Origin of the sequence: Mycolicibacterium diernhoferi, from assembly GCF_019456655.1 — a bacterium.
Lineage (GTDB): Bacteria > Actinomycetota > Actinomycetes > Mycobacteriales > Mycobacteriaceae > Mycobacterium > Mycobacterium diernhoferi.
Map to the genome: position 1 here is coordinate 739309 of NZ_CP080332.1, position 111580 is coordinate 850888.

The following is a 111580-nucleotide window of genomic DNA, read 5'->3' on the forward strand; positions in this document are numbered from 1 at the left end:
CACCGAAGTAGGCGCATGCGCGCAGCAGCGCCGTGCCCCACCCGGCGGGCAACATCTCCGGGGCGCTGGTCAGCCCGGACATCGGGTTGCCGACCAGCACCGCGAGCAAGGCGCCGATGCTCGATCCCACCTTGCCGAACATCGAGCCCAGGCCGAGCCTGAACAGCAGGGCCGCGCCGACCCCGAGGTCAGGTGTCACCAGCGGTGAAAGGGCCCCGACGGGGTAGGAGGCGGGGCGAGCCGGTCTCCCGGGACGCGGTGCTGGCTGCCGCCAAACAGCACTTCGCTGCTGCCGGGTACGAAAAGACGACGCTGCGGGCCATCGCCCGGGACGCCCAGGTCGACCCGTCGATGGTGCTCTACCTGTTCGGTTCCAAGGAGGGTTTGTTCCGCGCGGCCATGCAGCTGATCATCGATCCGCAACGACTGGTCGAGGCGATCACCGACGGTGACGACGCCGGGCTGGGCACCCGGTTGGTGCGGGCCTACCTGGCCATCTGGGACGACCCCGACACCGGCGCCAGCATGGCAGCCATGGTGCCTCGGCGACGTCGAACGCCCACGCCAACCAGGCGTTCCGGGAGTTCATGCGGGAGTACGTGCTGACCGCGGTGTCCGGAGCGCTGGGTGGGGGGCCGGAGACCCGGATGCGTGCGGTGTTGGCGGCCGGCAATCTGATCGCGCCCGCGGTACAGCGCTATCTCACCGCCGACGTCGACGAACTGGGGTTGCCCGACGGCTACAGGCCGTGAATCCCCTTGTACAGCACCATGACACCGATCACGATCAGGATCGCGGCGACCAGCACGGCGTGCTGACGCTCCATCCACTCCTTCAGGCGGGTCAGCGGCGCGGCGAGCCGTTCCCCGGTGACGGCATAGGCCAGGATCGGAAGAATTGCCGTGCTGCCGGCGATCCCGACGAAGTACACCATCGATAGCCAAGCGTGAACCGGACCGACACCGGCCGACCCGATCGCCAAACCCGCTGCGATGCAGATGAACAGCACCTTCGGGTTCACCACCGCCAGCACCGCGGCGGTGACCAGCGCCCGGCCCGGGGTGAGGCCGCTGAGCTTGCGCATCCATGCCGGAGAATGCTCGGACTTGTGGCGGGTCGCCCACTTGTATCCGCCGAACACGATCAGTGCCCCACCCACGACGATGCGCAGCCAGGACGCCCAACCGGGCGGTTTGTCCAGGGAGCCGACCAGCCCGGAGGCGGCAACGAACGCCGAGACCAGGGCGGACAGCCCGAGTAGCCAGCCGGCCAGGAATGCGAGTCCGGTGGGGCGCGGCCGATCGGTGTGCAGGGCGAGCACCGCCGGGATGATCGACAACGGGGACAGGGCGATCACCATCCCCAACGGGATGAGTTCGGCGAGAACGGAACCCCAGCTGCCTGTCGTCAAAACTCGCACCACTTCCATCCACAGTTCTCGTACGAGAACGCAATATCCTCCGGCTCGGCACCGTTGTGCTCGATGACTGTATCGGCGGTTGTGCCCGTGGCCTCGACCGAGGTGACCGTCAGGTTCAACCTGCCCGCCTCGGCGCGCATCCGGGTGAAGTCGGCCCGGGAGAACTGCTCAGCGCCGCGCATGCCGGCAGCGATCAGCAGTACGGCTGCGACCGCCCCGAGGATCAGCGCGGTGCGTACGCCCGGCGGTGGGTTGAAGCGCATCGCAACAGTGTGGCCGAAACGATGCGACGCGTCTCAGCGGCGCGCTGCGAGCGCCGCTTCGGCTGCGGCGGCCTGTTCGGGTGTCGGCAGCTTGAGACCGTGCTCCAGCAGTTCGCGGGCCGAGGCGGCGTCCTGGCCTTGCATCCGCAGCAGCCCGGACACCAACTCGTACTGACCGGCACGGCCCTTGGCCGCGGCCACCGCCGCCACGGCCAGTATCTCGCGGGCGAGCTCGGCTTCGGTCATGTCCGATACCCGCGGCGCCAGTTCCACCCGATGAATCGAGCCATCCATCAGCGCGGCCACCGAGACCGTGCCGGCGGCGTTGTGGGCGTAGAACAGCGGATCGGGAATGGCGGCGTCGGGTTCCTCGGCCGGAACGTAGATGTCGAATGCGCCCAGGCCGGTGTCCTCTTCGTCGGCGAGGCGCGGCTCGTACTCGGTCATCGCGGCGGCATCTGTTCGTCGATCGAACTGCCACCCTGCGCGTCGGTTCGAACGTATTGCGAGGCAGCGGTATTCAGATTCGCTTCATGCGCCTGCGACATGGTCTCGAGTGCGATGCAGGCACGCCTGCGGGCCTCGGCGACCAGCTCGGCGGCCGCCGCCGTGGCGCTGCACACCTGCCCGTGAGTCCGCAGCACCGACTCGGACACGCCGTCGACGAGGCCGGTCGCCTGCCCGATCCGAGTGGCGGCATCCCCGTGCTTCTGTGCCAAGTCGCGAAGATGACTTGGCGTGACACGTAATTCGTCTGGCGGGCCGGGCGGGCTTGTCATTGCTGCTCCTCACATGCTGGTCGGATAGCATTCGGCGGCGATCTCGTCATAGATCCGCGCGGCATCTTTCATGGTCTGCGCCGACCGCTCGGAATGGTTCGACAGTTCGTTCATGTACCAGAGGCAGGTCGGGATCGACACGCCCACGGCGGCGATCTCGATTTCGCGGGACATGGCGGGCCCGACTCTGGGTATGGCGCGCACTGCCAACGCCGGCGCGATGGCGTTACCCATCAGGGTCGCGGCGTTGTTCAATATCCGGCGGGTGGTGTTGACCGCTCCGGCCTCCGACGAGATCGCCATCAGGACATCGAGGTCGGCGTCCGGCATGCGGCGTGCCCGGTTCTTCTGCTTCTCGTTGGCAAGTTCGTAAGCATCGGCTGCGGGACCCGACCAGCTGTCGTTCGGGTACGCGGTCTCCAGGCCATCGGCGACGCTGTTGAAGCGCTGCGCGCTTTGGCTGTAGCCATCCCCGTCTTCGGGAGTGTTGGTCCAACCGCACTGCATCTGCATGGCCAGCACCGTCTGCAAGCCACCGGAGATGATCAAAGTCTGCTTTGCGAGTGGCAGCATGCCCTGGGCGACAGAGGCGACTTCACCCAAATCGGCTGCACGGTTCCACAACCCGTCGACACCATGCTCACCGATGATGTCGGCGGCGGAAAAAAGGCCTGTGACCATGTCACCGGCTGCGCCGATCGGTCCTATCGGATCCGCTCTGCGCAGGGTTTCGCCCAGCTTCTGCATCACGTCGCTGTACGTGTCGAACAGCCCCATCCGTCCCCCTTGTATTCAAGGTAACAGCTCTGTTCAATGGCTCGAAGCACCGAAATTCTGGTTGAGGGGGACGTCATCACCGATCCGACGCTGCCGGCCGCGGCCGGCTGGTTCACCGATCCATGGGAGCCGGACCGGGTCCGCTTCTTCGACGGTTTGAAGTGGACCGACCAAGTGGCCGCTGCTTCGACGGCTGCATCGGGTTACCCTCTGGGACAACGTATCCTGTTCCTGCGCGAGCAGGCTGCATCCGCTGACGGTGATGCTTCTTGCGTGCTGCTCGACGTGCATGGTGCGCCGCTGGGCGCCGTTTCGTCGCGAGTTCGCCTTCCGCTCGCGATCGGGCGGGACACTCGAACAATAGAGTTCGATGTCGTCAACCCCGCCGGACGGCTTCTCCTCACTGTGGCCAGATCTGGTGGGAGAAGGGACCAACGCATCACCATCGGCGATGCCGGTGGCCACGAGGTCGGACGCCTGTCGCAGACGGGTTCCTATTGGCGACGTGTACGTCTGGGGAGATTGTCGATGCGACTGGAGTCAAGTGATCGCCCATTGGCGCAGACAACTTTTCACCTGGATCCCACCGGTGGTCGCGGTTTGGCGCCGCAGCACGTGTACGACACAGTGGGCGCGGCGATCGCGACGGTGACGCCACTTCACCCGGCGGTCACCGGACCGCAGCAATTGTTGGCCTATCGACTGGATTGTCCACAGGCGGTATCGAACCCGCTGCCGACCCTGCTGTCGGCGGTCCTGATCGCTCGGTACCTGTACGACCGGCTGGAGTACCGCGGCGGCTGGCTCGACCAGGCCGCGTACTGGGTGTCCCGACCCAGTTGGCACCAATAGCTGCGGCGGTGCGTTCCCGGCCGGCGAGAACTGTTGTAGCCGGTGTTCACCGCGAACTCCGACCCCGGTTGTCGTTTGCTTAGTTCCTTTTTCAACGACCAGTTTCCGGTCGCGGCATGCTGTGAGCTCTTGTAGTGTCCGATCCGATACGTCGACTGGGGGGTCGGCGTGCGGGGGGCGGGGGTTTCCGAATGCTGGCGTTCATCACGTCGTTACGTCATCCGGACAATGCGCGCGACTATGCGAGAAACGAACGGCTGCTCCAGGACACGTTGAACTCGATTGCGCTGCAGACGTCGAGCGAATACATCGTGGTCGTTGTCAGCAACGTTGCGCTGTCCTTTCCGCTACCCGACCGGGTGGTGTCCGTCGTCGTCGATTTCCCGCCGCCGGCGCCCGCCGGGACGCACGCGTCATACCCGGCGGTCGTGTGGGACAAGGGTACGAAGCTCGGGATCGGTCTGATAGCCGTCCGTGAGCACGCCCCCGATTACGTGATGATCACCGACGCCGACGATTTCGTGCACCGCGATCTCGTTGCCTTCACGTCCCGGCATGCGGGTGAGCCCGGCTGGTACATCTCGCGCGGATGGCGTTATTCCGGCAAACGGAACGTCTACCGCAGCCTGCGCGCGTTCCATCTCCAGTGCGGCACGTCCTACATCCTGCCGTTCGCCGCCTACGGGGTGCCCGACGACGCAACGCCCGACATCGGGCAGGGGGAGGTCTTCGATATCTTCGGCGATCTGCTGGCCACGATTCTCGGGTCACACATGAGGGTCCGGCAGTGGGCGAACAAGCACGGCTATCGCCTTGCCCCGCTGCCCTTCCGCGGGGCCGTGCACCACGTGGACACCGGCGAGAATCACTCGCAAGGCACGTTTGGCGGCCTCGCGAGGTCCGCCACGCAGGAGATGTGGGAGACGTACGGCATGCCGCCCCGGCCTCCCGCTACGTCCATGCGCCCACGGTGGGTGCTGGGCACCCCATCGGCGCTCGTCGGGAGTGGCTACAACTATCTCCAGCGCAAGATGGACGCGCTGGTGACCGACGATTCACCCCGGTTCGATCTGGCTCCCTACCGGGCTCAACTCGGCCCCTGAGAAATCAGCCGTGACGTGGGGGTGTGCTGCCCTCGAAATCGTTGTGCCCCAGGGTATTCACGAAGTTCGCTCCGAGTAGGTCGAGCTCACGGCCGTACGCCGCGGCCCAGTCGCCGAACGGGTTGTGCGCCAGGTACTCGTTGCGGAACCGATCGTCCTCGGACACCTCGGTGAGGCAGAACCCGGGAATGGTCAGATCGACCACCGGGCTGCCGCGCTCGACCTCGGCGAGCACCAGGGGGGCGTTGCCACCCAGGAACCGGTCGAGGACCCAGCCGTCCTCGCCCAGCCACGCGGAGTACCGCACCTTGGCGACGACGTGCTCGGCCCGGCTGACGATCTGGCCGGCGACCATCGGATCGAGATTGCGCTCGGCCTCGTACCGGGTGCCACCGGCCGCCGGACCCTTGGCGGTCATGGTGCCGATCGCGTCCTCGCCGAGGCGCTGCACGAGGGCGGCGGGAGTCCCGTCCAGGGTGTCGGGCGCGGGACCCTGCAGGCGGATGCGGACGGCATAACCGTCGGCCGCGAACAGATACGCCTGCACGATCAGCGCGGGGCTGGGATCGGATGTTGCGACGGCGGGCAGTTCACGGACGAAGAATTTTCGTTCGAACTCGAAGTCGCCGAAGCCGGAGTCGGACATGTTCAGACGTTAACCCCGACCGGCCGAAGGTGCGCTGACCTCGGCGGGTGCGGCGGGTCGAGAAATTGGTCGAAGATTTCTAGAGTTGAGCGGAACAGACTCAACCTTGACTGCGTTGGACAACACGAGAAGCATTTTCCCCAGCTGCAACAGCCCTAGAAAGGTAGGTGTCGTGGACTCGTTCAACCCGACCACGAAGACTCAGGCGGCACTGACCTCTGCCCTGCAGGCGGCGACCGCCGCAGGCAACCCGCAGATCACTCCCGCTCATTTATTGATGGCGCTGCTCACGCAGAACGACGGCATCGCCGCGCCCCTATTGGAGGCGGTCGGAGTCGAGCCCGCAACCATCCGCGCCGAGGCCGAACGCCTCATCAGTCGGTTGCCGAGCGTATCCGGCTCCAACTCGCAGCCCCAGCTCAGCCCGGACGCGATCACCGCGATCACCACGGCGCAGCACCTGGCCACCGAGATGGACGACGAATACGTCTCGACCGAGCACCTGATGGTCGGTTTGGCCACCGGCGGTCACGACGTCGCCAGGCTGCTGACCGGGGCCGGCGCCTCGCCGGATGCCCTGCGGGACGCGTTCACCAAGGTCCGGGGCAGTGCCCGGGTCACCACCCCCGATCCGGAGGGTTCGTACCAGGCGCTGGAGAAGTACTCCACCGACCTGACCGCGCGCGCCCGCGAGGGCAAGCTCGACCCGGTGATCGGGCGCGACAACGAGATCCGTCGCGTCGTGCAGGTGCTGAGCCGCCGCACCAAGAACAACCCGGTGCTCATCGGTGAGCCCGGCGTCGGTAAGACGGCGATCGTGGAGGGCCTGGCCCAGCGCATCATCGCCGGCGACGTGCCGGAAAGCCTGCGGGACAAGACCGTCATCAGCCTGGACCTCGGGTCGATGGTGGCCGGCGCCAAGTATCGCGGTGAGTTCGAGGAGCGGCTGAAGGCTGTCCTCGACGACATCAAGAACTCGGCCGGGCAGGTCATCACCTTCATCGACGAGTTGCACACCATCGTGGGCGCCGGTGCCACCGGCGAATCGGCGATGGACGCCGGCAACATGATCAAGCCGATGCTGGCCCGTGGCGAACTGCGCCTGGTCGGTGCCACCACGCTCGACGAGTACCGCAAGTACATCGAGAAGGACGCCGCCCTGGAGCGCCGCTTCCAGCAGGTCCTGGTCGGCGAACCCTCCGTGGAGGACACCGTCGGCATCCTGCGTGGCCTCAAGGACCGCTACGAGGTGCACCACGGTGTGCGCATCACCGACTCCGCGCTGGTCGCCGCGGCGACCCTCTCGGATCGGTACATCACCGCGCGGTTCCTGCCGGACAAGGCCATCGACCTGGTCGACGAGGCCGCGTCCCGGCTGCGCATGGAGATCGACTCGCGCCCCGTCGAGATCGACGAGGTCGAGCGGTTGGTCCGGCGCCTGGAGATCGAGGAGATGGCGCTGGCCAAGGAGGAGGACGACGCCTCCAAGGACCGGCTGGAGAAGCTGCGCGCCGAGCTCGCCGACAAGAAGGAGCAGCTGTCCGAGCTGACCACCCGGTGGCAGAACGAGAAGGGCGCCATCGACATCGTCCGCGAGCTGAAGGAACAGCTGGACAGCCTGCGCGGCGCGGCGGACCGCGCCGAGCGGGACGGTGACCTGGCCAAGGCCGCCGAACTGCGGTACGGCCGCATCCCGGAGGTCGAGAAGAAGCTCGACGCCGCGTTGCCGGTCGCCGAGGCTCGCGAGAACGTGATGCTCAAGGAGGAGGTCGGTCCCGACGACATCGCCGAGGTGGTGGAGGCGTGGACCGGGATCCCGTCCGGCCGGATGCTGGAGGGCGAGACCGCCAAGCTGCTGCGCATGGAGGATGAGCTGGGCAAACGCGTCATCGGGCAGCGCAAGCCCATCGCCGCGGTGTCCGATGCGGTGCGCCGCGCTCGCGCCGGTGTCGCCGACCCGAACCGCCCGACCGGCTCGTTCATGTTCCTCGGCCCCACCGGTGTCGGTAAGACCGAGCTGGCCAAGGCGCTGGCGGAGTTCCTGTTCGATGATGACCGCGCCATGGTCCGCATCGACATGAGCGAGTACGGCGAGAAGCACTCGGTGGCCCGCCTGGTCGGTGCGCCTCCGGGCTACATCGGCTACGACCAGGGCGGCCAGCTCACCGAGGCGGTGCGTCGCCGCCCGTACACGGTGGTGCTGTTCGACGAGATCGAGAAGGCGCACCCGGACGTGTTCGACGTGCTGCTGCAGGTGCTCGACGAGGGCAGGCTGACCGACGGTCAGGGCCGCACGGTGGACTTCCGCAACACCATCCTGATCCTGACCTCCAACCTGGGTGCCGGCGGCACCGAGGAGCAGGTGATGGCCGCGGTGCGCTCGGCGTTCAAGCCGGAGTTCATCAACCGGCTCGACGACGTGCTGATCTTCGATCCGCTCAATCCCGATGAGTTGGTGCACATCGTCGACATCCAGCTGAATCAGCTGCAGAAGCGGCTGGCCCAGCGCAGGCTCACCCTCGAGGTGTCGCTGCCCGCCAAGCAGTGGCTCAGCGAGCGTGGTTTCGACCCGCTCTACGGTGCCCGTCCGCTGCGCCGACTGGTGCAGCAGGCCATCGGCGATCAGCTGGCCAAGATGTTGCTGGCGGGTCAGGTGCACGACGGTGACACCGTGCCGGTCAATGTCAGCCCCGACGGAGAAAGCCTGATCCTGGGCTGAGTGTGTGACTTCGGCGCGCTCACGTACGTTCTGCGCACGTGAGCGCGCCGAAATCGCGGTGCGGCGAGGATTGTGACCTTCTCGAGTTCGGGCGAAACCGCACCGAGCAAGTACGCTGAAGTCAATGGTTCCTCTCTGGTTCACGCTGTCCGCCCTCTGCTTCGTGGGGGCGGCCGTCTTGTTGTACGTGGATAACGACCGTCGGCGCGGTTTGGGCCGACGGCGTAAGTCGTGGGCGAAGTCGCACGGTTTCGACTATGAACACGAATCTGCCGACATCCTCAGCCGCTGGAAACGCGGCGTGATGTCGACCGTCGGTGAGACCGTCTCTGCGCGCAACGTGGTGCTCGGACAGATTCGCGGCGAGGCCGTCTTCATCTTCGACATCGACGAAGTGGCCACCGTGATCGCCCTGCACCGCAAGGTCGGCACCAACGTGGTGGTGGATCTGCGCCTGAAGGACATCAAGGAGCCCCGCGAGAGCGACATCTGGCTGCTCGGCGCGATCGGCCCCCGGATGGTCTACTCCACCAACCTGGATGCGGCCCGACGAGCCTGCGACCGCCGGATGGTGACGTTCGCCCACACCGCGCCGGACTGCGCCGAGATCATGTGGAACGAGCAGAACTGGACGCTGGTGGCCATGCCGATCACCAGCACCCGCGCCCAGTGGGACGAGGGTCTGCGCACCGTCCGCCAGTTCAACGACCTGCTCCGGGTGCTGCCCCCGGTTCCGCAGCCGGGGCAGAGCGGTGCCCGCGGCGGGCAACCCGCGCTGGCCCGCCGCAGCGGATCACCGAGCCGGCCGCTGTTGCCGCGCCCCGCAGAACTTCCCGCCGGACGCGGCGACCTGCCGCCCGGGCGTGCCGATGTGGGCCGCTACATGCAGCAGCGCCCGCCGGTGCACAACAGCACCCGGCAGGCGCCGCACTACCAGCGGTGACAACCCCGGAAGCACGCTCGGCGCTGATCACCGGGCCCACCGCCGGTCTGGGCGAGGGATTCGCCCGGCGGTTCGCCGCCGACGGATACGACCTGGTCCTGGTGGCCCGCGACGAGGCGCGCCTGAATCGACTCGCCGCCGAACTGCGTGACGAGGCCGGTGCGAACGTCGAGGTGCTACCGGCCGACCTGGCCCTGGCCACCGACCGTGAGAAGGTCGCCGAGCGGCTGCGGGCCGGAGTGCACACCCTGGTGAACAACGCCGGTTTCGGCACGTCGGGGGAGTTCTGGACCGCCGACTACGCGCTGTTGCAATCCCAGTTGGACGTCAACGTCACCGCCGTCATGGCGCTCACCCACGCCGCGCTGCCCCCGATGCTCGCCGCCGGGTCGGGCACCGTGATCAACGTCGCCAGCGTCGCCGGTCTGATGCCCGGGCGCGGCTCCACCTACTCGGCGTCGAAGGCCTGGGTGATCGCCTTCTCCGAGGGCCTGGCCAATGGCCTGACCGGCACCGGCGTCGGGGTGCACGCGCTGTGCCCGGGGTTCGTGCGCACCGAGTTCCATCAGCGTGCCGGCATCGACATGACGGGCACGCCGTCCTGGTTCTGGCTGCAGGTCGACGATGTGGTGCGTGACTGCCTGCACGATGTCGCCAAGGGTGAGGTCGTCATCGTGCCCGGGCTGCAGTACAAGGCGCTCACGGCCGGCAGTCGTCTGGTGCCCCGGAAACTCTTGCGCGGCTTGACCAAGCGAGTGGGCCGCGGCAGAGGACGAACCTGAATGCAGTTGGCACGCAAGGTGGCGTCCGTGCTTGCGGTCGCGGCGCTGCTGGCCGGCTGTGCCGGCAGTGATGACCAGCGCGGCCCGTGGGGCGCCCAGCAGGCGACGATCGGTGAATCCCTGTCGATCCTGGGCTGGAACGTCTCGGTGTCGAATCTGCGGTTCGAAGGCGATCGGGTGCTCATCGACGTGGACGCCGCAGTGGCCGACGAGGGCGCCGAGCACGCCGCCCCGGAGAGTCTGCGCTTCGGCCTCTACGGCGCGCTGGCACATCCCATCGAGGCCGACGCCGTCGGCGGCTGCGCCTCGGCCACCGACCTGAGTCTTCGGCCGGTCACCGCCGCCGATCCTCAACGCCTCAGTGGGACAGCATGTCTGGGGCCGCTGCGGGATCAGAGTCAGGTGCGCGGGGTGTACCTGTATTCGCCGCAGGACCGGATTCCGCAGACGACGGTCGCCTACGCGGCGGCCTTCCCGGTGGGCCTGGCGCCCACCAACCCCGCCGACACCGGCCTGACGCTGCGCTCGACGAGTGTCGACGCCTTCCGGGCCGACGGTTCGCAACTCGCGCCGACCGCACTCGGGGACCCGCAGGCATTCACCGGCAACGGGTACATGCTGCTCGGGCTGTCGATCGACGGGTTGGCGCAACGGTACGAGGACGACGCGGTGGCCCGGGGCGGTCCGCTCATGGTGCTGACCGCGCCCACCCTGCCCGGCGCCGGCCTCTCGCACGCCTGCTCGGTGTACGGGTCCTCGCTGCTGGTGCTGCCGGACGCGGCCCGGGACGCGGTGTCCATCCGGGCATCGATGTGCACCCAGGGCGAGATCAACGCCGCCCTGCTCTACCCGTCGGTGTCGGTGGTCGGCACCCGTGCGGCGCTGTGGACCACCGGTGACTGACGACGACAAACCCGGCCCCACCGAGTGGGGCGAGACGCCCGGCGTCGGTCCCTGGCCGGGCCCGTGGCCCACCGGTGACGAGGCCGCGCGGTACGACCCGGACTTGCTGCGCGACGGGGACACCCGCAATGTCGTTGACGCCTACCGCTATTGGACGCGCGAGGCGATCATCGCCGACATCGACAAGCGGCGCCACCCGCTGCACATCGCCATCGAGAACTTCGGCAGCGACGCCAACATCGGCACCGTGGTGCGCACCGCGAACGCCTTCGCGGTGCACACCGTGCACATCGTCGGCCGGCGCCGGTGGAATCGCCGCGGCGCCATGGTGACCGACCGTTACCAGCGGCTGCGCCACCACGACAGCACCGCCGACCTGCTGGAGTTCGCCGCCGACGAAGGCCTGACCGTCGTCGCCGTCGACAACGTGCCCGGCTCCCTGCCGCTGGAAACCGCGGAGCTCCCGCGGCGTTGTCTGTTCATCTTCGGGCAGGAGGGTCCCGGCATCACCCCGGACGCGTCCGCGGGTGCGCAGCTGACGGTGTCCATCGCCCAGTTCGGATCGACCCGCAGCATCAACGCAGGTGTCGCCGCCGGGATCGCGATGCACGCCTGGATCCGCGCTCACGCGGACATATCCCAGGCGTGGTAGGGCCCGTCTAGGGCAGTATCTAGGCCATGGTGCAGGTGTGGGCAAATCGTGCGGCCAGTTCCGAGGCGGCCATCGTCAAGCGCCACCTCAGGCGACTGTGGGGGCTGCCCGGCACCCAGCTCGGTGTGGTGGCCTGGCCGGCGGCCCGCAAGCAGACCCTGTTCGGCACCTGGCATTACTGGTGGCAGGCCCACCTGCTGGACTGTCTGGTCGATGCGCAGCTGCGTGACCCGCAGCCGGCGCGGCTGACCCGCATCAACCGTCAGATCCGTGGGCACCGCATCCGCAACAACGGCCGCTGGACCAACGACTACTACGACGACATGGCCTGGCTGGCGCTGGCCCTGGAGCGGTCCGGCCGGCTCTGTGGGGTGGGCCGGCCCAGGGCGCTGGACACGCTGGCCGACCAGTTTCTCAACTCCTGGGTGCCCGAGGACGGCGGCGGAATTCCCTGGCGCAAGCAGGATCAGTTCTTCAACGCCCCGGCCAACGGGCCGGCCGGCATCTTCCTGGCCCGCCATGATCGGGTGCGCCGCGCCCAGCAGATGGCCGACTGGATCGACGAGACACTGATCGACCCCGAGACCCAGCTGGTGTTCGACGGCATCAAGGGCGGCTCGTTGGTACGCGCCCAGTACACCTACTGCCAGGGCGTGGTGCTCGGGCTGGAGGTCGAACTCGCCCGCCGGACCCAGGACCCCGACCATGCCGAACGGGTGCATCGGCTGGTCGCCGCGGTGCGCGAGCAGATGACCACCTCTGGCGTGATCCGCGGCGCCGGCGGCGGTGACGGCGGCCTGTTCAACGCGATCCTGGCCCGCTATCTGGCCTTCGTCGCCACTGACCTGCCGGGCACCTCCGCCGAGGACGACCAGGCCCGCGCCGCCGCGCGTGAGATGGTGCTCACCTCGGCGCAGTCGGCCTGGGACTACCGCCAGACCGTCGACGGGCTGCCGTTGTTCGGTGCGTTCTGGGACCGCAATGCCGAAGTGCCGCAATCGGTCACCGGTGACGCGCAGTTCGTGGAGGGTGCGGTCAACGCGTCCGCGGTGGCCGAACGCGATCTGTCGGTGCAGCTCTCGGGCTGGATGCTGATGGAGGCCGCGCACACCCTGGACGCCGACACCGCCGAGCCCGCGGCCGAGTGATCCGCCGCATCCCGACCGCCGCGCGCAGCGGCGAGAACATCGCCGCCGCGCTGCTGCTCGGCTTCACCGTGCTGGCCATCCTGTGGTCCAATTCGCCCTGGGCGCAGAGCTATACGGACTTCTGGAACACCGAGATCGGGATCCTCTTCGGCAACGTCCACGTCGAGATGACCGTCAAACATCTGGTCAACGACGCGCTGATGACGTTCTTCTTCTTCGTCGTCGGGCTGGAGGTCAAGAGCCAGTTCGCCATCGGCGAGCTCACCGACCGCTCCCGCGCCGCGGTGCCGGTGCTCGCCGCGCTGGCCGGGCTGATCGTGCCCGCGCTGATCTTCCTGCTGCTCAATCCGAGCGGCGACGACGCCCGGGCCTGGGGTGTGGTGATCTCCACCGACACCGCCTTCCTGGTCGGCGCACTTGCCATCATCGGGCCCAAATACCCGGCGCGGCTTCGCACCTTCCTGCTGACGCTGGCCGTCGTCGACGATGTCGGCGCGCTGCTGGCCATCGCGCTGTTCTACTCCGAACAGGTCCGGATCTGGCCGCTGGTGATCTCGGCGGGCCTGATCGCGGCGATCGCCGCCGTGCGGCGGCTGCCCGCCGGCCGGGGACCCGCCTACTTCGTCCTCGGCTTCGGCCTGTGGCTGGCGTTGTTCACCGGCGGCGTGCATCCCACCCTCGCCGGAGTCGCGGTGGCCCTGCTGATCCCGGTGTTCACGCCGGAGCGGGAGCGGGTGGAGGAGGCCGCGGAGGTGGTCAGCGCGTTCCGGCAGTCACCGAACTCCGAATACGCCCGCGCGGCCGCGCGCAGCCTGCGCGACTCGATCTCGATCAACGAACGCCTGCAGACCGGGTTCGGGCCCTACGTCTCGTTCCTGGTGCTGCCGCTGTTCGCGCTCGCCAACGCCGGTGTGCGGTTCGATCTGGAGACCATCGAGATGGCGGCGACATCCCCGCTGACCTGGGGTGTGATCGCCGGTCTGGTGGTGGGCAAGTTCGTCGGCATCACCGCCGCCACCGCGATCGTGCGGGGGACCGGCCTGGGCCGGCTGGCGCCGGGGCTGACCCTGCGCCGCGTCGCGGGCGGGGCCGCGCTCTCCGGCATCGGGTTCACCATTTCGCTGTTCATCGTCGACATCGCCATCACCGACCCGGTCAAGCAGGAGCTGGCCCGGGTGGGCGTGCTGGTGGCCTCGGTGGTGGCCTTCGCGCTGGGCTGGCTGCTGTTCACCGTGATCGATCGGATCAGCCCGCCGGTTGCCGTGGGGGCCAAACTGATCCGTGACGTCGACCCCCAGCGCGACCACATCGTCGGTCACCCGGACGCCCCGCTCACGCTGGTCGAATACGCCGACTTCGAGTGCCCGTTCTGCAGCCGGGCCACCGGCTCGATCGACGAGGTGCGGGCCCACTTCGGGGACCGGCTGCGTTACGTGTGGCGCCACCTGCCGCTGGAACGGATGCATCCGCATTCGGCGGACGCCGCCCGGGCCAGCGAGGCGGCCGCCCTGCAGGGCCGGTTCTTCGAGATGGGCTCCCGGATGTTCGAGATGCAGGACCACCTGGAGTGGGAGCACATCTACCGGTACGCCGACGGAGTCGGTTGCGATATCCGCAAGTTCGACGAGGACCTGGAGTCGGCGAAGGTGCTGCACCGGGTGCGCGACGATGTCGACGACGCCGAGTTGATGGATCTGAACTCCACGCCGACCTTCTTCGTCAACGGCAAACGGCACACCGGGCCGTACGACTCGGCCAGCCTGATCCGCGCGCTGGAGAGTTAGGACTGCTCGGCGAGCGGGCCTTCGCCGGCCTTCTTGGCTTCCTTGCGCCGCTTGTACCACTCGATGGCGATCGGCAGCACCGAGACGATCACGATGCCGATCACGATCGGCTCCAGCAGCTTCTGGATGATCTCGAACCGGCCCAGCCAGAAGCCCAGCAACGTCAGGCCACAACCCCACACGATGGCGCCCACGGCGTTGTACAGGGTGAACACCGCGTAGTTCATCTTGGCCGCACCCGCGGTGATCGGCGCCAGGGTGCGCACGATCGGCACGAACCGGGCGATCACGATCGCGAACGGGCCGCGCTGCTCGAAGAACAGATGGGCCTCATCGAGATACTTCTGCTTGAGGAACCGGGCGTTCGGTTTGAACATCGCGGTGCCCACGTTGCGGCCGATCCAATAGCCGACCTGCGCGCCCAGGATGGCGGCGATCGGGATGAACAGCAGCAGCTGCCAGAGCTGGAAGTTCACGTTGGCGACATTGCCCTCCGCGGAGGCGGTCGAGATACCGGCGGCCAGCATGCCCGCCACGAACAACAGCGAATCGCCGGGCAGGATCGGGAACAGCACGCCCGATTCGACGAACACCACCACCAGCAGTCCGACCAGCGCCCAGGTGCCGAAGTAGCTCAGCAGGTTGATCGGATCCATGAAATCCGGCATCAGTGCCAGATGGGTGGTTGTCATGAGGCCCCAAGATACCGGCTTCGGCTTACGGGCAGGCCACGGCGATCTGATAGCTGGAATCGACGATCCGTGCGGGGTTCGCCGAATCGGTGCCGGCGCCCGACCCGGAGATGACGACGGTGTCGCCGTTGCGGCGGGCGGTGGGCGGCAGGCTGCCGGTACCCACTGCGAAGCCCAGAGCGACGCCGCCGACGTCACCGATGCTGACCGAGCGGACGGCCGGCTCGTCGTCGTCGGTCACCACCACGCTGACACCCAGGGAACTCTCCCCGACGCTGATCGTGGTCAACCCGCCGTCGGTGGAACAGTCGACCGGACCGGTGGGCCCGGTGTCGCCGTTGACGATGATCTGGGCCCGGCCGGGCGGAACTGTGCTGGCAGGCACCGGTGCCGGCGGTATGACAGGCGCCACGACCGGGGTGGGGGCCGGGCCGGGGGCGGGGGTCGGGGCGCAGCCCACGGTGGTCACCGCCAGGGCCGCCGAAGCCGCGGCCGCGAGCACTTTCAGGACCGACATGGCGCGCATTTCTGTGAGGCTAAACGGTCCACCCGACAGCCGCCCTGCCGCGGCCGTTCCTTTATTGAGATACTTCCGGGGAAAGCGCACGCGAACCAGGAGGAATTCCATGCCCATCGCTACGCCCGAGGTCTACGCCGAGATGCTCGGCCGTGCCAAGGAGCATTCGTTCGCCTTCCCGGCGATCAACTGCACCTCCTCGGAAACCATCAATGCCGCCATCAAGGGATTCGCCGACGCAGGCAGTGACGGCATCATCCAGTTCTCGACCGGCGGCGCGGAGTTCGGCTCCGGTCTCGGCGTGAAGGACATGGTCACCGGTGCGGTGGCGCTGGCCGAGTTCGCGCACGTCGTCGCCGCCAAGTACGACGTCACCGTCGCACTGCACACCGATCACTGCCCCAAGGACAAGCTGGACGGCTTCGTCCGCCCGCTGCTGGCCATCTCGGCCGAGCGTGTCGCCAAGGGTCAGAACCCGCTGTTCCAGTCGCACATGTGGGACGGCTCCGCGGTGCCGATCGACGAGAACCTGCAGATCGCGCAGGAACTGCTGAAGCTGTCGACCGAAGCCAAGATCATCCTGGAGATCGAGATCGGCGTGGTCGGCGGTGAAGAGGACGGCGTCGAGGCCGAGATCAACGAGAAGCTGTACACCAGCCCCGAGGACTTCGAGAAGACCATCGACGCGCTCGGCTCCGGCGAGAACGGCAAGTACCTGCTGGCCGCCACCTTCGGCAACGTGCACGGTGTGTACAAGCCGGGCAACGTGAAGCTCAAGCCGGAGATCCTGGCGCAGGGCCAGAAGGTCGCCGCCGCCAAGCTGGGCCTCGCCGACAGCGCCCAGCCGTTCGACTTCGTCTTCCACGGTGGTTCGGGCTCGCTGAAGTCCGAGATCGAGGACTCGCTGCGCTACGGCGTGGTGAAGATGAACGTCGACACCGACACCCAGTACGCATTCAGCCGCCCGATCGCCGACCACTTCTTCACCAACTACGACGGTGTATTGAAGGTCGACGGCGAGGTCGGCAACAAGAAGGTCTACGACCCCCGTAGCTACCTGAAGAAGGCCGAGGCCGGCATGACCGAGCGCGTCATCGAGGCGTGCAACGACCTGCACAGCGCGGGCCGGTCGGTTTCCGCGAGCTGACATCCTGCACGAATTCGGCGCGGTTTCGTACGTTCTACGTACGGGACCGCGCCGAAGTCGTTTTGCGGGTCAGCCGTTCTGGCAGATCTTCCACTGATCGTCGCGGAACTGCAGATCGAAGCTGCGCGTCGACCGGGTCTGCGGGGCGTTGGCCATGAACGTCGTGACGTTGGCCTCGGCGTGCCCGTCGACGACGACGACCTCGTCGATGCTGGCGACCACCGGATACTGCTTGGCGGCCGCGACACGCTTGTGCGTGTCGGCCCATGAGTCGTCGTCGTAGTTGACGTAGGACTCCCGGGTCGCCCCGCAAGTGATGTCCCGCAGCGCGGACAGATCACCCTTCTGGATGGCGGCGTCGAAGCTCTCGATGGTCGAGCGGACCTGCTCCTCCTGCGAGGCCGCGTTCGCGCTGCCGCGGGTCAGCAGCACCGTGCCCAGTACGGCCAGCGCCACCAGCGCCGCGATGACCAGTACCACCGCGATGACCCAACCCCAGCTGCGCTGTGTGCGAGGGGGTTTGGGCGCGTCTTCACGTGCCGGAATCACCTGCGGTGCAGCAACTTTGGTGGTGTCGATCATCTCGGTCGGCTCGCCGGCGGAGAAGATCTCGGTAGGCGGTTCGGGCACCGATTGGATGATCTGGGTGGATCCGTCGAAACCCGAGGGCGCGGTGAACCGCCGTTCGGCGGAGTCGTCGGTCTCCGGCGCATCCGGAGTGGGCTCCTGCGGCTTGCCGGGCTCTGTTGGGTTCGACATTCCTACTGCAGTCCTCCCTCGCGAACACTTCTGCACCAGCCTAATCACTGGCGGCATCCGCCCGCACGGCACAATAGGCCTATGACGCGTATGGGCGACTTACTGGGGCCAGATCCGGTGCTGCTACCGGGTGATACGGAAGCGGAAGGCGAGTTGGAAGCCGGCGAGAAACCGGCCATCGTCGCCGCCGCGCACCCGAGTGCGTCGGTGGCCTGGGCGTCGCTCGCCGAGCACGCGCTGGCCGAGGATCAGCCGGTGGCCGCCTACGCCTACGCCCGGACCGGATATCACCGCGGGCTGGACCAGTTGCGCCGCAACGGCTGGAAGGGCTTCGGCCCGGTGCCCTACTCGCACGAACCGAATCGCGGGTTCCTGCGTTGCGTGGCCGCCCTGGCGCGCGCCGCCCAGGAGATCGGCGAGACGCCCGAGTACGCCCGCTGCCTCGATCTCCTCGACGACTGCGACCCGACTGCCCGTGCCGCGCTCGGAGTGAACTAGCAGTTCTTCACGCCGCACTCGCCGACACCGCCCGGCGGTTCGACCTGGACGGTGGCGTGTTCGAGACCGCGCGCGGCCAACACGGCCCGGGCGTCGACCAGCACTCGTGCGGTGTCGCCCGCGCTGGTCAGATGGGCGGTCGCCATGTCCTTGCCGGGCACCAGCGTCCACACGTGCAGATCGTGCACCTCGGTGACGCCGGGCACGGCGCACAGTGCCGAGCGCAGTTCGTCGACGTCGATGTGGGCGGGGGAGGACTCGCTGAGGATGCGCAGCGCGGACCGGGCGAGGGCGAAGGCGCGGGGCAGCACCCACAGCGCGACCAACACGGCGACGACGACGTCGGCGTACGGCCAGCTGGTGGTGACGGTGACGATGCCGGCGATCAGCACGCCGATGCTGCCGACGGTGTCGGCGACCACCTCCATGTAGGCGCCCTTGACGGCCAGGCTGCGTTCGGAGTCCGACCGCAGTAGCAGCATCACGACGGCGTTGGCGGCGAGCCCGGCCAGGGCGACCACGATCAGCGGTACGCCCGGCACCTCGGGTGCGTTCCCGAGGCGTTCGAAAGCCTCGTACAGGATGAATCCGGCGACCCCGAGCAGCAGGGCGGCGTTGGCGACGGCGGTGAACACCTCGGCGCGATGCCAGCCGTAGGTCCGGGCCGCGGAGGTGGACCCGCGCCGGGCCAGCAGCACGGCGGTCAGGCCCATGAACATGGCGACCAGATCGGTGAGCATGTGGCCGGCGTCGGCGAGCAGCGCGATCGAGTTGATCATCAGCGCGGTGACGAGTTCCAGCACGAAGAACGTGCCCAGGACCGCCGCGCCGATGATCATCCGGCTGACGCGGGTGTCACCACTGCCGTGACTGTGGCTGTGATCGTGTCCGGCTCCCATACAGCCGAATATATGCGTACTTACGCATATGTTGCAAGACTCAGAGCCAGGCGGACCAGAACCGGGTCAGCCCACTGCCGATGGACACCAGCGGGCTGGGCACCCCCGCCAGGTCGACGAACCAGAACACCGCGCCGAAGAACAGCTGGTTGAGCTGCGGCACGATCAGCACGATCAGCAGGATCAGGAAACCCCAGCCCTTGACCGGTTCCAGCGAGCGCTGGGTCTCCGGTTTGAGGTGCGGTTCGAGCGCGCCGTACCCGTCCAGCCCGGGAACCGGCAGCAGGTTCAGCAGGACGGCGGTGACCTGGAGGAAGCCCAGGAACGCGAGCCCGGCCCAGAACACCCCGTGCGCGCGGTCGTAGAACAGGCTCACCGCCGCCAGCAGCAGCACGGCCAGCACCGCGTTGGCCAGGGGACCGGCCAGGCTGACCTGGGTGCGCTGCCGCGGCGTCATCCACGACGTCCGCACATAGACCGCACCGCCGGGCAGGCCGATGCCGCCCAGGGCGATGAACAGCAGCGGCAGGCCCAGCGAGAGCATCGGGTGGGTGTACTTCAGAGGGTTCAGGGTGAGGTAGCCGCGCACCGCGATGTCGTGGTCGCCGAACTTCCACGCGGTGTAGGCGTGCCCGAACTCGTGCAGGCACAGCGACACCAGCCAGCCCGCCACCACGAGAACGAATACCGCCACGTAGGACAGCGGGCCGATCTCATCCCCGCAGAACCAGGCCAGCACCCCTCCGGCGAGGGTGAGGGCGACGATCCCCAGAAAGACCGGGCTGGGGAGTACCGACTGGTGCAGCGGACGGATGTTCACGTGTCGACGCTACCGGCTTGCCCGGCCCGGCCTCCTCGCTGCGCTCGTCACCGGACGGTGTTGGATGCGCCCGGCCTCCTCGCTGCGCTCGTCACCGGACGGTGTTGGATGCGCCCGGCCTCCTCGCTGCGCTCGTCACCGGACGGCCAGCCACCCTTCCGTGTGTCGGTAGAACGTCGACCGGCGCACCGTCCGGGTGTTCAGGTCGCCGTCGCGCACCACGAATGCCCCGGTCGTCCCGAGCTGCGCAGCCCGGCCGACCACCCAGCGCCGGGGGCGCATGCGCGGCGACAGCACCGATGCCCGCAGGCCCGGCTGGGTGCCGATCGGCTCGATCCGCACGGCCGTCACCTCACCGTCGAACAGCACCTCGTCATCGACGACCGCCTCGCCGTGCAGCTGGGCCGGCGGTGTGCCCTTCTCCGGGCCTGTCTGGCCGACCCAGAGCCCCACGCCCACCAGTGCCCGCCCGGAATCGTCACGAATCAGCGGTGCCCGGGTCGCCGGCCGCGAGCGCGCGGCGCGGGCGGCTCGCCGGCCCGTCGGCAGCCCGTAGGCACGGGTGGCGGCGGTCCGCCACCGGGGTACGTAGGCCACCTCGACGGCCAGCCGATCGGTCTTCATCAGCTTGGTCAGCACCGCCGCGAGGTCCGCATCGGTCCCGATTACGACGACTCGCCGGGCCTGCAGCGCCGGGGTGAAATCGTCCCCCTCGCCGACCGTAAGCGCAGGTAAAGAGCCCAAAGCGCGGGGGATACGACGTCCGTGGAAGCACAACACGATCAGGTCTTGTTCGCCGTGTGTGGTGGTCAAGGCCTCTCCTATGGCTGCGCTCGGATAGGGTGGGTCACCGGCTGCATCACTTTAAGCGGGAGAAATGCCATGCCGGCAATCGTGCTCATCGGCGCTCAGTGGGGCGACGAGGGCAAAGGAAAGGCCACCGACCTACTCGGTGGACGTGTCCAATGGGTAGTTCGCTACCAGGGCGGTAACAACGCGGGTCATACCGTGGTGCTACCGACCGGTGAGAACTTCGCCCTGCACCTGATCCCCTCGGGCATCCTCACCCCGGGTGTCACCAACGTCATCGGCAACGGTGTCGTGGTCGACCCGGGCGTGCTGCTGACCGAGCTATCCGGGCTGGAGGACCGCGGCGTCGACACCTCGCGCCTGTTGATCTCCGCCGACGCTCACCTGCTCATGCCGTACCACGTCGCCATCGACAAGGTGACCGAGCGCTACATGGGCAGCAAGAAGATCGGCACCACCGGACGCGGGATCGGGCCCTGCTACCAGGACAAGATCGCCCGGATCGGTATCCGGGTCGCCGATGTCCTCGACGAGGAGCAGCTGGCCGCCAAGATCGAGGCCGCCCTGGACTTCAAGAACCAGGTGCTGGTCAAGATCTACAACCGCAAGGCGCTCGACGCCACCGAGGTGCTGGACAGTCTGCTGGCCCAGGCCGAGGGGTTCAAGCACCGCATCGCCGATGCCCGCCTGCTGCTCAACGAGGCGCTGGAGCAGGGCGAGACGGTGCTGCTGGAGGGGTCGCAGGGCACCCTGCTCGACGTCGACCACGGCACCTATCCGTTCGTGACGTCCTCGAACCCGACTGCCGGCGGGGCTGCCGTCGGTTCCGGCATCGGACCCACCCGGATCACCACCGTGCTGGGCATCCTCAAGGCGTACACCACCCGTGTCGGTTCGGGCCCATTCCCGACCGAGCTGTTCGACGAGCACGGCGCATACCTGGCCAAGACCGGTGGCGAGGTCGGTGTGACGACGGGCCGGGCGCGACGCTGCGGCTGGTTCGACGCGGTCATCGCCCGTTACGCCACCCGGGTCAATGGCATCACCGATTACTTCCTGACCAAACTCGACGTGCTGTCCAGCCTGGAGACCGTTCCGGTATGCGTGGGGTACACGGTCGACGGCAAGCGCACCGACGAGATGCCGATGACGCAGGCCGACATTCAGCGTGCCGAGCCGATCTACGAAGAGCTGCCGGGCTGGTGGGAGGACATCAGCTCCTGCCGCACCTTCGAAGAGTTGCCGGCGAACGCGCGGGATTACGTGCTGCGCTTGGAAGAGCTTGCCGGAGCGCAGGTCTCGTGTATCGGTGTGGGCCCCGGTCGCGATCAGACCATCGTGCGCCGGGACATCCTGGCGTGACCGACTACGGACTCGATCCGCGGCGCGTCGATCCCGAGTACGACCGCCACGGTGGATTCCCGGTGTTCGAGGCCGCCGAGCCGGGCCCGGGATTCGAGCGCTTTCTCGCCGCGACGCGGCGGCTGCAGGATCTGGCGGTTTCGGTGAACCCGGACACCGCGACCTGGGAAGAGGCCGCCGACGACGTCGAGAAGCTGGTCGCCCTGCTGGAACCGCACCAGGCCGCCGAAGGGGTCGGGCCGGCCAACCGGGTGCCCGACCTGCCCGGCGCGGGAAGCCTGTTGATGCCGCCGTGGCACGTCACCAAGTTCGAGCCCGAGGGCATCGAATTGTCGGTGCAGTTCAGCCGGTATCACGTCGGTGGCAACAGGGCCGTGCACGGCGGGGTGTTGCCGCTGTTGTTCGACTCGATGTTCGGCATGGTGATCCACGCGACCGGCCGGCCGATCAGCCGTACCGCGTTCCTGCACGTCGACTACCGGGCCATCACGCCGATCGACGTTCCGCTGACTGCTACCGGATGGCTGCGAGAAGCCGAGGACCGCAAGGCTTTTGTGAATGCCGATCTGCGCGATGCGGATGGCAAGCTGCTTGCCGAGGCCAACGGCCTGATGATCAGATTGCTTCCCGGGCAGCCGTAGTCGTGTCGCGCGACCGGCCCCTTCGCAGGCTCACCACACCCCGTGCCGCCGCGGTGGCCGGTGTGTTGTTCGCGTTGCTCCTCGGGACCGCGCTGGTCTTGATTCGGCTCGCGCTGCCCGAGGGCGCCGAGCCGGGTGCCCAGTGGTTGACTCCGGGTAGTACGTATCTCGGGATTGCCGCACGGATCATGCCGTTCGCGGGCATCGCGTTTCTGTGGTTCATGGGCGTGGTGCGTGATGGATTCGGCCGCTTTGAGGACAAGTTCTTCACCACGGTGTTCATCGGCAGTGGGTTGCTGTTCCTGGCCATGATGTTCGTGGCAGCCGGGGTCGGCGCCGGGCTGGAAGGCGGCGACGCCGCTGCCCATCCCGATGTGGCAGCGTTCGGGCAGATGGTTCTGCTCACGGTCACGACGACGTACGCGGTGCGGATGGCTGCGGTCTTCATGATGTCGCTTGCCACCATCTGGTTGAAGACGGGGCTGATGCCGCGCTGGCTGGTGATCGGGACTTATGTTGCCGCGGTGGGCCTTCTGGTTTCCAGTGACCTCTCCATGTGGCTGACGCTGGCGTTCCCGATTTGGGTGCTGGTGGTCAGCATCGTGCTGCTGATGCGGGCCGGGTTGATCGACCTGCACGATTCCAGGGCGGGGGAGCCGCACTAGAAGGGTGGCGGGTCCGGGTCCGCGGCGTTGGTGGTCTGGCTGTCGAAGATGTCCGGTGGTGCGGTGGCGCCGTTGGTGATGCGGTCCTGGTTGTGGTCCTTCGCTGCTGACGCGAGGGCGAGTTCGGTTGCGTTGCGGGTGTGTTCGGCGTTGATGCGGTGTGCGCGGTCTTGGGCGCGGGTGCGTTGCCGGGTGGGCATCTTGGCGCTGCTGTGATCGTCGTGGATGAGGCTGATGTGTCGTGGCGGCGGGACGGTGGTGTGGATGTTCCAGTGCGGGAACAGGATCGCCGCGCCCGGGGTGCTGACATAGGTGTGCCCGGTGGGCGAGGTCCATTCTGTGGCGCCGTCGGGGCGTGCTTTGACGGTCCAGCCGTTCGGGCCGGAGCGGAATGTTTTCACCAGATGATGTTCACGGCAGAGCGGACGCAGGTTGCCCGGGTGGGTGGCCCCTGCCGGCCACGGGATCAGGTGGTCCAGATCGCAGCGGTGCGCCGGTTTCGAGCAGCCGGGGAAGCTACAGGTCTGCGAACACATCCGCACGAACGCGGTCAGCGCCGTGGAGGGCCGGTATTGGCGTTCAGTGGGCAGGTCGGCGACCTCGCGCAGGGGCCGGACCTTGGCGCCGGTGGCGATGAGGTCGGCCAGCATGGCCGCCGGGATGACGGTGCCGTCGAGCATCACCCCGACGCCCGCCCCGGCGAAAGTGGCCACGGGCCGGGAATTGAATGGCACGTGCGCCGCGGGGTCCACGGCGGGCGTCGGATCGGACTCGGCGGGCGTCGGTGTCTGCGCAGCGGGCCGCTCAGGGCCATCTGGTCCAGGAGCTGGTTCAGGCTCCGGCTCAGGCCCTTCGGGCCCGGGCTCACCCGTGGGCGTCGGCCCAGGCCCGGTCTGTGGGGCGGGCCTCGCATCGGCACCGGGCACCTGATCGGCCAGCATGTAGATGTTCACCGCCATCGACCGCGGATCTTTCCCGCTTCCCGCACAGCCCGGGTCCCCGCATCGGCAGGTCAACCGCTGCAGCGACGGCCCGACGATGCCGAGGGCACCCAGGGCGTCGGCGCGGCGTTCCCGCACGGTGCGCGGATCATTGGCGCACACGGTGTCCGCGAGATCATTGAGGCGCTGCTGCAGGGCCTGCTTGTCAGTCGCCCGCAGCCGTCCCCAGAACGAGCAGACCCCGTTGGGGTCATCACGGTCGTCGAACTCGACGTAGAGGTCTTTGGCGGCGGCCTTGGACCGGATCACCGCGATCGGGTCGAACTTCTCCACCCACAAATCCACCGCCCGGATCAGCGCGGCTTCCGACAACGCCCCGTACTCGGTGGCTTCTGCGGCGATCGCGGCATCGATCAACGCCAACGCATCCTCGTCGGTCACCAGATGGGTGCGCCAGGTGATCTCCCCGATCACTCTCGCCGACACCGCCCCCGACCCGAACAACGCCGCGGTGCGCGGCAGCCGATCCCGCAGCGCCACCCCGATGCGCATCTGAGTCGAGGCTGCATGCGGACTGAGATTGCAGGCCGCACTCACCTGCGCCTTCGCGAACGCCCACCCATCGACCACCTGATGGGCGATCACGTCATCCTCGTCATCGCACTGGCGTGCGGTGACCTCGGCGACCAGGGCCAGCCGATCCGCGGCCGCCATGGCCTCCGACCGGGTCGCGTCCGTCAACGCGGAGATGAGCTGTTCATCGCTCATCCCCGCCAACCCGACCCTATCGAACATACTTTCGATAGTACTCGGGCCGCCGACAAGTGGTGGAGAGATTTTTCCTGCCTGTGGATAACTGTGCCGGTACTCGTGACCGCGCGGGTAGAGTGCCGAAGGTTAGTTCCAAAAGTTAAGCGCGAGGGGGATTCTGACGTGGTCGAATGGCAACGACTGCTCCTTCTCGGAGCGGTGACCGCATCGATGTCTCTTGCCGGCGCTGCCGTGGCCAACGCGGACAAGTATATCGACTTCGGGACGAACCGGGCGGCATGCAAAGCGGCAGCCCAGCAGGCCAACGCGACCGGTTTCAGGTCTTTCGTACTGCTTCGAAACCGGGCCCGGGCATTACTCGTTGAACCTGGCGGACTGACAGACTCCTTGTCTCAGAACTCCTTTCGTACCCGCATCCGCAGGGCGCGGCCGTCCGGGTCGTGCAGGTATCGGTACAACGGCGCGGCGAACAGCTGCCGGGGAATGCTCAGCTTCGGTTCGGGTAGTCGCCGCAGCCGTCCGGGCGGACGCGTACCGGCCCGGCCCGAGCGGTGCCACGCATCCAGCGCATCCGCGGAATCGCTGTAGCGACGGAACATCTCGACGGGATCGGCACACCCGTCGACCGCATCGGAGGAAGGATCCGCGTCCAGATGTTCGGCGGCCAGCGCCAACCGCAGCCGCCGGGCCAACCCGTCCTCCTCGCCGGCCTCGTCGATGATGGCCGCCGTGAGTTCCGAATCGTTCGTCCAGGACCGCCGGCAGAAGTTGTCAGAGCCGATCGACACCCAATGATCGTCCAGCACACAGACCTTCGCGTGCACGTAAACCGGTGTGCCGGCATGGTTTTCCAGACCGAAGAAGGCCACCCGCTCCGGCGCGGCCAGGATCACCTGCATCACACCCCGGATCCGGCCGAGGATCTGCGGGTCGCGGGCGAACCAGCCGTCCTCGTCGGGGAACTGCGGCAGCACGGCGATCAAGCGCAGCTCGGGGTTTCGCTCCAGCGCTTCCACGAGCACCGAGCTCATCTCGGCGCCCCACAGGAACTGGTCCTCCAGGTAGATCATCCGGTGGGTCTTGCCGATGGCCCGGGTGTACCCGCGGGCGACCGAGCGTTCCCCGTTGCGCGCGAAATCGTATTTCCATCCGGGCCCGAGCCGCGGATAGGTGCGCAACAACTGCACGGCGTGTGTGCCGTCCTCGACGGCCGGGGGCGGCGGCGCCTGTGGGGGTAACGGCCGGCGTTCGTCATCGAGTTTGGATGCGGCATCACGCAGCAGCCGGACCGGATTGCGGGTGGTCGGGCAGGAGTCATCCCAGCGTTCCCGGAACACCGTCTCCACGTCGTGCACCGCGGGCCCCTGGATGGCGACCTGGACGTCGTGCCAGGGCGGTCGCGGACCGTACTCGGCGGCGATCTCGTCGGCCTGCGGGTCGCCGGCGTGGGCGGCGTCGTCACGGCGTCCGTGACACAGGTCGATCCCGCCGACGAAGGCGGTGTCGCGGCTGGGATCGGCGCCGTACCGGATCACCACGAACTTCTGGTGGTGCGCACCGCTCCGGCGGACCCGCATGTCCAGCAGTACGTCGCCGCCGAGCTTCTGCAGGGCCTCACCGAGATCGCGGTGCTCGTCGGCGGAGTAGCCCAGCAGCGGGGAATGCGAGCGCCACACCAGGGCTCGCACGTCGGCCCCGCGGGCGATCGCGGCACCGAGCACGGTCAGCAGTTCGCTGTCCGGGCCGTCGTCGAGTCGCTGGTCGGCGTTGCTCTGCCAGTCGGTGAACCAGATGAGATCCCCATCGCCGGCGGCGTTGATGCATCTGAGCAACTCGGCGAAGTAGACCGTGCCGTGGATCAACGGCCGGGCCAGGTTGCCGCGTGAGTACCCGATGCCATTGGCGTGGTCGATGACGGTGTCCGGGTTGCCTCGCTCGGCCGCCGGCAGGAACCACTGCATGCAGCTATCTAAGTCGCAACGCCGAAGCCGGGCACAGCTTCACGGCTTCGCGGGCATGTTCCTCTTCGCCCTCGGGCACGTCCTCGGTGAGCACCACCACCACACCGTCGTCGTCCTGATCGAACACCGCACCGGCCACCATCACGCAGTTGCCCGCGGTGATGCAGCTGTCGTAATCGGCTTCCACTTTCATCGTCACCACCTCACTGATAGCGACCGTAGACCGTAGATGAAGTGGAAATCGCGGAACTCGACATCCTCGAACGGCCCGGCCAAGGCCAGGGTGGGGAAGCGGCGCAGCAGCGCGGGGAAGGCGATCCGCATCTCCATCCGGGCCAGCGGCGCGCCCAGGCAGTGATGGACGCCATGGCCGAACGCCAGATGTCCGGGAGCACCGCGGCGCAGATCCAGCTCGTCGGGCCGGTCGATGAAGGACGGATCTCGATTGCCGGCCGGCAGCGATGCGAACACCAGCGAGCCTGCGGGGATGCTCACGCCGGCCACCTCGACATCGGCGGTGACGAATCGCGGGATGGCGTGATGGACCACCGACAGATACCGCAGCAGCTCCTCCATCGCGGGTCCGACGGCGTCCGGGTCGTCGCGTAACAGTGCCGCCTGCTCGGGCCGGCGCAACAGGGCCAACGTGCCCAGCCCCAGCATGTTCGATGTCGTCTCGTGGCCGGCGAGCAGCAACAGTCCGGCGATGCCCACGAGTTCGTCATCGTTGAGTTCATCGCCGTGCTCACCGATGAGCATGCCGAGGATGTCCTCGCCCGGCGTTCGCCGGGCCCGGGAGACCAGGCTGTGCATATAGGCCCGGCTCTGCTGTTGCAGCTCCATCCGCTCGGCGAGAGGAAGCGACAGATCGAGCTGGCGGGCCGAGCGGTCCTGGAAGTCCGCACGGTCGTGGTACGGCACGCCCAGCAACTCGCAGATCACCAACGACGGTACCGGCAAGGCGAATTGGGAGATCAGGTCGACGGGCGGCCCGACGGCGGCCATCGCGTCCAGGTGCTCGTCGACGATCTCGGCGATCCGCGGCTCCAGACGCTTCATCCGCCGGATGGTGAACTCCGGCGTCAGCAGCCGGCGTAACCGCTGGTGCTCGGGCGGATCCTGGCCGAGCAGGTTGCCCGCCCGCGCGGCGGCCGCCTCGTCGTCCGACATCTCCGGGGCACCGGGCAACCGGAAACCCGGCGGGCGGGCATTGCCGAAGTGCTCGTGATCGGCCAGCACCGCCTTGACGTCGTCGTGCCGGGTAACGAGGTACACCGTGTTGCCGATGGCACTGACGACCGATCGCACACCGTCCCGCTCCCGGATCTCACCGAGTTCGGGGACCGGGTCGAAGCCGTTGCGCCGCATATGGACCGGTGGCAACAGCTGCTGGGTCATGCGCGATCCGACTTCGGCTTCTCGCTGGACGTCATGAACCCACGCTACGCGTCGGCGCGCAACCCCGGCCACCAGATGCGCGGCCCGATCAGTGTGAACAGCGCCGGAATGATCACCGTCCGCACCACGAAGGTGTCCAGCAGGATGCCCAGACCGACGATGATGCCGAGCTGCGTCAGCACGATCAGCGGCAGCACACCGAGCACACAGAACACCGCGGCCAGCACGATGCCGGCGCTGGTGATCACCGCACCGGTCGCGGAGACGGCACGCACGATGCCCTGCCGGGTGCCGAATTCCGGTGTCTCCTCGCGGGCCCGGGTCACCAGGAAGATCGTGTAGTCCACGCCGAGCGCGACCAGGAACAGGAACGCGAACAGCGGAGTGCTGTTGTCCAGCGCCGGGAATCCGAACAGGTGCACGCTCGCCCATCCGCCGAGGCCCAGGGCCGCCACGGAACTGAGCACGGTCACCGCGACCAGGATCAGCGGCGCCAGGACGGACCGCAGCAGCACGAAGAGCACCGCCAGAACCACCGCCAGGATGGCCGGGATGACCACCATCCGGTCCCGCTGCGCGGCCGTCGCGGAATCGCGCGCCTTGGCGTCCGATCCGCCCACCAGCGCATCGGCGTTCACCGAGTGCACCGAATTACGCAACGCATCAACGGTATCGAAGGCCTCATCGGAGGCCGGTGCGGCTTCCAGGACCACCGACCACTGGGTCAGCCCGGTACTGGACTCACCGGCCGGACGGGCCGAGACCACACCCGGGGTATCCGAGATGGCGCGACCGATCGCCTCGGCATCGGCGCTGGGTGCGATCACCACGGCGGGATCGGTGAGGCCGCTCGGGAAGTGTTGGGACAGCGTGTCATAACCCCTCACCGACTCCGCCTGCACCCGGAACTGTTCGGTCTGGGACAACCCGACCGGGGTGCTGAGCAGGCCGAAGCACAACGCGACCAGCGCGGACAGTGCCCCGGCGGCCACCCACGCGGGGCGTTTGGCGACCCAGGCGGCGACCCGGTGCCAGACACCGTTGTCGGTCAGGGCCTTGTCGCCGACCTGCGGGATGAACGGCCAGAACAGCTTCTTGCCGAACAGTCCGAGGAACGGCGGCAGGACCAGCAGCACGAAGATCGCCGCGACCACCAGACCGGCGGCGGCCTGCACACCGAGGCTGCGGTTGCTCGGCGCGGTGGCGAACGTCAGGGTGAGCAGGGCCAGCACGACGGTGGCGTTACTGGCCAGGATGGCCGGCCCGGCCGCGCGGGTGGCCACGCGCAGTGCCTCGCGGTGGTCGGCCCGGGTGGCCAACTCCTCGCGGTAGCGCGAGATGAGCAGCAGTGCATAGTTGGTCCCCGCGCCGAACACCAGCACGCTGGTGATACCGCTGGTCGAACCGTCGGGGTTCAGGCCGAAGCCCGACGCGACGGCGGTGCCCACCACCGATCCGACCCGGTCGGCGAAGGCGATCACCAGCAGCGGAACCAGCCACAGCACCGGGGAACGGTAGGTGATGATGAGCAACAGTGCCACCACCGCCGCCGTGACGGCGAGCAGCGTGAAGTTGGCTCCGGCAAAGGAGTTGGCGATATCCGCGCCGAAGGCCGGCCCGCCGGTCACCTCGGCGCGCAGCCCATCGGGCAGCCCGTCGGCGGTGCCGGCGCGCAGATCCTGGATCGCCTGGTCGAGGTCGAACCCGGACAGGTCGGCCGGCAGCGGGCTGACCGACACGGCGGCCAATCCGTCTTCGGACACCTGGGCGCCCGGACCGGCCGCGGCCACGTCGGCGGGGCTGAGCGGGGCACCGTCCTCCCGGGTGAACACGATGATGGCCGGCGCCATATCGCCACCGGGGAATTCCGCGCGCAACGCATCGACCCGCGCGGATTCCGCGGAGGCGGGCACCGAGACCGGAGACTGGGAAGCGGCGTCGGACCCGCTGAGGGCGCCCAGCAATCCGCCGGAAATCACGAGTACCAACAACGCCAGAACCCAGGAGATGCGACCGGACATCATCATAATATTTCAGATTCTTAATAATTAAGCAAATGAAATTTCGGTATATGCTCGCCGGATGCAGGAACGCGAGGCCCTCGAGCAGCAGATCGCGGCCGACGTGCGTGCGTTGACCGCTGAGTCCGAACAGATCGGTCGGGACTTTGCTACCCGCAACAACGTCGCCGTAAACGACTTCCGGGCTCTTTTGCATGTGATGGTCGCCGACGCCGCGGGCACCCCGCTGACCGCGGGTGAGCTGCGCAAGCTGATGGGTACCTCCGGCGCAGCCATCACCTACCTGGTGGAACGGATGATCGCGTCGGGACACCTGCGGCGCGAGGCGCATGCCCACGACCGCCGCAAGGTCATCCTGCGCTACGACGACCACGGCCTGGCGGTGGCGCGCAGTTTCTTCGCCCCGTTGCAGCAGCTCAACTCCCATGCGCTGGCGGGGCTGCCCGACGACGACCTGCAGGCCGCGCACCGCGTTCTCGCCGCGCTCGTGGCGGCCATGCGCGAGTTCCGCGCTGCCGACGACGATTGAGCCCAGAATCTGGCAGGCTGGTTGCGCGATGGCTAACGAGGCGGACAACACAAGCAATTCGGCCGGTCCAGTGGTGATGCTGCTGGGGTCCGGTGAGATGAGCCGTGAACTGGCCCTGGCCTTTCAGCGGCTCGGTGCGACCGTCGTCGCGGTGGACGGTGACGCCGATGCGCCCGCGCACCGGGTGGCCGATCGCCACGCCGTGGTGACGATGAACGATCCGGATGCGCTGGCAGCGGTGGTCGAGCGGGAACGCCCGGATTACCTGGTCGACCAGGCCGGTGTGATCGCCATCGATGGGTGGGAGACACAAGCCGGCGGTGTCGAGATCTTTCCCACCCCGCGGGCCGTCCGGCTCAGTCTGGACCGTGAGGGCCTGCGCCGGCTGGCCGCCGACGAACTCGGCCTGCCGACCGCCCCGTTCTGGTTCGCGGGCTCGGCCGGGGAACTGTCCGCGATCGCCGAGCACGCCGGGTTCCCGCTGACCGTGACGCCGGTGGCGGGCGCAACGGGGGACGGCCGTTCGGTGCTGCTGCGCCCCGAGGATGTGCAGCCGGCGTGGAACCGGGCGATCGCGGCGGGCACGGTCACCACCCCCAACCGGGTGATGGCCGAGACCGTGGTGGACGTCGACGACGAGGTCACCCTGCTGACCGTGCGCACCATCGGTGCCACCGGCCCGTCCGTGCGCTTCTGTGAACCGATCGGGCACCGGGACGCCGGTGGCACGCTGGCGACCTGGCAGCCGCACCGGCTCAGCCCCGCGGCATCGGACGCCGCCAAGTCGATCGCCGCCCGCATCGTCAACTCGCTCGGCGGGCGTGGTGTGTTCGCGGTGGAATTACTGGTGCGCGGGGACGAGGTGTACTTCACGGACGTGCGGCCCCAGCCCGGCGACACCGGCCTGCTGACCCAACGGACCCAGCGGCTCTCCCAATTCGACCTGCACGCCCGCGCCATCCTGGGCCTGCCCGTGGACACCATCATGATCTCTCCGGGGGCGGCCGAGATCGGCTACGCGGACGGGCCGGCGAGGACGGTGACCAAGCGGCCCGACGCGCTGGCCATTCTGTCCGAGACCCTCGACGTGGCCGAGAGCGACGTGGTGCTCTTCGACCGGCTCGACGAGACCGACGGCCGCCACCGGCTCGGGGCGGCCGTCGCCACGGCACCCGATGTCACGGTGGCCCGGGACCGTGCGCAACGGACCGCGGTGTCGCTGCGTAGGCTCTGGCAGTCGTGAGTCAGGATCCAGCAGACCGGGACAGGCCGACGGCGACGCCGTTCCTCTTCGCCCTGGCCATCATCGTCATTGTGATCACCGCGATTCTTGTGATCAATCGTGGCGACGGTGACGGCGACCCCGAGCAGATCGGCCGGGCCGTCGTCGCCCAGAACGACGCGCTGCAGCGCCAGGACTACCAGGCCTTCGTGGCGAGCACCTGCGCCGCGCAGCGCGGCACCGAGCAAGAGATCCTGGCCAGGCAGCGGGAATCCGCCGCCGCACGCGGTGAGCGGTACGTCGACGGAGCGGGCAATGTCGAGGTGGACGGTGACCGGGCGACCGCCAAGGTCAAGTACCACTTCGGGGACGACGAGGACGCCGGGGACACCGAAATCACCGTCGACATGACGTTCGTCCGCGAGGACGGTGCCTGGAAGGTGTGTTCGGAGGGACCGGCCTAGCCGTTACGGTATTGGGGTGTCCACATCCGATCGTCCGGGCTACGCCGGAGACATCACGCCCGAGCAGGCATGGGAGCTGCTGTCCGCCAACCCCGAAGCCGTGCTCGTCGACTGCCGCACCGAGGCCGAGTGGCGCTTCGTGGGCGTCCCCGATCTGAGCCCGCTGCGCCGCGACGTGGTCTATGTCGAATGGACCAGGACCGACGGATCGCACAACGACAACTTCATCGACGACCTGGGCAGGGCCGGTATCGCTCCCGGGGAGCGCGCGGTGGTGTTCCTGTGCCGATCCGGTAACCGGTCCATCGGCTCGGCCATCGCCGCCACCGACGCCGGCATCGGGCCGTCCTACAACGTGCTCGACGGGTTCGAGGGCAACCTCGACGAGAACGGCCACCGCGGTTCGACCGGCTGGAAGGCCGTCGGGCTGCCTTGGAAACAGAGCTAGCAACAGAGCCAGAAAAAGAGCGAGACAAGCATGAGTGACGTTCCATCCGTGCCTTCTGTGCGCATTCCCGCACCCCTGCCCGACGGCGTCAGCCAGGCCACCATCGGGGTACGCGGTGGCCTGCTGCGGTCGAATTTCGAGGAGACCGCCGAGGCGCTCTATCTGAACTCGGGGTACGTCTACGCCAGCGCGGCCGACGCCGAGAAGGCCTTCACCGGCGAGATCGACCGCTACGTGTACTCGCGGTACGGCAACCCGACCATCACCATGTTCGAGGAGCGGCTGCGCCTGATCGAGGGTGCGCCCGCGGCCTTCGCGACCGCGACCGGCATGGCGGCGGTGTTCACCGCGCTCGGCGCGCTGCTGAGCGCCGGGGACCGGCTGGTCGCCGCCCGCAGCCTGTTCGGGTCGTGTTTCGTGGTGTGCAACGAGATCCTGCCGCGCTGGGGTGTGGAGACCGTCTTCGTCGACGGCGACGACCTCTCGCAGTGGGAAGAGGCGCTCAGCAAGCCCACCCAGGCGGTCTTCTTCGAGACCCCGTCCAACCCGATGCAGTCGCTGGTCGACATCGCGGCGGTCTCCGAACTGGCGCATGCCGCCGGCGCGAAGGTGGTGCTGGACAATGTGTTTGCCACACCGCTGCTGCAGCAGGGGATGCCGATGGGCGCCGACGTCGTCGTGTACTCGGGCACCAAGCACATCGACGGGCAGGGCCGGGTGCTCGGCGGGGCGATCCTGGGCGACAAGGAGTACATCGACGGCCCGGTGCAGACGCTGATGCGCCACACCGGTCCGGCGATCAGTGCGTTCAACGCCTGGACGTTGCTCAAAGGCCTTGAGACGCTTGCCGTCCGGGTGGATTACTCGAACCGCTCCGCGCACCGGGTGGCCGAGTTCCTGGAAGGCCAGAAGTCGGTGAACTGGGTGAAATACCCGTTCCTGGAGTCGCATCCGCAGTTCGATCTGGCCAAGCGCCAGATGCGTGGCGGTGGCACCGTGGTCACCTTCGAACTGGATGGCGGCAAGGACAAGGCCTTCGAGGTGCTCGACAAGCTGCGTGTCATCGACATCTCGAACAACCTGGGCGACGCCAAATCGCTGATCACCCATCCGGCCACCACCACCCACCGGGCGATGGGGCCGGAAGGGCGTGCGGCGATCGGGCTGGGCGACGGCGTGGTGCGGATCTCGGTCGGCCTGGAGGGCACCGAGGATCTGCTCGCCGACCTGGACCAGGCGCTGAGCTAGCGGTGTCCAAACGCGGAGATGCGAAGAAGGCCCGCCGCAAGAAGCGGCAGTCGGCCGCCCGGGTTCCCGCGGTGATCATGGATCAGCTGGCCGCCATCCCGGACGGGATCGTCGCCGATCTCGCGGAGTTCGACGAGCGGATCACCGCGCGCGGCTGGACCTTCGACGAGGAAGAGTCCAACGACGACTACGCGGTGTGGTTCTTCGAGCCGTCCGGCGCGGAGGTGGCCGACGGGCTGCCGGTGACCTCGCTGTGGCTGGATGCGGCCGAGGACGGGGCGATCGTCCGGGTGGTGCTGGTCGGCACCACGGCGCAGCATCCGTTCACCCACCCCCAGTTGTTCGCGCACCTGGATGCGATCGAGGCCTACCGCGACGGCAGCCCGGTTCCGGACTTCGGCTGACACCCCCCGAGATACGCGAAATGGTCGCTCCGCCGCCGGCGGGAACGACCATTTCGCGCGATTCGAGGGCTCTGGTTACTTGCCGTCGGAGTCGATGACGCCCTGGGCGGCCCGGGCGCGATCCTCGTAGGCCTTGCGCTTGTCCTTGTCGAAGTCCAGGAACACGTTGTCCAGGCCGAGCGCCTTGTTCATGGCGCGGCGACCCTTCGGCGGCAGCATCTGGGCGGCCTGCGCGGTGAACCGCAGCGGGGCGGGCACCGACACGTGCGTCTTGGGCTTGTCCAGGGTCTTGACGATGGCTGCCGCGATGTCCTCGGGTTCGACGGGCTTGATCGCGCCACCGGACTTGGTGCCCGAGATCAGCTCGGTGTTGGTGAACGGCGGCATGATCACCGAGACGTGCACACCGTGCGGGGCCATCTCGTCGGCCAGCGCGGTGGACAGCCCGACCACGGCGTACTTGGCGCCGACGTAGACCACCTGGCCGGGCAGCGGGATGAGCCCGGACAGCGAGGCGATGTTGATGACGTGCCCGCTGCGGCGCTTGACCATCTGCGGCAGCGCCAGCTGGCAGCCGGTGAGCACGCCGTAGACGTTGACCTCCAGCGACGAGCGGATGGACTGCTCGGTCTCGTCCAGGAAGGCGCCGACCGGCATCACACCGGCATTGTTGATCAGCACGTCGATGTGGCCGCCACCGTCGGTGCGGGCCTTGTCCAGGAAGGTCTCGAAGGACTCCCGGTCGGTCACGTCGAGCGGGTAGCCGGAGACCTGCCCGAGCTTGGTGAGTTCGACGACGGCCGATTCCTGCAGCGCGACGTCACGGTCGCCGATGACGACGCGGGCACCGCGGGCCAGCAGCGCCTTTGCGGTGGCATAACCGATGCCGCGGGCGGCGCCGGTGATCGCGATGGTCTTACCCCTGATGTTGTCCATGGCGGCAAACTTTACACGTGTCAAGTTTCTTCCGGAAGGGGCGAGTTGCGGAGCCACAGGTCCACCCCTTCGTCGGCGAAGATCTGCACCAGAGTGCCCCACGTCCGCGCCCCCACGGCCTCCTTGACCTGCCTATAATCGGTCATCACGAACCGGAAGCCGCCGTCGGCGGGGGTGCCGAAACCACCGCGTAGACAGTCCGCGAGCGCGTCCAGATTCGCGCCGAAGTAGCCGCCGTCCCCGTTGACCGCCCGCCCGATCTCGGTGAACAGGTCCGCGGCCGACCCGATCCGGGCACCGTCGATCCGGTACGTCTTCATGCGTCTCCGATCAGACAGAAGGATTCGTAGTGGTCGTCGGTGTAGTAGAAATCCGGCGGGTCGCCGCCGGTGACGATGCGCCGGGTCCCACGGTGCCCCAGGCCCGGCGTGGGCACGGTGTATTCGCGGTAGTGGTCACGGTCGCGCTCCGGCAGCCGGCCCTCGTAGTTGCCGAAGCGCGTCCCGTCGCTGCGCGGGTGCGGGAACGGCCCGCCCGCCTCGATGAGTTCGACGGTGGCGGCGGCCTCCGGAGGCAGTGCACCGAGGCTGCAGGTGCCGTCGCGATCCGGGGTGGCGGCCGGCGTGCAGGCGGTCAGGCCGCAGATCAGCAGCCCGGACACCCACACGATGGCCGCCACGATGCGCATGGCATGACGCTAGCAATCGACCTGCCGATTCTTCAGATCACCGCGAGTGAATACCCCCTGCCGGAATGCGCGACCGGCCGGCGCGTTAGACATTGAAGTGATGACCGGATCGCAGGTGGAGTCAGTGCGCTTCGTGGCGGTGGGCCGGGACGACCCACTGGCCGAACCCCTGCTGGCCGAACTGGCCGTCGAATACTCCAGCCGCTACAGCGTCACCGAGGAGGGCACCGCGGCCTGGCTGCGGTCCCATCCCGCCCACGAATTCGCCGAACCCGATGGTGCGCTGCTGATCGGGTTGCTCGACGGTGTGCCGGTGACCGGCGGGGCGTTCCAGCGGTTCGACGCCGACACCGCCGAGCTCAAGCGGATCTGGACCGCCAGCGGGCATCGACAGCGCGGGTACGCCACGGCGCTGCTGGCCGAACTGGAAGCACTGGCCGCCGAGCGCGGATACCGGCGTGTGTACCTGACCACCGGGGACCGCCAACCCGAGGCCGAGGCGCTCTACGAATCGGCGGGCTACACCCGGCTGACCGACTCGCTGCCCGCCGAGCAGGGCGAGCGAAGCGACGGGGGAGAACAACGTGACGTCTTCCCGATCGCCTTCCAGAAGGTGCTGACGTGAGTGTTGCGCTGTCGGTCCTCGACCTCGCCCCGGTTCCCGCGGGTGGCGACGCGGTCACCGCCCTGCGCAACACCGTCGACCTCGCCCGGCACGCCGAACGGTGGGGCTATCGCCGCTACTGGGTGGCCGAGCACCACTACTCCGCGGTGGCCAGCGCCTCCCCGGCGGTGCTCATCGGCCAGATCGCGGCCGCCACCGACACCATCGCGGTCGGCGCCGGCGCGGTGCAACTCGGGCACACCACCGCCATCGCGGTCGTGGAGAGCTTCGCGACGTTGGACGCCTTCTACCCGGGCCGCATCGATCTGGGTGTGGGCCGCTCCGGACAGCGCCGCAGCGAGGCCCGCCGTGTTCGTCCCGGCAAGCCTCGCACGGTTCGCTTTTGGCATGAACGGGACGGCGTGGTCGTTCCCGCCCCGTACGACATCGGTGCGCAACTGCGCAATCCACGGCTGCAGGCCGTCATGTCGACCCTGCAGCAGCCCGAGGCCGTGGCACCCGATTTCGGTGATCAGGTCGCCGACATCATCGCACTGCTGGAGGGCCGTTACCGGGTCGACGGATACGAGGCGCACGCCACCCCGGGGGAGGGGACCGCGTTGCGGCCGTGGATCTTCGGCAGCAGCAAGGGCCAGAGCGCACGCGTGGCCGGTGCGCTCGGATTGCCGTTCGTCGCGGCGTATCACATCGCACCGGCGACGTCGCTGGAGGCAATCGAGGTGTACCGCAATGCCTTTGAGCCTTCTGCGCACTTGCCCGAACCGTACGTGGTGGTGTCGGCCGATGTCCTGGCCGCCGACGACACCGCTACCGCGCGGCACCTGGCCTCCAGCTTCGGGCACTGGGTGCATTCCATCCGGGTCGGCGGGGGTGCACAGCCCTACCCGGACCCGGACACCGTGACGCCGTTGACGCCCGAGCAGCAGGAGATTGTGCGGGACCGTACCGAAACCCAGTTCGTCGGGGCGCCCGACGAGGTGGCCGATCGGCTGGCCGCACTGCAACGGCTCACCGGCGCCGACGAACTCGTCATCACCTCGGTGGCCCACCGTCATGCCGACCGGCTGCGCTCACACGAACTCATCGCCAAGGTCTGGGCCGCCTGACGTCGCCTAGGCTGAGGCCGTGCCTCTGCTCTTGGTCGGCGCGCTCCTGCTGGGCGCCGTGGTCGTCGTCCTGGCCGGTGTCGGGCTGCGCACCCTGCTGGCCCGCCGCAACGACACGGCCGACGATGCCGAACTCGACGAGAAGATCCTGATGCCCACGATCGTGCTGGCATGCGGGCTGGTGGTGACGGCGGTCTTCCTCTTCGGCTACACCCTCATCGGATGACCACTATCGGCCGGCCAGTTCGGCGGCCTCGCGTATCGGACCCCGCCAGACCGGGCCGTGCCCGGGCAACAACACGTCGGTGTCGAGCAGGCCGAGCGCGGCCAGGCTGCGCACGCAGCCACCCTGATCGTGGTTGAAGATCGACGGCAGCAGTTGCGGGCCGCGCCGGGTGCTCAGCGGATGCCCGGTGACCAGCGCGTCGCCGGCGACGAGGACGCCGTCCACCAGATAGCAGCAGTGCCCGCCGGTATGTCCCGGGGACGGGACCGCCACCGGCGCGCCGGGCAGCCCCGCCGCGATGTCCTCATCGAGTGCCTCCGTCGTCGGGATCCCCTCATGGGTCAGTCCACCGTGGCGGAGCAGGGCGAGCGACCAGGTGAGATAGCGCGGTTGCCAGGCGCGCGAGAGCACGTCGACCGGGGACGCCTGCTCGAGATACCGCCGCTGTGCGTGCCCGACTTCGGCCGCGTGCGTATACACCGGCGTGCCATGGGTTTTCGCGAACCAGATGGCCGAACCCAGGTGATCCACATGAGCATGGGTCAGCAGGATGGCGCGCACGTCGGCGGGTCCGAAGCCCAATCGGCGGACCGTGGCGAGGACGTCGTCGCGGTGTCCGGGATATCCGGCGTCGATCAGCAGGACGCCCTGGCCATCGGTCACCAGCGTCCAATTGACCAGGTCGGTCCTGGCGAAATGGACAGTGTCGGTGATCGCGGTGAGGGAGACTGCCATGTCCGCGAGCCTAGCGAGAGAGTAGAAACGTAGACGTGGCTGAACTGAAACTGGGATACAAGGCGTCGGCGGAGCAGTTCGCGCCGCGTGAACTCGTGGAATTGGCCGTGGAGGCTGAGGCGCACGGCATGGACAGCGCGACGGTGAGTGATCACTTCCAGCCGTGGCGGCATGAGGGTGGGCATGCGCCGTTCTCGCTGGCCTGGATGACCGCGGTGGGGGAGCGCACCAAGCGGCTGCAGCTGGGGACCTCGGTGCTGACGCCGACGTTCCGGTACAACCCGGCGGTGATCGCGCAGGCGTTCGCGACCATGGGGTGCCTGTACCCGGACCGGATCTTTTTGGGTATCGGTACCGGTGAGGCGCTCAATGAGATCGCCACCGGCTACGAGGGCGAGTGGCCGGAGTTCAAGGAACGCTATGCCCGGCTGCGTGAGGCGGTGCGGTTGATGCGTGAGTTGTGGCTCGGGGACCGGGTGGATTTCGACGGCGAGTACTACAAGACCAAGGGCGCCTCGATCTATGACGTGCCTTCTGGTGGTATCCCGATCTACATCGCCGCCGGTGGGCCGCAGGTGGCCAAGTACGCCGGGCGGGCCGGGGACGGGTTCATCTGCACCTCGGGCAAGGGCGAGGAGCTCTACAAGGACAAGCTGATGCCGGCGATGCGGGAGGGTGCGGAGGCGGCGGGCAAGAATCCCGAGGATGTGGACCGGATGATCGAGATCAAGATCTCCTATGACACCGATCCGGAGTTGGCGTTGGAGAACACCCGGTTCTGGGCGCCGTTGTCGTTGACCGCGGAGCAGAAGCATTCCATCGATGATCCGATCGAGATGGAGAAGGCTGCCGATGCGTTGCCGATCGAGCAGGTGGCCAAGCGCTGGATCGTGGCGTCGGATCCCGACGAGGCGGTGGAGAAGGTGGCCGATTACGTCAAGTGGGGTCTGAACCATCTGGTGTTCCATGCCCCCGGGCATGACCAGCGCCGCTTCCTGCAGCTGTTCAAGTCCGATCTGGAACCACGGCTGCGGAAACTGGGCTGACGCCGGCGCCGCTGCTGGTGGCGGTCAGCCGGACCCGGTCGGCGCGGAACAGGTCGTAGGCGTGCTCGTACGGACGTCCCGCGCTGTCCCGCGTCACCCGGGTGATCGCCAGCAGCGGCTGGCGTTGGGCGATCTGCAGCCAGTCCGCCTCCCGCGGACTCGCGCTGACCACCTCGATGGTCTCGGTGGTGTAGTCGGGCTGTAGTCCGTACCGTTCGCGCAGCAATTCGTAGATCGATCCGTCCAGCGGCTGCTCCAGCAGGTCGGCCGTGCGGGCCGCGACGAAGCAGGACAGGTCCACCGACAACGGCACGCCGTCGGCATACCGCAGCCTGCGGATCGCGAATATCGGTGTGCCGTCCGGGACTTCGAGCGCCGCCGCCTCGGCCGGGGTGGCCGGGCGGTGATCGGCGGCCAGCACCGTGGTGGCGCTGGTGTGCCCGGTGCTGTGCAGCCGCGCCGGCAGACCGGACTGTTCGGCGGCATTGCGTTGCACCACGTCGGCACGGATGAAGGTGCCCCCGGCCCGCCCGGTCCGCCGTTCCAGCACCCCGGCCTGACTCAGTGGCAGCAGTGCACTGCGCAGCGTGGACCGTGACACCGCGAAGGAGTCGGCCATCTCCCGTTCGGTGCCCAGCCGCGATCCGGGCCGCAGCGCCCCACTGGCCAGCATCGACAGAATGCGGCGCCGGACATCCTCGGCGACCGGCCCGCCGGGTGATTCCTCCACCGGATCAGGGTCTGACCGCGTCCGGTGACTCGGGAAGCACCTGGCCGCCGTCCACGGCGACGGCCTGCCCGGTGATGTAGCCGGCCTCGCGGGTGGCCAGGAATGCGGCGAGGTGCCCGATGTCCTCCGGGGTCCCCAGCGCGCCCGCCGGGATGGCACTGGCCATGCCGGCCAGGTAGTCCTCACCCATCTCGGCCAGTCCTTCGGTGAGGATGTTGCCGGGCAGGATGGCGTTGACGGTGATGCCGTGCGGCGCCAATTCGATTGCCGCCGTCCGCATGAAGCCGAGCTGTGCGGACTTGGACGCGCCGTAGTGGGTCCAGCCCGGATAACCGGTGATGGGTCCGGTGATCGACGAGGTGAGCACGACCCGGCCGGTGCCCGAGGCGATCAGCGCGTCCATGCAGGCCTGGACCGCGAAGAACGTGCCCTTGACGTTCACGTCGAGCACCTCGGCGAGCTGCTCGGGGGTCATGGTCGCCAGCGAGGCCTCCGGAAAGATGCCGGCATTGGCGCACAGCACATCCAGGCCGCCGAACGCCTCGACGGCCGCCGCCGCCATCTCGTCGCAGGATCCGCGGTCGCTGATATCGGTGGGCACACCGAGCACCTTGCCCGGGCCCAGCGCGTCGAGCATGCCGACCGCCTCGTCCAGGTCGCCGGCCGAGCGCGCCGCGATCGCGACATGTGCTCCGGCACGGGCGAAGACCGATGCGATGCCCCGGCCGATCCCCTTACTGCCACCGGTGACGAGCACCGCGCGATCCGTAAGCTCGAACATCTTTCTCCTCACGTCAACCATGAACCGTCATTGAGGTACCGCTCGGCCAATCGTGCTGTGCCGGTGACGAAGTCGGGCCCGATGGCGACAGCCGCATCGGCGTCCGCGTGGGAGGCGACCCAGGCGGTCAGCTGGATACGCCGCATCATCACGAAGGTGGGCACCAGGGCGAGGTGATCTCCGGGCAGCGACCGCACCCGCTGATAACCGCGCAGCCAATGCCCGACGATCTCCTCGGCCGCCGGGGTCTCCTCGATGAAGGACACCACCGCGCCCAGATCGGCCAGATGCCACGACCAGCCGCAGTCGTCGAAATCGATGACGGTGATGCCCGGATCGGTTGCGCTGGGGTCCACCATCAGGTTCGCCAGCCGCAGATCGGCATGCACCAGACCGAATCTGTCCGGGCCGGTGCCGAATTCGGTGATCCTGTCGGCGATCACACTCAGTGCGCCCTCGATGCTGCGAGTGTCGGTCTCGGTCAGACCCGCCGCGTCGCGCCAGTTTCCCCACCGGCCCTGCGGCCCGACCATGGTGTCCATGTCCCAGCGGAAGCGGGTGAACTCGGCGGGCTGCGTCCAGGACATTGCATGTTCGTGCATCTGGGCGGCCAACTCGCCCAGCGCTTCGAAACCCACCGCCTCGGGGGCCTCCTCGGCGGTGCAGCCGGGGATGAAGCTGACCGCGTCCACATGCAGGGCGCGGTCTCCGACGGTGGCGGCCACCACCTGCTCACCGGCCCGCGACCGCACCAGATCCGGTGTCTTGACGCCTGTCTCGTGACGCAGCGCCGACATCCAGGCCAGCTCCGACTTGATCGCCTGCAGCGAGTGATAGCCCGGCCGGTGTACCCGGATGACGAACGGCTCGCGATCGTCCACCAGGTAGGTCGCATTCTCGGACAGGCTGAGCAGGCGGAGCTCGGCGTCGTCCGGGCAACCATAGGCGGGCAGCGCGGCGCGCGCGAACAGTAGGTGATCGGCTGGTAGACCCGGCATGGCCATCAGTGTGCCTCATCGCCGTCGATCGGGCAGACCAAATCGCGGAGATTAACGGACTGGAAACAAAACTCCCGGTCGCTGCGGATCTGCCTAAAACATCGAGTTGACCAGGCAATCCCGACTGGGTAACAATATGGTTCTCGCGCCGCGCCCGGTCCGGCGCGTGAACCAGACCAAATAGGACGCACCCGTGACCTTCTCCAACATCATGGACTCGAACAGCTATCAGGGCGGTCCGGGTGCAGATCCGCTGATCGAGGCCCGCAGTACGGTGCTGGGGCCGGCCTACCGGCTGTTCTACGAGCGGCCGGTGCACCTGGTGCGCGGACAGGGCACGAAACTGTACGACGCCGACGGGCGCGAGTACCTGGACGCCTACAACAACGTGGCCAGCGTCGGGCACTGCCACCCGCACGTGATCGATGCGGTCACCAGGCAGCTGAACACGCTCAATACGCACACCCGGTACCTGCACGAGAGCATCGTGGAGTACTCGCAGCGACTGCTGGCCGGCATGCCGGCCGAGATCAACCAGGTGATGTACGCGTGTACCGGGTCCGAGGCCAACGACCTCGCGCTGCGCGTCGCGGCGATGTACACCGGCGCCACCGGGGTGATCGTCACCCACGAGGCTTATCACGGCAATACCGAAGCGGTGACCGCGATTTCGCCGTCCATGGGTGGCCGCGCCGGTGTGGGTACGCACGTCCGGACGGTGTCTGCCCAACTGGGACGGGATGAGATCGCCGCCGCGATCGCCGACCTGCAGGACAGTGGCCACGGCGTCAGCGCGCTGGTGGTGGACACCATCTTCTCCTCCGACGGCATCTACCCCGACCCGTTCGTGCTGGCTCCCGCGGTGGCCGCGGTCCGGGCTGCCGGTGGTGTGCTGATCGCCGACGAGGTGCAACCGGGCTTCGGCCGGACCGGGGCCGGCATGTGGGGATTCACCCGGCACGGGGTGGTGCCCGATCTGGTGACCATGGGCAAGCCGATGGCCAACGGCATGCCGGTGTCGGCGATGGCCGCCCGTGCGGAGGTGCTGGCCCGATTCGCCGACCGGGTGCCCTACTTCAACACCTTCGGCGGCAACCCGGTGTCGATGGCGGCCGCGGCGGCCGTCCTCGACGTCATCGAGGACCAACGACTGATCTCGAACGCGGCCACGGTGGGCGGCGACCTGCGCGCCGAACTGACCCGATTGGCGGCCGGGAACCCGCGGGTCGGGCAGGTGCGCGGCGCGGGCCTCTACATCGGGATGGAGGTGCTCGACGGTGCCGGTGCGCCGGACCGCGAAACGGCCCGGTGGATCATCAACGCGATGCGTGAGCGCGGGGTGCTGATCTCGGTTTGCGGCGCCGACGGAAACGTCCTCAAGATCAGGCCGCCGTTGGTGTTTTCGATGTCCGACGTGGACCGCTTCATTGCCGAACTCACCGCGGTACTGGCAAGCTTGGACAAGTGACAGCGCACGCTGCTTCGGCCATCTACATCGCCTCCCCCGAGGGTGACACCGGAAAATCGACCATCGCGCTGGGCATTCTGCACAAGTTGGCAGCCACGGTCGCCAAGGTCGCGGTGTTCCGGCCGATCACCCGGGGCGAACGCGACTACATCCTGGAACTGCTGCTCGACCAGGCCACCGCGGGGCTGTCCTACCAGGACTGCGCGGGCGTCAGCTACCAGCAGTTGCACGAGGACCCCGAGGCGGCCATCGCCGAGATCGTGGAGCGGTTCCACAAGGTCGCGGACCGCTCGGACGCCGTGCTCATCGTCGGCAGCGACTACACCGACGTGGCGGCGCCCAGTGAGCTGAGCATGAACGCCCGGATCGCGGTGAACCTCGGCGCACCGGTGGTGCTCGCGGTGAAGGGCAAGGACCGCACCCCGGCCGAGGTCGCCCATGTCGCGGAGGTCTGCCTGGCCGAACTGGCCGCCCAGCATGCGCACACCGCCGCGGTGGTGGCCAACCGGTGCGAACCCGACCAGTTGACCGCGGTGGCCGCAGCCCTGGCGGATCTGGGGCCCAAGAGCTACGTGCTGCCCGAGGAGCCGTTGCTGGTGGCCCCGTCGGTCGCCGAGTTGCGTGACGCGGTGGGCGGCGAACTGACCGGTGGCGACGAAGAGTCGCTGATCCGGGAGGCCATGAGCGTGCTGGTGGCGGGCATGACCGCCGAGCATGTGCTGGAACGACTGCGCGACGGGATGGCCGTGATCACCCCGGGCGATCGCTCCGATGTGGTGATGGCGGTGATGGGGGCCCATGCGGCGGCCGGATTCCCGTCCCTGTCCTGCGTGATCCTCAACGGCGGGATGCCGCTGCACCCGGAGGTCGCCCGGCTGGTGGCGGGTCTGGGGAATCGGCTACCGATCATCAACACCGACCTGGGCACCTATGACACGGCGCGGGCCGTCGCGACCACGCGGGGGCGGGTCACGGTGGACTCGCACCGCAAGGTCGACACCGCGCGGGCGTTGATGGAGCAGCATGTCGACGTCGCGGATTTGATTGCCACCCTGTCGATTCCGATCCCGAGCGTGACGACGCCGCAGATGTTCACCTATCAGCTGATCGACCAGGCGCGCGCCGATGTGCAGCGGATCGTGTTGCCCGAGGGTGATGACGACCGGATCCTGCGGGCGGCGGGCCGGCTGCTGGCGCACCGGGTGGCCGATCTGACCATCCTCGGCGAGGAAGCGGCGGTGCGGTCACGGGCGGCCGAGCTGGGGGTGGACCTGTCCGCGGCCACCGTGCTGGACCCGCGCACCAGCGACCTGTGTGACAGGTTCGCCGAGCAGTACGCGAAATTGCGCAGCCATAAGGGCATCACCCTGGACCAGGCCCGCGAAACCATCTCCGACGTCTCCTATTTCGGCACCATGCTGGTGCACAACGATATGGTCGACGGGATGGTCTCGGGTGCCAGGCACACCACCGCGCACACCGTGCGCCCCTCGTTCGAGATCATCAAGACCCAGCCCGGGGTCTCCACGGTGTCCAGCATCTTCCTGATGTGCCTGGCGGACCGGGTGCTCGCCTACGGCGACTGTGCGATCGTGCCGGATCCGACGGCCGAGGAGCTGGCCGACATCGCCATCTCGTCGGCGCGCACCGCCGCCCAGTTCGGTATCGATCCGCGGGTGGCCATGCTGTCCTACTCGACCGGCACGTCGGGCACCGGTGCCGACGTCGACAAGGTCAGGAAGGCAACGGAATTGGTCCGCAAGCGGGACCCGGAACTGCTCGTGGAGGGCCCCATCCAGTACGACGCCGCGGTGGATCCGACGACCGCCGAGACCAAGATGCCGGATTCGCCGGTCGCCGGCCGGGCCACCGTGCTGATCTTCCCGGACCTCAACACCGGCAACAACACCTACAAGGCGGTGCAGCGCAGCGCCGGAGCCATTGCGATCGGTCCGGTCCTGCAGGGTCTCAACAAGCCCGTCAACGACCTGTCCCGAGGGGCCCTGGTGGAGGACATCGTGAACACCGTGGCGATCACGGCGATCCAGGCGGCCCGCCGGTGACGACGGGGACCGCAGTACTGGTGCTGAACTGCGGTTCGTCATCGGTGAAATATCAGGTGCTCGAACCCGGTTCGGGAAAATCAATGTGCGCCGGCATCGTCGAAGGGGTGACCGACTATTCGGCCGCCCTCCGGGAGATCTTCGAGGCCGTCACCTCGCAGGGGGTGCACGCCGAGGACCTCGCGGTGGTCGGGCATCGGGTGGTGCACGGCGGCCGGCGGTTCCACCGCCCCATCGTGATCGACGACGAGCTGATCTCGACGCTCGAGGAACTGTCCCCGCTGGCCCCGCTGCACAACCCGCCGGCGATCCTCGGCATCAACGGGGCCCGCAAGGTGCTGCCCGATCTGCCGCACATCGCGGTGTTCGACACCGCCTTCTTCCACGATCTGCCGCCCGCGGCCTCCGAGTACGCCATCGACCGCGAGGTCGCCGATCAGTGGCACATCCGCCGCTACGGGTTCCACGGCACCTCCCATCAGTACGTCAGCGAAGAGGCCGCCGTCTTCCTGGGCGCACCACTGGAATCGCTGAATCAGATTGTGCTGCACCTCGGTAACGGCGCGTCGGCATCGGCCATCGTCGGCGGCCGCCCGGTCGACACCTCGATGGGACTGACCCCGATGGAGGGGTTGGTGATGGGCACCCGGTCCGGCGACATCGATCCGGGGGTGATCGCCTACCTGTGGCGCACGGCGAAGATGAGCATCGAGGACATCGAGAGCATGCTGAACCGGCGCTCCGGGGTGCTGGGTCTCGGCGGGCAGAGTGATTTCCGGGAGCTGCGCAAGCTCATCCACGCCGGTGACGAGCACGCCAAGCTCGCCTACGACGTCTATGTGCACCGGCTGCGCAAGTACGTCGGCGGATACCTTGCGGTGCTGGGCAAAACCGACGTCATCACCTTCACCGCGGGGGTCGGTGAGAACAGCCCCGCGGTCCGGCGCGACGCGCTGACCGGGCTGACCGGGTTGGGCATCGAGATCGACGAGACGCTCAACGAATCGCCCGAGCGTGGGCCGCGACGCATCTCGGCCGAGGGGTCGCCGATCACCGTGCTGGTCATCCCCACCAACGAGGAACTGGCCATCGCCCGGGCCTGCCTGGAGCTGATCTAGCGGATCAGAACGTGCTCATCGGTCGCACACTGTTGGCCAGATCGACCAGCGCGTAACGGTGTTCCTGGGTGGGCGCCACCCGGGCCAGCCCGCGTAGCGAGGCCTCCACGCCGAGTTGCAGACCGTGCTGGGTGAACGGGAAACCCAGAATGTGGTTGGTGCTGGCGGTGTTGTCGGCCAACCAGTCCATGGCGGTGCCCAGCACCAGGGCCCGGATCTGCAGCACCCGCGGCTCGCTCTCCGGCAATGCCTCGACGCGGCGGGCGGCACTGCGGATCTGCTGTTCGGACACCTCGTTGATGGACCGGCCGGACAACAGCGTCACCGAACTGGTCAGTCGGGCCACCGTGAAATGCCTTGAGGTGGGCGGCACCTGGTCCAGCGTGCGCACCGCGTCGTCACGATCGCCGGCGGCGGACTGCGCGCGGGCCAGCCCGAAGCCGGCCGAGATGACACCGTTGTCGGTGCGCCACACCGTCTCGTAGAACCGGCGTTCGTCGGAGGTTCCGGCCAGCTCGGCCGTCGCCGCCAGCGCCAGCTTGGGTGCCAGCTCACCGGGCAGGGTGTCCAGCACCTCGGTGAAATACTTTGTGGCGGTGTCGTAGTCGGCGGTGAGCAGGGCGGCCACCCCGCGGAACCAGGCCAGCCGCCAGCGCCAGCCGACCCGCTCGGCCAGCTCGTCGAGCTTGCGGGTGGCCTTGGCGACGTCGCCGAGGTCCAGCAGCGCGCGGACCTCCATCAGCGGCAGTTCCACCGACTCGGACAGGTCGATGCCCTCGGAGTCCAGCGCACCGTGCCGCGCGGCACGCAACGAATCCAGGGTCTGCACCGGCTGACTGAGCACGGTGGCCGACAGGATCGGCGCCCCGACGTCGGCCGGGTCGACCAGCGGGACCTGCAGTGCCTTCACGATCTCCGGGGCGGTCAGCTTCTCCGAGTGCACCTGACCGTCGAGGTAGACGTCGGTATGCGCCACCAGCAGTTCCACGCCGAAGGTGGACCGCGGCGGGCTGAACACCGTGGACAGGCCCGGGCGCGGCATGCCGGTGTCCTGCGCGACCACCTCGCGCAGCACACCCATCAGCTGGCTGGACATCTCCTCGGCGCTGGCGAAGCGTCGCCGCGGATCCGGGTCGATGGCGCGGCGCAGCAACCGGCCGAACGAGTCGTACTTGGCCAGCACCGGATCGCCCTCGGGCAGCCCGTCGACGTAACGGCCCTTGCGGGTCCGCAGATCCAGCGTCAGCGCCGCCAGCGTGCGGCCGACGGTGTAGATGTCGGTCTGCACGGTCGGTCCGGTCTGGACGATCTCGGGAGCCTGGTATCCCGGTGTGCCGTACAGGTATCCGAACGAGTTGATGCGGGACACCGCGCCCAGGTCGATGAGCTTGAGCTGTTCCTCGGTGACCATGATGTTCTCGGGCTTGAGGTCGTTGTAGACCAGGCCGAGCGAGTGCAGATAACCCAGGGCGGGCAGGATCTCCAGCATGTAGGCGATCGCCTGGGCGACCGGCAGCTTGACGCCCCTGGCCTGTTTGAGCGAGGTGCCGCCGACGTACTCCATCACGATGTAGCCCACCGGCTCACCGTGCTTGTCCGCATGTTCGACGAAGTTGAAGATCTTCACGATCGCCGGGTGCGTCACCTCGGCGAGGAACTGCCGCTCGGCCATCGCGGTGGCCTGGGCCTCCGCGTCACCGGAGTGCACCAGACCCTTGAGCACCACCGGCCGGCCGTTGACGTTTGCGTCGAAGGCCAGATAGACCCAGCCCAGGCCGCCGTGCGCGATGCACCCCTTGATGCGGTACTGGTCGGCGACCAGATCGCCCGGGCTGAGCTGCGGCAGGAAGGAGAACGGGCTGCCGCAGCGCGGGCAGGACCCCTCCGACGGGGCCCGGTGCTCCGGGTCGTTCTTGTCGGCGCGTCCCACCGGCCGACCGCAGTTCCAGCAGAACCGCTTCGCCTCGGCCACCACCGGATTGGTCATCAGCGCGGCCAGCGGATCCCGCTCGTGCACCCGCGGCACCTCGACCAGGCCACCGCCGATCCGGCGGGTCGTCGACCGCCGCCGGGTCTGGGTGATCATGCTCTCGGTGGGCTGGGTGGACTGCGTCGGCGAGCGGTCGGTGTCGTCGAAGTCGGGCCGGTACACGGCCTGGGTGGCCATCGGCCGCATGGTGGCGACCGATTCGTCGTCTTCCAGATCGGCGAGGCTGGCCGGCTGGGTTCCCGGATCTTCAGTCATCAGGCCTCGTCGTTCATCAGTCGGAGTACCTCGCCACCGGGGGAGCCGGCGTCGGGCCCAGCACCGTCAACCACTTGCGGTACAACGTGTTCCAGGTGCCGTCCCGGCGGATGCGCTCCAGCGTGCCGTTGACGAACCGGACCAGGCCCGGATTGTTCTTGTTGATCCCGATGCCGTACGGCTCCTGGTTCATGCTGGGGCCGACGATGTGCAGATACGGGTCCTGGCTGACCAGTCCGGCCAGGATCGAGTCATCGGTGCTCACCGCATCCACCTGACGCTGCTGCAGGGCGACCAGGCAGTCCGCCCAGGTGACCACGTCCACCAGCTTCACCGGCGGTTCGATCTGCTGGACCCGCATCCGGGAGGTGGTGCCCTTGACGGCGCACACCCGTTTTCCGGACAGGTCCGAGGCCTGCCGGATCTGCGAGTCGCGCGGGGCGAGGATGCGCTGGTTGGCCGACAGGTACTCGGTGGAGAAGTTCACCTGCTTGCGGCGCTCGCAGGTGATGCTCATGGTCTTCACCACGATGTCGACCTGGTTGTTCTCCAGCGCCGCGAGCCGGTCGGCCGAGGACAGGATGCGGTACTCCACCTGGGACGGGGTGCCGAAGATGTCACGGGCCACCTCGCCGGCGATATCGACGTCGAATCCGGTGATCTCACCGGTGATCGGGTCCCGGAAGGAGAACAGGTTGCTGCCGATGTCGAGCCCGACGATCAACCGGCCGCGGTTGCGGATGTTCTCCACCGCCTTGTCGGCGTCGGCGGGGTCGGAGAACGGGCGCAGGCTCGCGGTGCGGTCGCAGTCGTCGTTGTCGGGCAACTTCGGCGGGACCGCCTCGGGCGGGGATTCCTCCATCCCGGCCGGGGTGGGCGGGGCCAGCGTCACCTCGGGCATCGGGTCGACGGTCGAGGCCTGCTGACAGCCCGCCAGGACGGCCGCCGCGATCAGAGCACCCACGATCTTCTTCACTATCGGTACTCGCTCAGTCTCGGCCACAACCCGAGCGCCACCGCGATCGCGGCGATGATGCTCAGCGCCGCGGCGCCGAAGGTCGCCCCGGACAGCACCCGGCGGGCGTTGACGATGTCGGTGCGCAATTGCCCGCGGCTCTGCTCGATCGCCTTGGACAGCGCGGCGTCCAGGCTGCTGAACGCCGGCGTGGAGTTGTCCTCACCGCTGCCCAGCGCCACCTGGGTGGCGGCCTGATAGTCGCCGACGGCGATGTAGGCATTGATCCGGTCGTTGGAGGCCCGCCACTTGCGCAGCAGGTCGTCGGCACCGGAGAGTTCTTCCTTGTCGATGTCGGTGTCGGCGTTGAGGAATGTGGTCAGCTGCTGCTGCATGCTCTCGATGCGCTGGTAGTACGACTGCTTGCGGACGTCTTCGTCACCGCGGCGGACCAACGCCAGGGTCTCGTCGGCACGTGCCTGCTGCGCGGTGATCGCCATCGTCGTCACGGTTTTGAGTGATTGTGCCGCAGTGTTTTTGGCGCTGCGACTGTCCGAGGTGGAGATGACGAGTGCGGTGCCCACCCACACCACCATAATCAGAACCGCCAGCCCGCCCGCGACGAAACCCACGTTGACCCGGCGCCGGGTCCGCTTGGTCAGCCACTTGTTGGCGAACAGCCCGAACATGACGGTCGCGAGCACCACCAGGATCACCGGCGCGGGGATGCGGGTGGAGGCGGTGGTCTCGGCGTCCACCCGCGCCGAGGTCTCCTCGTAGAGCCGTTGCGCGTTCGGCAGGATCTGGGACTGCATCAGGGCCGAGGCCTCCGACAGGTATGACGAACCCACCGGATTGCCGGCGCGGTTGTTGGTGCGCGCGGTCTCGACCAGGCCGGTGTAGACCGCCAGTTCGGCGTTCACCCGGCCCAGCAGTTCGATCATCGGTTCGGTGGTCAGCCCGGCGGAGGCCCGGGTGACGGCGACGGCGGCGTCGGTGATGGCCTGCTCGTAGCGCTGCCGGACATCCTGCGGTTCGGCGCCGGCGATGAACGCCGTCGCCGCGGCGGCATCCGCGACCGACAGCGTGGTGTAGAGCTGGCCGGCCGCGAAGGCCAGCGGCTCGCTGTGGTCGAGCACCGTGGTCAGGGCCGCCTGGCGGTCGTTGACGGTCGTCGACGTCGCGAACGCGCACGCGATCACCAGCGCGGACAGCACGACGCCGATGGTCAGGATGCGTCCCGGGGTGGTCCACAGGAACCACCACCGGGGGTGTACGGGGTTGGTCGGCGAACGTGAAGCCAGCGGTTCGGTGGACGGGTGCGCCAACTCCACGGTCACGTGTGCACGGACCTCCTCCCGTTTCTAAGAAGTCTAAGAGACATTGGAGTGACGTGTGGGAATTCGCGAGCCCCTATTCTGAACCCGTGCGCGGTGACGGTGACGGTTGGGTGATGTCGGACGGCGGCGGCCACTTCTGGGGGCGCCACGGTGCCGCCGGTCTGCTGCTGCGGGCGCCCGGTCCCGACGGTACCTTCGCCGTGCTGTTGCAGCATCGGGCCCCGTGGAGTCACCAGGGCGGCACCTGGGGGCTGCCGGGCGGCGCCCGGGACAGCCACGAATCCGTCGAAGAGGCCGCCATCCGGGAAGCTGCCGAGGAAGCCGGACTGGAAGCGGTCCAGCTGACCGTGCGGGTCAGCATGGTCACCCACGAGGTGCCGGGCTGGACCTACACCACCGTCATCGCCGACGCCGCCGAACAGCTGGCGACCACCCCCAACCGGGAGAGCTCCGAGCTGCGCTGGGTGGCCGAGCACGCGGTGGCCGACCTGCCGTTGCACCCCGGTTTCGCCGCCAGCTGGGACCGGCTGCGCACCGTGACGGCCGATATGCCGCTGCTTTTCCCCTAGAGAGCCGACTTGAGCGCCTGCGCCGCGGCCCGGGGGTCTTCCGCCGCGGTGATCGCGCGCACCACCACGATCCGGCGCGCCCCGGCGGCCAGCACCTCGGGCAGCCGTTGCCCGTCGATCCCGCCGATGGCGAACCACGGCTTGTCCGGCGCCAGTGCGGCGGTGTGGCGGACCAGGTCCAGGCCCGGTGCGGTGCGTCCGGGTTTGGTCGGCGTCGGCCAGCACGGCCCGACGCAGAAGTAGTCCACCGCCTCGGCGATCGCGGCGGCGACCTGGTCCGCGTCGTGGGTGGACCGGCCGATCACCGGGGCGGGGCCGATGATGTCCCGTGCGATGTCCAGCGGTAGGTCGTCCTGGCCGAGGTGCAGGACGTCCGCGCCGGCGGCCCGGGCCAGATCGGCGCGGTCGTTGACGGCCAGCAGCGCGCCGTGCCGGCGTGCGGCATCGGCGAGCACCTCCAGCGCCTCGAGTTCCTGACGGGCCTCCAGCGGGCCGAACTGCCGTTCACCGGCCGAGCCCTTGTCGCGCAGCTGGATGATGTCCACCCCGCCGGCCAGCGCCGCATCGGCGAACTCGGCCAGGTCGCCGCGTTCGCGCCGGGCGTCGGTGCACAGGTACAGCGAAGCTGTCTTCAATCGTTCGACGAGGCGCTCGGACACCCGAGTATCCTTTCAGTCGAACACGGGAGTCCCGGGACCGGGGACTGAGAGTGGGCGTACGACCGGCCCTGACCGTCGAACCTGATCCGGGTCATGCCGGCGAAGGGAGAGGGAGAAAAGGTGTCTGGCTCAATCGCCGTGATCGGCGGCGGCGTCATCGGTCTGGCGGTGGCGCGTCGCGCCGCGCAGGACGGCTGGTCGGTGACGGTGCACCGCACCCAGGAGCACGGTGCCTCCTGGGTGGCCGGTGGCATGCTCGCCCCGCACAGCGAGGGCTGGCCGGGGGAGGCCGACCAGCTGGCCATCGGGCTGGAATCGCTCAAGCTGTGGCACGCCGGATTCCTGGACGGGTTGCCCGCCGAGGTGGTGACCGCACACGAGTCCCTGGTGGTGGCGGTGGACCGGGCCGACGTCGCGGATCTCAAGACCGTGGCGAACTGGCTGTCCGAGCAGGGGCATCCGGTGACCATGACCACGGCCGCCCGCGAGATCGAACCGCTGCTGGCCCAGGGCATCCGGCACGGCTTCACCGCCGACACCGAGCTGGCCGTCGACAACCGGGCGCTGGTCTCGGCACTGGAGCAGGCCTGCACGGATCTGGGCGTGCGGTGGGCGCCGCCGGTGACCGACCTGGCCGCGGTGGACGCTGACGTGCGGGTGATCGCCAACGGAATCGATGCGCCCGCCCTGTGGCCGGGGCTGGCGGTGCATCCGGTCAAGGGTGAGGTGCTGCGGCTGCGGTGGCGTAAGGGCTGTATGCCGCTGCCGCGCAGGGTTGTTCGAGCCCGCGTGCACGGCCGGCCGGTCTATCTGGTGCCGCGCGGCGACGGGGTCGTGGTCGGCGCCACCCAATACGAGCACGGTCGGGACACCGCCCCGGTGGTCCGGGGTGTGCGCGACCTGCTCGACGACGCGTGCGCGGTGATGCCGGCGCTGGGGGAGTACGAGCTGGCCGAATGCGCGGCCGGGCTACGCCCGATGTCACCGGACGGTCTGCCGCTGGTCGGTAGGCTCGACGAACGGACGCTGGCCGCCACCGGTCACGGACGCAACGGTTTTCTGCTCGCACCGTGGACGGCCGAGCGGATCGCAGGAGAACTTGCAGGACTTCGAGGGACGACATGATTTTGCTGGTCAACGGGGAGCAAGCCGAGGTGCCCGACGGCACCACGGTCGAGGAATTGATGGATCGGTTGGGTTTTCCGGAAAAGGGCATCGCGGTGGCGGTGGACTGGGAAGTACTGCCCCGGTCGTCGTGGCACACCGAACTGACCGGGGGCACCCGGGTGGAAGTGGTGACGGCGGTGCAGGGTGGCTAGCCAGGACAAGCTGACCATCGCCGGCCGCGAGTTCGGGTCCCGGCTGATCATGGGCACCGGCGGCGCGGCGAATCTGGCGGTCCTGGAAGAGGCGCTGATCGCCTCCGGGACCGAACTGACCACCGTCGCGATGCGCCGTGTCGACGCCGAAACCGGTACCGGAGTACTGGATCTGCTCAGCAGGCTGGGTATCACCCCGCTGCCCAACACCGCCGGTTGCCGGGGCGCCGCCGAGGCGGTGCTGACCGCACGGCTGGCCCGGGAAGCGCTCGGTACCGACTGGGTGAAGCTGGAAGTGATCGCCGACGAGCGCACACTGCTGCCGGACGCCATCGAATTGGTCAGCGCGGCAGAGCAGTTGGTGGATGACGGTTTCACGGTGTTGCCCTACACCAACGACGACCCGGTGCTCGCGCGCCGGCTGGAGGACACCGGCTGCGCGGCGGTGATGCCGCTGGGCTCGCCCATCGGCACCGGGCTGGGGATCGCCAACCCACACCACATCGAGATGATCGTCGAGCAGGCGAACGTGCCGGTGATCCTGGACGCCGGCATCGGTACCGCCAGCGACGCCGCGCTGGCGATGGAACTCGGCTGCGACGCCGTGTTGTTGGCGACCGCGGTGACCAGGGCCGCCGATCCAGCGGCGATGGCCGCGGCGATGGCGGCCGGTGTCACCGCCGGGTACCTGGCCCGGCACGCCGGGCGCATCCCGAAGCGGTTCTGGGCACAGGCATCCAGCCCGCAGCTGTGACCCGCTACGTGGCGCTCGGCTCGTCGATGGCGGCCGGACCGGGCATCTCCCCGAAGGCGCCGGGGTCGCCGCTGGCCGCCATGCGCTCGGCGCGCAACTACCCCCATCTGGTGGCCCGGGATCTGGGTCTGGACCTCGTCGACGTGACCTATTCCGGCGCCACCACCGCGCACGTGCTCACGGATTCACAGCACGGTGAGCCGCCGCAGGTCGAGGCGCTGGACGGGTCGGAGGCGTTGGTGACGGTGACCATCGGCGGCAACGATGTCGGCTACGTGCCGATGCTGTGTGCCGCCGCGCTGCCCGCCCCGTTGCGCTGGCTGCCCCCGCTGCGCGGTATGCGCGATCCCGCCGCCCGGCGCCGGGACCTGCGGGCGGTGGCCGAAAAGCTCGTGCGGGTGGGTAGCGAGATCCGGCGACGCGCCCCCCGGGCCAGGGTGATGTTCGTCGACTACCTGACCCTGCTGCCCCCGCACGGAACGGCGTCCCCCCTGTCGCCCCGCGACGTGGACCTGGGCCGCGAGATCGCCGCCGAGCTGGAACGGCTGACCGCTGCGGCCGCCGGAACCACCGGCTGCGGTGTGGTGCGCGCGGCCGAGGCCAGCCGGGCCCACCACGCCTGGTCGGCGCGGCCCTGGACGACCCTGCCGAGCAGATTTCCGGTCCCCATCCCCGGGCACACCGCGCCACTGCACCCCAACGCCGACGGCATGCGGGCGGTCGCCGACCTCATGGTATCCGAGTGCGGTGTGGCGGAGTTCCGCGCGTGATCGAACTGAACGGTCTGACAAAGACTTTCGGCCGGGGGTCGGGGCGCGTCACCGCCGTGGACGGGCTGACCTGCACCATCGCCCCCGGGGTGGTCACCGGTTTCCTGGGGCCCAACGGGGCCGGGAAGTCCACCACGATGCGGATGATCGTCGGCCTGGACCGGCCGACAGCCGGGACCGCCACCGTCGCGGGCCTGCGCTACCACGAGCACAAACACCCGCTGCGTGCCGTCGGCGCGCTACTGGACGCGCGGCAGGTGCACCCGAATCGCACCGCACGGTCGCACCTGCGCTGGATCGCCGCGACCAACGGGATCCCGGTGGCCAGGGTGGATCAGGTGCTCGACGACGTGGGTCTCACCGAGGCCGCGGGTAAGCAGGCCGGATCCTTCTCCCTGGGGATGTTGCAGCGCCTCGGTATCGCGGCGGCGCTGCTCGGTGACCCGCCGGTGCTGCTGTTCGACGAACCGGTCAACGGCCTGGACCCCGAAGGCATCCGCTGGATCAGGACATTGATGCGCAAACTCGCCGGCCAGGGTTGCACCGTGTTCGTGTCCAGCCATCTGCTGGCCGAGATGGCGAACACCGCCGACCATCTGGTGGTGATCGGACGGGGCCGCCTCATCGCCGCGACCACCATGGCGGACTTCCTGAGCCGTGCCGAGACGGTCCGGGTCCGCAGCCCGCAGGCGGATCGGCTGGCCGCGTTGCTCCCGGGCGCTCGCCGGGACGGTGACGCTCTGCTGATCGAGACCCACAGCACCGAACAGGTCGGCGAACTCGCCGCCGCCAACGGCATCGTGCTGCACGAACTCAGCGCCCAGCGGGCCTCGCTGGAGGAGGCCTATATGGACCTGACCGATCAGACCGTGCAGTACCGGGCGCGCTCATGAACGCCATCGCCGCCGAACGCATCAAACTCACCAGCACCCGGTCGCCGTTGTGGCTGGCACTGACCGTGGTGGTACTCAGCCTCGGGCTGGCGGGCATCCAGGCGGTGGCCGCGCTGCCCTACAGCACCGTGGGCCCGGAGCGGGCGGGCCTGGGGGTGGCGATGTTCGGTGTGCCGGTGTTGATGATCCTGTCCGCGCTGACGGTGACCGGGGAGTACCGCACGTCGATGATCCGCACGACGTTCATGGCCACACCCCGTCGATCGCGGGTACTCATCGCGAAAGCGGTTGTGGCGATGTCGCTTTCCGGCCTGCTTGCGGCGGCGATGTCGCTGGGTTCGATGGTGCTGGTGCGTGCGATGCTCGACGACCGCCAGGGTGCGCAGCTGGCGCTGGACCAGAGTGGCCCGTGGCGCACGGTCGCGGCCATCACGCTGTATGCGGCACTGGCGGCGCTGTTGGCAGTGGGGTTGGGCGCGTTGCTGCGGCACAGCGCCGCGGTCATCGCGGTCCTGCTACTGCTGCCGTTCGTGGTCGAACCGCTGCTCGGAGCGACGCCCGGTGTCGGGTCGCGGATCGGGCCGCTGTTCCCCTTCGCCAATGCCAATGCCTTCACCGAGATTCCGTGGCTGCAGAGTTTCTCCATGTGGTGGGGGCCGGTCGGGTCGGCGGTCTATTTCGCCGCCGTCGCGGCGACGGTGTTCGCAGCGGCCGTCGCCGTGACCGCCCGACGCGATCCCTGAGTCCGCTACCGTGGGGCTCATGCAGTTTCGTTCCCGGTCCCTGGTGGCCGTGCTCTCCGCGACCGCCCTCGCCGTGGGGGTCAGCGGGTGCGGGAAAGAGGACCGGGCCACGCCGGCGCCGGAGTACGCCGAGCAGATCGGGCAGAGCATCGGCGTCGAGGCCATGGTGGGCCATCTGACCCGGCTGCAGGAGATCGCCGACCAGCACGGCGGGAACCGGGCGATGGGTACCCCCGGGTATCAGGGCAGCGTCGACTATGTGGTGAACACGTTGCGTGACAAGGGCTTCGAAACCGACACCCAGGAGTTCGAGGTGCGGCTGCCGTTCGCCGAGGAACCCGACGTCACGGTGGGTGGTACCGAGGTCACGGCCAAACCGCTGTCCTTCACGGTCGGCACCGGGCCCGACGGGGTGTCCGGCCCGCTGGTCGCCGCGCCGGTCGACGAGACCCCGGGTTGCGCCGACGCCGACTACGAGGGGTTGCCGGTATCGGGTGCGGTGGTCCTGGTGGACCGCGGTTCCTGCCAGTTCGGCGACAAACAGACGATCGCGGCCAAGCGGGGCGCGGTGGCGCTGATCGTGGCCGACAACGTGGACCGCCCGGTCGAGGAGTTCGGCGGCACCCTGGGCAGCACCACCGACGTCAAGATCCCGGTGGTCAGCGTCAGCAAGGCCGAAGGCGCCCGGCTGCGGGCCAACCCCGCCCGGACCGTCATAAAGCTCAAGGCCGGCGTCAACGTCGACAAGACCAGCAACGTCATCGCCCAGACCACGACCGGGTCGACCGACAACGTCGTCATGGTGGGCGCGCACCTGGACAGCGTGCCCGAGGGGCCGGGGATCAACGACAACGGTTCGGGGGTGGCCGCGGTGCTGGAGACCGCACTGCAGATGGGCCCGTCGCCCGACGTCGAGAACGCCGTGCGGTTCGCCTTCTGGGGCGCTGAGGAGCTGGGCCTGCTCGGCAGCAGCGACTACGTCGGCAGGCTGGACGCCGAGGAACTCAAAGACATTGCGCTCTACCTGAACTACGACATGATCGGCTCACCCAACCCGGGCTACTTCACCTACGACGGGAACCAGTCCGCGCCGCCCTCGGCGGACGGCCGGGTACCCCGGGTTCCGGAGGGATCGGCCGGCATCGAACGGATGCTGGCCGCCTATCTCGACGCGGCAGGCAAACCCGCGCGGGACACCAGTTTCGACGGCCGCTCCGATTACGACGCCTTCACCGCCGCCGGGATACCGTCCGGCGGGCTGTTCTCCGGAGCCGAAGAGAACATGACCGCCGAGCAGGCCGAATTGTGGGGCGGGAAGGCCGATCAGCCGTTCGACCCCAACTATCACAAGAAGACCGACACCCTGGACCAGATCGACCGCACCGCCCTGGAGATCCTCGGCCGCGGAGTCGGTTACTCCACCGCGCTGTACGCACAGGACATCAGCGGCCGCAACGGAGTTCCGGTGCGCGAAGACCGCACCCGGCACGTACAGTCCCGTTCATGAAACGGGTGCTGGCCGCCGCGCCCGCCGTCGTCACCGCGCTGATGCTGGCGTCCTGCTCGGCCCCACCGGAACCGGATCCCGTGCCCACGGCCTGGGCGCTGGCCGAGAAGGTCACCGCCGACGCCATCTACGCCCACCTCGAAGAGCTCAGCGCCATCGCGACCGCCAACCGGGGTAGCCGGGCGGTCGGCACACCCGGCTACGACGCCACCGTCGACTACATCGCCGGTGCGTTGCGGGACAAGGGCTTCGAGGTCAGCACGCCGGAGTTCGAGTGGCTGGACCTGGACAACCCGGGCGAACCGACCCTGGAGGTGGCCGGACGCAGTCATCCCGTCACCCAGGCGTCGCCGCTGGCGGGGACGCCGCGCGGTGGGGTGCGCGGGGAGTCGCTGCGACCCCGCGAACCGGCCGGCTGTGCGGCCGCCGACTACGGTGACGTGCGCGGCGCACTGGTGATCGTCGACGACACCGAATGCTCGGTGGTGGCCAAGCAGAATGCCGCGATCGCCAAGGGTGCGGTCGGCCTGCTGGTGGTGAGTGCGGGTGGGACCGAGGGGCTGTTCGAACCCGGCTACTACCAGAAGCTGACGTTGCCGGTCGCCGTCATCGACCGCACCACCGATGCGGCACTGCGCCGCACCACAGCACCGGTCCGGCTCACCCTCGATGCGCAGGCCTCCGTGGCGAAATCCCGAAACGTCGTCGCCCAGACGAAAACCGGGGATACCGCGAACGTCGTGGTGGCCGGTGCGAACCTGGACAGTGCCCCGCGCAGTCCGGGCATCAACGACAACGGAACCGGGGTGGCCGCGCTGCTGGCCATCGCCGACGCGCTGGGTCCGGAATCCCAGATCGGCAACGCGGTGCGGTTCGCCTTCTGGGGATCCGAGCGTCTCGGGGCCGCCGGCAAATACCTCTCCGGACTGGATGCCGGCGAGCTCGACGACATCGCCGCCTACCTGGACGCCGACATGCTCGGCTCGACGAACGCGGGCTTCTTCACCTACGACGGCGACCAGTCGGCGGAACCCAGCGAGGCGCCCGAGGGCTCGGCCGGGATCGAGCGGACGCTGGCCGGCTACCTCAACCTGGCCGGGGTCCGGCCCGCCGACATGCCGATGGACGGCACCGGCGACTACAGCCCGTTCCTCAAGGCCGGGGTGCCCGTGGGCGGGGTGACCACCGGTTCGACCCAACTCAAGAGCGCCGTCCAGGCCCGGATCTGGGGCGGGCGGGCCGGGGCCGCATTCGATCCCCAGAACGGGACCCCGCGCGACGGGATGGACAATGTGGACCACCGCGCGCTGTCGATCACCGGGCCGGCGATGGCGTTCGCCGTCGGTACCTACGCGCTCTCGATCGAGGGCGACAACGGTGTCCCGGCCCGCGACCAACGACACCGCCGAGGATAGGGACGTCCATGTACCTGCGCGTCGACACCAGCAGCACGCCTCCCTCGGTCGAGGTCGTCGAACCTGACGACTTCACCTCGTTCAAGGTCGTCGTCCTCACCCCGTCACATTCCTGGGTGGATCCCGCCGACATCGCCGCGCTGGCCGGTCGTGCCGGGGACACCGAATGGGAACACAACCTGACCGGCATGATCGGCTACGCCCGGTCCAAGGGCTGGCTGGACGAGCGGGGCAGGATTCGCGCGCACGTGGAGGTCCAAGAGCCCTGATCCTGGAACGGCTCGCGCGATACGCCATCGCCGCACCGCGGCGGATCGTGGCGGTTGCCGCGCTGTTCGCCGTCGCGGCAGCGGTTTTCGGGGTGCCGGTGATCGGGAAACTGTCCGCGGGCGGGTTTGCCGATCCGCAAGCGGAGTCCACCCGGGCGGCCGAGGTGCTCAGCCGCAGCTTCGATCAGGGCGATATGCAGCTGTTGATCGTGGTGTCGGACCCGGCGGGTGTGATGAGCCCGGCCGCACGCCGGGTGGGTACCGAGATCGTGACGGGCCTGCGGGAATCCCAGCATGTCGGCGAGGTCAGTTCGGTGTGGACGGTGCCACCGGCGGCCGCGGCGTCGCTGCGCAGCCGGGACGGTACCGCCGGGCTGATCGTCGCCGGCGTCACCGGCGGGGACAAGCACGCCCAGACCCACGCCGAGGATCTCGTCGACGCCCTGGTCCATGACCGGGACGGGGTGCGCGTGCAGGCCGGCGGCCAGGCCATGGTGAACACCCAGATCACCGAGCAGTCCCAACGCGACCTGTTGGTGATGGAGTCGATCGCCATCCCGCTCAGCTTCCTGGTGCTGGTCTGGGTGTTCGGCGGTCTGCTGGCCGCCGCCATCCCGGTGGTGGTCGGGGTGATGGCGATCCTGGCTTCGCTGGCGGTGCTGCGGCTCATCACCATGGCCACCGACGTGTCGGTGTTCGCCCTGAACCTGTGCATGGCAATGGGTCTGGCGTTGGCCATCGATTACACCCTGCTGATGATCAGCCGGTATCGCGACGAGCTCGCCGAGGGTGCCGCCGCCGAGGACGCCCTGGTACGCACCATGATGACCGCGGGACGCACGGTGGTGTTCTCGGCGACGACGGTGGCGCTGCCGATGTCCACCCTGGTGCTGTTCCCGATGTACTTCCTCAAATCGTTCGCCTACGCCGGGGTGGCCACCGTGGTGTTCGCGGCGATCGCCGCGCTGGTGCTCGCCCCCGCGGTCATGGTGCTGCTCGGCGACCGGATCGGTCACCGGCGTGGCAATGCGGCCAAGCCGGTCACCCAACAGTTCTGGTACCGCTCAACAAAGTTCGTGCTCCGTCGGGCGGCCGCGATGGGCGCGGCCGTGGTGCTGCTGCTGGTTTTGCTGGGCTTGCCGTTCACCGGCGTGAAATGGGGGTTTCCCGACGATCGGGTGTTGCCGGCCTCGGCCTCGGCACATCAGGTGGGCGACCGGCTGCGACAGGACTTCGCGCACGACGCGGCCACCGATATCAGCATCGTCATCTCCGATGCCGACGGGGTGAGCCCGGCCGATCTGGACCGCTTCATCACCGAAGTGGGTTCCGTCGACGATGTTTCGGCGGTGTCCCCGCCGGTGGAACGTGACGGCGCCATGTTCCTGAGAGTGTCCAGTACCGCGCCGCTGTTCTCCGATGCGTCCGCGGCGCAACTGGACCGGTTGCACGAACTGGCCGGTCCGGGAGGACGGCAGGTCTACCTGGGTGGGGTGGCGCAGACCGACCGCGACAGTGTCGACGCCGTCGCCGGCACCCTGCCGCTCGTGCTCGGTCTGATCGCCGCCATCACGTTCTTCCTGCTGTTCCTGCTCACCGGCAGCGTGCTGCTGCCGGTGAAGGCGATCGTGCTCAACATCCTGTCGCTGTCCGCCGCGTTCGGCGCGATGGTGTGGATCTTCCAGGACGGCCATCTCGGCGCACTGGGCACGACACCCACCGGCACGCTGGTCGCCAACATCCCGGTGTTGCTGTTCTGCATCGCCTTCGGACTGTCCATGGATTACGAGGTGTTCCTCCTGTCCCGGATCCGGGAGTACTGGCTGGCATCCGGACGCACCGCCGCCGACGTCGGCGAGAGCGTGGCCTTGGGCCTGGCGCGCACCGGCCGCGTGGTAACCGCTGCCGCACTGGTGATGTCGATATCGTTCGCCGCGCTGATCGCGGCCAACGTGTCCTTCATGCGGATGTTCGGGCTGGGCCTGACACTGGCGGTGCTGATGGACGCCACCCTGGTGCGGATGGTGCTAGTCCCGGCCTTCATGAAACTGATGGGCCGCTGGAACTGGTGGGCGCCGGCGCCGCTGGCCCGGCTGCACGACCGCATCGGATTCGTCGATGAGCCGTTGAACCGGAAGGCGTAGCGCTCCGTATTCAGGGTATGGCCGTCAATCTCGCCGGGATACCCAGTCACAGCACCATCGCCGGTGTGCACGGGGTCCTGCCGCCGTACCGGTACACCCAGGACGAGATCACCGATGCCCTGCTCGAGTTGCCGGGCTACGCGGGTCTGGAAGACGTCGTCCGCCGCCTGCACAAGAGCGCCAGGGTGCAGAGCCGCTATCTGGTCTGCCCGCTGGAGGACTATCCGGGAATCACCGACTTCGGTGAGTCGAACAACCTATTCATCGAGCACGCAACGGAACTCGGTGTGGCCGCGCTGTCGGGTGCGCTCGAGGAGGCAGGTCTGGGGCCGGAGGACGTCGATCTGATCGTGACCACGACGGTGACCGGGGCTGTGGTGCCCTCGCTGGATGCGCGGATCGCCGGCCGGGTCGGGCTGCGACCCGACGTCCGCCGGATCCCGATCTTCGGGCTCGGCTGTGTGGCGGGCGCGGCGGGCATCGCCCGGTTAAACGACTACCTCCGTGGCGCCCCGGACAAGGTGGCGGTGCTGGTGTCGGTGGAGCTGTGTTCGCTGACCCGCAAGGACCATCCGTCGATGCCGACGTTGGTGGCCGGCGCGCTGTTCGGTGACGGTGCCGCGGCCGTGGTCGCGGTCGGGCCCGAGCGCGCCGCGCGGCGCAACCCGGGCGGCCCCGATGTGCTGGACTCGCGCAGCCACCTGTACCCGGACTCGCTGGACGCGATGGGCTGGGACATCGGCACGGCCGGTTTCGAGATCGTGCTCAGTGCCGAGGTGCCCTCCTTCGTCGGGCGCTACCTCGGCGATGACGTCACCGACTTTCTCGCGGCGCACGGGTTGACCGTCGCCGACATCGAGACCTGGGTCAGCCATCCCGGCGGCCCGAAGGTGATCGAAGCCATCATCGACACCCTGTCCCTGCCCCCGGATGCCCTCGATCTGACCTGGAAGTCACTGGCCGAGGTCGGCAACCTGTCGTCCTCCTCGGTGCTGCACGTGCTGCGCGACACCATCGGAAAGCACTCCGCGCCCGGCTCGCCCGGAGTGCTGATGGCCATGGGGCCGGGGTTCTGCTCGGAACTCGTCCTGCTGCGGTGGCGGTGAGGCCATGAGAGGTTTTCTCGCACTGGTCGTGCTGGTCGCCGTCGAACGCGTCGCCGAACTGGTGGTGTCCCAACGGAACCTGGCGTGGAGCACAGCCAACGGGGGCAAGGAGTACGGGGCCGGACACTATCCGGTGATGGTGGCCCTGCACACCGGGCTGCTGGCCGGTGCGGTGCTCGAAGCCCGGTCGCGCCGGCGCTTCGTCTGGCCGGCGTTCTGGGTGGTGGCGGCGGCACAGGTGCTGCGCTGGTGGTGCATCGGCACGCTGGGAAAGCAGTGGAACACCCGGGTGGTGGTGGTACCGGGCGCGCAGCGCGTGGTGGGCGGACCGTACCGCGTTGTGCCGCACCCGAACTACGTGGCCGTCGTGCTCGAGGGTGCGGCGCTGCCCTTGGCCGGGGGCGCCTGGATCACCGCGGCGGTGTTCTCGGTGGCCAACGCGCTGCTGCTGCGGACCCGCATCCGGGTCGAGAACGAAGCCCTGACGAGCTTGACGTGATCGATCTACTGGTGGCCGGGGGCGGGCCCGCGGGCCTGGCCACCGCCGTGCATGCCGCACGGGCCGGGCTGGAGGTCGTGGTCGTCGAGCACCGCCGCGGCCCCATCGACAAGGCCTGCGGCGAGGGCCTGATGCCGCACTCCCTGGCGCACCTGGAACGGCTCGGCGTGCGACCCGAGGGCCGGTCATTTCACGGCATCCGTTACCTGGACGGCCGGTGCACCGCCGAGGCCCGCTTCACCGCTGGACCCGGCCGCGGGGTGCGCCGCACGGTGCTGCACGCCGCGCTGGCCGATGCCGCCGCCGATGCCGGTGTCCGGGTGGTGCACGGTGCGGTCGGCGAGGTGACCCAGGATTCGACATCGGTGTGCGCGGCCGGATTTCGGGCCCGTTACCTGGCGGCGGCCGACGGTCTGCATTCACCGATCCGCCGTGCGCTGGGCCTGGCAGCCGACGAGACGGCTCGCCGGCGGTGGGGTATCCGGAGACACATCCAGATCGCGCCGTGGTCGGACTGCGTCGAGGTCTACTGGGGCCGCAACACCGAGGCCTACGTCACCCCGGTGTCCGATGACTGCGTGGGCGTGGCCATCCTGAAATCCACCAGGGGCGGATTCGAGGAACATCTGCACCAGTTTCCCGGACTCATGGACCGGCTGCACGGCGTGGCGCACGGAGCGGACCGGGCCGCCGGGCCGCTGCGGCAGAAGGTCCGCCACCGCACCGCCGGCCGGGTCCTGCTGGTCGGCGATGCCGCGGGCTACGTCGACGCCCTGACCGGCGAGGGGATGGGTCTGGCGTTCGGCGCGGCCGAACTGTTGGTGGAATGTGTCGCGACCGGTTGCACCGGCGACTATGACCGCCGGTGGCGCGCGTTGACCCGGCGGTACCGGTGGCTGACCGCAGCGCTGTTGCACGCCAGCGGAATCCGTCCGGTGCGGACCGCCCTCACCCCGGCGTCGGCGGCGCTGCCGTCGGTGTTCACCCGGGTGGTCAACGCCCTCGGCGAATAGCGCCCAGCCCCGTCATGCCGTGGTACACGACCAGCGCGGCGATGGCGCCCAGCGAGATGCCGGTGAACGTCAATGATCCTGCCTGCCAGGTGAAGTCGGCGATGCCGATGATCAGTGGGATGGCGGCGGTCATCTGGTTGACCGGTTTGGAGAAGTCCACGTGGTTGGTCAGCCAGATCCGGATACCGAGCACCCCGACCAGGCCGTAGAGCACGATGGTGGCCCCGCCGAGCACGCCCGGGGGGATCGCCGAGATCGTCGCACCCACCTTGGGGCACAACGACAGTCCGATGGCCACCACGGCGGCCACCCAGTAGGCGGCCGTCGAGTAGATGCGGGTGGCGGCCATGACGCCGATGTTCTCGGCGTAGGTGGTGGTGGCCGAACCGCCGCCGGCCCCGGCAAGCACGGTGGCCACACCGTCGGCGGCCAGCGCCTTGCCCATCAAGGGATCCAGGTCGGTCCCGGTCATCTGACCCACCGACTTCACATGCCCGATGTTCTCGGCGACCAACGCGATCACCGCGGGCAGGAACAGCGGCAGCACGGCGAGGCTGAACGTCGGGGTCTGGAACTGCGGCAACCCGATCCAGGCCGCTTCGGCGATCGGCGCGGTGTCCACCTCGCCGAGGGCCAGTGCCAGCAGATAGCCGATCACCACGGCTCCGAAGATGGCCAGCCGGCCGATCAGGCCGCGGAAGAAGGCCAGCGCACCGACCAGCAGGACCAGGGTCACCAGCCCGACCAGCGGGCCCGCTTCGAAGTTCGTCTTCGCCGCCGGGGCCAGGTTGAACCCGATCAGCGCGACGATCGCACCGGTCACGACCGGCGGCAGGGTCAGATCGAGCCAGCGGGTGCCGATCACATGCACCACCGCGCCGATCAGGATCAGCAGCAGACCGACCGCGACCAGGCCGCCCAGCGCGCTGCCGGTGCCCTGCGACGCGACCGCCGCGGTGACCGGTGCGATCACCGAGAAACTGGACCCCAGATAACTGGGCAACCGGTTGCCGGTGATCAGCAGGAACAAGATGGTGCCGACCCCGGAGAACAGCAGGGTGGTGGCGGGCGGGAAACCGGTCAACACCGGCACCAGGAAGGTCGCGCCGAACATCGCCACCACATGCTGGGCGCCGATGCCCAGGGTGCGGGGCCAACTCAGCCGTTCATCGGGTGCGACGACATCGGCGTCGGGTCCGACGTACTTCCAGGACAGCTTGGTCATCGGAACACGGTAAACCGTCGGCCCGCATACAGCGCGGCGCCGAGCCCGACGACCCCGCACCCGGCCAGCACCGAGGCGACCGGCAGTGTGAACGCCAGCACCAGGCATCCGGCCAGCCCGGCGGCGGGCACCAGCCGTCGCCGCGGGCGCAGCGTCCAGGCAGCGGCATTGGCGATCGCGTAGTACACCAGCACCGCGAACGACGAAAAGCCGATCGCCGCACGCACATCCAGGAGCGCGGCGAGCACCGCGACGATCACGCCGACGGCCACCTCGGCGCGGTGCGGGCCGCCGAAGCGCGGATGCACCGCGGCCAGGAAGGCCGGCAGATGGCGGTCTCGCGCCATGGCCAACGTCGTGCGCGACACCCCGAGCACCAGCGCCAGCAGTGAACCGAGCGCGGCCACCGCCGCACCGGCGCGCACCAGCGGCGCCAGCTGCAGATGTCCGGCCGCGGTCACCGCATCGGCGAGCGGGGCAGTGGCGGTGGCCAATCCGTCGCCGCCGAGCACCGACAGCACGGCGACGGCCACCGCCGTGTACACCAGCAGGGTGATGCCGAGTGCGATCGGAATGGCGCGGACGATGGTGCGGGCCGGGTCGCGCACCTCCTCACCGAGGGTCGCGATGCGGGCGTAACCGGCGAACGCGAAGAACAGCAGCCCGGCTGCCTGCAGCACACCTGCCGGGCTGATGTCGGTGTGCAGACTCAGCCCGGCGGCCTCGCCGGCACCGGCGAGCACCACCACGACCGCGGCCAGTACCGCAAGCACGATCGCGACGATGATCCTGGTGAGCAGTGCCGATTTCTGCACGCCGGCATAGTTCACCGCGGTCAGCGCGACCACCGCGGCGACCGCGACCGCGTGCGCGTACTGCGGGTATGCGTAGATGCCGACCGTGAGGGCCATGGCCGCGCACGACGCGGTCTTGCCGACGATGAAACTCCAGCCGGCGGTGTAACCCCAGAAGTCACCGAGACGTTCGCGGCCGTAGACGTAGGTGCCGCCGGACTGCGGGTACACCGCGGCCAGCCGCGCCGAGGAGTTCGCGTTGCAGTACGCAACGACGGCCGCGCCCGCGAGTCCGAACAGCAGGCCGGAACCCGCCGCGGCCGCGGCCGGCCCGAGGGCTACGAAGATGCCGGCGCCGATCATCGAGCCCAGCCCGATGACGACAGCGTCGAACGTGCCCAGGCGGCGCTCCACCTCTACTTGTTGCGCGCGGCGTTCACGCCCAGGTAGGCGATGTAGCCCAGCCCGCCGACGGCCGCCAGCTTGCGGGTCTTCGGGATCAGCAGGCCCACCCCGAGCGCGGTCTCGATGGTGCCGTTGGTCTTGATGTGCCGATCGGTGTCCCGCGGGAAGGCGGGCTTGGTCATCGACTCGAAAAGCTGCGGGGCCACGAAATGGGCCAGGCCCGCGCCGACCAGCGACAGACCCGCCAATGTGGCACCGGGCGAACTCTTCTTCTCGGCCAAGGCAATCCTCTCAGTTGATCGCGTAGTCGCTCAGGGGGAACTCGGAGGCTTCCCTGATCGCCGTCTCGGTGGTGGTGGGTCGCAGCAGCGTGGGCTCCCCGGCCGGGTCGTAGTAGTAGGACCGCGCCGATGCGCAGTTGCCCAGGGTGAACAGTGAGTTGCCGAGCAGTTCGGTCATCCGGTCCAGATAGCGGGTGTTGGCTTCCTCGGTGACCTCGAAGGTGGTCGCGCCGCGCGCCTGCACCTCCCGGAACAGCCGGTCCATCAACCGCATCTGGTATTCCATCGTGTTGAAGAAGTTCAGTCCGAGGAAGGCGTACGGGCTGGCCAGACTCAGCAGATTCGGGAAGTACGGTATCGACACGCCCTGGTAGGCCTGGAACCGGTTCTCGCGCCACCACTTTCCGAGGTTGCGGCCGTCGCGGCCGATGATCTCGATGGCCGGGAAGTTGGCTTCCCACAGATCGAACCCGGTGGCGAGCACCAGGGTGTCGATGACGTTCTTGGTGCCGTCCGTGCCGACGATGCCGTCGGATTGCACGTGGTCGATGCCGATGTCCTGCAGGTGTACGTTCGCCCTGGTGAAGGTCCGGTAGTAGCCGTTGCTGAAAGTCGGCCGCTTGCAACCGAAGTCATAGTCCGGGGTGAGCCTGCGACGAAGCTCCTTGTCCCGGACGGTGACGAAGCGGTGCAGCTTGGACAGGTCTGCGGCCGAGATGTTGCCGCGGCCACGGAACGTGCGGTAGCGCACGACGCCGATCGTCACCATCCACTCGTAGATGGAGTCGGTGAGCCAGCGCAGCACGCGTTGTGTCGCGGGCACCCGGGCGAACAGCTTCTTCGCGCGCGGGCCGAAGCGCAGATCGATCTTGGGGACTACCCAGATCGGGGTGCGCTGATACACCGTCAGGTCGGCCGCGGTCTTGGCCAGTTCGGGGATGAGCTGCACCGCGGTGGCGCCGGTGCCGATGACGGCGATCCGCTGCCCGGCGGGGTCGTAGTCGTCATCCCAATCGGTGGTGTGGATGACGCGGCCCGCGAAGTTGTCGATGCCGGGGATGTCGGGGATCTTCGGCTGGGACAGGAAGCCGGTGGCCGTGATCAGGTAGCGGGCGCTGAGCACCTCGCCGCCGTTGACGGTCACCTGCCACAGTTTGGCGTCCTCGTCCCAGCGGGCACCCTCGACCACGGTGCTGAACCGGATGTGCCGGCGTACGTCGTACTTGTCGGCGACGTCGTCCGCGTACTGCTTGATCTCCCGGCCGGTGGAGAACAGCCGCGACCAGTTCGGGTTCGGCTCGAAGAAGTACGAGTAGGTGGTGGTGGGGACGTCGACGGCCAGCCCGGGATAGTGATTCACGTACCAGGTGCCGCCGAGGTCGTCCTCGCGGTCCAGGATCACGAAGTTCTCGATACCAGACCGCTTGAGCTGGATCGCGGCACCGATACCTGCGAAACCAGCGCCCACGATTACCGCGTCAAACATGGGTGAAACGGTACCCCAGGTAACGCACTACCCCCGTAGCGATCCGGTGCGCGGGGCGTCGGTGGTGGCGATGCAGGTCACAGTGCGATCGCCGCGCTTCCACGAGTCCGCGGTCGGGTACAGCACGAACATCCCCACCTCGGGATCTGTGGTCGCCGACGGCGAGAACGCCCGCAGGGCCGGCTCGCATTTGTCCTGGTACTCGATGATCGCGGTTTCGCCCGGGAACTCGTCGCCGGGCACCGCGGCGACGTAATACACCTCACCCTTGTGCGGTTCGGAGCACGCCACCGTCTTCACCGAGGAGACCAGGCTCGCGTCGGCGGGGATCGCGGACAGGCAGTCGCCCAGGCCCACATCGGCGGCGTCGACGGTGTCCGGATCGAAGATCTCGGTCAGCTCGTCCTTGTTGGCGATGACGACGACGGTGAGCAGGGCGCCCACCATGAGCACGACCACCCCGAGGATGAGCGCGATGATCAGGCCCCAACGGGTCTTGCGGGGCGGCGGGGGCGGCTGGGGCGGCGGGTAGGACCGCCCGTAGGGATCGGAGTACGGCTGGGGCGGGGGTGGCGGGAAGTTGCCCGACGGGGGTGGCGGGAAGTTGCCCGGCGGGGGTGGTGGGAAGTTGCCCGGCGGGGGTGGCGGGAAATACCCGGCCGGCGGTTGCGTCATCCCACGAACCTAACCGCGGCGGCCACCGCGAGCGCCGGGACGTCCAGAGTCTTGGATGCGAGGTCGTGCCGTGCCCCGGTGACCTCGACGATGTGCGTCGGTCCGCTGACCAGGTCGGCTGCGGCGCGAATCTCCTCGATGGTCCCGAACGGGTCGGCGGTGCCGTGGGTGAACACCGTCGGCACGGTGATGGCGGGCAGATGCTCGGTACGGGCGCGTTCGGGTTTGCCCGGCGGGTGCAGCGGATAGGAGAACAGCGTCAGCACGTCGGGCCCGTCTCCCGCCGCGGTGACCATCGATGTCATCCGCCCGCCGTAGGAGTGCCCACCGGCCAGCACGGGGCCGTGGTCCAGCCCGCGCGCCCACGCGATCGCCTCGGCGATGCCGTCCTGATCGGAGGCGGCCGAGCCGGACGGCGGTCCCTTGGGCCGGCGACGCCGGTAGGGCAGGTTGTACCGGACCGCCAGGTACCCCTGGCGCGCCCATTCGTCGCAGACCCGCACGAGCATCGGGGAGTCCCGGTTGCCGCCCGCGCCGTGGGTGAGCACGACGACCCCGTTCGGGGTGCCCTCGGGCTCGTGCGCCACCCCGGCCAGCTCCTCCAGACCGTCAAGCATCACGGGACAGCCTGAACAGCGGGTTCACCGGACCGTGCCCGTGCCCCAACGGGTATGCGGCGCGCAGACATTCGGTGACCCAGCGCTTACCGAAGGCGACCGCGTCGGGGACCGGGTAGCCGTGCGCCAGCGCGGTCGCGGTGGCTGCGGCCAGCGTGTCACCCGCGCCGTGGTCATGGCCGGTGTCGATGCGGGCCTCGCCGAACTCGTAGAAATCGGTGCCGTCGTAGAGCAGGTCCGGGCTGCGCTCGGACGACCGCAGATGCCCGCCCTTGACCAGCGCCCACGCCGGCCCGAGGGCGTGCAGGGCCTTGGCCGCATCGCGCTGGGTGGCCTCGTCGACGACGTCGATCCCGGTGATCAACCGCACCTCGTCGAGATTGGGGGTGACCAGGGTGGCGATCGGAAACAGCTCCGTGCGTACCGAATCCAGGGCGCTCGGGTGCAGCAGCGGGTCACCGTGCATGGACGCGCACACCGGGTCGACGACGAGCGGGATGTCGGCACCCAATCCGCGCCAGGTGTCGGCCACCGCCCCGATGATCTCCGCCGACGCCAGCATCCCGGTCTTGGCGGCCTGGACCCCGATGTCCTCGACGACGACCTGGATCTGCCCGGTGATGATGTCCAGTGGCAGCTCGTGAAAGGCTTTGACGCCCACCGAGTTCTGTACTGTGACCGCGGCGACCGCCACACAGCCGTGCACGCCCAGCATGGCGAACGTGCGCATATCGGCCTGGATGCCCGCGCCGCCGCCGGAATCGGAGCCGGCGATGGTCATGACCCGCAGCGGTGTCTGGCCCGGCGGGGGGAGCGGCAAGAACGTCATGAGCTCAAGGGTAGATACACGCGATTGCCGTGTTCGAGGAACTCCGCCGATTTCTCGTTCATCGCCGCCCGGATGTCCTGGGTGATGCGCATGGAGCAGAACTTCGGGCCGCACATCGAGCAGAAATGCGCGGTCTTGGCGGGCTCGGCGGGCAGGGTCTCGTCGTGGTACTCGCGGGCCGTGTCCGGGTCCAGTGACAGGGCGAACTGGTCGTGCCAGCGGAACTCGAAGCGGGCCTTGCTCAGTGCGTCGTCACGCTGCTGGGCCCGCGGATGTCCCTTGGCCAGATCGGCGGCGTGGGCGGCGATCCGGTAAGCGATCACGCCGTCCTTGACGTCCTTGCGATCGGGCAGGCCCAGGTGCTCCTTGGGGGTGACGTAGCAGAGCATCGCGGTGCCGGCCTGGGCGATGATCGCCGCGCCGATCGCGCTGGTGATGTGGTCGTAGGCCGGTGCGATGTCGGTGGCCAGCGGGCCCAGGGTGTAGAACGGGGCTTCTTCGCACCATTGTTCTTCCAGCCGCACGTTCTCCACGATCTTGTGCATCGGCACGTGGCCGGGTCCCTCGATCATCACCTGCACGCCATGGGATTTGGCGATCTTGGTGAGCTCGCCCAGGGTGCGCAGCTCGGCGAACTGGGCCTCGTCGTTGGCGTCGGCGATGGAGCCGGGCCGCAGCCCGTCACCGAGCGAGAACGTCACGTCATAACGGGCCAGGATCTCGCACAGCTCACCGAAGTTCTCGTACAGGAACGACTCCCGGTGATGGGCGAGCATCCAGGCCGCCATGATCGACCCGCCGCGCGAGACGATGCCGGTGACCCGGTCGATGGTCAGCGGGATGTAACGCAGCAGCACCCCGGCATGCACGGTCATGTAATCCACGCCCTGCTCGCACTGCTCGATCACGGTGTCGCGGTAGGACTCCCAGCTCATCTTGGTCGGGTCGCCGCCCACCTTCTCCAGCGCCTGATACATCGGCACGGTGCCGACCGGGACCGGCGAGTTGCGCAGGATCCATTCGCGGGTGAGGTGGATGTCCTTTCCGGTGGACAGGTCCATGATGGTGTCCGCGCCCCAGCGGGTGGCCCACACCATCTTGTCGACTTCTTCGGCGATCGACGACGTGACCGCCGAATTGCCGATATTGGCATTGACTTTCACCCCGAACGCCTTGCCGATGATCATCGGTTCGCTCTCGGGATGGTTGTGGTTGGCCGGGATCACCGCCCGGCCTCTGGCGACCTCGTCGCGCACCAGCTCGGCGGGCACACCCTCGCGGACCGCGATGAACGCCATCTCCGCGGTGATCTCACCGTTGCGGGCCCGCTGCAGCTGGGTGCCGCGGTCGCGGACGACTCCGGCGCGCGGCGCCAGGCCCTGCTCCAGATCGATGGTGGCGGCGGCGTCGGTGTACGGCCCGGAGGTGTCGTACAGGTCGAAATGCTCACCGGTGCTCAGATGCACCCGGCGGAACGGCACGCCTTCCGGGGAGTAGTACTTCGAACTACCGGAAATAGGACCAACAGATACACCCATTACACATCTCCCTACGCCGGCATTACCCGGTCAGGTTCGTACGGTCGACGGCCCTAGCCGTCCTCTCAGCGCGCTGGTGCGTGCTCCCGTGTGGACGCGTTCAACCTAGCGCATGCGGCAGGTATTGCCGAGGAATAGTTTGAATAGCTAACATATGTTTTTCCGATTCGTGGATCGAGATTCGATGGCAACCGAGCTTGACCGGACGCGCATCCAGGAGCGCCCCTTCTACAAGTGGATCGCGCTGTCCAACACCACCTTGGGCATCCTGCTGGCCGCCATCAACGCCTCGATCGTGCTGATCTCGCTGCCCGCCATCTTCCGCGGCATCGGCCTGAACCCGTTGGCGCCGGGCAATGTCGGCTACCTGCTGTGGATGATCATGGGCTACCTGGTGGTGACGGCGGTCCTCGTCGTGCCGTTCGGCCGGCTCGGGGACATGTTCGGCCGGGTCCGCATCTACAACCTCGGGTTCGTGGTGTTCACCGTGGCGGCCGTCGCGCTGTCCTTCGACCCGTTCCAGCACGGCGGCGGCGCGGTGTGGCTGATCGCCTGGCGCGTCATCCAGGGCATCGGCGGCGCGATGCTGATGGCCTCGTCATCGGCGATCCTCACCGATGCCTTCCCCGCCAACCAGCGCGGCATGGCGCTCGGGGTGAACATGGTGGCCGCGGTGGCCGGATCGTTCCTGGGTCTGCTCATCGGCGGCGTGTTGTCCGAGTGGCACTGGCAGGCGATCTTCTGGGTGGGAGTGCCGATCGGTGTCCTGGGCACCGTGTGGAGCGTGCGTTCGCTGCGCGAACTCGGCGTGCGCACCCCGGGGCGGCTGGACTGGGCGGGTGCGCTGTCTTTCGGGGTGGGGCTGACGGTGCTGCTGGTCGGGATCACCTACGGCATCCAGCCCTATCGCGAGGCCACGACCGGGTGGACGAACCCGTGGGTGTACGGGTCGATCGCCGCCGGGTTGGCGATCCTGGTGGCCTTCTGCTTCATCGAACTGCGGGTCGAGCAGCCGATGGTCGACATCCGGTTGTTCCGTTCGGCGGCGTTCGGGATGGGCAATCTGGCCGGGCTGATGTCCTCGGTGGGCCGCGGCGGTCTGCAGTTCATGCTGATCATCTGGTTGCAGGGCATCTGGCTTCCGTTGCACGGGTACAGCTTCGAGTCGACACCGCTGTGGGCCGGCATCTACCTGTTGCCCGTGACGGTCGGGTTCCTGGTGGCCGCACCGGTGGCCGGTACCCTGGCCGACCGGTTCGGTGCGCGCCCGCTGACGGTCGGCGGAATGTTGCTGATGGCGGCATCCTTCATTGCGCTGCTGCTGATCCCGGTGAACTTCGACTACTGGATCTTCGCGGTGCTGGTGTTCCTCAACGGCCTGGGCGGCGGCATCTTCACCGCGCCCAACACGGCGGCCATCATGTCGAGCGTGCCGCCGGAGCAACGCGGCGCCGCCTCGGGTGTGCGCGCCACGTTCTTCAACGCGGGTTCGTCGCTGTCCATCGGGATCTTCTTCTCGCTGATGATCGTCGGGCTGGCCGACTCACTGCCCGGTGCGCTCAGTGCGGGACTTCAGGAGCAGGGCGTTCCGGCGGCGGTTGCGCACGAGGTCGCGCACACCCCGCCGGTGGGCAGCCTGTTCGCGGCGTTCCTGGGATACAACCCGATCGGTGAACTGCTGGAGCCCTCCGGTGCGCTGAGCGCCCCGGGCGTCAACGCCGAGGTGCTCACCGGCAAGACGTTCTTCCCCGACCTGATCACCGAACCGTTCCACTCCGGGCTGACGGTGGTGTTCCTGGCCGCCGCGGTGATGATGCTCATCGGGGCGGTGGCCTCGATGTTCAGCGCGGGTCGGTACGGCACGGTTGACCCTCTCCCCGGGGGAGAGCCCACCCTCAAGGCATGAAAGCTGATCCGCCAGATCTACCGGAAGCCGTCACCACCTACCTGAACGCGCCGGACACGGCCACCGCCCTCACCGCCTTCACCGCCGACGCCACGGTGACCGACGAGGGCCGCGACCACCACGGCACGGAGGAGATCCGGGCCTGGATGACGCGCGCGGCAAGCGAGTACACCTACACCACGGAATTCCTCGGTGTCGCCGGAGACCTGGATATCGTGCAGCGCCTGGAGGGGAACTTTCCCGGCGGCGTGGTCGACCTGCACTACCGGTTCACGATGGCCGGTCCGTTGATCGCGCGACTGGTGATCGAGCCATGAGCGGCCGGAACTGGTTCATCACCGGCGGGACCCCCGGTGGCTTCGGCATCGCGTTCGCCGAGGCGGCCCTGGAGGTCGGTGACCGGGTGGTGCTGACGTCCCGGCGTCCCGCCGAACTGGACGAGTGGGCGCGCGGATACGAGGACCGGGTGCTGATCGTGCCGCTCGACGTCACCGACGCCGGTCAGGTGCAGGAAGCGGTCCGGGTCGCCGAGCAACGCTTCGGTGGCATCGACGTCGTGGTCAACAATGCCGGGCGCGGCTGGATCGGATCCATCGAAGGCATGCCCGATTCCGGGGTGCGGTCGACGTTCGAGTTGAACTTCTTCGCGGTGCTCGCGGTCCTGCGGGCGGTGCTGCCAGGAATGCGGGCCCGCGACAGCGGCTGGATCGTCAACGTGTCCTCGGTCGCCGGGCTGCACGGGGTGACGGGTTTCGGGTATTACAGCGCAAGTAAATCCGCGTTGGAGGCGGTCACCGAGGTGCTCCGCGAAGAGCTGAGCGCCACCGGTATACAGGTGCTGGCCGTCGAGCCCGGGGCGTTCCGCACCCGGGCCTACTCCGGGTTCGCCGATGTCGCGGTCGAGGAGACCGTCACCGTGTACCGGCCGATGCTGGAACAGGTCCGCGCGGTGATGGTGGAGCAGGACGGTGCACAGCCGGGTGATCCGCAGCGCGGCGCGCGTGCGGTCATCGCGGCCATGGCGCACAACCCGCCGCCGCGGCGACTGGTGCTCGGCGGCGAGGGCTTCGATACGGTCGTGTCGACGTTGGAAGCGGCGATCCAGGACATCAGCGCTCACGAGGAGCTCTCGCGTGCAGCGGATTTCCCGGACAGCCGGAAGACCGGCCAGCCGATCTCGGTGCGCCAGTCCGCCGCGGTGGGCGTGTCGCGCGGGCCCACGCGATAGACCTCCTGGATCGGGCCGTCGACGGCCAACGCGTGCGTGGCCACCCAGGCGCCCAGACGGCCGTAGGTGACGTCGATGTCATCGTGGGATCCGGCGTGCACGGTGACCGCGAGTTCGACCGGTGGCAACTCCATGACCTCGACACGTCCGGACGGCCGGGGGGTGCGGACCGGGCGGAACACGGTCATCAGGCCGTGGCCCGCGGTGAACAGATCGTTGGCATAGTGGCCGCCGGGTGGCCCGGTGCGTTCCCCCGGTGGGAAGGCGGCGTCCAACTCGGCCATGGCCTCGTCGTACCATGCGAGGGAATCCTGCAGATGCACAGTGCTTTTGACGGCCGCGACCGTGCGGGCCGGCAGCGTCGGCAGGTCGACCTCGATCTCGGCGGGCTCGGGATGTACCAGGCGGCGCAGTGAGGCGACGGCGGCCTGGGTGCGGGCCAGTTCGGCTTCGAGTTGGCTCAGGTGGCCGGCGATCACCTCCTCGCGCCGGCCCGCGTCATCGGTGGCCAGGATGCGCTTGATCTCCTGCAGTGGGACATCGAGCCGGCGAAGTTGGTGGATCACTTGAGCATTCGGAATCTGCTCGGGCGCGTAATAGCGGTAGTTCGTGAACGGGTCGATGGCGGCCGGCTCGAGAAGTCCGTCGGCGTGGTAGCGCCGCAGGGTGCGCACGCTCAGGTGCGTCAGGGTGGCGAATTCACCGATCGTCAGACGGGAGCCCATGGCAGGAAGCCTAGAACGGATCCTCGGCCGGTTGTCGGGTGCGGGCTGTGTTGTCGGCGCGTTCGGTGGTGCCGGCGCGGATGGCCGCTGCCGGGTTGCTTGGCCGCCACCGCGCAACCATGCCCGTCGATCAGTGCGCCTAACTGAGACCCTGCGTGGGGTAGCACTTTCCGGCGCCTGGGTTGGCGCACCTAATCGGCGGGGAATGAGACATCGGGACGTTCCGCGACGGATCGATCCAGGTCGGATCCCGTGCCTAGTGGCTCTGATATTTCTTTTCTCAACTACCATCGCAGCAAATTTCAAGATCGTTCAGTTGCGCGTTGAACGGGTTGATCTTGAAGCGACCTCCAGCGGCGAGCGTTGCCGCGATGACCTGGAAAAATATGCGTGCTTTGCGGCGCGACACCTTGTACAGTTGGCGCGGGGATTCACCAAGCAGTGGGGGTTTAGCAAATGAAGAGATGTCTCTCGGGCGCGATTGTCGGAGCGCTGGCGGCTGGGGCCATCCTGGGTGCCGCGCCGGCTCAGGCCGACATCCCGAACAATCCGAGCCCGTGGGATTACACCGGCGACGTGATCAAGCTGCCCTTCTTGGGCAGCATCAAGTTCATCGGGGCGGACGAGTGGGGCCAGAATTACCGGGGGGTCAAGGGGCCCAGGGGCGCCGACCGCTCCGGTCCGCGGCAACACGGTAATCCGAGCGGTTAGGTAGCCGGCGCTACCGACGCATACCGCGCACGCGCGCTGCACCTGCTGGGGGGTTTGGTGCAGTGCGCGTGCCGCATTTCCGCGGACGTCAATTTTTGGGCACCGTCTGCCAAGCGTTTGCTCTGGGAACAATTCTGTGCGTGCAGGCCTTGGTGACGTGGGCGTCAATACTTCGTCCTCTTTGCGCTGGTCCGGTGCTGTTGTTAGGCGTGCTGAGTTTTGCGAGCGCAATTTCTCCCATAGCAAATTAACGTGTGCGTCACCGTAAACCAGTTGCCGAATCACAGATTACTCTTGAATGAGAAAATGTCGCGGCCGAAAATGGGCTCAGCCACGGTATTTGACGGGTGGCGGCGCCCCGGTCTCATGTATGGTCGGCCGAGAAACTGACCGTGCTTGAGGGGATATAGCAAATGATGAAGTTCGTGGGCGTACTGATCGGCGGCGCGCTTGCTGCCGGTGCTCTCTTCGGGGCGGGGGCTGCGCAGGCCGCCCCCTTCGAACTGATCGACAACCCGAGCCCGCACGTCAAGCCGGTCAAAGACGCCGACGGAAAGATCATCGGCTGGCATAACACCAACCCCAGCCCGTGGGACTTCACCAATGACGTGATCAAGCTGCCGATCGGCAACATCAAGTTCACCGGCGCCGATAGGTGGGAGAGCAACTACGGCGGTTCCATGGGGCCGCGCGGAGCGGACCGGGATCGTCCCCGCCGGGTTGGCGATTAAACGTCCCTCGACCGAGCGGGTCATCATCTCGGCTCGCGCCTACACTCGGCTCGGTGACGACGACGCAGCGCACGGCCATCAACGACGCGATCGCGAAGTTCTGGAGTTTCGCCGCCCCGGCCTACGACCAGGGCTGCCTGCAGCGGCTGGTGTACCAGCCGGCCCAGGACGAGGTGATCGCCGCACTGCGCCGGCACGGCGCCACCCAGATCGCCGACGTGGCCTGCGGTACCGGCATCCTCACCGACCGCATCCAGCAGGAGTTGCGTCCCGACGAGGTCTACGGCCTCGACATGTCCGACGGCATGCTGGCCCGGGCCCGGCGCCGTTCGGACCGGGTGCGCTGGAAGTCAGCCGCCGCCGAGGAACTGCCGTTCGCGGACGGCTTCCTCGATGCGGTGGTGACCACCTCGGCCTTCCACTTCTTCGATCAGCCCGCGGCGCTGGAGGAGTTTCATCGGGTCCTGGCGCCCGGCGGTATCGTCACGGTCACCACCGTGATCCCCGCGCCGCGCGAGACGCGAAAGCTCTTCGAAACGGCCGGCTTCCGCGTCGAGGACCAGCATCGAGTGCGTCGTAGCTTCTGGACCCCGGTCGCCGATACGATCACGGTCGGGCTCAAGCCCGCTTGATCCACTTCTCGCCGGCCTTGGCCGCGCGGTGCAAGGCGCCGAACTCGCCCAGATACGCGGCGACCGCGCCGACGGCCGGCAGCATTCCGACATAACGGAAGACACTGTGCGGATGCGGCCGCTTGCCGACCTCGTCGCCGATCGCATTCATGATTCCGGCGAGGTGCCACAGTTTCTTCACCAGTGCATCCGGCCATGGGCGGTCGGACGGCGGCGGTGGAGGATCGGGGATGTCGCGGTCACACAGCACCGCGGCCAGCATGCGGACCTGCGCCTGATGGTCGGTCAACTCGTACTCGCGCGCCACCGCGCACAGGATCAGCGTCTGATTGGCGAAGCCGAGCGCATCCTGCAGCGGAAGCTGACGCGCGATGATGCCGAAGGCACCGGGAAAGGCCACCGCGACGTTGTTCAACGCTCCCACCCGGCGCACCCACCAGTTGATCCGGGACTTGCGATCCTTGCCCTCCCAGGCCTGCGTACCCGGCACATCCGCCCAGTCCAGCACGGAAGCAGTCACATCCAACGCCTTGTCCAGCGCGCCGTCACCGCCCTCGACATCGTGCGTGCGCCCGCGCAACCCGAACGGGTCGAACTCCACCAGTGCATCGAGAATCAGATCGGCCAGCACCACAGCCCGACTCAGCGCCGCAGCGACCTCGGCGTCGTGCAGATCTGCTTTCGGCAAATCGAGAACCCCCATGGCGAACAGTATTACCGCTAAGGGGCCAGATCCACCAACACGGGGACATGGTCGCTGGGGCTCTTGCCTTTTCGTTCCTCGCGGACGATCTCACCGTGGGTGACGCGGTCGGCGAAGGCTGCCGACCCGAGGATGAAGTCGATGCGCATGCCCTGCTTCTTCGGGAACCGCAACTGGGTGTAGTCCCAGTACGTGTACACCCCCGGCCCCGGCGTGAACGGACGCACCACATCGGTGTAACCGGCGTCGATCATCGCCCGGAAGGCCGCACGCTCCGGTTCCGAGACGTGCGTGGAGCCTTCGAAAACAGCCATGTCCCAGACATCCTCGTCGGTGGGGGCGATGTTCCAGTCGCCGACCAGGGCGACCGGCAGGGACGGGTCGTCGGCGATCCACTTGGATGCCGTGTTGTGCAGGGCGCCAAGCCAATCCAACTTGTACGGGTAGTGCGGATCGGCCAGGGTGCGGCCGTTGGGGACATACAGGCTCCACACCCGGACCCCGCCGCAGGTCGCGCCGATGGCCCGGGCCTCCCGCAGTGCCTGCCACTCGGGTTGGCCGTCGAATCCGATCTCGACGTTCTCCAACCCGACCCGGGAGGCGATCGCCACGCCGTTCCACTGGTTGAGCCCGATGTGCGCGATCTCGTAGCCCAGCGCGGCGAACGGCATCGTCGGGAACTGGGCGTCGGTGCACTTGGTTTCCTGCATGGCAAGCACGTCGACGTCGGCGCGGGCCAGCCAATCGGTCACCCGGTCCACGCGGGTGCGAATGGAGTTGACGTTCCAGGTGGCGATGCGCATCGGTTTCTCCTCGCTAGACGGGTTCGGGGATCTTCAGGTCCCGCTTCAGCGCGGTGAAGTCGCTGATGGTCTTGGTGGTGACCGACGCGACCGGTCGCGCGTTGCGCCCGGTGGCCTCGGTCTTGGACACCATCACGACCCCGTCGATGTAGGGCTGGATGGTGGTGGCGTTCTGCACGGTGGCCACGATGACGAGCTGAAAACCGAACTTGCGGAACGCCTGCAAGGCCTGCGAGGCGAACTGCGGATCGGACTTCGAGAACGCCTCGTCGAGCATGAGCTGTGCGAAAACGGGCTTGTTGTCCCCGCTGTCGGGGTTGGCCAGGTTGAAGCTCAGCGCGCCGGCCAGGCAGAACGCCATCAACTTCTCCTGCTCGCCACCGGAATTGTCGCCGGCGTTGCTGTGCGTGCGGATCAGTTCATCGTTGCGCACATCCCATTCGGCGCAGTCGAAGGTGAACCGGTTGCGGACGTCCAGCGCGTCGCGGGTCCAGGCCCGGTCCTCGGGAGTATTGCCGGCCAACCGATTACGCAGTCGCAGGATGTCGGCGTACTGCTCCAGGATCGCCTTCTTGTCGCCCAGACCCACCTCGGCGATGCGCCGGGAGATGGACCTGACGATATCGGTGAGCTCGGACACCGCGGCCAGACTGCGCGGCGTCGCCCGCAGCGTCAACCGGGTGCCGCGGTTGAACTCCACCGCGCCCAGGCCGGTGTTGACCCGTTCGATCTGTTCGGCGATCCGGCGGGTCTCCTGCTCGGCCACCCGATGCAGGGTCAGGATCGCGTCGGGGGCCTGCTCGGTGATGAGTCGCATCATCCGCTCGTAGGCGTCGGGGAGCTCGCGTTCGTCGATGTGGCGGCAGACCGCCACATAATCGTGCACCCGCTCGTCGAAGTCCTCGGAGTCATTCGGGATGGCGTCGGGGAACGTCGTGTCGAATGTCGCGATGATGCGGGCCAGCTCTTCATAAGAGCGTCTGCGGCTTTCGGTGAGTTGGTCGCGTTCGCGGCGGACCGCGGCGAACAACGCCTCCCGATGCGGTTCGGGGTTGAGGAGCTCCAGGTGCACCGGCACCTCGGCGGAGTAGCGGCGTAGCAACTCATTGGCGGCATCGGATACCGCCGGCGGTGCCAGTCGGTCCTGCAGATCCATCAGCCGGGTGCGTCGACCGTCGAGATCGTCGCGTCGGGTCGCAATGGCGCCGCGCCGGGTCATCAGGGTCTGGATGTCGTTCCAGCACTCCTCGGCGCGGACGCTGAGCGCCTCCACATCGGGGTTGTCGGCCATCAGCAACTCGAACTGCTCCCGCAGCCGGTCGGCATGCCCCTCGGCGGTTTCGGTGTCGATCTGGCTCCACTGCGGGAACCGCTCGCAGATGGCCTTGCACGCGGCGGCCTGATCGCGCCATTGCTGGCGCTCGGCGGCGATGTCGTCGGCGGCCTGGCGGGCCTGCTCGAAGGTGTGCTCGGCCTCGGCGAGTTCGGCGGTCAGTGCGTCCAGCTTGGCGCCGATGTCACCCTGATAGATGTACTCGGACGGTTTCAGCGGCCTGCGGTCGTCCTTGATCGCCAACCGGTCGGAATCCTTGTACAGGCCGGTATCGGTGACCGCGCGCCGGAACCGGGGGAACAGGTCCGGAGTGTCGACACAGATGTGATCGCCTGCGGCACTGAGCACATCGAGTGCCTCCGCCGCGCAGGGATGATCGGGGGTGACCACGAACAACTTGCCGGCCAGCGTGTTGGGCTCCGGCTCACGGTTCGGCGGATTCACCCGCACGTGGTGCAGAGCCAGCCGGCCACGCATGTTGTTTTCGTTGACGAAGCGCAGCACCTTCGCGTAATGCTCGTCGGGCACCAGCAGCCGTAGGCCCACCGAACGCAGCACCTTCTCCACCGCGCCCCGCCACCGGTTCTCTTCGGGGCGCAGGTCCATCAGCTCGGCCACGTATGGCAGCGCCGACGGGTCGACACCGACAGCGGTACAGATGTGTTCGCGCATGGTGACCGCGAATTCGGGCAGCGCCGAACCGACGTGCTCGACGCGCTTGAGTTCCTTGGCGGCGTGGTCACGGGCGATGCGGGCGGCCTTCTGGGCGTACTCGGCGTCGGTGGAGGCTTCTCGGCCGCGATCCAGCTTCACCGCCAGCCCGGCGGCCTGCTTGGACAGATCCTCACGCAGATTCCAGAACTCGTCGGCGCTGTCGGGGACGGGCACGCCGTGGGCGGTCACCATCTCCTCATAGGCTGCCCGACGCCGACCGATCTCCTCGGCCTGTGCCTCGGCGGCGGCGACCTGCGACTGCAGCGGGCCGACGTTCGTGCTCGCGCCGCTGATCTGTGCATTGAGCGAATCACCCTCGGCCTTGGCGAGATTGAGCTGGCGGGTCAGGTCGCCATACTCGTTCTCCAGCTGGTCGATGATGCTGTCGAGGTTCTCGACCTCGGCCGGGCACTGCTGCAGCCGGACGTGGTCGGTGTAGGCACGGACCATCTGTATGTCGACGAGGTCGATGATGCCGAGGTCCGAGGACTCCGAGGCGTAGCGCTGCTGGATGGCCTCGATATCACCGAGGATCTTGCGCTTACGCTGTGCGACCGCCAGCAGTTCGCGGGCCTCGACCAGCGGATCGATCTGCTTGAGTGCCTCGGGCAGCCGGGCCAGGCTGTCGGGCTCGTCGAGCATGAAATCGCGGACGAACTGCTCCAGGCCGCCGACGCTCTTGAGCGACTTGGCCTTTCCCAGCAGCTGCTGGGCGGCCTCGGAGGCCCGGATGCCGATCGACGCGTACAGCTGGGCCAGGTACTGGGACTCCACCTTGGTGGAGAACCGCCAGCGGTCCTTGAACACGCCGGTGTCGAAGCGCCCGGCGGCCCAACGGTTGCAGACCTCCTCGATGTCGAGATCGCCGTCACCGAGTACGAATCGGCTCGACGAATCCGAACGGGATTCTCCGGTCAGCCATTTCAGCACCAGGCCGGTGATCGACCGTCCGGTGTTGCTGGTGTAGGTCACCGCGACCGCCGACCAGGTGGTGCCGTCCCCGCGCAGGTACATCACCTGGCTGACGCCGGCGTCGCTGCGCTGGCCCCACGCCCCGCGCACGTACTTGTCCACGGTCCGTCGCCCGGCGTTCGACCCGGCCGCGGTGTTGTCGCCGGAGGCGTTGAAGTTGCGCCGGTTGAAGGGCAGGAATCCGAGCGAGATGGCGTCCAGCAGTGAGGATTTGCCGCTGCCCGAGGCGCCGGCGATCAGTGAGCCACCGGCGTTGATGGGCACCGAGTGATAACCGTCGAAGACACCCCAGTTGATCACCTGCAGCCGGGAGAGGTGGAACTGCTCACTCATTCCGAACTCCCCTTCAACAGCTGCTCGAACTGCTGCTGCAGCTCGGTGATGACCGAGGCCGTCATGATCGCGGTGATCACCGGGCTGACGGTATAGCTGTCCTCGTCGTCGCGGGTCTTGCGCAGGATGTCCAGGCCGGCCAGCCGGGCGATCGCCGCGTCGATACGCGCGGTGAAGGTGACGGTGTCGCGGTCGGTGTCGTTGAGCACCCCGGAGAACAGCCCGTGAATCTCGTCGCGGGTGATGAGGAAGCCGACATCCCCACCGGCGCGCATCATCTGGGCCAGATGCAGCGCCAGGATGGAGTCGTAGGTGCCCAGTGGCTCGCGCCGCAGCAGCTTGATGCCCTTGGCGGATTCGTACCGGGCCTGCTCCACGTACGCGATGTCCACGCCCTCGGCGATGCGCAACTGCAGGTCGAGTTCGGAGAGCCGGACCGACAGGTCGGAGCGGTACTCGATGATCCAGCTGTACACGTCGCGGTCGGATTCACTGCTGATGTAGCGGCGGGTCAGCAGATGCTGCAGGGCCCAACAGGCCCGGTCGGGCATGGCGCTGACATCGCCGTCGAAGCGCGGGCGGCGCGGTCGGGTCGAGTGGCCGCCACCGGAACCGGTGCGGTCCACGTCCGGCAGCGAGGTGAAGTCGATGTCGGAGTCCGGTGTGGTCACGACGCACCTTCCAGGATCGGTTCGGTGAACATCAGGTGCGGAACCTCCATCTCGCGGTCATGGCCGTCCAGCGAGTGGAATCGGACCGTGACAGGCGGTGCATCCGAGGTGTTCGGCTGCTTGAGCGCCCACGACCAGAGCACGATCACATGACCCAGGTACGCCGCGTCCAGCATCGCCAAGGCGTCCGGAAGTGACACCGGCAGAGACGAGTTCAGCATCTGGGTCAAGGCGGGCGCGTCGACCTGTGTGGTCAACGACGAGAAGGTGGACAGATCCACCTCGCCCTGGGCCGGCGCGGCGGGCTTGGGTGCGGACAGGTCGTTGATCCGGAAGCTGAGCGCGCCGACCGAACTGATGGCGTGCCGGGCCAGCGGCACCTCGATGTCCAGACGCGAGTCGGTCAAGGACTCCTTGAGCAGCGCCCGGGCCGCGCCGATGGCCTCGTTGAGCTGGCGGGCCACCCCGCGGGTCTGTTCCAGCGTGCCGAACGCGGTGAACCGCTTGACCCGCTGGGCGCACCGCTGCTGGATGCGCTCCACCTCGTCGATCTGGTGCCCGACCAGTTCGAAGAACCCGGCCATCACCTTGCGCAACGCGGGATCGAGTTCGGGCAGGGTGGACGCGACGGTGGCGATGTCGGCCTCGAACTCGGCGCGCTGGTCGGGGTCGTTGATCATCCGCAGGAACGCCCGGTGCGAGTCGCGGCCCGCGGAGTCCCAGGCGGCCTGGTAATCGGCGTACATCTGGCGCTGCCGGTCCCGGTACTCCACATTGGTGTCGATCGGGTCGTCCAGGGCGGCGGTGGCCTGCTCGATCATGGTGCCGTACAGGCCGATATCGGTGATCAGGCGTTCCATCTGCAGGGCGATGGCGCGGGCCTCGTCGTACATGGCGGTGACATCGGGTTCGGGTCGCGCACCGGCGTCGAGTTCCTCGAGTTCGGCGTGCAGGGCCGCGATCTCGGCTTCGATACCGGCCCGGATCCGGTCCGGGTCGTCACCGACCCGGATGGCGACCTGTTTGAGCCGTGAGGCGATGCCGTTGATGGAGCCGCCGGTGGCGATGGTGTCGTTGCGGCGCATCCCGCGCACGAAATCCAGGGCGCGGCGCGCGTCCTGGGTGAGGTAGCAGACATTGCGTTCGCCGCTTGCCACGCGGTGCAGCCAGCCCTGGCTGGCCCACGACTTGATCAGCGCCAGTGCGGACTGCTCACCGGTCTCGGGTAGGGCGTCGAGGTCGCGCTCCAGCCGGACCACCAGGTCCGTCTCGCCGACCAACCCGTCGAGCAGATGACGTTCCATCAGGGTGGCGTACACCGCGAGGTTCGAGGTGGCCAGCAGTCGCAGTGCGCGCGAAGCCTGCACCTCACGGTTGGCCTCAAGTAACTCACGCATGGGGCACGAGGCTATCTGCGCGGACATAGCGGTGCCGGTGGTGCAGTCGGAAACCGAGCGTCCGGTACAGCTCGAGCGCCGCCGTATTGTCGTCGAGCACCTGGACGTAGGCGCGGGTCGCGCCCTGGTCGGCGCCCCAGGACTGCAGTGCCGCGCAGATCGCGCGGGCCAGTCCGGTGCGCCGCGCGGATTCGGCGACACGCACGCATGACACGCCGAGCCAGCGGACGCCGTCGGGTGCGGTGGTCACCGCGCCGCGCCCGACCGCCAGGACATCTCCGGTCGCTGCGCCCGGCAGCTCGGCGAACGTCACGGTGCCGTCCAGCACGGCGGTGAGGACGTCGACCGGGACGTCGCGTTCATAGATCCGCAGCCACTCGGGCGACGGCGCCGAGGTGAGCGTGGCGGCACCCGGATCGGCGGGGGAGAGGTCACCGACCAGCACCCGGTTGGCCTTGATGCCCGGGGCCTTGATCGGCAACAACCGTTCCGGCAGGGCCAGCCACGGCTCCAGGTCGCGGGCCGCGTACCAGTCGATGATCTCGGGCAGGGACTGCGCCGAGGACGAGAACAGCAGCGGCACGGCGGAATTCGCCCGGCTGGTGTGACCGTGTGCGGCGCGCAGCAGCCAGCCGTCGCACCAGTGCTGCTCGGTGCCGGGCCAGGCCAGCGCGGCGGCGTGCTCGAGTGCGCGGATCTCGGAGTTGCGTACCGGGGTGTGCGAGAGCTCACGCACCGACACCACATCGGCGGGGTCGATCTCGACGACCTCACCGGATTTGGTGCGCACCATCACCACGGGGTCGGTTGCCTCCAGATGCCCGACGACGTCGTTCAGACCGTCGGGTATCCGGTATCGCAGGGACACCCTGGCGCCCAGAGACGCCATGCTCTAGTGGCCGAAGGGGTCGGGATCCTCGCCGGGCAGCCAGCTCAGTCCGGGCACACCCCACTTGTTGGACTTGATCATCCGCTTCGCGGCGCGGGCATGCCGGCCGATCAGGCTGTCGAGGTAGGTGAATCCGTCCAGGTGCCGGGTTTCGTGCTGCAGCATCCGGGCGAACAGGCCGGTGCCCTCCAGCGTGATCGGGGTGCCGTCGGCGTCCAGACCGGTGACCCGCGCCCAGGACGCTCGACCGGTCGGGAAGGATTCGCCGGGCACCGACAGGCATCCCTCGTCATCGTCGTCCGGGTCGGGCATGGTCTCGGGGACCTCGGAGGTCTCCAGTACCGGGTTGATGACCACGCCGCGGCGGCGCGCGGTCTGGCCGCGGTCCTCGGCGCAGTCGTAGACGAAGACGCGCTCGGTGCGACCGATCTGGTTGGCCGCCAACCCGACACCGTTGGCGGCGTCCATCGTGTCGAACATGTCGGCGATCAGTTCGGCCAGGCCGGACGGCAGGGAACCGTCGGCGCCGACGGGCACCGGAGTGGTCGGGGTATGCAGGACCGGGTCTCCCACGATGCGGATTGGTACGACAGCCACGATTGGTCAGCTTAGTCAGCCGACGCGCGGGTCACGATCACGCCTCAATTCCCGGGGGCGTGATTGAATGAGCGCCGAACCACACAACTGTCATTTTGCGAGTTATCGGAAGGGTCCAAACAGCGATATGGATGGCGCCATCGCGCGGACCGGCCAATCCGGGGACGACTCCGAACCTGCGGACGGGCTGACCCGCCGCGAACACGACATCCTGGCGTTCGAACGCCAGTGGTGGAAATACGCGGGGTCGAAAGAAGACGCCATCAAGGAGCTCTTCTCGATGTCGGCGACCCGGTACTACCAGGTGCTCAACGCGCTGGTGGATCGACCCGAGGCCCTTGCCGCCGACCCGATGCTGGTCAAGCGGCTCCGCAGGGTGCGGGCGAGCAGACAGAAGGCGAAGGCGGCCCGGCGGCTCGGCTTCGACATCACCTGAGCCGTTAGGCTTGCCCCGATGAACCAGCGAGACTCTTCCGGGCTGCCCTTGCGCGCCATGGTGATGGTGCTGCTCTTCCTCGGCGTGGTGTTCCTGCTGGTTGCACTCCAGTACATGGGCCCCGACGACGAAGGTGACAGTGACGCCGCCGTGGTGAGCACCACCACCAGCAGCGCCACATCCAGCGCCAAGCCGTCTGCGGAACCGGAGCAGCCGAAGGCCGAGGTGCGGGTGTTCAACATCTCCGAGGTCGCCGGCGCCGCCGAGAACGTGGCCACCCGACTGCGTGACGCAGACTGGAACGTGACCGAGACCGGGAACCTGGTCCTGGAAGGCGTCCCGGTGACCACGGTCTACTTCGGTGAGGCCGAAGGCGAGCGGGAAGCCGCCGAAGAGGTGGGCAGAGTGCTGGACGCGCCGGTCGAACCACGGCGCCCCGAACTTGGGGAGCAACCACCGGGCGTCATCGTGGTGGTCACCGGCTAGGCTCTCGGGCATGCCGATCTCAGCCTCGATTCGCCTTCTCGCCGCCGCTGCACTCATCGTGCCGATCGCCAGCGCGTGTGCACCCAACGAGCCGGTCGCAACAGAGCCCGGAACCACCCCGCCGGTGTGGACCGGATCGCCCTCGCCGACGCCGACCGCTGGAGCCGGTCACGGCAGCGGCCACGGTGCCGCGGCCTCCGGTGAGACCCTGACGGCGAACCTGGCATTGGTGGACGGCACCGAGGTGGCCACCGCCACCATCGACTTCACCGGTGACTTCGCGACGGTGACGGTCGAGACGACCACCGCCGGTGAACTCACCCCCGGCTTCCACGGCCTGCACATCCACCAGGTCGGCACCTGCGAAGGCGACTTCACCAGCGCCGGTGGCCACTTCCAGGCCGAGGGGCACACCGGGCACCCCTCCAGCGGAGACCTGAGCTCGCTGCAGGTCCGCAGCGACGGTTCGGCCAAGCTGGTCACCACGACGGATGCGTTCACCGCCGAGGACCTGCTCGCGGGCAGCAAGACCGCGATCGTGATCCACGAGAAGGCCGACAACTTCGGCAACATTCCGGCTGAGAAGTACCAGCAGGTCAATGGCACCCCCGGTCCGGACCAGCAGACGCTGGCCACCGGTGACGCCGGCGGCCGGGTGGCCTGCGGTGTCTTCGCCGCGGAGTAGCCGCGCACGAATCGACTTCGCCGGGTCGCCCCGGCCGACCGTCGGTGTCGAGTGGGAGTTCGCGCTCGTCGATTCCGGCACCCGGGACCTGAGCAACGAGGCCGCGGCGGTGATCGCCGAGATCGGCGAAACCCCGCACGTGCACAAGGAATTGCTGCGCAACACGGTCGAGATCGTCACCGGGATCTGTGAAACGGTCCCGGAGGCGATGACCGATCTGCACGACACCCTGGTCCCGGTGCGCCGGATCGCCCGGGAACGCGGGATGGAACTGTTCTGCGCGGGCACCCATCCGTTCGCCGAGTGGGAGATGCAGCAGCTCACCGAGGGTGCGCGCTATGCCGAACTGATCAAGCGCACCCAGTGGTGGGGCAGGCAGATGCTGATCTGGGGTGTGCATGTGCACGTCGGGATCTCGTCGGCGCACAAGGTGATGCCCATCATCACCTCGCTGCTCAACCACTACCCGCACCTGCTGGCGCTGTCGGCGTCCTCACCCTATTGGGACGGTGAGGACACCGGCTACGCGAGCAACCGGGCGATGATGTTCCAGCAGCTGCCGACCGCCGGTCTGCCCTTCCATTTCCAGAAGTGGTCGCATTTCGAACGGTTCGTCCACGACCAGAAGAAGACCGGGATCATCGATCACATGAACGAGATCCGATGGGACATCAGGCCGTCGCCGCATCTCGGGACGATCGAGGTGCGGGTCTTCGACGGGGTGTCCAACATCGCCGAACTCGGTGCGCTGGTGGCGCTCACGCACTGCCTGATCGTGGACCTCGATCGCCGGCTGGATGCCGGCGAGCAGCTGCCCACCATGCCGCCCTGGCATGTGCAGGAGAACAAGTGGCGCGCAGCGCGATACGGGCTGGACGCGGAGATCATCCTGGACGCGGACAGCAACGAGCGCCCGGTCACCGAGGACCTCGACGACCTGCTGACCCGGCTGCAGCCGGTGGCGGCCTCGTTGGGATGCGCCGACGAACTGGCCCGGGTGTCCGACATCTACCGGTACGGCGGGTCATATCAGCGGCAGCGACGCGTCGCCGAGGAGAACGACGGTGATCTGCGTGCCGTCGTCGACGCGCTGATCGGGGAACTGGTGCTCTGATGGCGGCGACCCCGATGTTCCCGCTCGAAGTGGCGATGCTGCCCGGCGAGGAACTGCCGTTGCGCATCTTCGAACCGCGCTACACGGAGATGATCTCGCAATGTCTGGCCGGCGAGCCGGAATTCGGGGTGGTGATGATCGAGGCCGGCCGCGAGGTCGGCGGCGGCGACGTCCGCAGTGATGTCGGGGTGCTGGCGCGCATCGTCGAACACGCCGATCTGGGTGGCGGACGGTATCGGTTGCGCTGCATCCTCGGTGAGCGCATCAGGGTGACCGAATGGCTGGAGGACGCGCCGTATCCGCGGGCACAGACCGTGCCGTGGCCAGATGAGCACGGTCCGACGGTGGCCGGTGCGGACATCGCGGGTGTGGAGGACACGGTGATGGCCCTGTTCGAGCGGATCGCGCAGGCCCGTGACGCCACCCTGCCGCCGCGCGAGGAACTGCTCGGTGGGCCCGAACCCGGCCAGCAGCCCGGAGATCGGCTGTACGCCTTGGCCGCCCGGCTCCCGATCGGTCAGGCCGACCGCTATGCGGTGCTCGCCGCGCCCAGCGCGTGCGCCCGGCTGGAGGCGTTGCGGGAGGCCGTCGAGACGGTCGCGGCGATGGTGGAGTTCCAGCTCGGGTGACTACTCGGGGTCGGGGAACGTGTTGTGCGCCAACTCGTCGGACACCACGCTCTCGCCGACGTTCTGTTCCCGGTAGGCCAGCTGGCCGACGCGATTGGCGACCACCGGTGCGGTGATGAGGGTGAAGAAGCCGGCCAGGATGATCATGCCCACGTCGGGATGTCCGCGCAGCCGCGTCGCCGCGCCCGCGAGCACCAACAGCAGACCCAACACCTGGGGCTTGCTGGCCGCGTGCATGCGGGTCAACGTGTCCGGGAACCGCACCACCCCGATGGCCGCGGTCAGCGCGAGCGCCGACCCGCCCAGCACGAGGACCGCGGTGATGATGTCGACAACGGTCATCGGATCCTCCGATCGGCGAGGTCCCGGTCCGGCACACGGAAACGGGCCACACTCACCGAGCCCACGAAGCTGATCAACGCCAGCGCGGTCAGGCTGTAGGTCACGGTGCTGTCCAGGCTGAACGCCGCCCATGTCCCGACCCCGCACATCGACACGGCCACAAAGGCATCCAGGGCCACCAGCCGGTCCAGGGTGCTCGGGCCCGCCAGCAGTCGGTAGACGGTGATGGCGGCGGCAGCTGACAGCATCACCGCCGCGGCGATCCACACCAGATGCATCAGACGTCCTCCTTCTCGGCCGACGGACGCCAGTCGGCGTCGCGCTCGAACGCCGCGACCATCAGCCGCTCCACCGTCTTGACCTGGCGGTAGAAGGCTTCCACGTTCTTCTCGGAGCCGACGTCGAGCACGTGCACGTAGATGAGCCGTCGTTTCTGGTCGATCTCCAGCACCACCGAACCCGGGATCAGCGTGATCACCCCGACGGCCAGTGCCAGCACCAGATCGGACTTGACGGCCACGTGTGCGCGCAGCACCGCGGTGGCCGGCGGCGGACCGGGCCGGATCGCCAGCCAGGCCACCTGGAAGGACGACACCACCAGTTTCATCGCGAAGTACAGAATCAGCCGCAGGAACGCCAGCGGCCGGAGCTTGCCCTCCACCGGCACCGGGGGCAACGGCAGCAACAGGGTGATCACCAGCGCGACCACCAGACCGCCGACCACGTTGGCGGCAGAGAACGTGCCCCACAACAGAACCCACACCAGGGTGAGGAAGCACAGTGTCCAGATGCTTAGGGCGAATTTCCTCATGGTTGCAACACCGCCGAGATGTACTGGTCGCGGTCGAGTATGTCCTCGGCCGTGCGCTCACTGTAGGCATAGATCGGTCCGGCGAACACGGTGAGCGCCAGGCCCACCGCGATCAGCGCGCCGGTGGGTAGCAGCATGCCGACCGGCATCCGGCCGACATCGTCGCGGTCGGCGAAGGCGATGTCGTCATCGTCGTCGATCAACGCCGCGGGCACGGTGTTGGACAGATCGCCCTCGGGGGCGTCGGCACGGGCCCGCCAGAACGCCTTGGTCCACACCCGGGTCACCGCGTACAGGGTGAGCAGGCTGGTGACGACGCTGCCGGCCACCAGGATCCAGGCCAGCGCCGAACCGTCCTGGGCGCCCGCCTCGACCAGGGCGACCTTGCCGATGAAGCCCGAGAACGGCGGTATGCCACCCAGATTCAGGGCCGGGATGACGAACGTGAATGCCAGCAGCGGACTGGCCGCGGCGAGCCCGCCGAGCCGTTGCAGTGTCGAGGCCCCGGCCTGGCGTTCGATCAGACCGACCACCAGGAACAGGGTGGTCTGCACGACGATGTGGTGGGCCACGTAGTAGACGGCACCGGACATTCCGAGGTGGTTGCCCAGCGCAATACCGAAGACCATGTAGCCGATGTGGCTGACCAGGGTGAAGGACAGCAACCGCTTGATGTCGTTCTGGGCGATGGCGCCCAGGATGCCGATCACCATCGTCAGCAGCGCGGCCACCATGAGCACGTTGTCCAGCGCGCCGCCGGGGAACAGCAGCGAGTGCGCCCGGATGATCGCGTACACACCGACCTTGGTCAGCAGGCCGGCGAACACCGCGGTGACCGGGGCCGGCGCGGTGGGGTAGGAGTCGGGCAGCCAGGTGGACAGCGGGAACACCGCGGCCTTGATGCCGAAGGCGACCAGTAGCACCGCGAACAGTGCGGTGCGGGTGCCGTCGGGGACATCGTCGAGGCGCAGGGCCACCTCGGCCATGTTCAGGGTGCCGGTGGTGGCGTACACCAGGGCGATGCCGATCAGGAAGATCAGCGACGACACCATCGACACCATCACGTAGGCGATACCGGCGCGGACCCGTTCGGCGCTGCCGCCGATGGTCAACAACACGAAGCTGGCGGCCAGCAGCACCTCGAAGCCGACGAACAGGTTGAACAGATCACCGGCCAGGAACGCGGTGCACACACCGGCGGACAGGATCAGATAGGTGGGCTGGAAGATCGACACCGGTTGACGTTCGTCGCCGTCGCTGATGCCCTGCCCGATGGCGTAGAACACCACCGCCAGCAGCACGATCGAGGACACCACCAGCATCAGCACCGACAACCGGTCGGCCACCAGCGTGATGCCCAGCGGTCCCATCCCGGGTTCGCTCTGGCCCCAGCCGCCGACCTGCACGGCCACCGTGCCGTCGCGGTCCACCAGGTACAGCAACACCGAACACACCGCCACCACCGCTATCAGCGATGTCAGCGAGATCAGTTGCTGTAGACGCGGACTGCGGCCGGCGACCATGGTGATGGCCGCCGAGATGGTCGGGATGAGGACAGGTAGGGGCGTCAGTACCGTCGCAAGACTCATCAGCGCGATCCCTCCGCACCCGGCAGTGCGTCGAGTTCGTCGGGCGCATCGGTATCGCGTGCGGGCACCACATCGGGAATGTCGCGGTCGACGTCCTCCTCGTCCACGCGCTCGGCCACCCTGGTGTCCTCGGGGTCGTTGCTGACTTCTTCCACGGTGGTCAGCTGGTAGGACCGGTAGGCCAGCGCCAGCACGAAGGCGGCGATGCCCATGCTGATCACGATGGCGGTCAGGATCATGCCCTGGGCCAACGGGTCGGCATCGGTGGTCGAGCCGTTGCTGGTGCGACCGTAGATCGGCGGGTTACCGGACGGGCCACCGACATTGAGGATCAACAGGTTGACGGCATTGCCGATGAGGAGCAGGCCCAACAACATCCGGGTCAGGGTGCGTTCCAGCAACAGGTAGACCCCGGTGCTGGTGAGGCCACCGATCAGGATGAGAGGGACAAGGTAAGCGGTCATCGAGCCATCTCCACATCGACGCGGGCACCCAGGCTGCGCAGGATGTCGAGCACAAGGCCGACCACGATCAGATACACACCGAGGTCGAAGAACAGGGCGGTCACCAGCTTGATGTCGCCGAGCACCGGAATGTCGATGTACAGCACCGCCGAGGACAGCACCGGCGCACCGAGCAGCAGGGAGGTCAACGCGGTTCCCGCGGACAGGCAGAGCCCGGCCCCGAGAATCTTGCCGGCGTCCAGCGGCAGCGTCTCGCCGAGTTCGTAGCGGCCGCCGGCCAGATACCGCAGCACCAGGGCGAGTCCCGCGACGAGCCCGCCGGCGAAACCGCCGCCGGGGGTGTTGTGCCCGGCGAAGAACAGGTATGCAGAGAGCACCATGATCAGCGGGAAGATGATGCGGGTGGCCACCTCGAGCACCAGCGAGCGGTGCCGCGGGTCACGCAGTTCGCTGCCGCGCAACCAGGTGACATCCCCGGCCGCGGGGGAGTACGCGCCGACCGGGCCGATGTCGGGTTGGCCGACGTTGGCGGGCAGCGCCTGTGACACTCGGGGCGCGGCGCCGAAACGTCTGTTGCGGAACACCATCGAGGCCACACCGGTGGCGGCGACGACCAACACCGAGATCTCGCCCATGGTGTCCCAGGCCCGGATGTCGACCAGCAGGACGTTGACGGCGTTGGCGCCGTGCCCGCGGTAGTAGGCGGCGTCGGGCAGCAACTCGGCGATCGGCCTGCTGTCGCGGGCGGCCATCGCGAACACCGCCAGTCCGGTGACGGCAGCGCCGACCGCCAGGGACAGCGCGGCCCGGGGGAGCCGGCTGCGGCTGATGTTGGACCGGTCGGCCTCGGCCGGCAGGGTACGCAGCACCAACACGAAGATCACCAGCAGCAGCGTCTCCACCAGGAACTGGGTCAGGGCCAGGTCGGGGGCGCCGTGGAAGGCGAAGATGGCGCCGCAGCCATAGCCGGTGACGCCGACGAGCAGCACCGCGGCCAATCGGTTGCGCATCACCGTGGAGCCCACCGCGGCCGCCAGGATCACCAGGCCGACGACCACCTGCAGCGGGGAGTCCCAGAGCGCGAGTTCCGGGCGGTCACGGGCGCCGAACACCAGAGCGCCCACCGGCAACAGGACGAGGGTGCACAGGATGACCGACTGGGTCGCCGGTAGCGATCCGCGCTGGGTCTGGGCCGTCGTGCGGACCGCCAACACGTCCAGGCCGCGCATCACCTCGTCGTAGATCCGGTCCGCGTTGCCCAGCGGGGTGAAGCCGGACTTCCCACGCGGCAGCCGGTGACGGCCGAAGAACAGCAGGGCGCCGGCCGCCACGATCAGGATCGACAGCATCAGGGGCGTTCCGAATCCGTGCCACAGCGCGAGGTGGTAGTCGGCCGGGCCGGGGACGGTCTTGGCGTAACCGCCCAGCGCGGAATCCAGCGCCGCCGGGTACAGGCCGAACACGAGTCCGGCGGCGGCCAGGACGGCCGGCGGCAGCAGGAAGTTCACCGGCGGGCGGTGCATCTGCTGCACCCGGACGCTGGGTTCGGTCTGCCCCTTGGCCGAGAAGGCGCCCCACAGGAAGCGCAGGCTGTAGACGGTGGTGAACACCGAGCCGACCACGATGCCGGCCAGCACGAAGGGCGCCGCGGGGCCGAGCGAGGCGCTGTGCAGCACGGTCTCCAGATCGGCTTCCTTGGCGACGAACCCGAAGAACGGGGGCAGGGCCGCCATGCTGGCCGCCGCACCGAGGGCGATGATGAGCAACGGCCGATGGGCCTTGCCGAGCCCGGCCAGTTTCCGGATGTCACGGGTGCCGGTGGCGTGGTCGATCACCCCGACCACCATGAACAACGCGGCCTTGAACATGGCGTGCGCACAGAGCATGGCCAGCCCGGCCAGCATCATGTCCGGCCCGCCGGCGCCGACCATGATGGTGATCAGGCCGAGCTGGCTGACCGTGCCGAAGGCCAGGATCAGCTTGAGGTCGTACTCGCGGACCGCGCGCCAGCCGGCCAGCAGCATGGTGAGCAGACCGAGACCGATCACCATGGGGCGCCAGAGCGGGGTGTCGGCGAACCCGGGCGTCATCCGGGCCACCAGGTACACACCGGCCTTCACCATGGCGGCGGCGTGCAGGTAGGCGCTGACCGGGGTCGGGGCGGCCATCGCGCCCGGCAGCCAGAAGTGCAGCGGCACGATCGCCGATTTGGACAGGGCGCCGACGAGGATCAGCGCGATGCCGATGGTGGCGGCCAGGCCGGTCGGCGGGGCGGCGATGAGTTCGGAGAGCAGGTAGGTGCCCGCCAGGTTGCCCAGGATGATGATGCCGACCAGCATGGCCAGGCCGCCGAAGGTGGTGACCAGCAACGCCTGGGTGGCTGCCCGGCGGCTGGTGGCGCGCTCGGCGTAGTGCCCGACCAGCAGGAACGACAGCACGGTCGTCGTTTCCCAGAAGATGTAGAGCAGCAGCATGTTGTCGCTGATCACCAGGCCGAACATCGCGCCGGAGAAGGCGACGAGTTCGGCAGCGAAGCTGGGCAGTCGCTTCTCGATCCGGCCCTCATGGTGGTGGAAGTACTCGGCGCAATAGAAGAGGACGAGGGCGCCGATGGCCAGTACCAGCACGCTCATGATCGCTGCCAGCGAATCGAACCGCAGCGTGATGTCCATGGCGAGTTCCGGCACCCACGGGATGTGGACGGTCGGCACGTGCCCATCGGTGGGCCAGTTCGCGCCCACCCAGATCAGCGATCCGAGTGGCACCAGTGCGAGGGGATAGAACGCCAAACGACCCCATCTGGCGACCAGAAGGGGTGCGACCGCGGTGGCGACCGCGTGCGCTACGAGAACGGTGAGCATGGCACTCCGATCGGATTGGGGTCGGGGTGTCAGCCACTAGGGCTAAAGGCAGTCTACCTGCACCGATTTTGCGACCCGACCCCAGCCATGATGGGAATGGCATGAGAAAATACGCCGATCCCCCAGCCCATGATCGGCCATACCGGCCAGAAGTACCATCCGCCGCCGCCGAGTCCGACGGCCAGCCAGATGCCGATCATCAGCAGGACGCCGGCGAGGTAGGCGCCGAGGTGGATCCACACACTCAGGCGGGCGGCCCTGATCTGCTCGGCCCGGCGGCGGGGATCGTTGCGGCGCAGTGTGCCGATCGGCAGGTCGGCGACCAGATCGCGCAATTCGGCGGTGTCGTGTGCAGCAAAGGCGCGGCCGAGGCGGTCCTCGTACTCGTCCATCGGTAGGTAGCCCTGGGCCAGCGCCTGGCCGAGGGTTCCCGCGGTGCGTTCGCGCTCACGGTCTCCTGCGCGGATGACGTCCATGAGAGCCTCCCCGGAAATCTAGTCATTGGCTAGTTCCACTATGGCCCTCGAACTTGCCACCGTCAAGATGGATATCCTGCGGGGGTGGACCGGATTGTGAGCGCCAGCCGCGAGATCGCCGCGGCCCCCGAGGTCATCTTCGAACTGATCGCCGATCCCGCGCAGCAGCCGCGGTGGGACGGCAACGACAACCTCACCGAGGCCGCCGGCGGGCAACGCATGCACGCCGTCGGGGATGTCTTCCGGACGCTGATCTACACCGGTGACTACCGGGAGAACCACATCGTCGAATTCGAGGAGGGGCGCCGCATCGCGTGGCTGCCCTCCGAAGAGGGCAAGCAGCCCCCGGGGCATCTGTGGCGGTGGGAGATCGAACCCGCTGGACCCGGCAGGTCCAAGGTGACCCACACCTACGACTGGACGCAGCTGACCGAGGAGAAGCGGCTGGTGCGCGCGAGGGCGACCACCGCGGACAAGCTGGCGGCCTCGATCGAGCGGTTAGCGGCCCTCAGCGAAGGCGCGTAGCGATTCGACCTGTCCCGGGTCCAGTGACGGGCGCACGTTCTCGCGCGCCTTGGCCACGTCCTCGGCGGTGACATCGGCCGCGTCGATGGAGCGTCGCATCGCCGTCAACGCGGCCTCACGCAGCAGGGCCACGCAGTCCGCGGCGCTGTACCCGTCCAGATCGTCGGCCAGCCCATCCAGGTCGACGTCATCGCTGAGCGGGATGGATTTGCCTGAGGTGCGCAGGATCTCGCGCCGGGCCGCGGCGTCGGGCGGTTCGACGAATACCAGCTTCTCCAGCCGGCCGGGGCGCAGCAGCGCCGGATCGATCAGGTCGGGGCGGTTGGTGGCGCCCAGGACGACCACATCACGCAGCGGGTCGATGCCGTCCAATTCGGTCAGCAGCGCGGCCACCACCCGGTCTGTCACCCCGGAATCGTGGCTCTGCCCGCGCCGCGGTGCCAGTGCGTCGATCTCGTCGAGGAAAACCAGGGACGGCGCCGAATCCCGGGCGCGGCGGAACAATTCGCGCACCGCCTTCTCCGAGGAGCCGACCCACTTGTCCATCAGTTCCGCACCCTTGACGGCGTGCACGGACAGGCGGCCCGAACTGGCCAGCGCCCGCACCACGAAGGTCTTACCGCAGCCGGGTGGCCCGTAGAGCAACACACCGCGCGGCGGTTGCACACCGAGCCGGGCGAAGGTGTCCGGATGCTGCAGCGGCCAGAGCACCGCCTCGGTCAGCGCCTGCTTGGTCTCGACCATGTCGCCGACGTCTTCGAGGGTGACCGACCCGACCGCCACCTCTTCGGTGGCCGACCGGGAGAGCGGACGGATGACCGAGAGCGCGCCGACGAGGTCGTCCTGACTCAGCGCGGGCGCCTCACCGCTGGTGCTGGCGCGCGCCGCGGCCCGCAACGCGGCCTCGCGGACCAGGGCGGCCAGATCGGCGACGACGAAACCCGGTGTGCGTTCCCCGATCTCGTCGAGCCTCAGCTCCCGGGCCGGCACATCGCGGAGCAGGACCTCCAGCAGTGCCTTGCGGGTGGCGCCGTCGGGCAGGCTCAGGCCCAGTTCGCGATCGCACAACTCCGGGGCCCGTAGCCGTGCGTCGACGTTGTCGGGCACAGCCGAGGTGGCGATGAAGACGACACCCTTGGTGGCGACCGCGTTTCGCAGTTCGGCGAGGATCAGGGTGGCCACCGGTTGCGGGGTCCCCGGCAGCAGTGCGTCGATATCGGTGATGAGCAGGACACCGCCGGAGCTCACCGCGGCGACCGCCGAGGCCACGGCGGAAAGCCGGTCCTCCTCGGCCAGCGCGCCGATCTCGGGGCCGTCCAGTTCGATCAGTCGGCGCTGTGCGCCCACTGCGCGGACCAGGGTGGCCTTCCCGACACCGGCGGGACCCGACACCAGGACACCGAGATGTGCCGTGGCGCCCAGACTTTCCAGCAGCTCCGGTTCGTCGAGGGCCAGTTTGAGCCACTCGGCAAGCTTGCCGGCCTGCACGTGCGCGCCCTTGAGGTCGTCGAGCGGGATCGCCGCGGTCCCCGGCGCCGGGCTCGCTGCGGCCGGTGCCGCGGCGCTGGACACGACGTCACCCCAGCAGACATTCGAATTGGGTTGCACGCTCACGGTGCCGGCGGGGTCGACAGCGGTGACCGTCAGCAGTTCCGAGGTCCAGGTGATGCCCACCGAGGTGGTCAGCGCTGTGGTCGCCGCCGAGGTCGACGTGCCAGGCCCCAGATCGCGGGGGAGCAGCGACACGGTGTCCCCGACGGTCATCACCTTGCCCAGCAGGGCCATCCGCAGCGTGGCCGGTGACACCGACCGGGTGGCCAGCCGGGAGCCGGTCAAGGTCACCGAACGGGCGCCGAACACCGTCACCGGGGCCACCACCACGGGGCTGTCCTCCCGCAGCCCGGCGTTGGACAACGTCACATCGTCGAGCAGCGCCACCCCGGCAGGGGTGCCGCCGGGGGCCACCCCCACCACCGCGGCCGTGCTGCGCGAACCGAGCAGTGACACCGCATCCCATTCCCGGATGCCCAGTGCCGCGATGGCCTCCGGATGCAGGCGCACCACACCGCGCCGACTGTCCAGGGCGGAGGTGTTGAGTCGGGCGGTCAGCCGGAGTTCGGTCATTGCCGCCCTGGCGGTTTACGTAACCCCAGCCGCGACATCGACCGGCGGTAGGGCTGTGCCCGGCGGATCTCACGGCGCTGGGCCCGCCGCTCCCTGGGCTTGGCATCCCAGGCCTCCGGGCGTGCGGCCACCCAGCGCTGACTGCGCACGGTGAACGGGATGATGCAGACGTAGCCGGCGATGAAGAGCAACACCAGCACATACGGGAACAGCAGCAGCGCGGCGGCAGCCGCGGCAATCGCGATGAGCAGGATCGGCGCCGCATTGGGAGGCATCGACACCGACTTGAGCGCCAGCGTCGGAACCCGACTGACCAGCAGCGCGGCGTTGGCCGCGAACCAGAAGCAGATGAACCACTGCGACGTCCACCATCCGTCACCGAACTGCAGCATCGCCGCCAGCGGCCCGATGACGCCGATCGCGCCGCACGGCGCGGGCATCCCGGTGAAGTACTGCCGGGTGTAGGCCGGTTTGGTGTCGTCGTCGAGCAGGGCATTGAACCGCGCCAAGCGCAGCACGATGCAGACCGCGTAGAGCAGTGCGAAGATCCAGCCGACCGGGGAGGACGGCAGCAGCGTCACGTACACCACCAGCGCCGGGGCCACGCCGAAGTTCACCGCATCGGCGAGTGAATCGATCTCGGCGCCCATGCGCGACTGCGCATCCAGCGCCCGGGCGATGCCACCGTCGATGCCGTCGAGGACTGCCGCAGCGCCGATGAGCGCCAGGGCGATGTGCGGCCGGCCGTCGAGGGCGAACTTGATGGAGGTCAGACCACAGCAGATCGCCAGCACGGTCGTCGCGCTCGGCAGGATCCGCATCGCCGCCGGACGCTGCCTGTCAGCGGTCGGCATCACGTAGCTCGGCCAGGATCGTCTCGCCGCCTATCGCGCGCTGCCCGCTCTCCACCAGCACGTGGGCGTCGGTCGGGAAATAGGTGTCCAGCCGCGAGCCGAACCGGATCAGCCCGTAGGTCTCGCCCAGTTCCAGCTTGTCGCCGGCCTGCGCGCTGCACACGATGCGCCGGGCGATCAGGCCGGCGATCTGCACCGCGACGACGTCGACGCCCTCGGGTGTGCGGATCCACAGGCTGTTGCGTTCGTTGTCCTCGCTGGCGGTGTCCTTGTCGGCGGACAGGAACTTGCCCGGACGGTGCACCACGCCCATCACCTGACCGGCCACCGGGGCCCGCTGCACATGGGCGTCGAAGATCGACAGGAAGATGCTGATCCGCTGCATCGGGGCATCGCCGAGACCCAACTCGGCCGGCGGGACGGCGGTGTCGATCAGCGTCACCAGCCCGTCGGCGGGGGCCACGATCGCCCCCGGCCTCCGCGGCGCGACCCGTGGTGGATGACGGAAGAACAGTGCACAGAATACCGCCGCGCCCAGGCCGGTGTTGCGCAGCCAACGCCGGTTCTTGCCGGCGGCTGCCAGGCCCAGCCCGCCGGCGATGAACGGCAGGCCGGCCTGATGGACCGGAGGGACGGTGGAACGGACGAGTTCGATGAAGCGTTGCGCTTCAGAGCTGTCGTCATCGGGTGAACGCGCAGGTCTGGCCATTTGGGTCCCGATTCTACGTGTCAGTCCGAGCTGAGATCCCACACGTCGACCTGTGACCCGGCGGCCACGTGATCGACACCGAGCGGAATGTCCAGCAGGCAGTTCGCGGACGCCAACCAGCGCAGGTGGTGTGAGGCGGGCGGGCCGTAACTGGTGACCACGGCCTGCCCCTTCTCGTGGCCGAGCACACCGCGGCGGAACTGGCGCTTGCCGGCCGGCGACGTCAGATCCTCGCCCAGGGTCGCGGTGATGCGGGGGCGCTCGGCGGGCAGGCCCATGGCGGTGCGCAGCGGCGGGCGCAGGAACACCTCGAAGGAGACCAGCGCGCTGACCGGGTTGCCGGGCAGCGTCACGATGGGCACGCCGTCGACCCGGCCGGAACCCTGCGGCATACCGGGCTGCATGGCGACCTTGACGAACTCCACCTCTTCGCCGAGTGCGTCCTTGACCACCTCGTAGGCACCGGCACTGACGCCGCCGGTGGTGACGATCAGGTCGACGTCACCGGCGTGCTCGGTCAGCGCGGCCCGGAACAGCTCCGGGTCGTCGCTGACCATCGGCCCGGTGACGGCCTCGGCGCCGGCCGCGCGGACCGCCGCGGCCAGCATCACCGCATTGGATTCGTAGATCTGGCCCGGCTGCAGCGGGGTGCCCGGACCGACCAGTTCGGATCCGGTCGACATCACCAGCACCCGGGGCCGCGGCAGCACGGTGACCTCGGCCAGACCCAGCGCGGCCACCAGGCCCAGCGCGGCCGGGGTGAGCCGCTGGCCGGCCCGCAGCACCGTGGTGCCCGCGGCGACGTCCTCACCGGCGCGGCGGATGTGTTGACCCTCGCGGGTGGCGACGCGGATCTGCACCTGCGGCTGGCTGGAGAAATCCGCTCCGAAATCGGAGTTGGTGGCTTCCACCGGAACCACGGTGGTGGCGCCCGGGGGCAGCGGGGCCCCGGTCATGATCCGTTGGGCGGTACCGGGTTCCAGCGGTTGGGTGTCGGTGCGGCCGGCCGGGATGTCGTCGGCGACCGGCAACGTGACGGGGGCGTCCTCGCTCGCTCCGGCGATGTCGGCGGCCAGCACCGCGAACCCGTCCATCGCCGAGTTGTCGAATCCGGGCAGTGCCACGCCGGCCACCACATCGGCGGCCAGGACCAGCCCCAGCGCGTCGGCCGGTGCCAGTGTGACGGCGGGCCGGGGCTGGATCAGACCGGCGATGACGTCCTGATGCTCCTGGACTGAACGCATCTGTCAGACGGGGAAGTGCACGTCGGTGAGTTCCTCGGATACCGCCCACAGCCGCTGCTGGATGGCGACATCGTGGGACTGGCTGCTCGAGGGCACCAGATGCGGATACCCGACCACGCCGTACGCGCGGACCGGGATGGCGGGGCCGTAGTACTGCCCGCCGCGCACCGCCGGGTCGGTGGCGGCGCGCAGTGTGGCCAGCGCGCCCACCAGCGGTGAATTGGTGACCAGATTCGCCAGGGTGGCGTACCCGGGCAGATTCGTCCCGGGGGTGTGCCGCATCAGTTCGGTGTTCGAGACACCCGGGTGCGCCGCCACCGAGAGGGTGTTCTTGCCCTTGAGCCGACGGTCCAGTTCGTAGGCGAACATGAGGTTGGCCAGCTTGGACTGCCCGTACGCGGCGACCCGGTTGTAGCTGCGCTCCCACTGCAGGTCGTCGAAATGAATCGCGGCCTGATTGCGGTGCGCGATGCTCGCGACCGTCACCACACGTGAATTCTCCACGGGCAGAATGTTTTCCAACAGCAGACCGGTCAGCGCGAAGTGGCCGAGGTGGTTGGTGCCGAACTGCAACTCGAATCCGTCGGCGGTGGTCTGCTTCGGCGGGTACATCACCCCGGCGTTGTTGATCAGCAGATCGATGCGCGGGTGCTCGGACTTGAGCTGTTCGGCCGCGGCGCGCACCGACTGCAGCGAGCCCAGGTCGAGGGAGACCACCTCGAGGTCGGCCTTCGGCGTGGCGGCGCGGATCTTGGCTGCGGCCTGCTCACCCTTGGCGGTGTCGCGGACCGCGATGACCACCTGCGCGCCGCGGGCCGCGAGCACCCGGGCCGTCTCGTAGCCGAGGCCGGTGTTGGAACCCGTGACGATCGCGACGCGCCCGGACTGGTCGGGGACATGTGATTCGGTCCATTTCTGGGTCATGTCTAGAACATACGGTGCTCGACGGCCATGCTCGAGTAATGGGTGCACCCGTACAGATGGCCGAACCCGCCTATCCGCCGAGTCGCAGCGCGCCGCTGGTATGGGCGCTGGGCGCGGCGATTCCGTGGCTGGCGGCGGTGTTCGCGCAGCTGATCTGGTTCGTGCTGGACCCCCGGATGCCCTGGCTGCATGCCGCCGTGGGCGCCGCCACCGTGCTGGGTGTACTGGTGTCGGTGGTGGTGGTGCCGATCTGGCGGTACCGGGTGCACCGCTGGGAGATCAGCCCGCAGGCGGTGTTCACCCGCAGCGGATGGCTGGTGCAGGAGCGTCGCATCGCGCCGATCTCGCGGGTGCAGACCGTCGACACCTACCGCGGACCGCTGGACCGGTTGTTCGGGTTGTCCAACGTGACGGTGACGACGGCGTCCTCGGCCGGCGCGGTGCGCATCGTGGCCCTCGATGCGCCGGTGGCCGATCGGGTGGTGGCCCAGCTGACCGACATCGCCGCGCTCGGCGGCCACGATGCGACATGACGGCACCGGAAAGTGCTCAGTGGCAGCGTCTTTCACCTCGCATGTTGTTGGTGCACCCGGTCCATGAGGTGCTCAACCAGCTTCCGTTGCTGATCGGGGCGATCGTGGTCGGGTCGGCCACCCAGAATCCGGTGTGGTCGTTGGTCGGGGTGGGGCTCATCGTGGTGCTGGGTCTGACCCGGTGGTTCACCACGAGCTACCGGATCGACGATCAGGATGTCGTGCTGCGCACCGGTCTGCTGCAACGCAACGAACTCTCGGTGCCGCGCAACCGGATCCGTTCGGTGCAGACCGAGGCGCGGGTGCTGCACCGGTTGCTGGGGCTGACCGTGCTGCGGGTCAGCACCGGGCAGGCCAAGGGCGACAACGCCTTCGAGCTGGACGCCGTGGAGGCCGGTCAGGTGGCGGTGCTGCGGGGGCTGCTGTTGGGCGAGGACGCGCAGGCCGCCCCGACGGGGCAGGTGCTGGCCTCGTGGAAACCGTCCTGGCTGCGGTACAGCCCGCTGAGCTGGTCGGGGCTGGTGAGCATCGGCGCGGTGCTGGGGGTGGCGTATCAGGCCGGGTTCGGTGACGCACTGAGCCGATGGTTGGCGGGCCGGCTCAGCCCGGCGGTCGTGTTGGCCATCGTGGCGACGGCCGCGGTGCTGATCGCGGTCGGGCAGTCCCTGCTGACCTACGGGAACCTGGTGTTGACCCGGCGACCCGACACGCTCAACCTGGTGCACGGGCTGCTGCGGGTGCGGGAACGCACCTTCGATCTGGACCGGCTGCGCGGCGGCAGCCTGCGGGAGCCACTGCTGGTGCGGGCCATGGGCGGGGCGCGTCTGGATGCCGTGATGACCGGGGTGGCGGGGGTGGGGGAGTCGTCGTTGTTGCTTCCGCCGTGCCCGGCCGGTACGGCGCGGGGCGTGCTGGCGGATCTGGTGGGGGACCGGGAGGTGGTCACCGGCGCGCTGGTGGCGCACGGGCCCGCGGCCGTGCGGCGGCGATGGGTCCGGGCGCTGGCGCTGCCGGTCGCCGCCGCCGTCGTGGCGGCGGTGGTCGGGGTGCCGGGCTGGGCCTGGGTGGTGTGGGGTGTGCTGCTGGTCGGGTCGGTGGGCCTGGCGGTCGACCGGGTGCGGGCCCTGGGGCACCGGGTGGATGCGCAGTGGCTGGTGACGAGGGCCGGCAGCGTCGAACGACGCCGGGATTGCGTGCAGACCGCGGGCATCATCGGGTGGACGGTGCGGCAGACCTTCTTTCAGCGCCGGGCGGGCGTGGCGACCGTGGTGGCGGCCACCGCGGCGGGCACCAAACGGTACGTGCTGATCGACGTGCAGGCCGAGTTGGCATGGACGGTGGCGGCGACAGCGTCACCGTGGGTCGCCGACAGTCGGTGGTGCGCATAGTCTCGCTGCATGGCAATCGGTGGAGTGCTCTTCGATATCGATGGGGTCCTGGTGACCTCGTGGCAGCCGATCGAGGGCGCCGCCCGGACACTGCAAATCCTGGCGGACAACCAGATTGCCCGGTCCTACCTGACCAATACCACCACCCGGACAAGGACCCAGATCGCCGATCTGCTGACCAAGGCGGGCATGACGGTCAGTCCCGAGGAGGTGGTCACCGCGGCCGCGCTGACCGCCGACTATGTGCGCGACCGGTATCCGGGGGCGCGGTGTTTCCTGGTCAACAGCGGGCAGATCGCCGAGGACATGGCGGGTGTGGACATCGTCTACTCACAGGACTTCTCCGGGCCGGCCGCCCCGGAGACCCCTGATGTGGTGCTGCTCGGCGGCGCCGGACCCGAATACAACCACCTGACCCTGTCCTGGGTGTACGACTGGATGGCGCAGGGGGTCCCGGTGGTGGCCATGCATCGCAGCACCGCGTGGACCACCCGCGACGGTCTGCGGGTGGACACCGGCATGTACCTGATCGGCATGGAGGAGACCTCCGGGCGCAAGGCCACCGCGGTCGGCAAGCCCGCACCCGAGGGCTTCCTGTCGGCGGCCAACCTGATCGGGGTGAACGCCGACGAGATGTACATCGTCGGCGACGACCTCAACAACGATGTGCTGGCCGGCCAGGTGGTCGGCATGACGGGTGTGCTGGTGCGCACCGGCAAGTTCCGTCAGGCCACGTTGGACCGTTGGGCCGCAGACGAATTCGCGATGCAGCCCAACCACGTCATCGATTCGGTGGCCGATCTGCCGGAGCTGCTGGGCCTCTAGCGCTGCGACGAGCTCAGGCTGCGCACCGCGTCGATGCGGGCCTTGATCTGCTCGCCGGTGGCCGCAGCCAACGGCGGGCCACCACAGATCTGACGCAGCTCGTTGTGGATCTGCCCGTGCGTCTTACCGGTGCGATGGTGCGCGATCGACACCAGAGTGTTCAGCTCGCGGCGGAGTTCCTGCAACTGGCCGTGCGTGGTCCGCGGCGCCGGCGGCCCGCCGGCGGCTGCCGCGGCGGTGCGCTTCTGCAGCTGCTCGTCCTGGCGTCGGCTCAGCAGATCGCGCATCTGGCTGGCGTCCAGCAGACCGGGGATGCCGAGATAGTCGGCCTCCTCCTCGCTGCCCGCCGCGGCCGCGGTGCCGAAGGAGGATCCGTCGAAGATCACCTGATCGAGTTCGGCGTCGGCGCCGAGAGACTCGAAACCGCGGTCCTGGTCGGTCTTTTCGTCCTTGGTCTTGTTCGCGTCGGCGATCAGCTCGTCATCGAGTCCGTCGGATTCGCGGTGCGGCTTGCCCAGCACGTGATTGCGCTGCGCTTCCAGCTCACTGGCCAGCTGCAGCAGGTTGGGCACCGACGGCAGGAAGACGCTGGCCGTCTCACCGGGGCGACGGCTACGCACGAAGCGGCCGATCGCCTGGGCGAAGAACAGCGGCGTCGACGCGCTGGTGGCGTACACGCCGACGGCCAGCCGGGGCACGTCGACGCCCTCGGAGACCATGCGCACCGCGACCAGCCACGGCGTCGAGGACTCGGAGAACTCCGAGATGCGGTTGGACGCGGTCGGATCATCGGAGAGCACCACGGTCGGGGCCTCGCCGGTGAGTGTGGTCAGCAGCTTGGCGTACGCGCGGGCGGTCGTCTGGTCGGAGGCGATGATCATGCCGCCGGCGTCGGGCACATGCGCGCGCTTCTGCATCAACCGCTTGTGCGCGGCCGCGATGACCGCGGGCATCCACTGGCCTTCGGGGTTCAGGGCGGTACGCCAGGCCCGGGCGGTCTGCTCGGCGGTGAGCGGCTCGCCGAGCCGCGCCGCGTGTTCCTCACCGGCGCTGTCACGCCACCGGGCCTCGCCCGAGTAGGCCATGAACACGACGGGACGCACCACGCCGTCGGCCAGTGCGTCGGAGTAGCCGTAGACGTGATCCGCCTTGGAGCGCTGGTAGCCCGCGGCGTCGGTCTCATAGGTGACGAACGGGATGGGGCTGTCGTCACTGCGGAACGGGGTACCGGTCAGGCAGAGGCGCCGGGTGGCGTCGCTGTAGGCCTCGCGGATCGCGTCACCCCACGACTTGGCGTCACCGCCGTGGTGGATCTCGTCGAAGATGACCAGCGTCTTGTGGTTCTCGGTGCGGACCCGGTGCCGGGTCGGGTGGCTGGCCACCTGGGCGTAGGTGACGACGATGCCGTGGTAATCGCCGGAGGTGTGCCCGGCCGAGTTGCTGAACTTGGGGTCCAGCGCCATGTGGAACCGGGTGGCCGCCTGGGCCCACTGGATCTTGAGGTGCTCGGTGGGCACCACCACCACGACCTGCTGCACGGTGCCGTCGGCCAGCAACTCACTGGCGATGCGCAGCGCGAAGGTGGTCTTGCCGGCGCCCGGGGTCGCCACGGCCAGGAAGTCTTTGGGTTTGGCGGCGAGGTATTTGACCAACGCTCGACGCTGCCAGCTCCGCAAATTCTGGGCGCTGGGCGCTGTGTATGCCCGCACCCGGAACTCCTATCTGGTCGAAGGGCAGTCTAAGGCAAGGGGTTCCGGGATCGCATATCGCCAGGAGAGACCGCGCGTCCTTTCGCGTCACGCAGATCGAAACCCTCGACCCCGCGGGCGGTCCGGCGCAACATCACAGAGATGGTCACCGAGGTGAGCGTGCCGCTGCGTGCTGCCGCGGACACTGCCGCTCCGGCCGCCCGTCGGTCGCGGCCGTGGTACCGCCGGCCGGGCTTCCTGCGTTCCATCGCCCCCGTCGTCCTGCTCGTCGGCTGGCAACTGGCCAGCCAGACCGGGCTGCTGTCGGAGAAGGTGCTGCCGGGGCCGACGGTCGTCTTCGAGGCGGGGCTGGGCGTCTACCGGTCCGGGGCGCTCGCCGACGCCCTGCTGGTGTCCGGGCAGCGAGCGCTCATCGGCTTCGCGTTCGGCGCCGTCATCGGGATCGGCTTCGGCATCCTGGCGGGCCTGAGCAGGGTGGGCGAGTACACCGTCGACCCGCCGCTGCAGATGCTGCGCACCATCCCGCTGTTCGGGCTCATCCCGCTGTTCATCATCTGGTTCGGTATCGGCGAGGAGCCGAAGGTCTACCTGATCGCGCTGGGGGTGGTGTTCCCGCTGTATCTGAACACCTTCGCGGCCATCCGCCAGCTGGATCCCAAATTGGTGGAACTCGGTGAGGTGCTCGGGCTCAGCCGTGGTGAGCGGATGCGCCACCTGATCATCCCGGGCGCGCTGCCGCAGATCCTGGTCGGCATGCGGCAGAGCCTGGGCATCGCCTGGCTGTCGCTCATCGTGGCCGAACAGATCAACGCCAATGCCGGCCTGGGCTACATCGTCAACAATGCCCGCGAGTTCCTGCGGACCGACATCGTGATCTTCGGTCTGCTGGTCTACGGACTGCTCGGTCTGGTGACCGACGCGATGGTGCGCTGGCTGGAGCGGTGGGCGCTGCGCTGGCGGCCCGGGCCGGTGACCCGATGAGCGCGGACGTACGCGACCTCGTCAAGCGGTTCGACGGGCGGGTGGTCCTCGACGGCATCGACCTGACCGTGCGGCGCGGTGAGATCGTGGCCCTGGTGGGGCGCAGCGGATCCGGGAAGTCCACGCTGCTGCGGGTACTCGCCGGACTGTCCGACGACCACACCGGCGAGGTGACGGTGGACGGCACACCGACCGTGGTGTTCCAGGAACCGCGGCTGATCCCGTGGCTGACGGTCACCCGCAACGTGGAACTCGGGGATCCGCAGCGCCGGAAACGATCGGCCACCGCCGGCGCCCGCCGGGTGCTCGGCGAGGTGGGCCTTCAGCACCGGCTCGACGCCTGGCCGTTGACCCTGTCCGGCGGCGAGGCCCAGCGCGCCGCACTGGCCCGGGCGCTGGTGGCCGAGCCGACACTGCTGCTGCTGGACGAGCCCTTCGGCGCGCTCGACGCACTGACCCGGCTGTCCATGCACGACCTGTTGTTGCGGCTGTTCGTCGAGCACGGATTCGGTGTCCTGCTGGTCACCCATGACGTCGCCGAGGCGGTCGTCCTCGCCGATCGGGTGCTGGTGCTCGAGGACGGCCGCATCGCGCACCGGGTGGACATCGACCTGCCCCGCCCGCGCGGCCACGCCTCACCGGACGCGGCCGTCTACACCACCCGGCTGCTGGAACTGCTCGGCGTGACCGACCGTCAACCCCAACCATGAGGACGCCCATGAAGATGAAATCGCGCAGTCTCGCCCTGGTGGCCGTCGCCTCGCTGGTGCTGTCGGCCTGCGGTGGCGGTGGCGACGCCGCGCCGGAGGCGTCCGGGCCGGTGACCCTGAAGGTCGGTGACCAGCGGGCGATCTCCATCGAGGTGCTGATGAAGGCATCGGGCCAGCTCGACGATGCGCCCTACAAGGTGGAGTTCTCCACCTTCACCGCCGGGCCCCCGCTGGTGGAAGCGGCCAGTGCGGGTGGAATCCACCTCGCCCAGGTGGGCAACACCCCGGCCGTGTTCGGGGCCGCGGCCGGCGCCCACATCAAGGTGGTCGGGGCGTTGGAGGCCACCGGTAAGGGCGACGCCATCCTGGTCGCCAAGGACTCCCCGGTGGGTGCCGTGGCGGAGCTGCGGGGCAAGAAGGTCGCGGTGACCAAGGGCAGTTCGGCCAACGCCAACCTGCTGCTGCACCTGAAGAACGCCGGTCTGGGACTGTCGGACATCGAGCCCGTCTACGTGTCGCCGGGGGACGGCTACGCGGCGCTGACCCGCGGCGAGGTCGCCGCCTGGGCGGTGTGGGATCCCTACACCGCGATCGCCGAGCAGGAGGTGGGTGCGCGGATCATCGCCGCCGCCGACACCGCCGGCAACGGCTACAACTTCTGGGTCGCCTCCGGGGATGGGCTCGACGATCCGGGCATCACCGAGGCCATCGCCGATTTCCTGGACCGCTACGCGGTGGCGACCGCGTGGTCGGCGGACAACCTGGATGCCTGGTCGGCCAGGTACGCCGAACTCACCGAGATCAGCCCCGAGGCGTCGCGGACGACGTGGACCCGCTCGATCAAGCACCCGGTCCCGCTGAGCGCCGACATCATCGCCTCCGAGCAGGAGATCGCCGACGCGTTCACCGAGGCCAAGGAGTTCCCCGGTGCAGTGGATTTCGCGGACTTCGTCGACGACCGCTTTCAGGGTGAGGGCAGTTGACCGGGGGGTTCACTCGCCCCCGAGGGCCGGTGCCAGTGCCACCGGGACCATGCCCACCACCGATCGGGCCGGCAGCTCGCGGTCGACCACGGCGCGGCGGATGATCTGGGCAAAGTCGATGAAGCGCTCGGCGCGCGAGTTGGCAGCGCGCCAGACGAGGCCGATGCGGCGGCCCGGAACGGGATCGGCGAAGGTCGCGATCCCCAGCGACGCGCCGCGCGTCTCGACGGGTACCGCGGTGGCAGGCAGCAGGGTGGCGCCCATCCCGGCTGCCA

Annotated in this window: 118 protein-coding genes, 1 pseudogene and 2 riboswitches (2 of these 121 running past the window's edge); of the genes and pseudogenes, 60 read left to right on the forward strand and 59 right to left on the reverse strand. The window is 68.5% G+C overall.

Annotated features, from left to right (window positions below):
- On the reverse strand, positions 1 to 199 hold the 5' portion of the coding sequence (locus tag K0O62_RS03435; protein ID WP_079244607.1) for a hypothetical protein. It extends 32 nt beyond the left edge of the window; only the first 199 of its 231 coding nucleotides appear in the window; its start codon is at positions 197 to 199; its stop codon lies beyond the left edge, outside the window.
- Here K0O62_RS03435 and K0O62_RS03440 point away from each other — a divergent pair.
- Positions 193 to 752, forward strand: a pseudogene (locus K0O62_RS03440) (TetR/AcrR family transcriptional regulator). The gene K0O62_RS03435 and the pseudogene K0O62_RS03440 overlap by 7 nt on opposite strands.
- Here the strand turns inward: K0O62_RS03440 and K0O62_RS03445 are convergent.
- Genes K0O62_RS03445 through K0O62_RS03465 form a run of 5 tightly spaced genes read right to left on the reverse strand, consistent with a single transcriptional unit; the run spans position 740 to position 3239 of the window.
- Complete coding sequence (locus K0O62_RS03445; protein WP_073855691.1) at positions 740 to 1429, reverse strand: GAP family protein; 690 nt, start codon at positions 1427 to 1429, stop codon at positions 740 to 742. The pseudogene K0O62_RS03440 and the gene K0O62_RS03445 sit on opposite strands and share 13 nt — an antisense overlap.
- Positions 1408 to 1683: a hypothetical protein gene (locus tag K0O62_RS03450; protein ID WP_073855692.1), complete on the reverse strand. Its 276-nt coding sequence runs from the start codon at positions 1681 to 1683 to the stop codon at positions 1408 to 1410. Before K0O62_RS03450 ends, K0O62_RS03445 begins: the two co-directional genes overlap by 22 nt.
- A 33-nt stretch (positions 1684 to 1716) precedes the next feature.
- Complete coding sequence (locus K0O62_RS03455) at positions 1717 to 2130, reverse strand: hypothetical protein (protein ID WP_073855693.1); 414 nt, start codon at positions 2128 to 2130, stop codon at positions 1717 to 1719.
- A complete protein-coding gene (locus tag K0O62_RS03460; RefSeq protein ID WP_073855694.1) occupies positions 2127 to 2462 on the reverse strand; it encodes an ESX-1 secretion-associated protein in 336 nt (111 codons plus the stop codon). Before K0O62_RS03460 ends, K0O62_RS03455 begins: the two co-directional genes overlap by 4 nt.
- 9 nt (positions 2463 to 2471) lie before the next feature.
- Positions 2472 to 3239, reverse strand: a complete 768-nt coding sequence (locus tag K0O62_RS03465) for an EspA/EspE family type VII secretion system effector (RefSeq protein ID WP_109789058.1) — start codon at positions 3237 to 3239, stop codon at positions 2472 to 2474.
- A gap of 36 nt (positions 3240 to 3275) precedes the next feature.
- On the opposite strand from K0O62_RS03465, the gene K0O62_RS03470 reads away from it, so the two are divergent.
- Positions 3276 to 4091: a DUF2510 domain-containing protein gene (locus K0O62_RS03470; protein ID WP_073855695.1), complete on the forward strand. Its 816-nt coding sequence runs from the start codon at positions 3276 to 3278 to the stop codon at positions 4089 to 4091.
- Between the two features lie 191 nt (positions 4092 to 4282).
- Complete coding sequence (locus K0O62_RS03475; RefSeq protein ID WP_073855696.1) at positions 4283 to 5194, forward strand: glycosyltransferase family A protein; 912 nt, start codon at positions 4283 to 4285, stop codon at positions 5192 to 5194.
- A 4-nt stretch (positions 5195 to 5198) separates the two neighbouring features.
- On the opposite strand, the gene K0O62_RS03480 is transcribed toward K0O62_RS03475, so the two are convergent.
- Positions 5199 to 5840, reverse strand: coding sequence for a CYTH domain-containing protein (locus K0O62_RS03480; RefSeq protein ID WP_073855697.1), 642 nt, complete (start codon positions 5838 to 5840; stop codon positions 5199 to 5201).
- Between the two features lie 172 nt (positions 5841 to 6012).
- Between K0O62_RS03480 and clpB the strand changes: the two genes are divergently transcribed.
- The 7 genes from clpB to nhaA all read left to right on the forward strand — a co-directional run bounded on the left by clpB (position 6013) and on the right by nhaA (position 14771).
- Entirely contained in the window at positions 6013 to 8559 is a 2547-nt protein-coding gene (clpB, locus tag K0O62_RS03485; protein ID WP_073855698.1) for an ATP-dependent chaperone ClpB, read from the forward strand.
- Positions 8560 to 8683: 124 nt separating this feature from the next.
- Positions 8684 to 9502 (forward strand): trehalose monomycolate transport factor TtfA, encoded by an 819-nt coding sequence (gene ttfA, locus K0O62_RS03490; RefSeq protein WP_073855699.1) that lies wholly within the window; start codon positions 8684 to 8686, stop codon positions 9500 to 9502.
- The gene (locus K0O62_RS03495) at positions 9499 to 10284 is read left to right on the forward strand and encodes an SDR family NAD(P)-dependent oxidoreductase (RefSeq protein ID WP_234800030.1); all 786 of its coding nucleotides are present in this window, start codon (positions 9499 to 9501) and stop codon (positions 10282 to 10284) included. Before ttfA ends, K0O62_RS03495 begins: the two co-directional genes overlap by 4 nt.
- Complete coding sequence (locus K0O62_RS03500) at positions 10285 to 11187, forward strand: hypothetical protein (protein ID WP_073855700.1); 903 nt, start codon at positions 10285 to 10287, stop codon at positions 11185 to 11187.
- Entirely contained in the window at positions 11180 to 11839 is a 660-nt protein-coding gene (locus K0O62_RS03505; RefSeq protein WP_073855701.1) for a TrmH family RNA methyltransferase, read from the forward strand. Before K0O62_RS03500 ends, K0O62_RS03505 begins: the two co-directional genes overlap by 8 nt.
- Before the next feature lie 26 nt (positions 11840 to 11865).
- Positions 11866 to 12987, forward strand: a complete 1122-nt coding sequence (locus tag K0O62_RS03510) for a glycoside hydrolase family 76 protein (protein ID WP_073855702.1) — start codon at positions 11866 to 11868, stop codon at positions 12985 to 12987.
- Positions 12984 to 14771: a Na+/H+ antiporter NhaA gene (gene nhaA, locus K0O62_RS03515; protein WP_073855703.1), complete on the forward strand. Its 1788-nt coding sequence runs from the start codon at positions 12984 to 12986 to the stop codon at positions 14769 to 14771. The genes K0O62_RS03510 and nhaA overlap by 4 nt, the downstream gene beginning before the upstream one ends.
- On the opposite strand, the gene K0O62_RS03520 is transcribed toward nhaA, so the two are convergent.
- Positions 14768 to 15463 (reverse strand): DedA family protein, encoded by a 696-nt coding sequence (locus K0O62_RS03520; RefSeq protein ID WP_073855704.1) that lies wholly within the window; start codon positions 15461 to 15463, stop codon positions 14768 to 14770. The genes nhaA and K0O62_RS03520 overlap by 4 nt on opposite strands.
- A gap of 25 nt (positions 15464 to 15488) precedes the next feature.
- The gene (locus tag K0O62_RS03525) at positions 15489 to 15989 is read right to left on the reverse strand and encodes a lipoprotein LpqH (RefSeq protein ID WP_073855705.1); all 501 of its coding nucleotides are present in this window, start codon (positions 15987 to 15989) and stop codon (positions 15489 to 15491) included.
- Positions 15990 to 16089: 100 nt separating this feature from the next.
- On the opposite strand from K0O62_RS03525, the gene fbaA reads away from it, so the two are divergent.
- On the forward strand, positions 16090 to 17127 hold the full coding sequence (gene fbaA, locus K0O62_RS03530) for a class II fructose-bisphosphate aldolase (protein WP_073855706.1): 1038 nt from the start codon (positions 16090 to 16092) through the stop codon (positions 17125 to 17127).
- Positions 17128 to 17196: 69 nt separating this feature from the next.
- On the opposite strand, the gene K0O62_RS03535 is transcribed toward fbaA, so the two are convergent.
- Positions 17197 to 17886 carry an Rv0361 family membrane protein gene (locus K0O62_RS03535; RefSeq protein ID WP_073855707.1) on the reverse strand — a complete coding sequence of 230 codons (690 nt, stop codon included), beginning with the start codon at positions 17884 to 17886 and terminating at the stop codon, positions 17197 to 17199.
- An 81-nt stretch (positions 17887 to 17967) separates the two neighbouring features.
- Between K0O62_RS03535 and K0O62_RS03540 the strand changes: the two genes are divergently transcribed.
- Positions 17968 to 18384, forward strand: coding sequence for a DUF3151 domain-containing protein (locus tag K0O62_RS03540; RefSeq protein ID WP_073855708.1), 417 nt, complete (start codon positions 17968 to 17970; stop codon positions 18382 to 18384).
- On the opposite strand, the gene K0O62_RS03545 is transcribed toward K0O62_RS03540, so the two are convergent.
- The 3 genes from K0O62_RS03545 to K0O62_RS03555 all read right to left on the reverse strand — a co-directional run bounded on the left by K0O62_RS03545 (position 18381) and on the right by K0O62_RS03555 (position 20916).
- On the reverse strand, positions 18381 to 19283 hold the full coding sequence (locus K0O62_RS03545) for a cation diffusion facilitator family transporter (protein WP_073855709.1): 903 nt from the start codon (positions 19281 to 19283) through the stop codon (positions 18381 to 18383). The genes K0O62_RS03540 and K0O62_RS03545 overlap by 4 nt on opposite strands.
- 40 nt (positions 19284 to 19323) lie before the next feature.
- A complete protein-coding gene (locus K0O62_RS03550; protein WP_073855710.1) occupies positions 19324 to 20103 on the reverse strand; it encodes a site-2 protease family protein in 780 nt (259 codons plus the stop codon).
- A gap of 135 nt (positions 20104 to 20238) precedes the next feature.
- The gene (locus K0O62_RS03555) at positions 20239 to 20916 is read right to left on the reverse strand and encodes a peptidase M50 (protein ID WP_073855711.1); all 678 of its coding nucleotides are present in this window, start codon (positions 20914 to 20916) and stop codon (positions 20239 to 20241) included.
- A gap of 69 nt (positions 20917 to 20985) precedes the next feature.
- On the opposite strand from K0O62_RS03555, the gene K0O62_RS03560 reads away from it, so the two are divergent.
- The 3 genes from K0O62_RS03560 to K0O62_RS03570 all read left to right on the forward strand — a co-directional run bounded on the left by K0O62_RS03560 (position 20986) and on the right by K0O62_RS03570 (position 23581).
- Positions 20986 to 22275, forward strand: coding sequence for an adenylosuccinate synthase (locus K0O62_RS03560; protein WP_073855712.1), 1290 nt, complete (start codon positions 20986 to 20988; stop codon positions 22273 to 22275).
- The gene (locus tag K0O62_RS03565) at positions 22272 to 22916 is read left to right on the forward strand and encodes a PaaI family thioesterase (RefSeq protein WP_073855713.1); all 645 of its coding nucleotides are present in this window, start codon (positions 22272 to 22274) and stop codon (positions 22914 to 22916) included. Before K0O62_RS03560 ends, K0O62_RS03565 begins: the two co-directional genes overlap by 4 nt.
- Positions 22917 to 22978: 62 nt before the next feature.
- Positions 22979 to 23581: a hypothetical protein gene (locus tag K0O62_RS03570; RefSeq protein ID WP_234800031.1), complete on the forward strand. Its 603-nt coding sequence runs from the start codon at positions 22979 to 22981 to the stop codon at positions 23579 to 23581.
- Here the strand turns inward: K0O62_RS03570 and K0O62_RS03575 are convergent.
- From K0O62_RS03575 to K0O62_RS03595, 5 genes are all read right to left on the reverse strand, one after another.
- Positions 23578 to 25317: an HNH endonuclease signature motif containing protein gene (locus tag K0O62_RS03575; protein ID WP_083603700.1), complete on the reverse strand. Its 1740-nt coding sequence runs from the start codon at positions 25315 to 25317 to the stop codon at positions 23578 to 23580. The two genes, K0O62_RS03570 and K0O62_RS03575, sit on opposite strands and share 4 nt — an antisense overlap.
- A gap of 368 nt (positions 25318 to 25685) precedes the next feature.
- Positions 25686 to 27254, reverse strand: a complete 1569-nt coding sequence (locus K0O62_RS03580; protein ID WP_073855716.1) for a phospholipase D family protein — start codon at positions 27252 to 27254, stop codon at positions 25686 to 25688.
- Positions 27255 to 27258: 4 nt separating this feature from the next.
- Positions 27259 to 27447, reverse strand: a complete 189-nt coding sequence (locus tag K0O62_RS03585) for a ferredoxin (RefSeq protein ID WP_073855717.1) — start codon at positions 27445 to 27447, stop codon at positions 27259 to 27261.
- A 2-nt stretch (positions 27448 to 27449) separates the two neighbouring features.
- Positions 27450 to 28652, reverse strand: a complete 1203-nt coding sequence (locus K0O62_RS03590) for a cytochrome P450 (protein ID WP_073855718.1) — start codon at positions 28650 to 28652, stop codon at positions 27450 to 27452.
- A 44-nt stretch (positions 28653 to 28696) separates the two neighbouring features.
- Positions 28697 to 30673, reverse strand: coding sequence for an MMPL family transporter (locus tag K0O62_RS03595; protein ID WP_073855792.1), 1977 nt, complete (start codon positions 30671 to 30673; stop codon positions 28697 to 28699).
- 61 nt (positions 30674 to 30734) lie between these two features.
- Between K0O62_RS03595 and K0O62_RS03600 the strand changes: the two genes are divergently transcribed.
- Genes K0O62_RS03600 through K0O62_RS03625 form a run of 6 tightly spaced genes read left to right on the forward strand, consistent with a single transcriptional unit; the run spans position 30735 to position 34988 of the window.
- Positions 30735 to 31202 (forward strand): MarR family winged helix-turn-helix transcriptional regulator, encoded by a 468-nt coding sequence (locus tag K0O62_RS03600; RefSeq protein ID WP_073855719.1) that lies wholly within the window; start codon positions 30735 to 30737, stop codon positions 31200 to 31202.
- Positions 31203 to 31230: 28 nt separating this feature from the next.
- Positions 31231 to 32445: a formate-dependent phosphoribosylglycinamide formyltransferase gene (gene purT, locus K0O62_RS03605; RefSeq protein ID WP_073855720.1), complete on the forward strand. Its 1215-nt coding sequence runs from the start codon at positions 31231 to 31233 to the stop codon at positions 32443 to 32445.
- Positions 32442 to 32888 carry an Rv0361 family membrane protein gene (locus tag K0O62_RS03610; protein ID WP_079244375.1) on the forward strand — a complete coding sequence of 149 codons (447 nt, stop codon included), beginning with the start codon at positions 32442 to 32444 and terminating at the stop codon, positions 32886 to 32888. Before purT ends, K0O62_RS03610 begins: the two co-directional genes overlap by 4 nt.
- 16 nt (positions 32889 to 32904) lie before the next feature.
- On the forward strand, positions 32905 to 33336 hold the full coding sequence (locus K0O62_RS03615) for a rhodanese-like domain-containing protein (protein WP_073855722.1): 432 nt from the start codon (positions 32905 to 32907) through the stop codon (positions 33334 to 33336).
- Between the two features lie 30 nt (positions 33337 to 33366).
- Positions 33367 to 34584 carry an O-succinylhomoserine sulfhydrylase gene (locus K0O62_RS03620; protein ID WP_073855723.1) on the forward strand — a complete coding sequence of 406 codons (1218 nt, stop codon included), beginning with the start codon at positions 33367 to 33369 and terminating at the stop codon, positions 34582 to 34584.
- Between the two features lie 2 nt (positions 34585 to 34586).
- On the forward strand, positions 34587 to 34988 hold the full coding sequence (locus tag K0O62_RS03625) for a hypothetical protein (protein WP_073855724.1): 402 nt from the start codon (positions 34587 to 34589) through the stop codon (positions 34986 to 34988).
- Between the two features lie 75 nt (positions 34989 to 35063).
- Here K0O62_RS03625 and K0O62_RS03630 read toward each other — a convergent pair whose 3' ends face one another.
- The 3 genes from K0O62_RS03630 to K0O62_RS03640 are packed head-to-tail and all read right to left on the reverse strand — an operon-like array spanning position 35064 to position 36612.
- Positions 35064 to 35924 carry an SDR family oxidoreductase gene (locus K0O62_RS03630; RefSeq protein WP_073855725.1) on the reverse strand — a complete coding sequence of 287 codons (861 nt, stop codon included), beginning with the start codon at positions 35922 to 35924 and terminating at the stop codon, positions 35064 to 35066.
- A gap of 20 nt (positions 35925 to 35944) precedes the next feature.
- Positions 35945 to 36244, reverse strand: a complete 300-nt coding sequence (locus K0O62_RS03635) for a barstar family protein (RefSeq protein ID WP_073855726.1) — start codon at positions 36242 to 36244, stop codon at positions 35945 to 35947.
- Positions 36241 to 36612, reverse strand: a complete 372-nt coding sequence (locus K0O62_RS03640) for a guanyl-specific ribonuclease (RefSeq protein WP_079244374.1) — start codon at positions 36610 to 36612, stop codon at positions 36241 to 36243. Before K0O62_RS03640 ends, K0O62_RS03635 begins: the two co-directional genes overlap by 4 nt.
- A 100-nt stretch (positions 36613 to 36712) precedes the next feature.
- On the opposite strand from K0O62_RS03640, the gene K0O62_RS03645 reads away from it, so the two are divergent.
- Genes K0O62_RS03645 through K0O62_RS03655 form a run of 3 tightly spaced genes read left to right on the forward strand, consistent with a single transcriptional unit; the run spans position 36713 to position 38569 of the window.
- Positions 36713 to 37237, forward strand: coding sequence for a GNAT family N-acetyltransferase (locus K0O62_RS03645; RefSeq protein ID WP_073855727.1), 525 nt, complete (start codon positions 36713 to 36715; stop codon positions 37235 to 37237).
- Positions 37234 to 38343: an LLM class flavin-dependent oxidoreductase gene (locus tag K0O62_RS03650; RefSeq protein ID WP_073855729.1), complete on the forward strand. Its 1110-nt coding sequence runs from the start codon at positions 37234 to 37236 to the stop codon at positions 38341 to 38343. Before K0O62_RS03645 ends, K0O62_RS03650 begins: the two co-directional genes overlap by 4 nt.
- A 19-nt stretch (positions 38344 to 38362) precedes the next feature.
- On the forward strand, positions 38363 to 38569 hold the full coding sequence (locus K0O62_RS03655; protein ID WP_073855730.1) for a hypothetical protein: 207 nt from the start codon (positions 38363 to 38365) through the stop codon (positions 38567 to 38569).
- Between the two features lie 3 nt (positions 38570 to 38572).
- Here the strand turns inward: K0O62_RS03655 and K0O62_RS03660 are convergent, their stop codons facing one another.
- Positions 38573 to 39304 (reverse strand): MBL fold metallo-hydrolase, encoded by a 732-nt coding sequence (locus K0O62_RS03660; protein ID WP_073855731.1) that lies wholly within the window; start codon positions 39302 to 39304, stop codon positions 38573 to 38575.
- Positions 39305 to 39339: 35 nt separating this feature from the next.
- On the opposite strand from K0O62_RS03660, the gene fgd reads away from it, so the two are divergent.
- Positions 39340 to 40350 (forward strand): glucose-6-phosphate dehydrogenase (coenzyme-F420), encoded by a 1011-nt coding sequence (gene fgd / locus K0O62_RS03665; protein ID WP_220045490.1) that lies wholly within the window; start codon positions 39340 to 39342, stop codon positions 40348 to 40350.
- Here the strand turns inward: fgd and K0O62_RS03670 are convergent.
- From K0O62_RS03670 to K0O62_RS03680, 3 genes are read right to left on the reverse strand one after another with little or no spacing between them, the layout of a single operon-like run.
- The gene (locus K0O62_RS03670) at positions 40310 to 41080 is read right to left on the reverse strand and encodes a GntR family transcriptional regulator (protein ID WP_073859674.1); all 771 of its coding nucleotides are present in this window, start codon (positions 41078 to 41080) and stop codon (positions 40310 to 40312) included. The genes fgd and K0O62_RS03670 overlap by 41 nt on opposite strands.
- Positions 41081 to 41084: 4 nt before the next feature.
- A complete protein-coding gene (gene fabG, locus K0O62_RS03675; protein WP_073859675.1) occupies positions 41085 to 41861 on the reverse strand; it encodes a 3-oxoacyl-ACP reductase FabG in 777 nt (258 codons plus the stop codon).
- 8 nt (positions 41862 to 41869) lie between these two features.
- Positions 41870 to 42859, reverse strand: coding sequence for a phosphotransferase enzyme family protein (locus K0O62_RS03680; RefSeq protein ID WP_073859700.1), 990 nt, complete (start codon positions 42857 to 42859; stop codon positions 41870 to 41872).
- A gap of 193 nt (positions 42860 to 43052) precedes the next feature.
- Here K0O62_RS03680 and K0O62_RS03685 point away from each other — a divergent pair, with 193 nt between their 5' ends.
- Genes K0O62_RS03685 through K0O62_RS03695 form a run of 3 tightly spaced genes read left to right on the forward strand, consistent with a single transcriptional unit; the run spans position 43053 to position 47508 of the window.
- A complete protein-coding gene (locus K0O62_RS03685; protein ID WP_073859676.1) occupies positions 43053 to 44327 on the forward strand; it encodes an aspartate aminotransferase family protein in 1275 nt (424 codons plus the stop codon).
- Complete coding sequence (pta, locus tag K0O62_RS03690) at positions 44324 to 46390, forward strand: phosphate acetyltransferase (RefSeq protein WP_073859677.1); 2067 nt, start codon at positions 44324 to 44326, stop codon at positions 46388 to 46390. The genes K0O62_RS03685 and pta overlap by 4 nt, the downstream gene beginning before the upstream one ends.
- Entirely contained in the window at positions 46387 to 47508 is a 1122-nt protein-coding gene (locus K0O62_RS03695; protein ID WP_073859678.1) for an acetate kinase, read from the forward strand. The genes pta and K0O62_RS03695 overlap by 4 nt, the downstream gene beginning before the upstream one ends.
- Before the next feature lie 4 nt (positions 47509 to 47512).
- Here K0O62_RS03695 and K0O62_RS03700 read toward each other — a convergent pair whose 3' ends face one another.
- The 3 genes from K0O62_RS03700 to glnX are packed head-to-tail and all read right to left on the reverse strand — an operon-like array spanning position 47513 to position 52048.
- On the reverse strand, positions 47513 to 49753 hold the full coding sequence (locus K0O62_RS03700; protein WP_073859679.1) for a serine/threonine-protein kinase PknG: 2241 nt from the start codon (positions 49751 to 49753) through the stop codon (positions 47513 to 47515).
- A gap of 16 nt (positions 49754 to 49769) precedes the next feature.
- Positions 49770 to 50708 (reverse strand): glutamate ABC transporter substrate-binding protein, encoded by a 939-nt coding sequence (locus K0O62_RS03705; RefSeq protein WP_276036190.1) that lies wholly within the window; start codon positions 50706 to 50708, stop codon positions 49770 to 49772.
- Between the two features lie 20 nt (positions 50709 to 50728).
- Complete coding sequence (glnX, locus tag K0O62_RS03710; protein WP_073859681.1) at positions 50729 to 52048, reverse strand: protein kinase G-activating protein GlnX; 1320 nt, start codon at positions 52046 to 52048, stop codon at positions 50729 to 50731.
- Positions 52049 to 52134: 86 nt separating this feature from the next.
- Between glnX and K0O62_RS03715 the strand changes: the two genes are divergently transcribed.
- On the forward strand, positions 52135 to 52617 hold the full coding sequence (locus K0O62_RS03715; RefSeq protein WP_073859682.1) for an NUDIX domain-containing protein: 483 nt from the start codon (positions 52135 to 52137) through the stop codon (positions 52615 to 52617).
- Here K0O62_RS03715 and thiE read toward each other — a convergent pair.
- Positions 52614 to 53276 (reverse strand): thiamine phosphate synthase, encoded by a 663-nt coding sequence (gene thiE, locus K0O62_RS03720; RefSeq protein ID WP_073859683.1) that lies wholly within the window; start codon positions 53274 to 53276, stop codon positions 52614 to 52616. The genes K0O62_RS03715 and thiE overlap by 4 nt on opposite strands.
- A 12-nt stretch (positions 53277 to 53288) precedes the next feature.
- Positions 53289 to 53401: riboswitch (TPP riboswitch) on the forward strand.
- On the opposite strand from thiE, the gene thiO reads away from it, so the two are divergent.
- The 13 genes from thiO to K0O62_RS03785 all read left to right on the forward strand — a co-directional run bounded on the left by thiO (position 53370) and on the right by K0O62_RS03785 (position 65708).
- Positions 53370 to 54401 (forward strand): glycine oxidase ThiO, encoded by a 1032-nt coding sequence (gene thiO / locus K0O62_RS03725; protein ID WP_165637068.1) that lies wholly within the window; start codon positions 53370 to 53372, stop codon positions 54399 to 54401. Its footprint overlaps the riboswitch before it by 32 nt.
- Positions 54398 to 54595: a sulfur carrier protein ThiS gene (gene thiS / locus K0O62_RS03730; protein WP_073859685.1), complete on the forward strand. Its 198-nt coding sequence runs from the start codon at positions 54398 to 54400 to the stop codon at positions 54593 to 54595. Before thiO ends, thiS begins: the two co-directional genes overlap by 4 nt.
- The gene (locus tag K0O62_RS03735; protein WP_073859686.1) at positions 54588 to 55349 is read left to right on the forward strand and encodes a thiazole synthase; all 762 of its coding nucleotides are present in this window, start codon (positions 54588 to 54590) and stop codon (positions 55347 to 55349) included. The genes thiS and K0O62_RS03735 overlap by 8 nt, the downstream gene beginning before the upstream one ends.
- Positions 55346 to 56119, forward strand: coding sequence for an SGNH/GDSL hydrolase family protein (locus K0O62_RS03740; protein WP_073859687.1), 774 nt, complete (start codon positions 55346 to 55348; stop codon positions 56117 to 56119). Before K0O62_RS03735 ends, K0O62_RS03740 begins: the two co-directional genes overlap by 4 nt.
- Positions 56116 to 57012, forward strand: coding sequence for an ABC transporter ATP-binding protein (locus K0O62_RS03745; protein WP_073859688.1), 897 nt, complete (start codon positions 56116 to 56118; stop codon positions 57010 to 57012). Before K0O62_RS03740 ends, K0O62_RS03745 begins: the two co-directional genes overlap by 4 nt.
- On the forward strand, positions 57009 to 57755 hold the full coding sequence (locus K0O62_RS03750) for an ABC transporter permease (protein ID WP_073859689.1): 747 nt from the start codon (positions 57009 to 57011) through the stop codon (positions 57753 to 57755). Before K0O62_RS03745 ends, K0O62_RS03750 begins: the two co-directional genes overlap by 4 nt.
- Before the next feature lie 19 nt (positions 57756 to 57774).
- Entirely contained in the window at positions 57775 to 59262 is a 1488-nt protein-coding gene (locus tag K0O62_RS03755; protein ID WP_073859690.1) for a M28 family metallopeptidase, read from the forward strand.
- On the forward strand, positions 59259 to 60677 hold the full coding sequence (locus K0O62_RS03760; RefSeq protein WP_073859691.1) for a M28 family peptidase: 1419 nt from the start codon (positions 59259 to 59261) through the stop codon (positions 60675 to 60677). The genes K0O62_RS03755 and K0O62_RS03760 overlap by 4 nt, the downstream gene beginning before the upstream one ends.
- An 8-nt stretch (positions 60678 to 60685) precedes the next feature.
- Positions 60686 to 60946, forward strand: a complete 261-nt coding sequence (locus tag K0O62_RS03765; protein WP_073859692.1) for a hypothetical protein — start codon at positions 60686 to 60688, stop codon at positions 60944 to 60946.
- On the forward strand, positions 60946 to 63090 hold the full coding sequence (locus K0O62_RS03770) for an MMPL family transporter (protein ID WP_073859701.1): 2145 nt from the start codon (positions 60946 to 60948) through the stop codon (positions 63088 to 63090). Before K0O62_RS03765 ends, K0O62_RS03770 begins: the two co-directional genes overlap by 1 nt.
- A 17-nt stretch (positions 63091 to 63107) precedes the next feature.
- Positions 63108 to 64196 carry a type III polyketide synthase gene (locus K0O62_RS03775; protein ID WP_073859693.1) on the forward strand — a complete coding sequence of 363 codons (1089 nt, stop codon included), beginning with the start codon at positions 63108 to 63110 and terminating at the stop codon, positions 64194 to 64196.
- A 4-nt stretch (positions 64197 to 64200) separates the two neighbouring features.
- The gene (locus K0O62_RS03780; RefSeq protein WP_073859694.1) at positions 64201 to 64695 is read left to right on the forward strand and encodes an isoprenylcysteine carboxyl methyltransferase family protein; all 495 of its coding nucleotides are present in this window, start codon (positions 64201 to 64203) and stop codon (positions 64693 to 64695) included.
- The gene (locus tag K0O62_RS03785; protein WP_073859695.1) at positions 64692 to 65708 is read left to right on the forward strand and encodes an NAD(P)/FAD-dependent oxidoreductase; all 1017 of its coding nucleotides are present in this window, start codon (positions 64692 to 64694) and stop codon (positions 65706 to 65708) included. Before K0O62_RS03780 ends, K0O62_RS03785 begins: the two co-directional genes overlap by 4 nt.
- On the opposite strand, the gene K0O62_RS03790 is transcribed toward K0O62_RS03785, so the two are convergent.
- The 8 genes from K0O62_RS03790 to thiC form a co-directional block, all read right to left on the reverse strand.
- Positions 65689 to 66933 (reverse strand): uracil-xanthine permease family protein, encoded by a 1245-nt coding sequence (locus K0O62_RS03790; protein WP_073859696.1) that lies wholly within the window; start codon positions 66931 to 66933, stop codon positions 65689 to 65691. The genes K0O62_RS03785 and K0O62_RS03790 overlap by 20 nt on opposite strands.
- On the reverse strand, positions 66930 to 68141 hold the full coding sequence (locus K0O62_RS03795; RefSeq protein WP_073859697.1) for an APC family permease: 1212 nt from the start codon (positions 68139 to 68141) through the stop codon (positions 66930 to 66932). The genes K0O62_RS03790 and K0O62_RS03795 overlap by 4 nt, the downstream gene beginning before the upstream one ends.
- Before the next feature lie 2 nt (positions 68142 to 68143).
- A complete protein-coding gene (locus K0O62_RS03800) occupies positions 68144 to 68413 on the reverse strand; it encodes a DoxX-related protein (protein WP_073859698.1) in 270 nt (89 codons plus the stop codon).
- A 10-nt stretch (positions 68414 to 68423) separates the two neighbouring features.
- A complete protein-coding gene (locus K0O62_RS03805; protein ID WP_073859699.1) occupies positions 68424 to 69899 on the reverse strand; it encodes a flavin-containing monooxygenase in 1476 nt (491 codons plus the stop codon).
- A gap of 27 nt (positions 69900 to 69926) precedes the next feature.
- Positions 69927 to 70574 carry a septum formation family protein gene (locus tag K0O62_RS28855; RefSeq protein WP_220045491.1) on the reverse strand — a complete coding sequence of 216 codons (648 nt, stop codon included), beginning with the start codon at positions 70572 to 70574 and terminating at the stop codon, positions 69927 to 69929.
- A complete protein-coding gene (locus K0O62_RS03815; protein WP_097934152.1) occupies positions 70571 to 71191 on the reverse strand; it encodes an alpha/beta hydrolase family protein in 621 nt (206 codons plus the stop codon). The genes K0O62_RS28855 and K0O62_RS03815 overlap by 4 nt, the downstream gene beginning before the upstream one ends.
- Complete coding sequence (thiD, locus tag K0O62_RS03820; protein ID WP_073859645.1) at positions 71184 to 72020, reverse strand: bifunctional hydroxymethylpyrimidine kinase/phosphomethylpyrimidine kinase; 837 nt, start codon at positions 72018 to 72020, stop codon at positions 71184 to 71186. The genes K0O62_RS03815 and thiD overlap by 8 nt, the downstream gene beginning before the upstream one ends.
- Complete coding sequence (gene thiC / locus K0O62_RS03825; protein WP_073859644.1) at positions 72017 to 73558, reverse strand: phosphomethylpyrimidine synthase ThiC; 1542 nt, start codon at positions 73556 to 73558, stop codon at positions 72017 to 72019. Before thiC ends, thiD begins: the two co-directional genes overlap by 4 nt.
- Positions 73549 to 73658: riboswitch (TPP riboswitch) on the reverse strand. Its footprint overlaps the gene before it by 10 nt.
- Positions 73659 to 73742: 84 nt before the next feature.
- On the opposite strand from thiC, the gene K0O62_RS03830 reads away from it, so the two are divergent.
- Genes K0O62_RS03830 through K0O62_RS03840 form a run of 3 tightly spaced genes read left to right on the forward strand, consistent with a single transcriptional unit; the run spans position 73743 to position 76692 of the window.
- Positions 73743 to 75464, forward strand: a complete 1722-nt coding sequence (locus K0O62_RS03830) for an MFS transporter (protein ID WP_073859643.1) — start codon at positions 73743 to 73745, stop codon at positions 75462 to 75464.
- Complete coding sequence (locus K0O62_RS03835; protein WP_073859642.1) at positions 75461 to 75781, forward strand: nuclear transport factor 2 family protein; 321 nt, start codon at positions 75461 to 75463, stop codon at positions 75779 to 75781. Before K0O62_RS03830 ends, K0O62_RS03835 begins: the two co-directional genes overlap by 4 nt.
- Positions 75778 to 76692: an SDR family NAD(P)-dependent oxidoreductase gene (locus tag K0O62_RS03840; protein WP_079244336.1), complete on the forward strand. Its 915-nt coding sequence runs from the start codon at positions 75778 to 75780 to the stop codon at positions 76690 to 76692. The genes K0O62_RS03835 and K0O62_RS03840 overlap by 4 nt, the downstream gene beginning before the upstream one ends.
- On the opposite strand, the gene K0O62_RS03845 is transcribed toward K0O62_RS03840, so the two are convergent.
- Positions 76581 to 77417, reverse strand: a complete 837-nt coding sequence (locus tag K0O62_RS03845) for a MerR family transcriptional regulator (protein ID WP_073859641.1) — start codon at positions 77415 to 77417, stop codon at positions 76581 to 76583. The genes K0O62_RS03840 and K0O62_RS03845 overlap by 112 nt on opposite strands.
- A gap of 456 nt (positions 77418 to 77873) precedes the next feature.
- Here K0O62_RS03845 and K0O62_RS03850 point away from each other — a divergent pair, with 456 nt between their 5' ends.
- From K0O62_RS03850 to K0O62_RS03860, 3 genes are all read left to right on the forward strand, one after another.
- A complete protein-coding gene (locus K0O62_RS03850) occupies positions 77874 to 78128 on the forward strand; it encodes a hypothetical protein (RefSeq protein ID WP_073859640.1) in 255 nt (84 codons plus the stop codon).
- A 413-nt stretch (positions 78129 to 78541) separates the two neighbouring features.
- Positions 78542 to 78859 (forward strand): hypothetical protein, encoded by a 318-nt coding sequence (locus K0O62_RS03855; RefSeq protein WP_073859639.1) that lies wholly within the window; start codon positions 78542 to 78544, stop codon positions 78857 to 78859.
- Between the two features lie 53 nt (positions 78860 to 78912).
- Positions 78913 to 79491: a class I SAM-dependent methyltransferase gene (locus tag K0O62_RS03860; RefSeq protein ID WP_073859638.1), complete on the forward strand. Its 579-nt coding sequence runs from the start codon at positions 78913 to 78915 to the stop codon at positions 79489 to 79491.
- On the opposite strand, the gene K0O62_RS03865 is transcribed toward K0O62_RS03860, so the two are convergent.
- The 7 genes from K0O62_RS03865 to K0O62_RS03895 are packed head-to-tail and all read right to left on the reverse strand — an operon-like array spanning position 79478 to position 87903.
- Complete coding sequence (locus tag K0O62_RS03865) at positions 79478 to 80194, reverse strand: hypothetical protein (RefSeq protein WP_073859637.1); 717 nt, start codon at positions 80192 to 80194, stop codon at positions 79478 to 79480. The two genes, K0O62_RS03860 and K0O62_RS03865, sit on opposite strands and share 14 nt — an antisense overlap.
- A 17-nt stretch (positions 80195 to 80211) precedes the next feature.
- The gene (locus K0O62_RS03870) at positions 80212 to 80997 is read right to left on the reverse strand and encodes an exodeoxyribonuclease III (RefSeq protein ID WP_073859636.1); all 786 of its coding nucleotides are present in this window, start codon (positions 80995 to 80997) and stop codon (positions 80212 to 80214) included.
- 13 nt (positions 80998 to 81010) lie between these two features.
- Positions 81011 to 84349 carry an ATP-binding protein gene (locus K0O62_RS03875; RefSeq protein WP_073859635.1) on the reverse strand — a complete coding sequence of 1113 codons (3339 nt, stop codon included), beginning with the start codon at positions 84347 to 84349 and terminating at the stop codon, positions 81011 to 81013.
- Entirely contained in the window at positions 84346 to 85020 is a 675-nt protein-coding gene (locus K0O62_RS03880) for a DUF4194 domain-containing protein (protein WP_073859634.1), read from the reverse strand. The genes K0O62_RS03875 and K0O62_RS03880 overlap by 4 nt, the downstream gene beginning before the upstream one ends.
- Positions 85017 to 86417, reverse strand: a complete 1401-nt coding sequence (locus K0O62_RS03885) for a DUF3375 domain-containing protein (RefSeq protein ID WP_207551013.1) — start codon at positions 86415 to 86417, stop codon at positions 85017 to 85019. Before K0O62_RS03885 ends, K0O62_RS03880 begins: the two co-directional genes overlap by 4 nt.
- Entirely contained in the window at positions 86410 to 87306 is an 897-nt protein-coding gene (locus K0O62_RS03890) for an N-acetylglutamate synthase, CG3035 family (RefSeq protein ID WP_073859647.1), read from the reverse strand. The genes K0O62_RS03885 and K0O62_RS03890 overlap by 8 nt, the downstream gene beginning before the upstream one ends.
- 3 nt (positions 87307 to 87309) lie before the next feature.
- Positions 87310 to 87903 (reverse strand): peptide deformylase, encoded by a 594-nt coding sequence (locus K0O62_RS03895; RefSeq protein WP_073859632.1) that lies wholly within the window; start codon positions 87901 to 87903, stop codon positions 87310 to 87312.
- A 127-nt stretch (positions 87904 to 88030) separates the two neighbouring features.
- Between K0O62_RS03895 and napA the strand changes: the two genes are divergently transcribed.
- The 5 genes from napA to K0O62_RS03920 are packed head-to-tail and all read left to right on the forward strand — an operon-like array spanning position 88031 to position 91253.
- Positions 88031 to 88339 (forward strand): nucleoid-associated protein NapA, encoded by a 309-nt coding sequence (gene napA, locus K0O62_RS03900; RefSeq protein WP_019513723.1) that lies wholly within the window; start codon positions 88031 to 88033, stop codon positions 88337 to 88339.
- 18 nt (positions 88340 to 88357) lie between these two features.
- The gene (locus K0O62_RS03905; RefSeq protein WP_073859631.1) at positions 88358 to 88825 is read left to right on the forward strand and encodes a LytR C-terminal domain-containing protein; all 468 of its coding nucleotides are present in this window, start codon (positions 88358 to 88360) and stop codon (positions 88823 to 88825) included.
- 10 nt (positions 88826 to 88835) lie between these two features.
- Positions 88836 to 89510: a superoxide dismutase[Cu-Zn] gene (gene sodC, locus K0O62_RS03910; RefSeq protein ID WP_073859630.1), complete on the forward strand. Its 675-nt coding sequence runs from the start codon at positions 88836 to 88838 to the stop codon at positions 89508 to 89510.
- Positions 89491 to 90624: a glutamate--cysteine ligase gene (locus K0O62_RS03915; RefSeq protein ID WP_073859629.1), complete on the forward strand. Its 1134-nt coding sequence runs from the start codon at positions 89491 to 89493 to the stop codon at positions 90622 to 90624. The genes sodC and K0O62_RS03915 overlap by 20 nt, the downstream gene beginning before the upstream one ends.
- Positions 90624 to 91253 (forward strand): LON peptidase substrate-binding domain-containing protein, encoded by a 630-nt coding sequence (locus K0O62_RS03920; RefSeq protein ID WP_073859628.1) that lies wholly within the window; start codon positions 90624 to 90626, stop codon positions 91251 to 91253. The genes K0O62_RS03915 and K0O62_RS03920 overlap by 1 nt, the downstream gene beginning before the upstream one ends.
- On the opposite strand, the gene mnhG is transcribed toward K0O62_RS03920, so the two are convergent.
- From mnhG to K0O62_RS03955, 7 genes are read right to left on the reverse strand one after another with little or no spacing between them, the layout of a single operon-like run.
- Positions 91254 to 91595, reverse strand: a complete 342-nt coding sequence (gene mnhG / locus K0O62_RS03925) for a monovalent cation/H(+) antiporter subunit G (protein WP_073859627.1) — start codon at positions 91593 to 91595, stop codon at positions 91254 to 91256.
- Entirely contained in the window at positions 91592 to 91873 is a 282-nt protein-coding gene (locus tag K0O62_RS03930) for a monovalent cation/H+ antiporter complex subunit F (RefSeq protein ID WP_073859626.1), read from the reverse strand. Before K0O62_RS03930 ends, mnhG begins: the two co-directional genes overlap by 4 nt.
- Positions 91873 to 92406: a Na+/H+ antiporter subunit E gene (locus K0O62_RS03935; RefSeq protein WP_073859625.1), complete on the reverse strand. Its 534-nt coding sequence runs from the start codon at positions 92404 to 92406 to the stop codon at positions 91873 to 91875. The genes K0O62_RS03930 and K0O62_RS03935 overlap by 1 nt, the downstream gene beginning before the upstream one ends.
- Entirely contained in the window at positions 92403 to 93995 is a 1593-nt protein-coding gene (locus K0O62_RS03940; protein ID WP_073859624.1) for a Na+/H+ antiporter subunit D, read from the reverse strand. The genes K0O62_RS03935 and K0O62_RS03940 overlap by 4 nt, the downstream gene beginning before the upstream one ends.
- Positions 93995 to 94459: a Na(+)/H(+) antiporter subunit C gene (locus K0O62_RS03945; protein ID WP_073859623.1), complete on the reverse strand. Its 465-nt coding sequence runs from the start codon at positions 94457 to 94459 to the stop codon at positions 93995 to 93997. Before K0O62_RS03945 ends, K0O62_RS03940 begins: the two co-directional genes overlap by 1 nt.
- Positions 94456 to 97320: a Na+/H+ antiporter subunit A gene (locus K0O62_RS03950; protein ID WP_073859622.1), complete on the reverse strand. Its 2865-nt coding sequence runs from the start codon at positions 97318 to 97320 to the stop codon at positions 94456 to 94458. The genes K0O62_RS03945 and K0O62_RS03950 overlap by 4 nt, the downstream gene beginning before the upstream one ends.
- A gap of 53 nt (positions 97321 to 97373) precedes the next feature.
- On the reverse strand, positions 97374 to 97796 hold the full coding sequence (locus tag K0O62_RS03955; RefSeq protein ID WP_073859621.1) for a DUF1707 domain-containing protein: 423 nt from the start codon (positions 97794 to 97796) through the stop codon (positions 97374 to 97376).
- A gap of 93 nt (positions 97797 to 97889) precedes the next feature.
- Here K0O62_RS03955 and K0O62_RS03960 point away from each other — a divergent pair, with 93 nt between their 5' ends.
- The gene (locus tag K0O62_RS03960; protein WP_073859646.1) at positions 97890 to 98321 is read left to right on the forward strand and encodes an SRPBCC family protein; all 432 of its coding nucleotides are present in this window, start codon (positions 97890 to 97892) and stop codon (positions 98319 to 98321) included.
- Here K0O62_RS03960 and K0O62_RS03965 read toward each other — a convergent pair.
- From K0O62_RS03965 to K0O62_RS03985, 5 genes are read right to left on the reverse strand one after another with little or no spacing between them, the layout of a single operon-like run.
- Positions 98295 to 100445: an AAA family ATPase gene (locus K0O62_RS03965; protein ID WP_073859620.1), complete on the reverse strand. Its 2151-nt coding sequence runs from the start codon at positions 100443 to 100445 to the stop codon at positions 98295 to 98297. The genes K0O62_RS03960 and K0O62_RS03965 overlap by 27 nt on opposite strands.
- Positions 100442 to 101299, reverse strand: a complete 858-nt coding sequence (locus tag K0O62_RS03970) for a CDP-alcohol phosphatidyltransferase family protein (protein WP_073859619.1) — start codon at positions 101297 to 101299, stop codon at positions 100442 to 100444. The genes K0O62_RS03965 and K0O62_RS03970 overlap by 4 nt, the downstream gene beginning before the upstream one ends.
- Positions 101286 to 102008: a phosphatidylserine decarboxylase gene (locus K0O62_RS03975; RefSeq protein ID WP_073859618.1), complete on the reverse strand. Its 723-nt coding sequence runs from the start codon at positions 102006 to 102008 to the stop codon at positions 101286 to 101288. The genes K0O62_RS03970 and K0O62_RS03975 overlap by 14 nt, the downstream gene beginning before the upstream one ends.
- 20 nt (positions 102009 to 102028) lie before the next feature.
- The gene (moeA, locus tag K0O62_RS03980; protein ID WP_073859617.1) at positions 102029 to 103252 is read right to left on the reverse strand and encodes a molybdopterin molybdotransferase MoeA; all 1224 of its coding nucleotides are present in this window, start codon (positions 103250 to 103252) and stop codon (positions 102029 to 102031) included.
- A 3-nt stretch (positions 103253 to 103255) separates the two neighbouring features.
- A complete protein-coding gene (locus K0O62_RS03985; RefSeq protein ID WP_073859616.1) occupies positions 103256 to 104176 on the reverse strand; it encodes an SDR family NAD(P)-dependent oxidoreductase in 921 nt (306 codons plus the stop codon).
- Positions 104177 to 104214: 38 nt separating this feature from the next.
- Between K0O62_RS03985 and K0O62_RS03990 the strand changes: the two genes are divergently transcribed.
- The 3 genes from K0O62_RS03990 to K0O62_RS04000 are packed head-to-tail and all read left to right on the forward strand — an operon-like array spanning position 104215 to position 106922.
- The gene (locus tag K0O62_RS03990; protein WP_073859615.1) at positions 104215 to 104709 is read left to right on the forward strand and encodes a PH domain-containing protein; all 495 of its coding nucleotides are present in this window, start codon (positions 104215 to 104217) and stop codon (positions 104707 to 104709) included.
- The gene (locus K0O62_RS03995) at positions 104706 to 106097 is read left to right on the forward strand and encodes a PH domain-containing protein (RefSeq protein WP_097934148.1); all 1392 of its coding nucleotides are present in this window, start codon (positions 104706 to 104708) and stop codon (positions 106095 to 106097) included. The genes K0O62_RS03990 and K0O62_RS03995 overlap by 4 nt, the downstream gene beginning before the upstream one ends.
- Positions 106098 to 106106: 9 nt before the next feature.
- Positions 106107 to 106922 carry an HAD-IIA family hydrolase gene (locus K0O62_RS04000; RefSeq protein ID WP_073859669.1) on the forward strand — a complete coding sequence of 272 codons (816 nt, stop codon included), beginning with the start codon at positions 106107 to 106109 and terminating at the stop codon, positions 106920 to 106922.
- Here the strand turns inward: K0O62_RS04000 and K0O62_RS04005 are convergent.
- Positions 106919 to 108631: a DEAD/DEAH box helicase gene (locus K0O62_RS04005; protein ID WP_073859668.1), complete on the reverse strand. Its 1713-nt coding sequence runs from the start codon at positions 108629 to 108631 to the stop codon at positions 106919 to 106921. The two genes, K0O62_RS04000 and K0O62_RS04005, sit on opposite strands and share 4 nt — an antisense overlap.
- A gap of 141 nt (positions 108632 to 108772) precedes the next feature.
- On the opposite strand from K0O62_RS04005, the gene K0O62_RS04010 reads away from it, so the two are divergent.
- From K0O62_RS04010 to K0O62_RS04020, 3 genes are read left to right on the forward strand one after another with little or no spacing between them, the layout of a single operon-like run.
- Entirely contained in the window at positions 108773 to 109612 is an 840-nt protein-coding gene (locus K0O62_RS04010; RefSeq protein ID WP_073859667.1) for an ABC transporter permease, read from the forward strand.
- Complete coding sequence (locus K0O62_RS04015) at positions 109609 to 110322, forward strand: ABC transporter ATP-binding protein (protein WP_073859673.1); 714 nt, start codon at positions 109609 to 109611, stop codon at positions 110320 to 110322. Before K0O62_RS04010 ends, K0O62_RS04015 begins: the two co-directional genes overlap by 4 nt.
- 8 nt (positions 110323 to 110330) lie before the next feature.
- Positions 110331 to 111305, forward strand: a complete 975-nt coding sequence (locus K0O62_RS04020) for an ABC transporter substrate-binding protein (protein ID WP_073859666.1) — start codon at positions 110331 to 110333, stop codon at positions 111303 to 111305.
- A gap of 9 nt (positions 111306 to 111314) precedes the next feature.
- On the opposite strand, the gene K0O62_RS04025 is transcribed toward K0O62_RS04020, so the two are convergent.
- Positions 111315 to 111580, reverse strand: the 3' end of a protein-coding gene (locus K0O62_RS04025) for a hydrogen peroxide-inducible genes activator (RefSeq protein ID WP_073859665.1). 706 nt of this gene lie beyond the right edge of the window; 266 of the gene's 972 nt are visible here — the last part of the coding sequence; the start codon falls outside the window, past its right edge; it ends in the stop codon at positions 111315 to 111317.

Coding starts and splice junctions, on each gene's coding strand:
- K0O62_RS03975 (WP_073859618.1), bottom strand. CDS start 102,008: ATGGCCAGACCTGCGCGTTCACCCGATGACGACAGCTCTGAAGCGCAA.
- K0O62_RS03750 (WP_073859689.1), top strand. CDS start 57,009: ATGAACGCCATCGCCGCCGAACGCATCAAACTCACCAGCACCCGGTCG.
- K0O62_RS03775 (WP_073859693.1), top strand. CDS start 63,108: ATGGCCGTCAATCTCGCCGGGATACCCAGTCACAGCACCATCGCCGGT.
- K0O62_RS03450 (WP_073855692.1), bottom strand. CDS start 1,683: ATGCGCTTCAACCCACCGCCGGGCGTACGCACCGCGCTGATCCTCGGG.
- K0O62_RS03850 (WP_073859640.1), top strand. CDS start 77,874: ATGAAGAGATGTCTCTCGGGCGCGATTGTCGGAGCGCTGGCGGCTGGG.
- K0O62_RS03470 (WP_073855695.1), top strand. CDS start 3,276: ATGGCTCGAAGCACCGAAATTCTGGTTGAGGGGGACGTCATCACCGAT.
- K0O62_RS03640 (WP_079244374.1), bottom strand. CDS start 36,612: ATGCGCATCGTGGCGGCCATCGTGTGGGTGTCCGGGCTGCTGATCTGC.
- K0O62_RS03585 (WP_073855717.1), bottom strand. CDS start 27,447: ATGAAAGTGGAAGCCGATTACGACAGCTGCATCACCGCGGGCAACTGC.
- K0O62_RS03465 (WP_109789058.1), bottom strand. CDS start 3,239: ATGGGGCTGTTCGACACGTACAGCGACGTGATGCAGAAGCTGGGCGAA.
- K0O62_RS03700 (WP_073859679.1), bottom strand. CDS start 49,753: ATGACTGAAGATCCGGGAACCCAGCCGGCCAGCCTCGCCGATCTGGAA.
- K0O62_RS03760 (WP_073859691.1), top strand. CDS start 59,259: ATGAAACGGGTGCTGGCCGCCGCGCCCGCCGTCGTCACCGCGCTGATG.
- K0O62_RS03780 (WP_073859694.1), top strand. CDS start 64,201: ATGAGAGGTTTTCTCGCACTGGTCGTGCTGGTCGCCGTCGAACGCGTC.
- K0O62_RS03995 (WP_097934148.1), top strand. CDS start 104,706: ATGACGGCACCGGAAAGTGCTCAGTGGCAGCGTCTTTCACCTCGCATG.
- K0O62_RS03990 (WP_073859615.1), top strand. CDS start 104,215: ATGGGTGCACCCGTACAGATGGCCGAACCCGCCTATCCGCCGAGTCGC.
- K0O62_RS03985 (WP_073859616.1), bottom strand. CDS start 104,176: ATGACCCAGAAATGGACCGAATCACATGTCCCCGACCAGTCCGGGCGC.
- K0O62_RS03590 (WP_073855718.1), bottom strand. CDS start 28,652: ATGACCCAGCAGCTGTTGCCACCGGTCCATATGCGGCGCAACGGCTTC.
- K0O62_RS03545 (WP_073855709.1), bottom strand. CDS start 19,283: ATGGGAGCCGGACACGATCACAGCCACAGTCACGGCAGTGGTGACACC.
- K0O62_RS03510 (WP_073855702.1), top strand. CDS start 11,866: ATGGTGCAGGTGTGGGCAAATCGTGCGGCCAGTTCCGAGGCGGCCATC.
- sodC (WP_073859630.1), top strand. CDS start 88,836: ATGCCGATCTCAGCCTCGATTCGCCTTCTCGCCGCCGCTGCACTCATC.
- K0O62_RS03500 (WP_073855700.1), top strand. CDS start 10,285: ATGCAGTTGGCACGCAAGGTGGCGTCCGTGCTTGCGGTCGCGGCGCTG.
- K0O62_RS03965 (WP_073859620.1), bottom strand. CDS start 100,445: ATGACCGAACTCCGGCTGACCGCCCGACTCAACACCTCCGCCCTGGAC.
- K0O62_RS03840 (WP_079244336.1), top strand. CDS start 75,778: ATGAGCGGCCGGAACTGGTTCATCACCGGCGGGACCCCCGGTGGCTTC.
- K0O62_RS03525 (WP_073855705.1), bottom strand. CDS start 15,989: ATGCGCGCCATGTCGGTCCTGAAAGTGCTCGCGGCCGCGGCTTCGGCG.
- K0O62_RS03460 (WP_073855694.1), bottom strand. CDS start 2,462: ATGACAAGCCCGCCCGGCCCGCCAGACGAATTACGTGTCACGCCAAGT.
- thiO (WP_165637068.1), top strand. CDS start 53,370: ATGCCGGCGAAGGGAGAGGGAGAAAAGGTGTCTGGCTCAATCGCCGTG.
- K0O62_RS03855 (WP_073859639.1), top strand. CDS start 78,542: ATGATGAAGTTCGTGGGCGTACTGATCGGCGGCGCGCTTGCTGCCGGT.
- K0O62_RS03935 (WP_073859625.1), bottom strand. CDS start 92,406: ATGAGGAAATTCGCCCTAAGCATCTGGACACTGTGCTTCCTCACCCTG.
- K0O62_RS03865 (WP_073859637.1), bottom strand. CDS start 80,194: ATGGGGGTTCTCGATTTGCCGAAAGCAGATCTGCACGACGCCGAGGTC.
- K0O62_RS03455 (WP_073855693.1), bottom strand. CDS start 2,130: ATGACCGAGTACGAGCCGCGCCTCGCCGACGAAGAGGACACCGGCCTG.
- K0O62_RS28855 (WP_220045491.1), bottom strand. CDS start 70,574: ATGACGCAACCGCCGGCCGGGTATTTCCCGCCACCCCCGCCGGGCAAC.
- K0O62_RS03945 (WP_073859623.1), bottom strand. CDS start 94,459: ATGACCGCTTACCTTGTCCCTCTCATCCTGATCGGTGGCCTCACCAGC.
- ttfA (WP_073855699.1), top strand. CDS start 8,684: ATGGTTCCTCTCTGGTTCACGCTGTCCGCCCTCTGCTTCGTGGGGGCG.
- K0O62_RS03755 (WP_073859690.1), top strand. CDS start 57,775: ATGCAGTTTCGTTCCCGGTCCCTGGTGGCCGTGCTCTCCGCGACCGCC.
- K0O62_RS03680 (WP_073859700.1), bottom strand. CDS start 42,859: ATGCCGGGTCTACCAGCCGATCACCTACTGTTCGCGCGCGCCGCGCTG.
- K0O62_RS03875 (WP_073859635.1), bottom strand. CDS start 84,349: ATGAGTGAGCAGTTCCACCTCTCCCGGCTGCAGGTGATCAACTGGGGT.
- K0O62_RS03870 (WP_073859636.1), bottom strand. CDS start 80,997: ATGCGCATCGCCACCTGGAACGTCAACTCCATTCGCACCCGCGTGGAC.
- K0O62_RS03955 (WP_073859621.1), bottom strand. CDS start 97,796: ATGGACGTCATCCGCGCAGGAGACCGTGAGCGCGAACGCACCGCGGGA.
- K0O62_RS03970 (WP_073859619.1), bottom strand. CDS start 101,299: ATGCCGACCGCTGACAGGCAGCGTCCGGCGGCGATGCGGATCCTGCCG.
- K0O62_RS03905 (WP_073859631.1), top strand. CDS start 88,358: ATGAACCAGCGAGACTCTTCCGGGCTGCCCTTGCGCGCCATGGTGATG.
- thiS (WP_073859685.1), top strand. CDS start 54,398: ATGATTTTGCTGGTCAACGGGGAGCAAGCCGAGGTGCCCGACGGCACC.
- K0O62_RS03580 (WP_073855716.1), bottom strand. CDS start 27,254: ATGCAGTGGTTCCTGCCGGCGGCCGAGCGAGGCAACCCGGACACCGTC.
- fabG (WP_073859675.1), bottom strand. CDS start 41,861: ATGTTCGAGCTTACGGATCGCGCGGTGCTCGTCACCGGTGGCAGTAAG.
- K0O62_RS03630 (WP_073855725.1), bottom strand. CDS start 35,924: ATGGACAACATCAGGGGTAAGACCATCGCGATCACCGGCGCCGCCCGC.
- K0O62_RS03940 (WP_073859624.1), bottom strand. CDS start 93,995: ATGAGTCTTGCGACGGTACTGACGCCCCTACCTGTCCTCATCCCGACC.
- K0O62_RS03765 (WP_073859692.1), top strand. CDS start 60,686: ATGTACCTGCGCGTCGACACCAGCAGCACGCCTCCCTCGGTCGAGGTC.
- K0O62_RS03445 (WP_073855691.1), bottom strand. CDS start 1,429: ATGGAAGTGGTGCGAGTTTTGACGACAGGCAGCTGGGGTTCCGTTCTC.
- moeA (WP_073859617.1), bottom strand. CDS start 103,252: ATGCGTTCAGTCCAGGAGCATCAGGACGTCATCGCCGGTCTGATCCAG.
- K0O62_RS03575 (WP_083603700.1), bottom strand. CDS start 25,317: ATGTTCGATAGGGTCGGGTTGGCGGGGATGAGCGATGAACAGCTCATC.
- K0O62_RS03645 (WP_073855727.1), top strand. CDS start 36,713: ATGACCGGATCGCAGGTGGAGTCAGTGCGCTTCGTGGCGGTGGGCCGG.
- K0O62_RS03885 (WP_207551013.1), bottom strand. CDS start 86,417: ATGCGTGAGTTACTTGAGGCCAACCGTGAGGTGCAGGCTTCGCGCGCA.
- thiD (WP_073859645.1), bottom strand. CDS start 72,020: ATGACGTTCTTGCCGCTCCCCCCGCCGGGCCAGACACCGCTGCGGGTC.
- K0O62_RS03535 (WP_073855707.1), bottom strand. CDS start 17,886: ATGTCGAACCCAACAGAGCCCGGCAAGCCGCAGGAGCCCACTCCGGAT.
- K0O62_RS03635 (WP_073855726.1), bottom strand. CDS start 36,244: ATGAAGACGTACCGGATCGACGGTGCCCGGATCGGGTCGGCCGCGGAC.
- K0O62_RS03600 (WP_073855719.1), top strand. CDS start 30,735: ATGCAGGAACGCGAGGCCCTCGAGCAGCAGATCGCGGCCGACGTGCGT.
- K0O62_RS03920 (WP_073859628.1), top strand. CDS start 90,624: ATGGCGGCGACCCCGATGTTCCCGCTCGAAGTGGCGATGCTGCCCGGC.
- K0O62_RS03660 (WP_073855731.1), bottom strand. CDS start 39,304: ATGGCAGTCTCCCTCACCGCGATCACCGACACTGTCCATTTCGCCAGG.
- napA (WP_019513723.1), top strand. CDS start 88,031: ATGGATGGCGCCATCGCGCGGACCGGCCAATCCGGGGACGACTCCGAA.
- K0O62_RS03620 (WP_073855723.1), top strand. CDS start 33,367: ATGAGTGACGTTCCATCCGTGCCTTCTGTGCGCATTCCCGCACCCCTG.
- K0O62_RS03890 (WP_073859647.1), bottom strand. CDS start 87,306: ATGGCGTCTCTGGGCGCCAGGGTGTCCCTGCGATACCGGATACCCGAC.
- K0O62_RS03930 (WP_073859626.1), bottom strand. CDS start 91,873: ATGCATCTGGTGTGGATCGCCGCGGCGGTGATGCTGTCAGCTGCCGCC.
- K0O62_RS04020 (WP_073859666.1), top strand. CDS start 110,331: ATGAAGATGAAATCGCGCAGTCTCGCCCTGGTGGCCGTCGCCTCGCTG.
- K0O62_RS03560 (WP_073855712.1), top strand. CDS start 20,986: ATGCCGGCAATCGTGCTCATCGGCGCTCAGTGGGGCGACGAGGGCAAA.
- K0O62_RS03540 (WP_073855708.1), top strand. CDS start 17,968: ATGACGCGTATGGGCGACTTACTGGGGCCAGATCCGGTGCTGCTACCG.
- K0O62_RS03790 (WP_073859696.1), bottom strand. CDS start 66,933: ATGACCAAGCTGTCCTGGAAGTACGTCGGACCCGACGCCGATGTCGTC.
- K0O62_RS03595 (WP_073855792.1), bottom strand. CDS start 30,673: ATGTCCGGTCGCATCTCCTGGGTTCTGGCGTTGTTGGTACTCGTGATT.
- K0O62_RS03520 (WP_073855704.1), bottom strand. CDS start 15,463: ATGACAACCACCCATCTGGCACTGATGCCGGATTTCATGGATCCGATC.
- K0O62_RS03950 (WP_073859622.1), bottom strand. CDS start 97,320: ATGCTCACCGTTCTCGTAGCGCACGCGGTCGCCACCGCGGTCGCACCC.
- K0O62_RS04000 (WP_073859669.1), top strand. CDS start 106,107: ATGGCAATCGGTGGAGTGCTCTTCGATATCGATGGGGTCCTGGTGACC.
- mnhG (WP_073859627.1), bottom strand. CDS start 91,595: ATGACCGTTGTCGACATCATCACCGCGGTCCTCGTGCTGGGCGGGTCG.
- K0O62_RS03815 (WP_097934152.1), bottom strand. CDS start 71,191: ATGCTTGACGGTCTGGAGGAGCTGGCCGGGGTGGCGCACGAGCCCGAG.
- K0O62_RS04010 (WP_073859667.1), top strand. CDS start 108,773: ATGGTCACCGAGGTGAGCGTGCCGCTGCGTGCTGCCGCGGACACTGCC.
- K0O62_RS03830 (WP_073859643.1), top strand. CDS start 73,743: ATGGCAACCGAGCTTGACCGGACGCGCATCCAGGAGCGCCCCTTCTAC.
- K0O62_RS03845 (WP_073859641.1), bottom strand. CDS start 77,417: ATGGGCTCCCGTCTGACGATCGGTGAATTCGCCACCCTGACGCACCTG.
- K0O62_RS03480 (WP_073855697.1), bottom strand. CDS start 5,840: ATGTCCGACTCCGGCTTCGGCGACTTCGAGTTCGAACGAAAATTCTTC.
- K0O62_RS04015 (WP_073859673.1), top strand. CDS start 109,609: ATGAGCGCGGACGTACGCGACCTCGTCAAGCGGTTCGACGGGCGGGTG.
- purT (WP_073855720.1), top strand. CDS start 31,231: ATGGCTAACGAGGCGGACAACACAAGCAATTCGGCCGGTCCAGTGGTG.
- fbaA (WP_073855706.1), top strand. CDS start 16,090: ATGCCCATCGCTACGCCCGAGGTCTACGCCGAGATGCTCGGCCGTGCC.
- K0O62_RS03835 (WP_073859642.1), top strand. CDS start 75,461: ATGAAAGCTGATCCGCCAGATCTACCGGAAGCCGTCACCACCTACCTG.
- thiC (WP_073859644.1), bottom strand. CDS start 73,558: ATGGGTGTATCTGTTGGTCCTATTTCCGGTAGTTCGAAGTACTACTCC.
- K0O62_RS03805 (WP_073859699.1), bottom strand. CDS start 69,899: ATGTTTGACGCGGTAATCGTGGGCGCTGGTTTCGCAGGTATCGGTGCC.
- K0O62_RS03475 (WP_073855696.1), top strand. CDS start 4,283: ATGCTGGCGTTCATCACGTCGTTACGTCATCCGGACAATGCGCGCGAC.